Source organism: Pseudothermotoga elfii DSM 9442 = NBRC 107921 (assembly GCF_000504085.1).
GTDB classification, from domain to species: Bacteria; Thermotogota; Thermotogae; order Thermotogales; family DSM-5069; genus Pseudothermotoga_B; species Pseudothermotoga_B elfii.
This window is the reverse complement of the sequence record NC_022792.1, coordinates 403,701-519,043: the sequence shown is the minus strand read 5'-3', so window position 1 is coordinate 519,043 and position 115,343 is coordinate 403,701. Positions and strand designations below refer to the sequence as shown.

The following is a 115,343-nucleotide window of genomic DNA, read 5'->3' as shown; positions in this document are numbered from 1 at the left end:
TGGCAGAAGACCTGCTGAGTGTGTATAAGCTACAATCTGGGGTCTGTGTTTTTCCTCATACTGAAAATAAATTGAAGGTGTTGGTATATCAGGTTGACCTATGTTTAAATAATAGATTTTTTTACCTTTTTTTACAGCTTCCTCGGCAAATGGCACTAATTTTCTTATGGGACTCGCCGGCGCCTTTTTTGATCTTTCCGAAATTCTCATCAATCTCGCCTCCAGGCTTCAAATATATAAAATTTCAGATATTCTGTCTCTGGCACTCCAAGTAAAATAGGATGATCCTCAGGTTGACCACCTCTGTAAGCAATCCTTAAATTAACCTTGCAATCACTCGCCACCGATTGCATAACTCTTTCAAAATCAAAAGCAGACAGTATTTGCGTACACGAGGAACTCACCAGCAGACCAGGTTTTTTCAAGAGCTTGATTGCACGAAGATTAACCTCTTTATGGCCACGTTCTGCTGACTCTTTTGCAGAGGATGTTTTTGCAAAAGACGGAGGATCAAGTACAATGAGATCGTATTGCTCTGTGAGCGATGTTTCTCTTTTCAACCAATCGAACGCATTGGCACATATCAGATCGTATCGTCCTTCAAAACCATTCAATTTCATCAATTGATCAGCTATTTGCAACGATCTCTGAGAATAATCAATCAATTTTACATGCTTGGCACCATATTTCAACAGATGCAAGGCAAAGTTCCCTGTGTAAGAAAAAACATCTACGCACTTTTTGCCTTCAGCGTATGGAAAAAGAGCCCTGGCATTTAATCTCTGATCCAGGAAAGCCCCTGTTTTTTGGCCTTTGAGATCAGATGCCAGAGTAAGGCCATTTGATCTGTAATAAATTATTTCCGGACCATTTCCATAAATCCAGCCACTTCGTTTTTCCAGGCCTTCTTTTAATCGTGCAGGTGAATCCGATTTTTCGTAGATACCTGACACCTCTACCTGCTGTAATAGGATTTTCACTGAGAGTTCTTTCAATTTCTCCATGCCAAGTGTGTTTATTTGAATAACAAGGTAAGGTCCGAATTTATCAACAATTAAACCTGCAAGCCAATCAGATTCGCTGTAAATAAGCCTGCAAGCTTGTTCATACTTTAGAAGGAAACGGCGTCTGTGAATAGCCTGCTCTATTCTGCTCTGCAAAATCTGTTCAATTGTTTTTGGCTCGAATGTTAGAATGCGAACAGTTATTTTTGATTTCGTATTTATATAACCACGGGCAAAGAATTGACCGCTTTTCAAAAATACGTCCACAATCTGACCGTCTTCGAAATCACCCTTGATAGTCATTATCTCGTTTTTGTATATCCATGGATGGTGATTTCTTTTAAATTTATTCAATATTACCTGAGCGCTAATCTTTTTTCACCCTTTCATACAAATGCCTCAGCAATTTTTCATCAAAAATACCTCTTGTCCATTGATTGTGAGCAGCCTGTTTGGCTCTATTTACCCACGATTCAAGCTCTTCGTCTGTTATTTGAACTGACACCTTCAGACCAACTGATGCGATAAATTCACCAATATCTGTGAAAATCTTTTTAATTGTTGCAATCTTTTCAGGAATTTCTTTTTCAGCTTGGTTAACTATTGAATCAAGAAACAGCGCTGTAGCGTCACCATGCCTTATACCCTTGAAAGTACTCAAAGGATATCCCAAAACATGGGCAAGAGTCGTGCTGGTCTGGCTTATGACCATTCCGGCCAAGCAGGATGCACACGCCATATTTTCCCTGGCGCCTAAATCTTCAGGATTTTCCAGAGCCTTTGGTAAATTTTCCTTTATCAATTCCATTGCCCGCACTGCGTACAGATCAGAAACAGGTGTGGCTCGTTTCGAGACAAACCCCTCTACAGCATGGCACAGTGCATCCAGACCAGTTGATCTGGTCAGAGAAGCATTCATACTTATTGTATAAATCGGATCGATCAAGGCGAGCGCAGGAAAAATAGAAAGATGAGCAAACCCTTTTTTATAACCACTATCATCCGTCAATACTGAGTACTGCGTCACCTCACTTCCCGTACCGGAAGTAGTAGGAATTGCACATATTGGAAGTGATTGTTCGTATTTTGATGCGTTGTAAAGATCTTCCACGTTCATATCTTTGTTTTTTAAAAGCACCGCTATGGCCTTTGCAGAATCAAGCGGGCTACCACCACCAAGACCTATTATGAAATCGAAATTACGATCTCGAAGCGAATACACTGCTTCACGTATAAGAGAGTATGTTGGATTTTCTTCAATTTTATCGTAGATTTCATAATAAACACCAGCAGATTGAAGAGATTTTTCTAAATCTTGCAAAGATCCATTCTTTTTAGATGAATGCTTTCCGGTAATTATCAGAGCTTTCGATCCAAAATTCTTGAACAAATCAATGTTTTTTTCCAGTACATTCTTTGAAAAAATTACCTTTGTGGGCATAAAATATTGCCACATTCAGATCACCTCCTAAGAACTAAACCCTTTCTCTTTTACTCGTTGTTTTTGAGAAATAAGATGAGCAATTCTCGTAGGTTCAGGCAACCTGTAACCGACACAACACGATAAAACAAGCTCGATAGCAGACTGAACATCACATTTGTGACCGGGAGAAACAAAAACCGGTTTACAGTTGTTTTTAGTTCTGATAACAGCACCTATTATCTCGCTTTCGTCGTAAATGAACTCGTACTCTCCTTTATGTTTCCCCGGCTGTTTGTATGTTCCATAAAGATGGGACTTTGCCACTCCAATAGTTGGCAGGTTAATAAACAACCCCATGTGAGCCGCTATACCTATTCGACGGGGATGAGCAATGCCTTGCCCGTCAAACATAACTACATCTGGTCTTATTTTCAATTTTTCCCACGCTCTCAGAAAAACTGGTCCTTCACGAAAAGCAAGCAGGCCTGGTATATATGGAAATGAAATATTTGACACTTCAGTTACATAATCAACAATTTTCAGAGTTGGGAAATTCAAAACAACTATCACTGCACATCCTTGATCTTCTTTTGGAAAAGACAGATCAACTCCTGCTACCAAATCAACTTTTTTTATCGAAGATCTTTCCAGAAGTTCGACAAGTTTTTTCTGTTCTTCAATAGCCTCTTTTGGCGACAGATTCCATTTATGAAGTTCTTTCACCTGACCACCACCACAAGCGCATCGAATGGAAAACTCGGATAAATCCTGCTATCTGACATTTTTTTAATAATGCCTAAATATTCATCCATGCCGCTTGTTAGCGAAATTATCTTAACATCAAAAGTAATTTCCGGATAAACAGCCTCAACAACCTTCGTAATTTCCGTTTTCATAGCTTTGTTAAGAACAAAAACAGTATTTTTTGAATAATTGACGCCTATATCTTCCCAGACAATTTGATGTGGTAAAAACCCCACTTTGGAATTCCACAGTTCTTCCAAGCGAACCAGAAATCCCCTTGTTTTATTTGTTGAGCAATTGATTATAAGGATTTTTGGTATTTTTACATCCTCAGATAAATTCTGAGTAATAATTGAATTTCTATAACTTTCCAATTTCTGCGAATCGATAATTACATTTCCATCACTATCCAGTTTATACGGAAATGACAAAAAACTCATGTTCATTTTTTTCTTCAGCCTGGAAAACAAATATGCCATTTCTCCCATACCAACATCTGTGGTTACATTCCTGTATACATGAGAAAATATCGAGACCATTTTTGCCAAATCGAGAGTTCTTGCCCTGTCAATCAATTTAAGCAGGACTTCTTTTTGTCTCTCTATTCTTGATATATCTCCCATCGAACCACGTCTGTATCTTATGTAAGCAAGCAATTGCTCACCATTCATGAGATATGTTCCTGGTTGAAAATCGATATTCAAATTCTGAACAGAATCAACGTATTTCATAGGTTCCTGGATCTGTATCTCGATCGGTCCCAGACTATCTCCTAAAAACTTGAAAACATCATAATCAATAACCGCATACCCGTGTATTTCAAGATTCAGGAGATCTGAGACCGTATCTTTCAATCCAGATATGCCGGTTTTTTCGTATTTTGCATTTATCTTACCATCTCCAATAAGCAGATCTCGTGGTATATTGGTTAAAAGAACATTTCCTTTCTCATGGTCTATGATAACAACCATTATTACATCAGTTCTAACAGTCCTTTCAATCACAGCATCTGTCCCAACCACAAGCAAACAGTAAGGATTTACCTCTATTTTTTTGAAAAACAAATCTGTTAAAATTCTCTGGGAGAAGAAAATTGCAAACAAGAGAAAGCTCAAGCTCATAACCACAGCCACGATCAAAAGTATGAAGGTTGGTTTTCTCAGAATCTGCACCTCCAGAGATAATTTTATCACCTGGCGTTGTACAATGTCTAATTGTGGAGTGAAAATATGTTCTGGGTTAAGATACTTGTTTTTATAATAATCAGTATACTTCTTGTAAAAATAGCAAAAAAACCTGTATCTTCTGAAAAAAACATTCGTGAGTCACTTATAAACTCTGGCTGGAAGTGCTGTGCAGGTGTTAAATCCGGTAAAACGTGGATAGGTCTTTACAGAAAATCTTTTCAAAAAAAGATAGTTTTGATATGTGAAAATTCGCTGAATTTTGCAGATGTTAAAAAAGCTGTTGTAATGGCTCTCTTATCAAATACCAGGTTAATAAAGCTTTACTGCTCCGAAATTACTCCGCATGCTCAAAAAGCCTTGAATAAATTGTCCAAGACAAAAAAATTACACCGAATAAAATTTGTTCAGGAGGAAAGATTCCTTTGATTTTAATATGGATAACACTGATTTTGCTTTTGTGCCTTTTGCTATTATATGCTTTTAAAAGAAGAAAAAAATCGACCATTTTGAAAGAAAAGTGGAAAACTGGCTTCAGCGATGGGTGGGAATTCGAAAAGTTCATCGCTGAGGTATTTAAAAATGCAGGATATCGATCAACCTTAACAAAGGGTTCTCATGATTTTGGAGCAGATTTAATAATCAAAAAAAGGAAAGTTTCGTATGCTATTCAGATTAAATATTATTCTAATCCTATTACATTGAAAGCTCTTGAAGAGGCACTTGTAGCCGCTGCCATCTACGGAGTAGATAGAATAGGCGTAGTAACAAATGGAGAAATACCACAATCATTGAAGAAATTCGCACAAGAAATAGAGAAAAAAACTTTTGTCAAAAAAGTTATATTGATTGGAAAAAACGATATTGAAAGCATGTTGAATGGCAAGAAAACATTTCTGTGAGGTGGTAGTAAATGAGAGATTTCAGGGAAATTTCTTTATGGAAGAATGTTACTGAAGATGAGTGGAACGACTGGAAATGGCAATTGAGAAACAGGATAATGAATCTTGATGTTCTTCAAGAAGTTGTCAATCTAACCGACCAGGAAAGAGAAGGAGTGAGACATTCGCTGAAATTTTTGAGAATGGCAATAACTCCCTACTATGCTACACTGATGGACCCGGAGAACCCAAGATGCCCTATACGAATGCAGGCAATTCCAACTGCAAAAGAACTTAACATTTCACAGGAAGAGATGATTGATCCCCTTCACGAGGATGTCGATTCTCCTGTTAAGGGGTTAACACATCGATATCCAGATCGCGTTTTACTACTGATAACTGATCAATGCTCGATGTACTGCAGGCATTGCACCAGGAGAAGATTCGCAGGCGAAACAGATTCTCCATTATCAGACGAACTTCTAAACAGCGCTATTGATTACATAAAGCAAAACAAACGTATAAGAGATGTACTTCTCTCAGGCGGAGATCCTCTGACTTTATCGACAGAGAAATTAGAAAACATAATAAGCCGTATCAGAGAAATAGAACACGTCGAAATCATACGAATTGGTACCCGCGTACCTGTGGTTTTACCAATGAGAATAACAGAAGAATTGACCAGTATGCTGAAAAAGTACCATCCAATCTGGTTGAACACACATTTCAATCATCCAAAAGAAATTACACCTCAATCACGCAGGGCTCTTTCCATGCTCGCAGATGCGGGTATTCCCCTTGGTAATCAGAGCGTTTTACTCAGAGGTATCAACGATTGCCCACAAATCATGAAAAAACTGGTCCATGAACTGGTCAAAAATCGTGTAAGACCTTACTATATATATCAGTGCGATCTATCGCGGGGCCTTTCACATTTTAGAACAACTGTGGCTAAAGGCATAGAAATAATCGAATACCTCAGAGGGCACACCTCTGGATTTGCAGTGCCAACTTACGTTATAGATGCACCTGGTGGTGGAGGAAAAATACCCGTGGAGCCTCAATATCTTATCTCAATGGGTGAAGGTAAAGTTGTTCTGAGAAATTACGAAGGAGGAATATTTGTCTACCACGAGCCACGCAATTACAAAAGTGAATGTAATGACAATTACTTAGAAGAGGAAAGAAAAAGCACAGATGGGATCGCTTCATTGCTGAGTGGCGAGAGAAGATATTTAATACCAGAGTCAGCCGACAGAATTCGGAGGATAAAAAATTGGCACAGAGAATAGTCTACGTGATTGGCAACACCAAGAATGCGGGCAAGACGACAGTTGTTAAGCATTTGCTAAAGCAAATGAAAAATGCTTGCATCGCAAGTATAGGGCTTGATGGGGAAAATCTTGACACACTTAGTAATGTGCCAAAACCTTCAATTCAAATACCAGCGGGAACATATGTTGTTAGTTGTGAAAAATTTCTTCAAGGTTCTCACTTTGAATTATTAGAATTGCTTGAAGATAACCCATTAGCCGGGGCGGTTTTCCTCGCCAGAGCCCTTGTAGAATCAAAAGTCGTAATAGCTGGAGCAAATACCAGTGTAATTTCTTCAATTCAGAAAAGGAAAGAATTTGACAGCATCATCGTTGATGGCGCACTGGACAGGATCGTTCATGCCGGGTTCGCAGATAACGCAGAAATTGCCATAGTTATAGGGACAAGTAATCACAGTAACACAGTCGAGTTGCAAAAATTTATCGAACGCATACTTTCATCTTTAATGATACCACTAGCTCCATTTCAGATAAAAAAGCTATTTGAAAACAAACACACTGTTTGCGGATTAACATCAGATGGCAAAGTAAAAGATCTTGGTTCATCACTTCTGAACGATTTAAAAACCATCGAAAAATACGAATGGATTTTTGTGCCCGGTGTGATCACAGAAGAAATTGTTGAAAGATTGAGAGATATCAGAATCTGTTTACTGAATCCATTCAGCTTTTTCGGTATTGCCTCAAAATTTGATAATATATATACTATGAGAAAGCTTTTTGTGAGAGGAATTTATTTGAATTTTTTCAACAGGCCGGATCTCGAAATCCGAATCTGTAAAACATTGGAATCGTTTGGTTATAAGGCAGTTGATATACTCTATGTCACTCACAGGAGGGATAACGATGGTTAGGTTAAAAACAAATGTTGGGGAATTCACCAGTAAGATCTCGATCGTCTCAAAAACAATTCCTTCCAAAACTATCAAACCCATTATGGCCTGTATTCTGTTTGATATATCTCATGATGGAACTTTTCTGCATGCTACAGATCTGGAGACTGGCGTTAAAGCACGTATGGAATCTGAAGCAGATGGGGAAGGAAAGTTTGCGGTAGATGCAAAGACTGTTTATGAGATAGTCAGAACTTTGCCAAACGAAGAAGAGGTCCTCTTAGAATTCTCATCTAATCTGATGACTTTAGAGTGCGGACGGAGCAAGTTCCGCCTGCCGACAATGGACCCAGGAGATTTTCCAGAAATTTCACTCACCACCGAAGGCAATACTCTAATGCTGGATGCAAAAACAATAAACGACATGATTGAGAGAGTTACTTTCTGTGCTGCTAAGGATGAATTTATGAGAAATCTAAATGGGGTCTTCTGGGAAATTGGCAATGGCTTTCTCAGGCTGGTGGCTTCTGATGGCTTCAGGCTTGCACTAAGTGAAGAAAGATTAAATGCGCAATCAGAATCGAGTTTTCTGATATCCCTGAAGAGTATGAAAGAACTGCAGAGTATTGTTGAAAGCTGCCTCGATTCAGAAATCACTATAAGATACGATGGAAAACGCTTGTCGCTGAACACCAAGGATATAGAAACCGTTATGAGAGTGGTAGAAATAGATTTTCCAGACTACAGAAAAGTTCTACCAAAGGCATTTAAGAGCAAAGTTGTTCTGCCAAGAGATGAAATATCTGAGGCTCTGAAAAGAACAATGGTCATTGCAAAACGAGGAAGCGAATCAGTTCGACTTGAAATATCTGAAGACACATTGATCTTAAGCAGTCGAAGCCCCGATTATGGTGAGGTAAATGAGGAAATTCCCATAAAAAAAGAAGGAGAAGATATAACAATTGCCTTCAACCCTCTTTTCTTGCTTGAAGCTATGAGACATGTCCACACAGAAGAAGTCGAACTTAACTTTGTCGACAGCACAAGCCCATTGCAGATCAATCCGCTAAATGTTGAAGGATATTTGTATATCATAATGCCGATAAGAATTGTTTGAACATGGAGATATTGTGTGAAAGAGTGAATAAATCTTTTTCAGCGAGAAAAGCGCTTGACAGTGTTTCATTTCATGTTTGTGCAAATAGTGTGGCTATTCTGGGGTTGAATGCCGCAGGAAAATCTACCTTGTTAAGAATATTTGCAACAATTCTAAAACCGGATGGAGGAACAATAAGCATAAACGGGCTGGATATCTTAAGAGATTATCGAAAATTACGCCAGATTATGGCATTTGTTCCAGAAACCTCATTTTTGATAGAAGAGCTGAGTGCGGTAGAAAATATAAGGCATTTTTCAACTCTCAGGAAAGTCAGAGTTGACCCATCGGAGATAATTCAGAAATTTTCTATATCCCCTGCAAAAAAACCAGCAAGAACTCTCTCCAAGGGTATGAAACAAAGACTTATGATAGCAATCGCACTCATAGGAAAACCAGAATTATTGATACTGGATGAACCGACAACAGGTCTTGATAGAGAAGCAAAAATGGCTCTTATTGAGATACTCAGCGGGATGAGAAATCAGGGGACTTCAATCATCTTGAGCACTCACAGCGAAAAAGAAGTAAGGGAAATAGCCGATTCTGTTGTTGTGCTGGAAAAAGGCAAAGTGCTGCTTTATGGCAGCACGGATCAGGTACTAAAAGATCTTACATAATCACGTGTAAACACTTGAAAGAAAATCTCTCACATTTGTCGTGTGGGGGCAAGTGAAAAAGTCAACTGGATTTCCCTCTTCGATTATTACTCCATTCTCCATATAAACAATTCTCGTTGCGACATTCCTCGCAAACCCTATTTCATGCGTCACCACGACCATCGTGTGACCATCCGCTGCTAATTTTTTCATAACCTGATGTACTTCATTGACAAGAGTTGGATCTAAAGCTGATGTTGGTTCATCAAAAAGAATCAAATCCGGTTTCATTGCAAGTGCTCTTGCTATAGCAACTCTTTGCTTCTGCCCTCCTGACAGTTGTGATGGATAACTCCGCGCCTTGTCAGACAAACCAACCATTTCAAGGCAGTTCATGGCTACGTCATAAGCTTCACTTTTAGAAAGTTTTTTAACTCTCAATAAACCCAGCATAACATTCTGCACGACTGTTAAATGTCTGAATAGATTAAAATGCTGAAAAACAAAACCTATTTGAGATCTTATCTGCCTGAGAACTCTCATATCATCTGAAAGTTTTTCGCCCTTGAAGAGGATATATCCTTCATCTGGTTTTACTAAATAATTCATAATTCTCAAAAGCGTAGATTTACCAGCACCAGAAGGCCCCATTATTACAACTATTTCACTCTTATCCACTTGCAAGGAAACACCGTTTAGCACCTTTGTATTTCCAAAAGATTTGTGAACATCAACAACCTTCAATAAACTCACGGTATAGCAAGCCTCCTTTCAAGCCAGTGCCCAATCAAAGACAAAATGCTTGTAACCGCCACATAAAAAACAGCTATAGTCAAGTAACTTTCAAAAGAAGCGAGTGTTTGTGTACCAACCTGCCTGCCCGTCATGGTTAATTCGGCAAGCGCTATCACAGAGGCTAACGAACTGTCTTTCACAAGACTTATAGATTGCCCGATAAGTGCTGGCAAGGAAATTCTTATTGCCTGGGGAAAATGTACATAGAAGAAAACTTCTGATTTTGTTAAACCAAGTGAAAAAGCTGCTTCAAGTTCGCCTTTATCAACTGCATCAAGACCAGATCTTACAATTTCCGCAATATATGCTCCTTCAAAAGCAGATAAACCCATCACAGCCGCCCAGAATCTATCGAATGGAATTATACTTCCAAGACCATAGTAAGTCAGCAAAATCACAACAAGTAAGGGGGTGTTCCTGAAGAAAAAAACGTATAGTATCGCAAATTCTCTGAAAATACCACTTGACCTTCTCATAAGAGCGAAAACTATCCCCACAGCAAATGAAATAAGCAGTGAAAACCCACTTAAACTCATAGTCATTACCAAACCATTTATGAACACACGACGATATTTCAGAACAACTGTCCAGTCGAAAGGATAGACCCGGGAAATTGCAAGATAAATTGCAATCATAACTCCTGCCGTCATGGCAATGGCATAAACTTTTTTCACTGCTACCACCTCCAAAAGTGAGGGCAGGGCCCTCACTCGTTGCCAAGCCACTTCTGATGCAATTCTTCTATCAGACCACTGGTTTTCGCCCACTGAACAAAAGTATCAAACCATCTTAGAGCCTCCATGTCTCCTTTTCTGATAGCTATTCCAAGATCTTCTCTGCTCAAGAGTTCGTTTGTCATACCAAGGGTTTCATATTTTTGAGTGAGAAATTTGACATAGATAGAATCATTAACCATTATATCCGCGCGTTTCGAAACTACCTGAAAGGCTGCTTCATCCATAGTAGAGAAAGTTAAAATCTCAGCCTTTGGAAATTTTCTTCTTGCAGTAAATTCTCCCGTTGTTCCCAGCTGGACAGCTATCTTTACAGGCTTATCAGCCAAATCTTGATAGGTTGGTGGTGTCTTAAAAACACTTTTGTTGTAGAGAATTGCCTGACCAACTGTTAAATACGGCGCTGAAAAATTCACCTTTAAAGCTCTCTCTGGCGTGATAGTCATACCAGAGAAGATAATGTCGAACTTTCCGGAAATTAAAGCCGGTATGATTCCATCCCAGTTGACAATTACGTACTCTACCTTTACTCCAAGTATTTCTGCTATTTTGTTTATAAGTTCAACTTCAAGTCCAACTCGCTCACCTTTTTCATCAGTACCATAGAGCGGCATATATCCTTCATCCTGACCAACTCTGAGTACGCCTCTTTTCTGAATATCATCGATCAAAGAAGCCAAACCTGTAAACAAGAGAGCGGTTACAATTAAAATGACAAAAAACCTTCTCACCAAAATCACCTCCTGTGATATAAAAAAAACCGGGCTACTTTTCAGCAGCCCGGTTTTTTCTCTATCTTCCCTTTAAGCAGCACCACAACAGATGCTACCCGGGAAGAAAACCGGGCTGCCTCTGTTGTAATGCTTTATCATTTGAGATGCTTTCTTTTCAAATAAATTTATAAACATTTGAGCAACTCCTATCACTATTTTTCCAAAATAATACTACATTAAAGCACACATGTCAACCTGTTTTTAATCTCCAGCTACATCCAAAAACTCGACCAGTACAGAAGGAGTATAGAATGAATCAGAAACGAGCTTAATGTCATTTCCTACCCCTTCTATACGCCTGAGCAGGTCGATGAAGTTCCCGGAGATAGTAATTTGTTCAACTGGCTTGACTATCTTTCCGCCTTCAACTTGATATCCAAGTGCACTCACCGAAAAATCCCCTGAAACAGTTCTCACACCAGAATGCAATCCATCAAGCGCTGTTATAACAAGACCACTATCAAGTTCCTTCAGCAAATCATCAAAACTTTTACTGCCTGGTTCTACAATAACGTTTAATGGGACGCATTTGCTCTCAAAGACATTACCTGTTGGTAAGACTCCATCTTTTTTCGCTGATTTGAGAGAATGAAAATATGTAGTTAAAGTACCATCCTTAACAAATTCTTTTTTCATTGTTGGAACACCTTCATTATCAAATGATCTCCGAACAGGTGTTTTGTTCGAAAGAGGATCTTCTATCAGTGTCAATTTTTCACTCGCAATCTGTACACCAAGCTTTCCCTTAAGGGGGGATAGACCTTTCTGTACATTTTCAGCAGAGAAAATCGGCAAAAACGCCGTGAACAGTTCCGCAAAGACATCACGTCGCAGAATCGCCCGATATTTTCCAGAAGAAACACTACTTGCACCAAGCTGTGAAAGAGCTTCATTGGCTGCTTGAGAAACTACCTCTTCAAAATCTATATCTGATGGTTTTGAAGCAAAACAAACCTTTGTCCCTCTCTTTGGCTTCTGACCATCCGAAGCAATCAGATAAATGAAAGCAGCTCCAAGGCCAGTACTTTCCTTCAATTGTAGGCCACTGGTATTAAAGAGTGTTATGTTACGTCTTTCATGCTCATACGCACTCATTATGACCATTGTTATTCTTTTATCAACAGAAAGCGCCTTCTGTTCCATCATTTTTGCAAAATCTATTTTTTCTTTAACTGATATCCGCTCGAATTCATCCACAAAATTTTGGGCAGGTGAATATTCTCCTGAGCCATCGTAAATCACATCTTCTTCAAGAGTATCGGTAACTTCCAGATTCTCATATGCGCTTTCGACGAGAAATTCCGCAGTTTTTTCATCAAGGATTTCACTGGTTGAAAATGATGATTTGCCATTTTTAATACCCTTAAATACTATTTTGAAAGATTCGGCATCTGTGTAGTTTTCTATATTTTGCTTACTGATGACTACACCAAACTCTTTTCTGTTAGTTAAAAGTAATTGACTGTCATCAAATCCCTTCTTCTTTGCCAGAAGAAACACCTTATCTCTAAAATCATCTATTTTCATTTGTTTCGCCCCCCAACAATGAGTTCGCTTACCCGTATAGTGGGTTGACCAACGTCCGCTGGAATACTTCCTGAAATCGATCCACACATTCCCTGGCCTCTAGCTAAATCGTTGGCAACCATATCTATTTTTGCTATAACATCTGTTCCTTTACCGATAAGCGTTGCACCCCGTACTGGCTTTGTGATCCTCCCTTTTTCTATCAAATAACCTTCTGCTACAGCAAAATTAAACTCCCCTGTTGAAGGATGCACTGATCCGCCACCCATTTTTTTCGCATAAAGCCCGTATTCAGTTGCAGCAATTATTTCTTCTGGAAGATGTTTGCCCGGTAATATAAAAGTATTACTCATTCTGGAAGTCGGTGCAAATTTATAACTTTGTCTTCTGCCACAACCATTTGGCTTCATTCCCATTTTCTTTGCATGGAACCGATCAACCAGATACGATTTCAGAACACCATTTTCTATCAGCACATTACGTTGTGTTGGCGTGCCTTCATCATCGATATTCGCAGAACCCCAAGCATTAGGGATTGTTCCATCGTCAACAGCCGAAACACATTCGGCAGCAACTTTTTGATTTAATTTTCTAGCAAAGACCGAGGCACCTTTTGCAACAGAGGTTGCCTCAAGCGCATGCCCACAAGCTTCGTGAAAGATTACTCCGCCAAATTCATTTGCAATCACAACAGGCATTTTCCCCGCCGGCGCATGATCTGCTTTTACCATTCTGTCAGCTACCCTCGCTGCCTCAGCACCTATATCATGAGGATTGAATAAATTGAAAAATTCTATACCCATAGCTGCCCCTGGTCCATAAAATCCAGATTCCTGCTCCCCGTCTTTTGAAGCCACAGCATTGACCATTAACCTCGTCCTGACTCTGCGATCCTCAGCGATCAAACCATCAGAGTTAGCTATGAACACTTTTTGATCGTAATCCCAATATCTGATAAGAACTTGCGTTATAAGGCTTGAATAACCCTTGGCACCTTCATACGCCAATTTCATTATTCTCGCTTTGTCAGTTTTTGAAACTTCCTGTGGATAATAAAATATTAAATGATTGTTTTTCACATCATTTCTTGTCATATCAATCTTTTTTTCGCTTCCATTGCCTGCCGACAAAGCCTGTATAAGCCTATCCACCATTGAAATGAGTTGTTCTCTGGCAAAAACATTTGTGTAGGCATACACCTGCTGATCATTTTTGAAAAGCCTCAACCCTATTCCGAATTCTCTGTCACTACTGGCTGTGTCGATTCTTCCATCCGTCATCGTCATAACCGTGCTGGTCCTGTCTTCAGAGAATATTTCCACAAATTCGGCACCTTTTTTAATTCCATAAACTATTACGTCCTGAACAACTTTCTCATCAAGCAATTTTTGCACCTCCTCAAATATTTATTCTATCATTCAAAGATTTATAATGCTAAAATTATGGCCAGAGGTGAAAAAATGGAGTTAGTTGTACTTTGCAGTGCTGGATTGGAAAAAGCTCCGTGTATTGAATTAAAAAAACTCGGTTTCAAAATCAAAACAACAACATCTGGTCATGTTCATTTTGATGGCCATCTGATCGATATCCCTAAACTGAATCTTTATTTAAAAAGTGCTGACAGGGTGATGATCAATGTAACAGATTTTCCATCAGAAACCTTCGATGAATTATTCGAAGGAACTTTTAGCGCTAATTGGAATGAACTGGTACATAAAAGAGGAACAATAGTGGTTGAAAAAGTAAAGATTACAAACTCAAAACTATCCGCAAAAGGGGCCGTAGCTTCAATTGTGAAGAAAGCCATTTACAGCAAAATAAAATCCGACAATCAGCCCGATGGTATTATATATCCAATGTACATATACATAAAAAACAATTTTGTCAGTCTAATGCTTGACACAACAGGTAAAAACAGCCTGAGCAAAAGAGGTTACAGAATGAAAACCTCATCTGCCCCATTGCGTGAAACAATAGCAGCCGCCCTGATACTGATAAGCGGGTGGGATCAGGAGGTTCCGCTGATCGATCCATTCTGTGGTAGTGGTACCATAGCAATTGAAGCTGCGAGAATTGCTTTACAAATGCAAAATAACAAACGAAGTTTTTCATTTGAAAACTGGCCATTGTTTAAAGATTTAAAACCATCGATTGTCAACCAGCATGAATGCAAGCGAACAGTGGCGATAGGGTACGACAAAAACCCGGATATTTTGCAAGTGGCAAATGAAAACGCCATAAGAGCTGGTGTAAAAAAATATGTGAGATTTCACTGCAGCGATTTTGAAAAATTACCCATATTCCATGAAAAACTACACATTGTCACTAATCCACCATTTGGTTTAAGAATGAGAGAAGGAAATGCAAGTTTCTACAGAAAACTCTCAAAATTGAGAAAAATCTTTCCAGATGCCCGGTTATGTCTGATAACCCCAAGAGAAGATTTACAAAAAATGATCTCAATAAAATTGCAAAGAAAATTCAGATTTCAAAACAGCGGTTTGTGGACCTGGTGTTACATCTTTTGAAATCAAAGAAGGGGCAAAAGCCCCTTCTTTAAGCCATTTTTTCTGCTTCAGCAGCTCTCGGTGTTTCTTCTATTTGGATATTTGCAAAAGTTTCAAGGCCAGTTCCAGCTGGCACCAGTTGTCCAACTATAACATTTTCTTTCAGGCCTTCAAGCAAATCTATACTTCCCTCAACAGCAGCTTCAGTTAAAACCTGCGGTGTTTGTTGGAATGAAGCCGCACTGAGCCAGCCTTTTTGCTCAAGGGATGCTTTTGTTATCCTCAAAAGCCTTCGCCTGTACCTCATAGGTTCCTTAGGAGCAATTTGATATGTAATCTGTTTGCCTTCATCATATATGCATATTTCCTTTACGCCAGATTCCACGGCCTTTTCAAGAATTTCTTCAGTTACTTCTGTTCCCTCAGATGCTATTTCTTCAACTTCATCACTAACTTTTGCAACTACCTTTTTCGCAAGTATTTTACCCAGAACAAAATTTCTATTGCTTTGGGCATTTGCATTTTCTCTCAAAATTTTCTCGTTTATTTTCTCAGCTTCAGATATAGTCATAAGTTGGCCTGGCAGAAAATCTGTATCTCCCGGATCAACTATTTCAACTCTGCCAAGCATTTGTTTTATGATAATCTCAAAGTGCTTATTGTGTATCTCGACACCCTGCTCTACGTAGACTTTCTGCGTTTCTTTCAATAAATACATTGCCGTTGCCTCAACTCCAAGTGTATCCATTAATTTTCTAAGTCTGATTGCCCCTGTCGTGAGTGGTGTTCCAGGTAAGACCTTCTGACCAATCCTAACCTTCACTTTGGTTTTCTCCGGAACTTCGTATTCGTGTATACCTCCCGAATAATCTTCAATGTAGATTTTCTGCCTTCCTTCCACTTCTTTAATATCTTTCACAAAGCCTGTTTCAGTACTGAAAATTCCCTCAGGTTCTTTAAGTTTTTTCCTTGCTTCGAAAAGCTCTTCAGCTCTCGGCAACCCCTGAGTTATATCTGCTGTAGTAGCTATTCCACCCGTGTGAAAGGTTCTCATGGTCAGTTGAGTTCCAGGCTCACCTATAGACTGCGCTGCAATTATACCAACCGCTTCACCAACATTGACAACTTTGTGATTGGACAAATCCATGCCATAACACATTGCGCAAACACCTTTTTCTGCTTCGCATGTAAGCACTGACCGGACATAGATATTGGGTCTAACTTTGATCTGACTTACTCCATTTTCTTCCAGAATCTTTGCTGTTAATTCGTCTATTTCTTCTCGAAGGACCACCAGTTCCTTTTCGCCCTTTTTATCTTTAATAACTTGTTCGGAAATAGTACCAACTACCGGGTACATCTTTATTTTGAGCTGCTTTTTGCCAGCATTCTTAGCATTTCTGACAACATCCCAGTTAAGTTCTGTTCCCTCTTCATAATAAACTCCGTCAACTGTTCTGATTTCCTCACATACTTCTGCATAACAGTGCGGAAGCTGGAGGCCTTGTAAGTCCAGTACCTGCTCAACACTGACAGGCACAGAAACCACGTACTCAGCCAGAAACTCGGCATCTTCATCAGAAAGCATGGCATTCCTAACATATTCTCTTCCTGTCACCGGATTTTTGATAACCTCTCCTGTCAATGGATCAACAACATCCCTTGAAAGAACCCTTCCAAAGAGAAAATCTTTCAGTTTCTGCACAGTGAGATCATCACTGATAAGTTCTACAGCTTTTAAACCTTCATGCGTACCACAATCAGTTGTTGTTATAACTATACTCTGTGCCACGTCGACTAATCTGCGGGTTAGATATCCTGCAGATGATGTCCTTAAAGCTGTATCGGCTGCTCCTTTTCTTGCACCATGTGTTGATATAAAGAATTCCATACTTGTTAAGCCTTCACGGAAATTAGATATGATAGGTATTTCTATCGTTTTTCCGGAAGGATCAGCCATTAAGCCCCGCATACCTGCAAGCTGTTTTACCTGATCTATATTACCTCTTGCACCGGAATTGACCATCATGAAAATCGGATTGAACGGATTTTCACCGAGAGCCTGCTGAGTAACAAACTGTACATCCTCTGTTGCTTTATTCCAGATCTTTATTATTTCTCTATATCTTTCATCAAAAGTAAGAAAGCCTCTTCTATATTCCTCTTCAACCTGTTCGACTCTTTGCTCAGCTCCTCTGATTATCTCATCTTTTTTCGGTGAAACAATCAAATCTTTCAAAGATATGGTCAATCCAGAAACTGTAGCGTAATGAAAACCAAGATCTTTCATGTCATCAAGAAGATCCGCGGTTGCATCTATACCGTGGCGCTTGAAAGTATCGTATATAAGATTCTTTATCTCTTTTTTTCCAAAAACACGCGTATAATCTCTCAGATCGGGAAGAATTATCTCATTGAAAATAATCCTTCCTACAGTCGTTTTAACAATTTTTTCCTGATCAGAAACTTTCACCTTTGCGAGAACAGGCGTATGAAGATCAACATAACCCAGAGAATATGCAAGAATAGCTTCTTCTGTTGAGCCAAATCGATATCGAATCTCCTCGGTTTTAACATCATCAAAATCTTTTCCAATAGCAGTCAGATAGTAAACACCAACGATTATATCTTTTCCGGGCATAGAAATCGGTTTTCCATGCGCAGGAGATATTATATTGTATCTTGACAGCATCAGATATTTGGCCTCTGCCTGTGCAGCTGCTGAAAGTGGAACATGAACTGCCATCTGGTCCCCATCAAAATCCGCGTTGAAAGGTGGACAAACCAGTGGGTGCAACTGTATTGCGTTACCTTCTATCAACTTTGGTTCAAATGCCTGTATAGACATGCGATGCAATGTTGGGGCGCGGTTGAGCAGCACTGGATGACCTTTTATCACCTCTTCAAGAATATCCCAAGCCTCAGGCATTTCCTTTTCTATAATTGCCTTTTTCATCTTACGTGCCGTTTTACTTGATTCTCCGCCTTCTTTCAGCAGCTGTGCAAGTACAAACGGCCTGAACAACTCCATAGCCATCTTCTTTGGTAAACCGCACTGGTGTATTTTCAAATCAGGCCCAACGACAATAACAGCTCTTCCTGAATAATCCACACGTTTTCCAAGTAAATTTCTTCTAAATCGACCCTTCTTACCCTTAACAAGATCTGTCAAAGACTTGAGGGCTCTTCCGTTTCTATCTGCAACAGCCTTTCCTATCCTTCCATTGTAAATAAGACTATCAACAGATTCCTGAAGCATTCTCTTCTCGTTTCTTACTATGATATCTGGTGCATTCAAGTCTAAAAGCCTTCTTAATCTGTTGTTCCTGTTTATTACCCTCCTGTATAAATCATTTAAATCTGTTGTGGCAAATCTACCTCCATCTATTTGAATCATTGGCCTGAGTTCAGGAGGTATGACTGGCACTGCTTCAAGAACCATCCATTCAGGTTTTGTTCCCGATTTAATGAGGTTTTTTACGATCTTCAACCTCTTCAATAATTTGAGAGCCTTTCCGCTGCTTCTTGGCAATTGTGAAAGTTCCGATTCGATCTGAGCTTTCAATTTCTCAAGGTCTATTTTTTCAAGAAGCTTTTTGACAGCGGCTGCTCCATAATGTGCTTCGATTTTCCCCGGATACAGCTCTTTATAAGCTTCATATTCGCTTTCTGTTATGATAGAACCCACAGAAAGGCCTGTTTCCTTTGAAAGTTCATCGTCTATTTCGGTTACCGCAACAATTGGTCTATCATTCTCGACTTCAGCTTCTACGGTGAATTGCTGTGGGTAATAGTCTTCAAAAATCTTATATTCATGAGCTGACAGAACCTCATCTTCAAATAAAAATCTATCAGCTAAGTAATCTCCTGCTTTTACTTTGTCCCCATCATTCACATATGGAAGTGACCCTTCAAAAATCGGGTACCGCTTTTCTTGAATGAGCTGCTCGACATAAAGCATACCCGCTGATAGCACTTCGTAAGTGTCATCTTCCAGCGGTCTAACATTGAGCTCTTTTCCAAAAACAACTTTTCCTGAGGCAGGACTTGTAATTGCAGGTATTGTTCCTCCGCTCAATAATTCATCCGCTGCCTTGACTTTGCTACCATTTTTTACCAGAACTCTTACACAGTATGGTATGGTAACAGTCACCGGTTGTTCTTTACTTGTAGTAAGTGGTTTAATAGTCAAAGTTGAAGCGATTTCGTCTATCTCCACTGTTCCATCAAAAGGTGCATAAAATGGGGCGATTTGCTTTTCAGGTACTAATATTGTCCCTTCTTTGACCTCTTGGCCATTTTTGGAGAGTAGAATCATACCAGGCTGGAGCTGAATGGGAATTTTCTTACTATCCTTGACGGTTATCCAGATAATCTCCCGCCCTGTGTTGGTTTGTTCTGACTTTATAGACACTTCACCATCAATATCAGAAACAACTGGTGATTTTGGATTTTTAACAGTTACAGCAATTTCAGCGTCGAAATCTAAAACCTTTTTGTAAACCTCATATTCTGTCTCATAGAGAACATCACCAGCGGCAAATTGTGTCTTTTTTGAATCTGTGATTATATAACTGCGTTCAATAATTCTTCTGCTTCCATGATAAACTATGTTTTCAAGATCGCGAGCCGGTATATTCAACAGAGTTGAAAGTATGCTTGGGCTGCTCTTGAGATACCAAACGTGAACAACCGGCGCAGCAAGCTCAATATGGCCCATTTTCTTCCTGCGAGCTTCTTTTGACTCAACTCTGACACCACATCTTTCACACACAGTGCCTTCATACTTTTTTCCTTTGTACTTACCGCAGGCGCATTCATAATCTTTCGTTGGTCCGAAAATCTTTTCACAAAATAAACCATCTCTCTCTGGTTTAAAAGACCTGTAGTTTATAGTTTCCGGTTTTTTCACTTCTCCACTTGACCATGCACGAATAATTTCTGGAGAAGCTACACTTACTCTCACTGAAGCAATTTTTCTCTTAAAAGTTGATATCGCCATACGTTCCCCTCCTCGGCAGGTTTCTCAAACCCGGTCAATATCAATTTCGTTGCCATTCTCGTCGTACACCCTGATATCAAGAGCAAGTCCTCTTAACTCTTTGATCAAAACACGAAAACTTTCTGGTATACCGGGTTCTGGTATATTCTTGCCTTTGAGGATAGCCTTGTAAACCTCGTTCCTGCCTTTTATATCATCAGATTTAATGGTGAGCATTTCATTGAGCGTATGCGCAGCTCCATGTGCCTCCAGAGCCCAAACTTCCATTTCACCAAATCTTTGGCCACCAAACTGTGCCTTACCTCCAAGAGGCTGTTGATGTATTAGAGAATATGGTCCTGTTGAACGGGCATGTATCTTGTCCTTCGCAATATGAACCAGCTTCATCATATATATATAACCAACGACAATTGGCTCTGCAAATGACTCACCAGTTCTTCCATCCCTCAGCACAACTTTGCCTGAAGGTTCATTATCACTATCTCCTTCTTCAAGACCAACTGCCCGTCTTTCCTCATATAACCACGGCAATATCTCATTTTCCTTGGCACCATCAAAGACAGGTGTTGCAAACCAGTTTCGCGTAAGTTTAGCAAGCCAACCAAGATGTGTTTCAAGTATCTGACCAACATTCATTCTTGATGGCACTCCAAGTGGGCTCAAAACCAGCTGAACAGGCGTACCATCGGGTAAAAATGGCATATCTTCTTTTGGAAGAATTTTTGATACCACACCTTTGTTTCCATGTCTTCCAGCAAGTTTGTCTCCAACTTCGAGAGTCTTTCGACAAGCGACATAAACCTTAACCAGTTTGTTGACCCCTGCACCAAGATCTGTTTCTTCGTCTTTATCGAACACTTTAACATCTATAACTCTGCCATCGGTTCCATGAGGAAGCCTGAGTGAAGTATCTTTAACATCTTTTCCTCGTTCGCCAAAAACAGATCTTATGATCTTCTCCTCGGGTGTAGTTTCACCTTCACCTTTTGGTGTTACCTTACCAACCAGAATATCCTGGGGTCCAACATAAGCACCTACCCTGACTATTCCATTTTCATCGAGGTTTCTCAGCGCTTCTTTACTCACGTTGGGAATATCAACTGTTATTTCTTCTGGTCCAAGTCTTGTATCTCTGGCCTGAGTCTCGTAAACTTCTATGTGAATTGAAGTGAAGGTGTCCTCTTCCAAAAGTTCTTCGCTTACCAATATCGCATCTTCGAAATTGTACCCTTCCCATGGCATGAAAGCAACCAGTACATTTTTCCCGAGTGCGAGTTCTCCCATATCAGTTGCCGGACCATCTGCAATCACGTCCCCTGCCTTTACTATGTCTCCAATATCTACTATTGGACGTTGATTTACCGTTGTATCTTGATTTGTTCTCATGAATTTCATTAATCTGTATTCATCCAGAACAGGTTTACCATTTTTCAAAACAGGTTTACCATTTTCATCCATTCTTTCAATAACTATTTTTCTTGAATCAACTTTCTTAACTCTACCGCTGTATTTGGCTTGAACAACATAACCAGAGTAAAGTGCCGCATCATACTCGACACCAGTAGCAACAAACGGAGCTTCGGGTTTCACAAGAGGAACTGCTTGTCTCTGCATATTTGATCCCATTAAAGCTCTATTTGCATCATCATGCTCGAGGAATGGAATAAGTGATGTTGAAACGCTCACTATTTGCTTTGTTGAAACATCCATGAATTGGACTTTATTTTTCTCAACAAACTGCAATCTTTCCATGAATCGCACAGGAACTCTTTCATCAAGTATTCTGCCATCTTTGTCAATCTTGATTGTGCACGGAGCTATATTGTAATGTTCTTCTTCATCGGCTGTCAGATAAACGATTTCACTGGTAACAACCCCATTGACAACTTTTCTATATGGAGTGGTTAAAAAACCAAATTTGTCAATATTCGCATACACCGCTAATGAAGTTATAAGACCTATGTTTGCACCTTCGGGTGTTTCTATTGGGCACATCCTTCCATAATGAGAATGATGCACGTCCCTAACTTCGAATCGAGCTCGCTCTCTTTTCAATCCGCCTGGGCCCACTGCAGTTAATCTCCTTTTATGTGTTAATTCGGCAAGTGGATTAACCTGTTCCATAAACTGGGATAGCGGACTGGTTGCAAAAAATTGATTGATACCAGCTATTATCGTTTTTACATTTATCAGGCTCTGAATAGATATCTTGTCGAGTGAAGCATAAAGCGTCAAGCGTTCTTGAATTAATCTCTGAGCACGAGCAAAGGCTCTTTCAAACTCCAATTTTATTAATTCACCGACAGTTCTGACCCTTTTGTTTCCAAGATGGTCTTTTGTGTCCATTATTTCCGGATTTTTACTTACATCAAGCAAATATCTACTTGCAAGTACTATATCCATAGGTGTTAAAACAGGATCTTCAGGATTATATTCCACTGATTCGACTTCTTCTTCTGGAAGTCCTTTAACTTGAGCGAGATATCTTCTGTAAGCCTGAGTCAATCTCTTGTTTATCTTGTATCTTCCAACATCAGACAGTTCAAATCTCTCGGTGCTGAAATATAAACTCGTCAAATATGCTTTTGCTGTGTTAACCCTGGGAATCTCTCCCGGCTTCAACTTTCTAAAAATCTCTACGTACGCTTTGGAAGAATCAACTTCCCCATAGGTATCTACCATCTTTTCCAGGGTCTTTTGGGCAGCAGGATGCGCTCTCACTACGGTTGCTATTTTGGATTCTAAAATAGCCTGTGATGCTGCCTTAGTTAAAACCCCACCTCTTTCTACAATTTTCTTTCCATCTAAAACAACATCATGGAGAATTATTGATCCAACAGCTTTTTCCATAGTGTATTCATCGTCAGCATCAATCGGATCAGGAAAGAGGTCCAAAATTTCAAGGTCGTCAGTGAACCCCAATGCTTTAAACAGCAAAAAGAGATTTATACGTCTTTTTCTGTCAATTCTCGCATAAAACATATTGTCTGCGCTGTAGTAGAGTAATTCCAGCCACGCACCTCTTACAGGTAGAAAATGAGCAACATAAATTGGAGATACAACCTGAGTTTTCGGAATTTCATCAACAAAGTAAACACCGGGCGCTCTCACAAGTTGACTGACAATAACTCTTTCCGCACCGTTAATTATAAATGTTCCATTTTCAGTCATGTGCGGTATCGAACCAAGGAAAGCCTCTTCTTCTCTCATCTCACCAGTATTTACATCAGTAATACGTACTGTGGTGTAAACCGGGACAGTGTAAGTAAGCCCTTTTTGTTTGCATTCTTCAACGGGCGCGTTTGGTTGTCCCACTTTTGTTGAAACAAATTCCAAGACGAATCCTTTTTCACCTTTTTTCAAATCACCTTTGTGAGGTTGAGAAGTAATTGGAGAGAATTTCTTGAGGACTTCTATTAATCCATTCTCAAGAAAATCTTTGTAAGAATCAATTTGAATTGATATGAGATTTGGAACTTTCACAGCATCATGGATGCGGCCAAAGGTGAGACGTTCCCTCTTCCCGTAACAAACGGTTCGCATCAAATCACCTCGTTTTGCGGTAAAATATTTCTCAGGAGCCGAAAACATGAGGTACCATTAAAGAGTAGAGACACCAAAGTATGTTAACACAAAACAACCTATACCAGCGATGCTGGTATAGGTTTGATACATTTTCTTTGCCTATAAGAAAAGCTTTTCACACTATTTCAAAGTAACCTCGGCGCCAGCCTCTTCGAGCTTCTTTTTTATGTCTTCTGCTTCATTTTTAGGAATACCACTTTTTACAATCGCATCTGGACTTCCGGCCTTCTCGACCAGATCTTTTGCCTCTTTCAAACCAAGACCGGTTATTTCTCTGACAACTTTGATAACACCTATCTTGTTGCTGCCAAAGCCTTTTAACAAAACATCAAATTCTGTCTTTTCTTCGGCCTGAGCCTGTTGCGCGCCTGCAGCAGGTGCTGCTGCAGCAGCCACTGCTATGGGGGCAGCCGCACTTACGCCAAATTTTTCCTCTAATGCCTTAACAAGCTCTGCGAGCTCCGCAACTGTTAGTTTTTCAATAGCTTCCACAATCTGCTCTACATTCATTTTACCACACCTCCATCATTTCGATTTCTTATCATGTATTGCATTCAAAGCATACAAAAGCTTTCTTATAGTGCCACTCAGAACATAAACAAGATTTGTCAGAGGAGCTTGCACTCTTCCAACGACCATTGCATACAATTCTTCCTTTGTAGGCAACGATGCCAATTTGCTTACGTCATCAGCGGTAAAATAGTTTCCTTCCAGAAATCCACCTTTAAATATTCCTTCGAGTTTTTTCTCTTTCGAAAAAGAGTGAGTGATCTTTATTGCTTCAATAGGATCATCAGACAGAACATAAAGCACCGCCGTTGGTCCTGCAAGTATACTTTGAAAGTCTTTTTCTGCATAACCAACTTTTGAAAGGGCACGGCCTATCAAAGTGTTTTTCGCAACCGTAAAGCGAGCTTCACGTTCATATTTAGAGTACAACCTTCTTCTTAGATCTCTCATCATAGCGACATTGAATCCTGAGTAATTAATGAACATTACAAGCGACGAGTTGGAAAAGTCATTTTCCAGTTTTTCAAGAACTGCCTCTTTTTGTTGTCTCGTTATCAATTTTGCACCTCCTTTCAATAAAAAAGGTCTCAAAAAGAGACCCCGCAGCAAAAGAAACTATATTATTAAACGTTTCTTTCGCCTCGGTAGGCGGGGACTCCCCTTTTTCAGCATAGACCTACTGTCTTTGGCGAAAAGCAATTATTCAAATATTTTCTAAATCAGATTGATCAATTTTTATTCCCACACCCATCGTCGAACTCAGGACAACTCTTTTTATGAACTGCCCTTTTACACCCGCTGGTCTCAAGGCAATGATCTGTCTGTATGCACTCAGCAGATTTTCTCTGAGTTTTTCTCCGTCAAAAGAACACTTTCCCACCGGTATATGTATACAACCTGTCTTGTCATTGCGAACTTCAATTCTTCCCATTTTAAACGCTTTAACTGCTGTCTCAACATCCTCTGTAACTGTACCAGATTTCGGTGATGGCATTAAACCACGGGGACCTAAGATTTTACCCAACTTTCCTATCGATCTCATCATATCAGGCGTAGCTATCGCAACATCAAAATCGGTGAAATTCTCGTTAGTTATTTTTTCTACCAGTTCATCTCCTCCAACATAATCTGCGCCTGCATTTTTCGCAGCTTCAGCCTTGTCTCCTTTTGCAAAGACCAGCACTCTAACTCTCTTACCTGTCCCATGTGGAAGAGTAACAGTGCTACGAACTTGTTGTTCTGGTCTCTTGGTATCTATATTCGTGGACAGGTGCAGTTCAACAGTTTCATCAAATTTTGCCGTAGCAGTTTGTTTAACCAGCTCTATGGCATCATCAACACTATAAAAACGGGTTCGATCAACTTTTTGCCTTATTTCCTGATACCTTCTGGAGTGTCTCGGCACACGCCTCCTCCTCTCACAAATCAATCTACAATTTCAATACCCATACTTTTAGCTGTTCCTTCAACTATCTTGACAGCAGCTTCAAGATCATTAGCAGTTATATCCGGCATCTTTATTTTCGCAATTTCCTCTAATTGCTTTCGGGTAACCTTGCCAACATTTTTCCTTTTGGGTTCACCTGATCCTTTTTCAAGCCCTGCCGCCCTTTTCAGCAAAAACGAAGCCGGCGGTGTTTTAACAACAAAGCTGAATGATCTGTCTTCATAAACCGTTATAATCACAGGAAGAATCATCCCTGCTTTATCAGCAGTTTCTGCATTGAATCTCTTACAGAATTCCATTATGTTTACTCCTCGTTGGCCAAGCGCTGGTCCAACAGGAGGAGCTGGTGTCGCTTTACCAGCAGGAAGCTGTAATTTAACCTCTGCGACTACTTTTTTAGCCATCGAAGTTTTCCCTCCTTATGGTGGTTTGGGAATATTCCCTCCCACTTCACTGGATCCTTTCAACTTCCGATATCTTTACCGTGACCGGTGTTTCACGGCCGAAAATAGTTACTGCCACTCTTAGCTCTTGTTTCTCAGCATCTATCTCTTTTACTACACCTGCAAAATCTTCAAACGGTCCTGATGTTATTTTGACAACATCACCAATGTGAAAGTCCAGTTCCACTTTGATCGGTTTCATTTTCTCCTCATAAGTTTCCAAACCTGCAAGCCTCAGAATCACCCGAGCTTCACGAGGTTTCATTTCTAAGGGTTGTCCTCCAGAAGAAACAAAATCTATTATGCTTGGAACATTTCGCGCAAATTGCCAGGTCTCATCATTCATCATCATTTCTACAAAAACATATCCAGGAAACAGTCTTCTCTTATGAGTCTTTGCGATTCTGATTTCCTTCCTTGTTCCGAGATCCACTATTTCCACACGCCCACCAGACGTCGCGTAGATTTTTCTTCCATCGGCGAGAAGCTCGCCATTCTTTGCTTGCTTTCCCTTAAAAACCTTCTGTGAGTCGTAGACATCTAAGGGTATATGGTAGATGTCTATTTCACCATCTTCCCTCTGAATCTCAACACGCTTAACCCTCTCGTTTTCAACTATTTTTCCATCCAGTTCGCAGATATGTTCAAAATCCTTCGTCAATGGCATTCCCTGTTTTATGCGAGCACCAATTTTAATACCCGTTTCGAGTTTTGACCCTTCTGGCAAAAAGTATGTTTTCGAGTATTTTCTGTCTATCGTTTCAACAGTTACTTTTCTGTAATTTTTAACATTCACCACCACACCACTGTGTCGAGCATGGATGGGGGGTTCCTCAGCCAGTAAATCTCCTCTCTCAACGTCGGCACCACTTTTAACAACCAGCTTGGCATTAAGAGAAACCGCGAAACGCTTTATAGATTTTGATGTAGCATCCAGAATCGTTTCTTCAGGAACCAGTATTCTGCCGAAATATCTTTCAAATCCTGTGGATCTTATTTTCGCTTCCAAGTTTTCCTTCGCCGTTTGCTCAAATCCGGCCATCGTTCTAAGGATGAACCACTTTTTTTTCACAAAAATCACCCTATGCCAATTGCTTTCAAAAACGTTCTAATTGCTCCAGAGAAGACCATGTCCAGCACAAAAAAATAAACCCCCATTACTACCAGTATTAAAACAACAACAGAAGTGGAGGTCAGAAGCTCATTTCTACTTGGCCAGTGGGTTTTTTTTGCTTCAGCAGCAACCTCCCGAAAGAATTTTTTTATTTTTTCCACAGATATCCCTCCATGGTACAAAAAAATTTGGCAGGGCCGGCAGGACTCGAACCTGCAACCCCCGATTTTGGAGACCGGTGCTCTACCAATTGAGCTACGGCCCTACATCGATCACAACTTAGTTTCGCTATGAACAGTATGTTTGTTGCACTTTGGGCAATATCTTCTGAAACTCAGCTTTTCCTTGGCAGTTTTGTTTTTGTCCGTATAATAGTTCTTTTTCCCGCACTCAGAACACTTAAGTGATATTTTCACTCTCATTTTCCACACCTCTTAAGATAAAAGTGGTGGTGAGGGGAGGATTTGAACCTCCGAAGGCGTTCCGCCAGCGGATTTACAGTCCGCCCCCTTTGGCCGCTCGGGCACCTCACCACCCATCTGTGGAGCCAGCGAAGGGACTCGAACCCCCAACCTGCTGATTACAAATCAGCCGCTCTGCCGGTTGAGCTACGCTGGCACCGTGCCTTTGATATTATATGCTTACAATATTCATATGTCAAGCAGTCGCAATTCTGAAGATACAATATTTTTGTCTAACAGAGATTAAGTGTTTGTATCGTATTGGAAAAATTATCTGATAATATCTCCAAGTTCCTCTATGGCAAAATCCAATTTTTGCCTTCTCAATGTTTCGGGTGTCGGGACACCATTTGAATCCCAGCCTCGAAGTTTGTAATATTCGCTCAGCAGTAGATCGTATTTATCCCTTTCAAGTTTCATACCATTTATATCGTTTTCAAACCAACGCTGTGGTGGATAATCCATGTGCCTGTTCCATTTGCCTCTATATTCCCTGATCCAGTAACATCTTATGAGTGAATATACCCGGTCGGCTGCTTCATAAAGTCTATCCAGTGTATATTGTTCTCCGGTTATTGCGCTGAGGATTTTTGCATACCACTCCAGATCAACACCAAGTTCGACCCATGGTAAACGACAAGCTGTGAGCATTTCAAAAAGTCCACCTCTTATTCGTTGCTGCTCAACAACTTTTCTTGCTTTCTCCGGCGTATAAGTCATAACATATTCGCTTGTTGTGGCTTCTTCAAGAGGTGTTGATCCTATTTCCCAGGCTATGACCCACGCTTCTTTATGATGAGCTCCAATGGCGCTCGTTCCATAAGCAAGAGCCATTGCGGGATATATATAGCAATTATAAGCAGAGACCTCTAAGCCCTTTACATGCATTGCTAAATGCTGGAGATTTAGCTTTTCCGAAGCTTCTTTAACGCCATCTGCCAGAATATTTGCCAGTTCCCCATCTCTGTAAGCTATCTTTCTGACCAATTCTATAGTGTTATCATAATCTCCAAATTTTGGCGCGCCTTTCACATACCCCTTTTCCGAAGCTTCCATGATAAATCCCATCACTGCTCCCAGCGAAATAGTGTCAATGCCATATTCATCCGCCAACCTGTTTAAAACAGCAACCTTGTTCAAAAAAGGCATGCCCATATTTGGGCCAAGCATTCCAACATTCTCATAATCCAGTTCACTTTCTTTTCCTTCCATATCAAGTACGACGTTACCACAAATCATATTGCAATTTGGACATCCTCTTTTAGTAACTTTCATCGCTTCCATTGAATAACCATCAACAGTTCTGGCATATTCGAATTTCACCTGCCCAAAATTTCTAACTGGAAGGGCTTTATTTTTGTTTGCCCACTCAAGAGTGGCCAGTGTTCCCTGACGCATCCAAAAATCGTAAGCGGGAAGAGTGGGAATCATTTTGTATACATCTGTTGTGTACTTCTTGAAAGCCTCTACATCTCTTACCTGGACATCTCCCGTCCCTCTTATAACAACCGCCTTCAATTTTTTGCTTCCCATGACTGCCCCTATACCCGGTCTTCCCCCGGCTCTTCCATCCTGAGAAATAATGACAGCATATTTCACCAAGTTTTCTCCAGCTGGTCCTATGCTCAACACTCCTACGTTGTTTCCATGAACATCTTTCAATTTTCGCTCTGTTTCAAATGTACTCAATCCCCATAACCCTTCTGCGCTTAATATACTCACATTTTCATTATCAATATAAATGTATACTGGTTTCTCACTTGCACCTTCAACAACTAAAGCCATATAACCAGCCTTCCTCAAATGTACCGAAGCCATGGTACCTATATTTCCATCACCGTAGCCTCCTGTCAGGGGACTTTTAGCAGCCACGACGAGTTTTCCCCCACTGGGAGTTCTCAAGCCATTGTAAGGTCCTGCAGCGATAATGAGTTTGTTGCTTTCAGATAATGGATCAACGTGCTTTACTTCATCCCACAAAATCTTTGCAGCTATACCTCTCCCGCCGATGAAATTTTCAAGGTCCATTTTGTTCAACCTTTCAGCAACTACTTTTTTGGTTGACAGATTTACTCTTAAAATCATGTTATACCTCCTTTGACAATTTGCTTACAGCAATGAGTATAGCAAAACGGCAACCCAAATTCGTTAAGATGCACATGACAAAAACTCTGTGCTAAAACAAGAATAATCAGGGATTGTCATCTATATGATATCGTTTTATTATATTTTTTCAGGGTATAATGAATTTATGAATCGGAGGTGCTCGAAGTGTATCTTCAAGATATCATAAAAAAACTTAACGATTACTGGTCAGGTTTTGGGTGCCTGATTGATCAGCCATATGATATGGAAGTTGGAGCTGGAACATTTCACCCGTCAACATTTTTTGGATGCCTTAAACATAGTGAATGGAGTGTAGCCTTTGTTCAGCCAAGCCGTCGACCTACCGACGGAAGATATGGTGAAAATCCCAACAGATTGCAAAGATATTTTCAATATCAGGTGATAGTCAAACCTTCTCCGGACAACTGCCAGGAAATCTATCTCAAATCCTTGGAGAGTTTAAACATAAATCTTAAAGAACATGACGTTCGATTTGTTGAGGATAACTGGGAATCTCCAACCCTTGGGGCATGGGGAGTTGGCTGGGAAGTCTGGCTAGATGGTATGGAAATTACCCAATTCACCTACTTCCAACAAATAGGCGGTATCAGTTTAAAATCCATTCCACTTGAAATAACCTACGGAATAGAAAGAATAGCAATGTATCTGCAGAATAAAAATAGTATCTTCGATGTTATGTGGAATGACAAAATTTCATATGGACAATTATATCTGGAAAACGAAAAGCAATTTTCAAAGTATAATTTTGATCAGTCATCACCACAGAAGCTTTTTCAATTGTATGATATTTACCAATCCGAGTTTGAAAATCAAATAGAAAATGGCAATTACTTAGTTGCATACGATTACATGATCAAATGTTCGCACACTTTCAATTTATTGGACGCAAGGAACGCGATAAGTGTTTCTCAGAGACAGGAATACATAAGATCTATAAGATCTATGGCAAAACGATGCGCAGAAACTTTTCAGGGAGGTTCGTCAAAGTGACAAATACAGCTCTATTAGAAATAGGTATTGAGGAATTACCGGCAAGTGAAATGAGTCAGATACAGCAGCAATTACAGTTACTAACAGAAAAACTCTTTACAGAGAAAAGGCTTGCGTTTCGAACCGTTTTGTCCGTGGTGACTAATCGACGGATGGCAGTATTAGTGAAAGAAATTGCTGAGAGGCAGGAAGATTCTATCCTTGAAAAAAGAGGACCATCGAAAAGCACAGCTTTCTTGGATGGAAAACCCACAAAAGCTTTAATTGGTTTTTTGTCTGCGAATGAAGCGAGTGAAGAAGATATCTACTTAAAAGATGAATATGTGTACATTAGGAAAAAAGTACCTGGCAGAAAAGCATCAGAGGTTCTGCCTGAAATCTTTACTGAAGTTATCCAGAGTTTGAAATTCACCAAATCTATGAGATGGGGGAACGGAAAATATCTATTTGTGCGGCCCGTAAAATGGGTAGTTCTTATGCTAAATAATCAAATACTCCCTTTTCAGATTTTTGGAAAGAATTCTTCCAATAAAACTCAAGGACACCCGAATCTGCAAAAAGTCATCACTGTAGAAAATTGTGCTGATTATATCGATCTTCTTAAGAATCATTATGTACTTGTTAATCAAGAAGAGAGAATTGAGAAAATCAAAGCAGAACTGGCAAAGATTGAGAAAGAACATTTTCTCACGTGCGATAGAGACAAAGAGTTAATCAAGAAAATATCGAATCTTCTGGAGTGGCCAACAGCAATCGTTGGAAAATTCAAAGAGGAATATTTAAATCTACCTGAGGAGCTCATCACTGTCACGGTGAAGCATCATCTCAGTGCATTCACTACATTTGAAAATCAAAAAATAACGCCATATTTTGTGGCTTTTATTGACAATCCTTTTGGAAATATCGAAAAGATAACTATCGGATACAGCAACGTAGTAAACGCAAGACTTGAAGATGCAAGATATTACTTTGAAATAGACAAAAGATACAATCTTGAGGATTTCAATGAAAGATTAAAGGGAATGGTGTTTCAAAAAGAACTTGGTACTTTGTTTGACAAAGTTCTGAGAATAAAGAAACTTTCTCTATACATGGCTGAGAAATTAGGACTTTCCCAAATGGCTGAGAAAATCGGCAGAGCAGCAATCTTGAGTAAGGCTGATATAGCCAGCCATGTTGTGTATGAATTTCCAGAACTTCAGGGAACTATCGGAAAACTCTATGCATTGATGAATGAAGAAGATGCGGAAGTGGCGGAAGCTATAGAAGAACAATATTTTGATGAACCAAAAACAATTACTGGATCTATCATAGCTATTGCCGATAGAATAGACACCATAATTGGTAACCTTGCAGTTGGAAATATTCCATCTGGATCCCGGGATCCTTTTGGTTTGAGAAATAAATCAGATGTTATTTTCAAAACGATCGTGAACAGGAAATGGGACTTGGATCTCGAAGAATTGATAAGAGAGACACTTAAGCTTTTAAGCATAACATGCAAATGGGAAATTATAAGTGATTTCATGTCTAACAGATATTATGCGTTTTTGAGTGGCGAAGGATTCAACTATGATTTATCCAGAGCAGTGAATCATCTCTGGTCAAAACCACTGAGAGGATTTCTCTCGGCGAGGGCTCTGGCAGAAATGGTAAAAAACAACAGCTTCAACGAATTATGCGTAGGCTTTGAAAGAGTGCACAACATTACGAAAAATTTCAATGATACAAAATTCGACGGGGCTCTTTTTGAAGAAAATGCTGAAATAGAGTTGTTAAATCGGTTTATCGAAGTCAAATCGACGGTAGTTAGTAGCCTAAAAGAACTCGATTATGAAAGGGGTGTAAGTTCACTTATAACACTTAAACCTTTCATTGATAAGTATTTTGACGATGTTTTTGTTATGGTAAATCGTGAAGATATAAGAAAAAACAGGCTTGCTTTCCTGAAAAACATAGATGAACTTTTCATGATGATCGGCGATCTGACGCAGCTGATTAAAAGAGAATAAGGGCGCTGTTCGCCCTTATTCTACATCAATTTGAAAAAGATCCATAATTTGAAGATTCTCTTGTAATTATTATATCGTGCGGGTGACTTTCTTTGACTCCTGCGGTTGTTATTTTCACAAACCGGGCTTTTTCCTGCAATTCTCTCAAATCTTTTGCTCCTACATATCCCATACCTGCCCTGAGACCACCAACAAGCTGATGAACCACATCTTTAATTGTGCCCTTGTAAGGTACCATACCTTCAACGCCTTCAGGAACAAATTTGAAATTTTCACTTTGGAAATATCTGTCCGCACTTCCTCTTCTCATAGCCGACTCACTGCCCATACCCCTGTAAGCTTTATATTTTCTTCCCTGATAGAGAATAGCCTCACCCGGAGCCTCTTCAGTGCCAGCAAAGATGCTTCCAATCATAACTGAATCTGCTCCTGCAGCCAGGGCTTTGACTATATCTCCCGAGTACCTGATGCCGCCGTCAGCTATCAAAGTAATTTCATGATTTTTGCATACTTTTGAACAGCTCATTATGGCTGTTAGCTGAGGAACTCCTATCCCGGCTACAACACGGGTTGTACATATAGAACCAGGCCCTATACCAACTTTTATGCAGTTTGCCCCTGCTTCTATAAGTGCGAGAGCTCCTTCTGAAGTTGCAACGTTTCCAGCAACTATCAATAATTCTGGAAAATCAGATCTAATCATTTTGACCACATCTATAACCTTCTTAGAGTGTCCATGCGCGGTATCGACAACAACAAAATCCACCTGAGCGTCCTTCAATGCTTGTACTCTCTCTAAAGTATCATTGCCTGTTCCCACAGCTGCACCGACTATTAATCTTCCCTTGCTGTCACGCGCAGCAAACGGGTGTTCGACGACACTCATTATGTCTTTAATAGTAATTAAACCAGCGAGATGATTGTCAGAATCAACCAAGGGCAATTTTTCTACTTTATGCGTATGCAATATACCCTTAGCCTCATCCAGGCTTATAGAAGGATCGGCCACAATGAGCTGTGTTCGTGGCGTCATAAGCTCTCTAACTTTCCTTGAATAATTCTTCTCAAATCTAATATCTCTGTTCGTAATCAATCCCATCAATTTTCCTTCTTCATCAACTACCGGCAGTCCTCCTATTTTATAAGTAGACATAAGCATCAATGCATCGTGAATTGTATCCTCCGGATGGATAGTCACCGGATCATAGATAACCCCATTTTCAGTTCTCTTTACCACCAAGACCTGGTGCGCCTGTTCTTCAATTGACATATTTTTATGTATAACACCTACACCACCTTCTCGTGCAAGAGCCTTAGCAAGTTCTGCCTCTGTTACAGTATCCATCGCTGCACTCACTAAAGGAATGCTTAAATAAATGTCTCCTACCAATTTTGTTTTCACATCTGTCTGAGAGGGAAGTACCTCGCTATAACCCGGGATCAAAAGAACATCGTCAAAAGTTATGCCTTCTTCAAAAATCAAGATTCCACCTCCTAAAAAGCTTCATTTTGATGTAAGATGTTTGCTGAGATTATATCATCAAGGAGGTTAAAGCATGCAGGCACTTTTTATAAAGATAAGTGGTCGTGTCCATGGAGTTGGTTTCAGATATTTTACATATAAATTAGCAAATAAAATGAAAATTAAAGGATATGTTAGAAACGCGGAAGATGGATCAGTAGAGATTCACGCTGAAGCACCCGAAGAAATCCTCGTAGAGTTTCTCAAGGCAGTGTCCATCGGACCACCGATGGCTACCGTAATTAGTGTAAAATACGAAAGAGTGGCCGGACAAAATTTCACATCATTTGACATTGTGCCGTGAGAGGAGGATTGTTCAATAATGTTAATATCTTTTGAGGGAATCGATGGAAGTGGAAAAGGAACGCAATTGAGACTTTTTTTGTCTTACCTTAAAAATAAGAATTTACCTTATATACATGTCAGAGAACCAGGAGGGACCGAGTTAGGTGAGATTTTGCGGGAAATAGTGCTCAAAGGTCAATTTCAAATTTATCCAAAAGCTGAACTATTGCTTTTTTTGGCCAGCAGGGCTCAATTAGTTTCACAGATAATATTGCCAGCTTTGAAGGAAAACAAAGTAGTTGTAGCGGATCGTTTTATTGACTCGAGCGTTGTTTATCAAGGTGTCGGAAGAGAACTGGGGCCAGAGCTCGTTGAGAAACTCAATGACTTTGCAACAGATGGTTTAAAACCCGACCTGACTTTTTATATAGATGTACCAGTGGAAACAGCTCTCAAGAGAAAAAGAATTTTTGATAGAATTGAATCTGAAGGAATTGAGTTTTTGAAAAAAGTCAGAAAGGCATATCTGGAACTGGCAAGAAAGGAAAAAAGGATTTTCTTGATGAACGGCGAAAAAGCTATTGAAGAAATACACTCAGAAATCATACTAATTTTTGAGCAACTCTACTGGGGGATCATCAGGTGATTAGGTTAATACTAACAGAAGTGAACAGAGTTTTCAAAAATAAGTTATCCTTTCTAATAATGTTTCTTGTTCCAATAGTTGTCGTTTTTCTCACGTTGATCATGTTTAATAGTTTCAGCGTTTTGAACACTAAAATAGGTATCCTCAATCTTGATGATGATCCACTGTCTCGTTTCACCGTTGGCACAGTTATGTCACTCTTTAGAGGGGGAACCATATCTTACGTTGGACCTAATTATCAAAGTAAGCTGCTTTCAGGTGAATACAGTGCCATAGTGATAATTCCGAAGGATTTCTCTAAGAATCTTTATGCTGCCAAACAAACAACTCTGAGCTTCATACCAAGTCCTGTAGATCTTCAGGTATCAACGATTGTCTATCGACTGTTTAATTCCATGTTTGAAGATCTTCAGGGAAGCCCTTTTTTTGATCCTCAGGTTATGAAATATTTGTTCACATCTCCCGGATACCCGGCACCAAAATTAATCCTGCCAGAAAAGGAAAAGCTCATGAGTTTTGAATCACTGTTAACACCTATTGCAATTTTTCTATCAGCAGCTTTTGTCATAATAGCTATTTCGTGTAGCTCAACTACCCTGGATCGCCAGATTAAACTAACAGATATGTATATGACATATAATCTGTCAGGTTTTCTCTATATTGCAGCAAAGGTTATCGCATATAGTCTGATAGGAATGGTCGAATCAGCTATAGCCTGCTTGATATTTGTTTCAATAGGTGTATACCTTCCTGTTGGATTACTTATCTTCTTAACTTTTATGAATTCCTTTTTTCACGCCAGCTTCGGTGTAATGCTATCGTGTATTACTGATAATCTTCAGATCGCAAGCTTACTTGGAGTGGGGACAATCATTGTTTCTTTCTTTTTAAGTGGCATGGTTGTACCGATAAGTTCTATGCCAGAGATTGTGCAAACTATTTCGAAGTATTCTCCTTTATTTTCAGTAAATTATGTCTTGAGAAAATCGCAAATATACGATGTAGTTTCAGCATCCGAATTAATCAAAGTTGCCCTTATAGCTGTAATTACTTTTGCCTTAGTATTATTAACCGGAGCATTTAATTTCAAAAGAAGGTGAGAAACAATGCTTAAATTCCTTATAATTTCGGATACCCACGGCTCGGTCAAAAGCTGGGAAGTCATCGAGAGATTATCGGGTTCGGTGAATAAATATTATCACCTTGGTGACGTTCTCTATCACGGACCAAGAAACCCTATCCCAGAAGGCTACAGTCCATCAAAACTTGCTCAAATTCTAAAAGATAAAAATATTATTTATGTTCGAGGCAACTGTGATGCAGATGTAGATCTTTCAGTTCTACACAATGAAGATATGCCGAAATTCATGATATTAACATTCGGTCATTATAAGGCTGTGCTTTTACATGGTGAAAATCTTCACTCTGATGAAGATATGATAGAACTTCTAAATGCGCACAATGCGGACATACTCTTTTACGGTCACACGCACATTCCAAGACTCGAAAAAATCCAGTCAAAGATTCTCTTTAATCCTGGTAGCCCATCTCTTCCAAAAAGCAATTGCCCGCCAACTTACGGTGTTGTGGAATTTTCGAATAAATTATATCTGGGTATTTATACTCTCTCTGGTGATTTATACATGGAGATGAGTTTATGAGAGATCTATCGAAAATTTTTGAGGATCTTAATCCTCGCATTCAACGCATCAACGATGAGGGCTTAATGATACCACCGGATATAAACTACCAAAATCAGTTCACATTACTTGAAGATGACTCAATTGATTCTGGAAGATTCTTGGACGATATTATATTCGTAGACAGCCGCAGGCGCACTTTTGAATCTATAACCGTCTCCGGCTATGTGACTCTTCTATGTCAGATAATAACTGGTTCTGTGCGCTTCAAGAAAGGGGAATGTTTTCCTCTCTTTTCACCTGACGATGGGCCAAAGTCGAAGTTAGTGCTTGGTATTCCAAAAGATTTTGCCAATATAGCAAATCTGAAAGATGGAGAAGAATTGAATATCGGTAAACTCAACTGCATAACCTGTGTTGGAGAAGACGCAAAGTCGGCTATAGAAATTTACATGCAGCATGCGGAACAATTAGAAGTGGAAAATCAAATATCAGAATGCCTTACCATAAAGGATGGGAGCATCGATTTTGCTACGCCCGCATTTAAAAAAAATCGTGGGCCTATTGGTTTGGTTAAAAATGTCCAGAAGGCTTTTGTGAATTTTGAAACTTTCAATGCATATGCATTTATGAAGAGTGGGGAAAGATCGAAAAGTATAATAGCAGAGCTCGGGCATGATAGGAATTTATTGAGAATTATGTCATATTTGAAATTGATCAACAAACCAGGCCTGAGAGGGCTTGTAAGAATAGAAACAATTATTGATAAAAGCGAATTCAACCAGACCAAAGAGAGTATTTTCAGCACATTTAATTCTCTTGCCAGAACCTTACCACTTCTAACTGATCAATCCTCCATTATACCGAGAACACCCGAAGATGTCCTACCGGTAATCTTTCTCGAAAAATATTTAGATAGATATTTTTATGATCCTGTGTATGTTCATTGCGCAGTATTAGAATCATTTGGAGAAAAGGTGGGATAAACATGAAAGGGTTCAGCACAAAAGCTATCCACATCGGGGAGATTCATCTTCTCGATTCAGTAACCACACCGATTTTTCAAACATCGAATTTTCTCATGAGTGCTGAAAAATATGAGTCTAACGATAGAAATAGTTACATCTATTCAAGAATGTCCAATCCGACTGTAAGAATGCTGGAGAAAAAATTGGCGGCACTTTGCAACGGAGAGGACGGTGTACTTCTATCTTCTGGAATGGCAGCAATAAGTTGCTCTCTCTTATCTGTTTTATCTGAAAACGACAGGGTGATTTTCTCGGCGGAACTTTACGGTGGCACATATGCCATGATCAGAGAAATTTTATCAAAATTCTGTATAAAATGCGAATTTACACCTGTAGATGAGTTGAACCACAGAGATTTTAGTGATGCGAAGGTTGTTTTTGTTGAGTCATTAACAAATCCATTGCTAAAACTTGCTGATATAGATTCATTGGCAAAAAAAGCACATGAGCAAGGTGCATTACTTTATGTAGATAATACCTTTATGTCTCCTTACAACTTTAGACCGCTCAAATTTGGAGCCGACGTTGAAATCCATAGTCTAACAAAATATGTTGGAGGTCATTCGGATATCATACTCGGTTTTGTCACTGCCAGACATCAAAAATTGATTGAAAAAATCTGGAGACAAATGTATACCTTCGGTGCCAATCCAAATCCATTTGAAGCTTTTCTAACGGCTCGGTCGGTGAAGACACTCTCATTAAGAATGACGCAGCATAACAAAAATGCTGAAATTATCGTAGATTTTCTCTTAAAACACCCGAAAATAAAAGAAGTAAGATATCCCTCATTGCAACAAAATATCCCTGAATGTTACAAAGATTGTCCTGGTTTTGGAGGAGTCATTTATATTGATTTAGAAACAACCGACAACGCTTTGAGATTCGCCAGCAATTTGAAGCTCTTTCGCCAGGCCACGTCACTTGCAGGTGTAGAATCTCTTGTAACTATTCCATGTCTAACATCACACTCAGCATTGAACGATGAGGAACTGCAAAAAGCTCACATATCTAAGGGAGGAGTCAGATTATCCGTAGGGATTGAAGATGTTCAAGATCTTCTCGAAGATCTTTCCCAGGCACTGAATAAAATATAAAAGGCGCCTTAAGGCGCCAATTTTATTCCTCTCCCACTCGCATTCTGACGAACCTTGTTACTCTGATATTTTCTCTTATCTTTCCTATCAACTCATCAACAACTTCTTTTACTGTTTTTTCATCGTCAAAAATGTATTTCTGATCGTATAAGCAAACTTCTTCATAGAATTTTTCGAGTTTACCCTGAACAATTTTCTCCACAACAGCCGCTGGTTTATTGGAGTTTTCCAACTGAGCTCTGTAAATTTCTTTTTCTTTCTCTAAAACCTCTTCCGGGACATCCTCCCTGGTAACATATTTTGGATTCATAGCCGCAACATGCTTGGCAAGATTGTATGCAAGTTCCTTAAATTCCGGCATTCTGGCCACAAAATCTGTTTCGCAACCCAATTCTAAGAGCACACCAATTTTATCATTAAAGTGAATGTATGAAGTAACTATACCTTCTTTTGTTAATCTTCCTGCTTTTTTCTGTGCCACCGCAGCACCTCGTTTTCTGAGCACTTCCACAGCCTTTTCAAAATCACCATCTGCTTCAGTCAGAGCCGTTTTACACTCCATAACGCCTGCACCTGTCATCTCTCGCAATTTTTTAACCATATCAGCGGTTATCTGCATAAAATGACCTCCTTCTCATACTATTACTAAATTGAGCAAGGCTTATTATAACATAAATTGTTTTCCTTTAGACCTGAGTTTTTCGAGAGCTTCTGCAACATTTGGAGGAACCCATTTAGTCACATCTCCTCCCATGGATGCAACTTCCCTAACCAATCCAGATGATAAAAACGAAAAACGTTCATCAGTCATAAGAAAAACCGTTTCAAATTCTTTGCACATACTTTTATTTGCTATAGCCATCTCAAGCTCATACTGGAAATCTGTAACGGCTCTAAGACCACGTATAACTACCTTTATATTTCTACTCCTGAGGTAATCAACAAGTAACCCCTGATAACTATCCACATGTACATTTGGTTCTTTTTTAACAAGATCTGATATCATCTCTACTCTTTCTTCAACAGTAAAAACGGGGGATTTTCTTGGATTGCTCATTACTACGATCCACAATTCTTCAAAAATTTTCAGCGCTCGATTAACTATGTCAAGATGACCATAGGTAATTGGATCAAAAGATCCCGGGTAAACTGCCTTCACCTTAAGTCACCACACTTAATCTGAAAGATTTTTCTATCATACAACCGCATTGCTGTCAAATTACCTCCATAAACACAACCAGTATCTATTCCTATTTTATTCTTACCGAAAAAAACTTTTTCAAAAGGCGTATGCCCAAAAACAACAGTATAGTCTTTTAAAGGTTCATCACAGAAGATAAATTCGTCCCTTATCCATACCAGATCAAAATAACTCTGTTTTTCCAATGGAATTGAAGGTCTCACCCCTGCATGAACAAAGACAAAATCTGTTTCCACGTGGTAGAAAACCGTTGAATGAAGAAACTCAATATGCTCGCGAGGAATCTTTTCTATTCCCCCGTAACTTCTAATTGTAGCCATAGCTCCATTTATAGACCACAACTCGAAATCGCGACCTTCATCCAGATAATTAAGCATCATCCATTCGTGATTTCCTCTTAAAAAAACACAGTCATATACATCTCTCAGAGATATCAATTTATTCAAAACAAGTTTGCTATCTGGCCCACGATCTACATAATCTCCCAGAAAAATCAATCTGTCACTTTTCTCCAGAGGGAGCAAATTGAGAAGCATTTCAAGCGCTGAGGCACAACCGTGGATGTCACCGATCGCGTAGATCAGAAAGACCGCCCCTTCTGTAAATAAACAAAATGAACCCTGCTATCATCAATATTGCACTAAAAAGCTGAGCAACACGAACTTCCCCCCAGAAAAGGCTATCAAGCCTGAGGCTTTCAATGCAAATTCTTCCAAGGGAATAAAAACATAAATACAGTGCGAAGACCTCGCCGTGATTTTTTCTATGCCTTTCAATATACAAAATCAACAATAAAAAGATCGAAAAATCCCATATAGATTCATATAAAAAAGTGGGATGAAAATATTCATAATTTATATATTTTATCGGGCGAAATCCTGATGGCACATACATTTTCCATGGTAACGTGGTAGGGCCACCAAAGGCCTCGTAGTTAAAAAGATTACCCCACCTGCCTATAGATTGACCTAAGGGAAGGTACAGAGCTCCAAGATCGAGTGCTTGAAATATACTGAAGGTAAGGTTTTTCTTAATCTTTGAGTACAAAATGAAAACAGTTATACCAAAAACAATCGCGCCCTGTATGGCTAATCCCCCATGCCAAACCATGAAAATTTCAATGAAATTATTTCTGTAATAATTCCAGTTGAAGATTACGTAAAATAGACGAGCACCTACTATGCCAAAAATAATCGCATAGAAAATCAACTCGTCCAGCTGTTCAGCTTTGACTCCTTCTTTCAGAGCTCTTTTTCTTGCAAGAATATAGGCAAGTATAACACCTGTCAGTATGAAAACTGAGTAGTAACGTATCTCAAATCTCCCCAGCTTCAATATTGCACTGGACAGAATGAGATTTCCCGAAAAAACATTGGAAAGGAAAAAAAACAACAAAACAAAACAAAGGCCAAAAATTATTATTCGACCTACCATAATCATTTCTCCAGAATACGTTCCCTTATATCATTAATCTGCTTTTTTATCTTGTTCGCCGTTTTGTAATCCTCCTGCTTTAGAGCTTCTTCCAATCTATGCTGGAGCACATAAATTCTCCTCTTAGCTGCTTCGTTGAGGTCGGTTTGAGAAACATTATCTTTATCAAACAAAATTCTCAAAACAGCGACTGGAGCTATTGAAAATATGACATCACTGGTACCCGAGCCATCTGGTGAAATTTCCCTCAGATCTGTATCCTGGACAATCTCTATGTGAGCTGCGATATATTTTATTCCCTCTTTTGAGAACACAGGAGCCTCCCTGAGTGATCTTCTCAGGCAATCTGTGCAGTAATTAATCTCTTTAACCATCCCATCAGACACAAATCTAATAAATTTCTCACCTGGGCCTCCACAAGAATTACATTTCACAAAACCACCTCGTAAGAATTGAAAACAGACATCGCTTTGCTTAAACCTTCATTCAACATGACATCAACTGCTTCCACTGCTTTATCAAGAACCTTATCAATCAATCTTAACTCTTCTTCAGTGAAATCTTCAAGCACATAATCAGCTAAATCAATATTTTCTGGTTTTGGTCCTATTCCTATTCTCAAACGAACAAACTCGTTGGTCCCAATATAATCAATGATTGATTGTAATCCCCTGTGACCACCAGATCCTCCCTGGGCTTTTATTCTGAGCCTTCCACACGGTAAATCAACATCGTCATATACAACAATTATATCAGTAGTCGTGACATGAAAATCTCTTTGACATTTTATAACAGCTATCCCACTTAAATTCATGAAAGTATTCGGTTTCACTAAAAAAATGTCTTTGCACTGGCTAAAAGTATACCTATCTCTGTGTTGCCATGTGCTGCACTTTTTGAACTCTTTGAATCGATCTACAAACATAAAACCCACGTTATGCCTGTTAAAGGCATAACGTGGACCGGGATTACCAAGTCCTACAATTACTTTCAATCCTCTTCTTCCTCTTTCTTGCCTTTCTTTATAACCTCTGGTTCAGCTGTTTCCTGTACTTCAACAGCTTCATGTGCCTCTTCAACAAGCAAACCACGGGGTACAACTATTGTTACCAAAGCCTCTTCTGGATGCAACAACGCCTTCATGCCTGAAGGCAATCGCAAATCTTTCACATGTACAGATTGTCCAAGTTCCAAATGTGTAACATCTATTTCTATGTGGTCTATCAAAGCAGATGGTAATGTTTCTACAGGAAGCTCGTTATGAACTATCTCCAGAATTCCTCCTTTTTCGACGCCTATGGCTTTCCCAAAAACACGAATCGGAACGTTTATCTTCATAGTATGACCTTTGGCAGGTTTGTAAAAATCGATATGAACAATTTCATCCGTTACTTTATCCACCTGTACTTTTTTTATGAAGACCTCCATTTCCTCGGAACGATCGTCATATTTTATTTCTAATCCTACTGGAAGAGCCTCGGAGGCCTTAGCCAGCAACTTTTCTACCTCTGACTTATTTAGATTAATACTCAGAGGCTCGGTTTCCGGCCCATACACAACAGCTGGGATCAAACCTTTTGCTCTCATTTTTCTAACAGATCTTTTTCCTCGCTCGTTTCTCAACATTGCTTTAAGCCGCATCGCTTTTTCCCTCCTCATCTAAACAATATACTCACAGAAAGATTCTTTCTTATCCTGATTATCGCCTCTCCTAAAAGAGCTGATACACTGACAACATGGAATTTACTCGACAGTCCTTTGTGATAAACTGTATCAGTTATATAAACCTTATCAATATCACTTTTCTCTATTCTATCAACGGCATTTCCAGAAAGAATACCATGCGTTGCACAAGCAAGTATGCGTTCTGCACCTGATTTTTTCAAGATCTCCGCACCCTGAACCAGGGTACCAGCTGTATCGATTATATCGTCAAACACAACTGTTACTTTTCCCTTAACTTCTCCTATCACGTGAACAACCTCTGCCACGTTATCTGTTGGGCGCCTCTTGTCAAGTATAGCGAGTGGAACACCAAGTTTTTCGGCAAATTTGCTGGCTCTTTTTACTGCCCCTACGTCCGGAGCTACGACTACCAGTTTTTCTTTTTCATCTCCATGCATTCTCATTATTTCGTCTATAAATACAGGAAAACTGTAGAGATTATCCAGCGGTATATCGAAAAAACCCTGTATCTGCTCGGCATGAAGATCAACAGTAAGCACCCTGTTTGCTCCCGCAACGGTAATTAAATTCGCAACCAACTTTGCTGTAATAGGGTCTCTTCCTTTTGCCTTCCTATCCTGACGAGCATATCCATAATATGGCAGTACAACAGCAACACTATTCGCAGAAGCCCTTCTGAAAGCATCAATCATTATAAGGAGCTCCATTACATTTTCATTCACCGGGGGCGAAAAAGATTGTAAGACAAATACATCATGTCCTCTCACCGTTTCATTTATTTTAACATTTATCTCTCCGTCGGAAAATCTTGAAACCTGACAGTCACCAAGTCGAAGTCCCAAATAATCAGCTACTCGTTTTGCTAACTCCGGATTAGAATTTCCAGCGAATAACTTCAAATCATTTCTCTGAAACGGCATCAATCTTCCTCCTTTTTCCTTTTATCGATAACCCAGTTAAGCTTAATTTCCTGTCTGGCTCTTGCTATAGCCAAACTCCAGGCGGGCACATTTCTGTTTATCGTTGATCCAGCAGCAACAAACGCTCCTTTTTCCACTTTTACCGGTGCCACCAGCGCTGTATTGCTTCCAATAAAAACTTCATCTTCGATAACTGTTTGATTTTTTCTCTTGCCGTCGAAATTACATGTTATTGTCCCGGCACCTATATTAACACTTTTTCCAACAACAGCGTCTCCCAAATATGTCAAATGTTGTGCTTTCGTATTTTGGTCTATCTCCGAATTCTTAATTTCCACAAAATTGCCAATCTTCACACCATTACACAAAACCGTTCCTTCTCTTAATCTGCTAAAGGGACCAACAGAAACATCGCTCATAATTCGAGCCCCCTTGCACTCAGATCTGACAATAGTAACCCTGTCTCCAATATAAGAGTCAATTATCCTCGTCATGGGGCCTATAATACAATCTTCTCCTATTTTAGTATCTCCATGTATGAAACTCATTGGATATATTATGCTATCTCTACCAATCTTAACATCAGCATCAATATAGGTTGTCTCCGGGTCCACAATGGTAACACCTTTAATCATTAATTCTTCAAGTATCCATTGTCTGCGAAATTTTTCTGCCTGTGCAAGTTGAATTCGATTGTTTATCCCGATAAACTCACAACTGCGTTCTGATTTATAAATATTGACCCTCTCCAAGAATGCAAACACATCTGTAAGATAGTACTCACCTTTCTTGTTTTTACAGTTAATCATTGGTAAAACTTCTAAAAGTTTTCTCCCATTGAAGATATATACTCCTGTATTTACTTCCACAATGGCTTTTTCCCTATTTGATGCCTCAGATTCTTCAACTATCTTTACAAACTTTCCAGATTTGTCTCTAACAATCCTGCCATATCCCGTCGGATCATTCATCTCAACAGAAACAACTGTTGCATCACAGTTTGACAAATTATGTGAATTGATTATTTTCTGGATAGTACCCTCAGTGATCAAAGGCATATCTCCATAAAGAATAAGCAAGTTATCGGCTGGATCTATAAAATTTCTTGCACTCATCACGGCATGCCCCGTACCGAGCTGCTGACTTTGATGAACCACTTCCACATTTTCAGGTAAAAGCTTTTTAACTGAATCAGCATCGTGGCCAACAACCACACATACCTTATCGAGCAGATTCAGTACTGTATCGAGAATCCAACGAATCATAGGCTTGCCACAAACGGTATGAGTGACCTTTGCGTATTTCGAATTCATCCTTACACCCATTCCCGCTGCAAGAACAATACATCTCATACTTTCACCCCTTACCACAAATGTGGAGGATTTATGAACACCCTCCAACCCTTCCATCCTATTTCATTCAGTTTGCCGTCCAGTTTACTTAGTGTATCATCAAGTTCACGAGTTTTGATAAGAAAGTGAAACCTGTACTTACCTTTTAATTTGAAAACTGCATGTTCTACAGGCCCAAGGACTTCTTCATCCCTAAGCGAATCCACACAGGAACTTATGAGATCCCATCCTATTGAAGGATTATCGCTTTCCAGGACTACCTGTACTAAAAACGAATATGGCGGGTAATTCCCAGATTTTCTTCTCTCAAGTTCTTCTTGATAAAAACAATACTCAGATGAAAACAAGTATTTTATCAAATCACTGTCAGGTTCTGCTGTCTGAATAACCATCAATGCATTCGGTGCCATCTGTAACCCCTGGCGAAGTTGCTGATATACCCGAATTTTGGAGTTATAATCCGGTTGAAAAAGCAAGCTATCTATATCGACAAATCCGAGCAAACCAAGCTTTGGGTAGGTAAATCCATGCAAAATGATTCTTGTCCCCACAAGGATGTCAAGTTCTCCTTTTTGAAATTCAAATAAGCGATTGAGTAATTCTCGAAAATTTGTTGTGTCCCTATCAATCCTTGCAACTCTGGCTGATGGAAAATTGTATTTGATCAATCTTTCAATTCTCTCAGTTCCAAAACCTTTTGGGTACAATGCGTGAGCCCCACATTTCGGGCAAATATCTGATACTTGCTCCACATAACCACACTGGTGACATTTGTAAAGATTTTCCGATTTATGAAACGACATGGCTACGTCACAGTTTGGACAGAGAACAGTATATCCACAAACAAGGCATCTGACAAATGGAGAATAACCTTTCCTTCTGGTCAGAAGTAGTATATTTTTGCCGTCATTCAAAACTTTTCTCATGTTTTCAACAAGCTGATCTGACAAAAAGCTGTTCTGTTTCTTCATATCAACAAGGATTACATTTCTGGAAGATGTCTGTAATTTTAGAATGCAGGAGTTTTCTAAATCGCTAAAATCATCAAGTCTACCAGAAGCTGAAGAGAGTATCAGAGGTACATCGTATAAAAATGCCCTCTTCTGTGCAACCTCAACACAATCAAACACAGGCTCCTCAAACTGATAGTAGCTCTCGTCCTCATCATTTTCGACAACAATAGCCCCAAGTTTTTTGATAGGAAGAAAAACAGTGTTTCTGGTCCCGATATATACCCCCGTCTCTCCTTTGTAGGCTGATATCCAAACCAAAGCTTTTTGCGATTTTGAAAGATTACCATGATAAACATACGTTCTGACATCAAGAGATTTCTGAACCATACCGGCGATATAAGGTATCTGTGAAGAAAGAGGAACTAAATATAAAACCGAACAGCCGGATTCAATAGCATTTTTTATCAGCGGAAGAATCAAATTGAATCTTTCCTCAACAGTTCCACCGGAAATTACCTTTTTCTCAGGCTCATTATCATCTATTATCAATTGATTTTCTCTATTTTTTTCTATCAAAGCACTTTGAATAGATGGCATATCTGATGCTCTGAGTAAACCCTTATCCATCATCTTCCGAATCTTTTTGACAGTTACACCTGTAGATTCAACTACCTGATTGACAGTTGCACCTTCATTCGCAAACAAGTAATTTAAAACATCGTACTCATCTGGATTTTTTGCCGTTAAAATGGCCTCTTCAAGATTTTTGTTCAAAAAAAGATAAAGATTCCCCACCCTTGGCCTTGGTTGTTTTGCTGCAAAAATTCTACGAAGTTTTATATAACCTTTCTTCAAATACATCTTCAGGGTTTTCTCACCATATTTTGAAATAAATTCAGATAAACTCATTGATTCTAATGGGATTAATTCAGAAGTTGATTCAACCATTGTTTTTGCATAATCATCTACAAAAGCCGGTATCATCATATCAAAAAGCTGACCAATCGGGGAATAAAAGCGACGAGCTACCCATTTTATCAATTCCACATCCCTCGGATTGACAAAACTCAGCCCATCTATTCTTTCTTTTATTTCTTTTATTTCTCTCAAATCAATGTTATCCGATAACTCTGATTGACATAAGACATAACCAACACAATCTCTACTATTAAAACTTACCAGCACTCTCTCGCCAGATTCCAACTCACCACTATATTGATACAGAAAACTTTTTCTCAGCGGGATCTTAGATATTGCTATCTCGTAAATCATGATCGCGTTTCCACAATGTTTTTCCATCGTATGTTATAGACTCAAGCGCTTCTGGATACTCGAGCTGACAATTTTTAATGATTTCCACTATCAAGTCTTCGGGAATAGATGTATCTATCCATAACTCACTGACATCGACATTGACACGTTCTTTTTCTACCATGTTGTTCAAAACTTTTTCAATAGCCTTGATATACCTTTCAAATGAAATACCCATTAAACCGATTCCTCCAAATGAATTATATAAACTCCGTCTTCTCCATCAATTTCTGATAAATTCACATTAACTCTCTCTCTGTTTTTCGAAGTTGGAAGATTTTTTCCAACAAAATCTGGCCTTATTGGTAACTCTCTGTGCCCTCTATCAATTAGTACCGCAAGCTGAACCATCCTGGGCCTTCCAATATCTGATAGTGCGCCCAGAGCTGCTCGCACGGTTCTGCCGGTAAACAATACATCATCCACGAGCACAACGATTTTACCATCGATTGGAAATCTAACTTTTGTTTTGCAATAATCTGTTTTTTTTCCGTCATCCCTGTAAGGTCCCACATCAAGCTCTCCAACAGGTACCGTCACTTTTTCAATTGATTCTATGAGTGCTGCAAGTCTTTTTGCAAGAAAAACTCCCCTCGTCATGATACCCATGAGTATCAGGTCTTGAGCGCCGCGATTTTTCTCCAGTACTTCGTGAGCTATTCGTTTTAAAGATCTTTCAATATCATCTTCGGAAAGAACTTTAACTTTTCTCACCATCTCACGCCAACACGGAAATCTATATGCCAATCATAACCCAATTCGCCGAAAAGATCCGAGCTATTTAGCTTGGTAAAAGGATAAAAAACCGAAGCTCCTATATTAAAATTGCCTATCTGCACATCGCCACCAAAATCAACTGACAAAGCGCTTTTCGAATTTTCTGGTAAATAGAAAAGAGGTATACACACATATAAATTAACTGGGGCAAGACTCAGTTCAGCAGCGGGAGAAAAATTCCAAAGCTCGTTTGAAACATACATTACATCAAATGAAAATTTCATCTGGTCGAACTCAAGGGAGACCCCTCCACCAATGTCTGCCGTATTCATAAGATCGGATTTACTTGACCAAACTCTGAATTTTTTCACCACAATACTGTAATATGCATAACTATCTTCAGAAAATTTTCCCCGCGCTCCTACATCAATGAACACGGAGTAATCCTCCTGAGAATCTTCTTCAATTCTCTCAAATCCGATGTTCAATCCAAGATCGACAGTCGATGCTCTCCCCGCAATGCCATAAAGAAAAGAAAGCCTTCCCATTTCGAAATCAGTGAAATCACTTGATAACTGTAAAACACCCGCTAAGGAATCTTCTGAAGGTTGCAGCAACGATACTGAAAAACTTCGAACATTGTTGCTTCCCATCCTCAACGTGTTGGAAATCAAAAGCTGGCGAAATTCATTTTCCACTATGCCAGCGGGATTCATTCTAAATGCCCAGGGACCTGTTGCAGATGCATATCTCCCATCCCCTGAAAAATCAATTATATCTCCCATTATTGTTGTCAGAAATAGCAGCATCAACATACAAATCAGCTTTTTTACCCTTTCCATAGACATCCAGCACCTCCCTTTTCAAAGTTTTAAAGGTCCCGTCTTCAATTGAATTACGAATCTTGTTCATGAATTTCATCATAAAATGCAGATTATGGTATGTGAGAAGTATACCACCGAGTACCTCTTTTCTGTCAAAAAGATGGTGCAAGTAAGATTTACTATAGTTCTGGCAGACAAAGCAATCACAGTTTTCCTCAATTGGCTGGAGGTCTCTTTTAAATCTGGCAGATTTAATATTCAACCTTCCTTTCCACGTAAGCGCTGCACCATGTCTCGCAAGCCTCGTGGGAAAAACACTATCAAACATATCAACCCCCATCTCAACAAGTTGAATTATCAGAGCAGGTGAACCGCCCCCCATGAAATATCGAGGATTCTCGGAAGGCAAGGCTGATACAGTAATTTGTGTTAAATAAAGTGTTTTTTCAAATGGTTCTCCAAGGCTTAAGCCACCAATCGCAAAACCATCGAAAGGAAGCTGAGAAAGCTGTTCTGCGCTAAGTTTTCTGAGATCTTCATATACGCCTCCCTGGGCAATCGCAAACAACAATTGATGTTCATTTACCCCATGTTTTAAGCATCTCATAGCCCAATTGTAAGTTCTCTTAGCAGATACCATGGATTCCGTATAACTGTCTTCAGGACCTGGGCAATGATCTAAAACCATTACTATGTCCGAGTTCAAGGTGCTCTGGATTTCCATAGATAGTTCTGGAGTTAGCAGCATTTTAGAACCATCTACAGGAGAAGTTATTAAGACGCCGTCGTCACCAATATCACGAAGCTTTCTCAAGCTAAAAACCTGAAATCCCCCACTGTCGGTGAGTATACCTCCTTTCCACCCCATAAATTGATGAAGTCCTCCGTGCAAACGTATAACATCAAGTCCCGGTCTAACAGCTAAATGATAAGAATTCCCCAGTATTATGCCTGCTCCTATTTCCTTCAGTCTCATTGTGTCAGTTAGTTTAACGTTGGCATTAGTTCCAACCGGCATAAATACTGGTGTTTCATAATCACCATGATTCGTGTGCAATTTTCCTACACGTGCTTCGCCAAATTTTGATACTATTTCAAAACAGGATCTTTGCTCTTTCTGAAGCAATCTGTCGCACACTCTTTAACGCTCCTTCCATTTCTCCGGCAAATGTTTTCAATTCGTGAAGCATATTATTTTTAAAGTCTTCGTCTTTTATGGATTTAAGATTTATCAGCACATTAGCCCTTGCTGAGTAAAAGGATCCCATAGCAAGTTCAGCAGCACTTATAGCATCAGATATCGCATTCACATTTCCCCACTTTGCAACAATAAGAGCACATTTCGCAATTTCTTTCAAATGTCTGCAAGTCTCGTATGGTACATGTGCAGCAGCTTTTAGCGCTTCTTGGATTGCTTGAGTTCTGCGTTCTTTTTCTTCGTTTGTTGATTTTGGTAATCTGTATGCATTCATAACTTCGTCAAAAGCCTTAATATCCAGATCAACACTTTCCAGCAGCGCAACTCTCGTTTCTTCCATAAGTTCTATTACTCGTTCCATTTCAGTATGCCATTCTGAATAATCCTCTCTCAAAAGAGTCAGATTGGCAACCATTTCTACAAGTGAAGCTGCCAGAGAACCAACGAACGCACTAACTGCACCTCCACCAGGTGTCGGATTTCTATCCGATACTTTTTCAGTGAACTCCCTTAAGGATATTTTTTCAATACTCATTTCTATACCTCCTCAGAGATTATCTTTGTTCCTGAGCTTGTACCTATTCTGGTTGCCCCTGCTTTAATTAAATCAATTGCCTGATTGTAAGAACGAATCCCGCCAGATGCTTTCACAGAAAGCTTTGGTGCAGACCATTTCATGAGATTTACATCTTCTGCTGTTGCACCAGCAGGACCAAAACCTGTCGAGGTTTTAACAAAACTTGCGCCAGCAAGTTCACTGATGACACAAGCGGCTATCTTTTCTTCATTAGTAAGATAGCATGTTTCAATTATAACTTTTACAGGCTTACCCTTACAAGCTTCAACAACCCCACGAATATCTTCATATACATATGACCATTCGTGTGATTTGAGCATACCAACGTGAATTACCATGTCTATTTCATCCACACCTATTCTGATTAATTCAGATGCTTCCTGTGCTTTGGAAAGCTGAGTATTTGTCCCAAGAGGAAATCCGACAACACTTATGACTTTCACACCACTACCCTTAAGCAATTGTAAAGAAGTTTCGGCAAAGGATGGATTAACACAAACACCACAAAATTTATATTCCTTGGCTTGTTCACATAGAGCAACGATATCTTCGACAGTCGCGGTAGGTTTTAACAAAGTATGTTCTATGCTCTTTCTGACCATCTCACGTGAAACTTCTTTGAGAAAAGGTTCAAATTTATATTCTTCTTTATAACGAACAATTCTTTCTTCAATAAGATACTCTAAACTGCTCACTGCTATCACCTCACAGACCAAGATCATGACTAATCGATTTCATAGCATCTAACGACAGAGTTAAAAATTCCTCAAGTGATAATCCAAGATCCTCACATCTTTTCATTTGATCTCTATTAGCACCTTTTGCAAAAAGCTTTTCTTTAAATCTCCTCAACAGAAAATCAGTGTCAACAGAAGAAAGGGATTTCTCAGGAGTTATCAACGCTGCAGCTACGATAAAGCCGGTTGTCGGATCAGCAACGTATATGGCTTTTTCCATATTAGTGACACGATTTTTCTTATCACAGTGAGCAAGTATTGCGTCTTTCACAGATTGTGGAATATCATAATTTTTAAGAAGTTCAATGGTTTTTAAGCCGTGATTTTCCGGATTATCTTTCGTATAGTCATAATCCAGATCGTGAAGTAACCCTGATATAGCCCATAAGTTCACATCTTCTGAAAACTTTTCAGCCAAAAACTTCATAACAACTTCCACTGCCAAACAATGTTTGATCAAATTTTTGCTTTTCACGTGCAATTTGACAAGTTCTAACGCTTCTTCTCTACTAATCATTTTGAACCCTCCTGAAGATAATTATTTTTGCAAAATCTCTCACCATAATACAACCTCAAAAACTCAATGTCTTTAAAGGTAACGTAAACATCCCCGAATTGCTCTATGGATTTTTGAATAATTGTTAGACCTTCATCAGGATCATCAATTAAAATTGACTTTCCCATCGGTTTTCGCATGCTTACAACACTTTGTAGGCAAACGGGGGCTTTCGATTTATTGACAGGTGTTACAGATACACCTTCTGCTGAATTTATAATCATAGAAAGAATTTCTCTTGCCATTACGAGATCACCGCGCCTTAAAGCATTGCTAAGCAAAAGTAAATAAGCCTGTGGGTCATGTTTTGAAAGAGTAGAAATGAGATCTTCATCAAATCTCCCCGTTTCCATAAATTGAATCGCATTGTTTAAAATAAGTGATCTTGGGCAAAATGGGAAAAGCTCGTCTATGGAGAGATTTGCTCTTGAAACTATGTATCTTACACACGTATATTGCTTTTTTTTGATTACATCTATTACTTTATCTGCTTTGCTTTCATCTTCGGTAAGTGCCGAAATCAGCAATACCAGAAGTTTATAATTTCCTTTCGATGCACAGTTAGCAAAAAGTGCCCCGTCTATTTGAGCTGAATCATATGCACTTGTTAAAAGTAGTATGTATGGATCCTTAGAGGTTTCATAAGCTATTTTGAAAAGTTTGGCAACCTCTCGAAATCGCCCCATGGAGAGAAGCACTTCCCCAGCAGATAGAAGAGCTACAGGCGAAGATGAATAATTTCTGAGGAGGGAAACCATTTTTTCAACAGGTGGAGTTTGGTTTTTGTAAAGATCTGCAATTAGATCAATGCTATCAAGATACTGATCGCTCTTTTTACTCAAGCCAACACAGCCGTCATAATCTCCCTTGAGAAGGTGAACAATCTTTTCCAGAATCAAACGCTGGTTTTTGTCTCCTACAGATATTATCCTTTTCTGGACAGATTTTTCGATCAATAACTCGTCTTCACCATAAGTAAATCGATTCAAATCATACAACGACCATATCTCATTAACCGGCACATTCAGATCTTCCTCGATTGACACCTTCACTTTTGGAGGCACGAAAGATCTCTTAGGGTGATCGGTTTGTTTTACACCGCGCTTTTGAAGATCTTTTTCAAGTTCCATTTTGAGTCGTAACAGATTCAAAATTCTTTCATCTTTTTCTTCTTCCACCTTTTCTATCCCCCAGCAATCTGTTTTCTCGAAAACTATAGTACCTTTCTCTGCCAACTATCAAATGATCAATAATCTCTATTCCGAGTATATCACCTGCAGAAATTAACATCTCTGTTGCTTTTTTGTCTTCGGCACTGGGTGATGGATCTCCGGAAGGATGGTTGTGAACAACTATAATTGAAGTTGCATTGGATCTGATAGCGATTCTAAATATTTCTCTTGGATGAAATATCGTTTGATTGTTCGTACCTTGAGTAATGTCTTTGTGAAATACCGAGAACAACTTACTGTCCAGAAGAATAACTCTCAGCACTTCTTTTTCAAAAAACCTCATCTCATGGCAATATTCGTATACTGATTCCGGCTTGTCTAACAAAATACGGTTATCTGATAATTCACGATAAAGTCTTTTTCCAAGTTCAAGAGCAGCTTTTATCGACGCAGCCTTTGCTATACCAACCCCATCTACTGAAGCTATTTCCTCTATTTCTGCATTTGCAAGCATCTTAAGAGACGAATTAAAGCTGTGTAGCAATTCATTAGCAAGCTCTAATACACCTTTTCCACGGGTTCCTGTACGCAATAAAATGGCAATGAGTTCTTCTTTTGAAAGGCCTTCAGATCCAATTTTCAGCATCCTCTCTCTCGGTTTCAAAACTCCACCACCCTTTTGAGTAAAAATATTCCCACAAATCTCCTATAGGTAAACCCATTACAGTATATAAATCACCATCTATACCTTCCACAAGAACTCCACCCAAGTCCTGAATACCATATCCTCCTGCTTTATCAAATGAATATATTGAAATATAACTATCAAGGAATTCATCGGGTATTTTTCTGAATTTGACTGTGGTATAGCGATATTTGGTCCAGACCTCTCCACGGCTGACAACCGCCACAGCTGTATGTACAATATGTGAACGATTCGACAACATGCGCAAATAACATCGTGCTTCAGAATTATTTTCTGGTTTTCCCAGAATATTTCCATCCACTTCGACTATCGTATCTGCTCCAATAACAATTGCATCACTGACCTTTTCATAAACATTCAAAGCCTTCAAAATTGATAGTTTTTCAACTGTTTCCTGGGCAGTCTCGAAATTCTTTTCTTCAATTTCCGGAGCGATTATTTCGAATCTGCGGAACAGTTTCTTGAGCAGCATTTTCCTTCGTGGTGAAGTCGAAGCCAGTACTAACCTGAATTCTTTCAACATACGGCAACACCCTCTTAACAATATATGCGTTTGCAAGGGCACCTGGTATGCCAAGAAAAAGCATATAAGGTAGTATTATAAAGAAAGATTTGCTTTGCAAAAAAACAGAGCCAACAAATATTTGAGCAATATTATTTGCAATACTTCCGCACAAACTTACACCAAATAGACCAAAGAACCCAACCCTGGATAAGACAGTTTCAATCAGAGCTGCAGACGAAGACCCAGCAACACTCATAAAAAAAGCCACATCCATAAAGTGGCCGGTCAAAATAGACCCGATCAAACTTTTCCCGATCGCAACTTTTATTCCTTCAACTCCCCCAAAAGCAAAAATAGAAAGCAACACAACAAAATTTGAGAATCCCCATTTTCCATTTGGAATGGGAAAAGGTACTACACTTTCCAGAACATACGTTACCACACCCAGGCTGATCATTAACGCTGTTAAGGCTATTCTCTTCGCTCTCACCAAGTTATCACATCCGCCTTTGGCATTTTACCACTGAACTTTATTAGAACCCTGTTCGGAACACATATGATAACCCCACCAGGTCCAACTTTTCCAGTTTTTTCACAAATTTTCAATGAGCATGAACTATTCTTGACAAAGACCGTCTTCCCGTCAAAATATATGTTCATCAAATGATTATCACCTTCTCTGAGCTCGTATTCCCCTGCCTGTTTGATTACCATCGCGATCTCTCCATTTTTCCATACCTCTACTTGCGAGGAATTTTTATCCTTAACAAAAAAACTGATAACAATTATCAGCAAAATTACCAATATTACAAGAAAATCTGCTTTTCTGAAAAACTTATTTCGCCTGCTCATATACTCTCATTGAAGGTGATCTGCACACAGATCCATCCTCTGTTATTATCAAAACACTTCCTCCAAATTTTGGATATTCCAGGACTACGTACTCCCAGTCTTTCGCCATGACAAAAGCAGCCGTTGAAAGTGCATCAGCTGTTACCGCGTCTTTTGCAACAACGGTTGCTGATTGAGCACCCTGTGCAGGATAACCTGTTTCAGGTGAAAGAATATGATGATACCTCACGTTGTCCAAAATAAAGTATCTCTCGTAATCGCCAGAAGTGGCAACAGCACCTTCTGTCAAATAAAGGTACGTTACCACCGAGTCTGCTTTCCGCGGATCTTTCACACCAACAACCCATGGTCGAGATCCAAATTTTGGCCCAAGTATTCTAATATCGCCCCCGGCTTCAACAAAACCCGTACACTCCGGATCAATTTCTTTCGCTATCTGATATGCCCTATCAAGGGCATAACCCTTAGCTATCCCTCCAAGATCAAGCTTGACACCATTCAGCAACCTTATTCTCCTTGTGTTCCGGTCTAATTCTACGTTTCTTACCCCTGATTTTTTCAATGTTTCAGCTATATCAAATTTTGATGGTACAGTCTCTGGTGAATGTTCAGCTATTTTGTTGAATCCCCAGAGCTCTATTAGATTTCCAAGAGCAGGGTCAAACGCCCCACTGGTTATTTCCGAAAATTTGACAGCAGCATCAAGAAGAACAAATGTTTCCTCGTCAAGGTCAACCCAATCTTTGGAAGTGTTTATTTTACTCAAGAAACTATTTTCATCATTCAGGTTGTATTTTTTATAAATTCTGTCCATCTCATCAAACATGATTTCCGCAAGGGATTTTGAGCCTTTTTTCGACGAAACAACGATTCTGCAGTAGGTTCCAAGCGTAAAGCCATCGTACTCATAATAGTTGTGCTGTGATCTGACAAAGACTGCGGCAGTTAAGGAAAAGATTATCGCCAGACCAACGAAAAGAAGAATAAACAACAAACGATTTGTTCTTAAAAAACTTTCGCGATCTTTTTTCCGCATTTTTTGCACCTGCCTTCTCGATCTAAACCTTCGTTTTGAATCTCATACCTATCACGCCTGACTACGAGGGTCCCACACGAAGGGCAAACCGTGCTTTCGTAATTTGAATCCCAAAGATTTCCTATATAAACATAATCCAGATACTGTCGCGCCAGGTTATAGGCCTCAATAAGTTTTGAATTTGATGTGGCAGGATTGCTCATTCTATAGTTTGGAAAATAACGAGATAAATGAAGAGGCAAAGATTTATCTAAACTTGCCAGCCATTTGAATTCTTCCTCAAGATGTTCCATGTCGTCACTGATTCCTGGTACAATCAGTGTAGTTATCTCAACATGTATACCTGCCTCAACAGCTACTTTTATGGTCCTCTTAACAGTGTTCAAATCTCCCCCGAGACGACGGTAAGTTTCTTCCTCGAAAGCTTTGAGATCAACATTTATGGCATGAATTGATTGTATCAACAGGCTGAGAGGGTCTTCTTCTACAAGCCCATTCGTGACTAAAACGTTATACAAACCTTCCTTGGAAGCTATTCTGGACGTATCGAGAACAAATTCAAACCAAACGAATGGCTCATTGTAAGTATAGGCTATACCACGAGAACCTCTCTCCAGAGCTATGGAGACAAGCTGTTCAGGAAGAACCCGGCGAGTTGGAGCCGGTTGCTGGGATATTTCCCAATTTTGACAAAAAGCACATTTCATGTTGCAGCCAAAGGTTCCAACAGATAAGATCTTCTCCCCTGGATTGAAATGAAATAACGGTTTCTTCTCTATTGGATCCACGCAAATAGACGTAATCTGACCATAATTCAATAACTCCATAATCCCTTCCTTATTTTTTCTGGTCAGGCAAAAACCGATCTGCCCATTCTCCAAAACACAATGATGGGGACAAAGTTCGCATTTAATTTTTTCATCTGAAAGACTGGTAAAATACAACGCCATTTTTTGCACAAAATCACTCCTTAATAAAACCTTTCAACTGTAAAACGGTATACGGTAATTTTCTCATTATCCAGAATGCCCGCTTTTCTCCTGGCTATTTTTAATTGTTCCTGAACAGTATCGATACCCTCTAAATCAGGTAACAGAAGACCCCTTCGATATCCTTTCGCAACTATAATGCCATATTTCTTAGGGTCAAGCTGGTTTATACCCGACACCTCTTCAGGTTCGCTCAATATATCAACACTTACTTTAATATCATCAAGCTCATTTGTGCTAACTGGAAGAAAGCGAGGGTCTTCCACTGCTGCAGCAATTGCATTATCCCTTATTTCTTCAGCAAGATTTTCTTTCGTCGGAACATATGTTCCTATACACCCTCTGAGAGATCCATCCAATTTATGGAGGCTAACAAAAGCACCCGCTCTTCTTTTCAGTAATTCCACAGGTGCACCATCTTTAAGTGGGTTCAGCAATCTTTTCTCTTTCAACCATGCCTCAATGCTTTTTATGGCCCACTTAACATAAGGATGTTCTCCTTTCATGATTTATTCCCTCACTTTCTCAAGAATCCTCTCCACAGTAAATTCAGTCTGGCTTTTAATATATTGAAGTGGAATGATCTTCAACCCCCCGTCAATTTCTGCAAGTACTCCTCCTTTTGGATTATCAAGATAATCAACCAATTTTTTGGCGCAAACTCTTGCAAACTCTATATCTTTTTTCTCTGGAAATGCTGAACTGAGCATACCAAGGATTTTTATCGTAGTGGTTTCTCTTGCAGGGTGATTTCTGAAAATTACAGAGGCCTTATCACTTTCACGCAACAAAACAAAATCGCTGGCAAGCCTCAGCTTAGAAATTACATCTTCAATTCCATTCGGAAAAAGAACTGTAACAGATCCATGATCATATCTATTGAGAGAATGAAAAAAATTCAACAATTGCAAAGTCACGGTAGTTAACCCAAGTCTATAACTGAAGCAAAAAGAACCAGAATCTGCGCATGGTAATAGAACAACTTTTACTCCGGCCGAAAATAACTCGCTAACCATGGGAAACGATCTTTCAGACCCCAGAACAACCAGCAAATCTATATGATTCATCGTCAAAACTCTGATAACCTTCGACTTCCAGTCATGAAAAATCGATATCTTACGTGTGCTTCCTACAATAGAACCACCCATTTTTTTAAATTGCTCAATTTCGTTAGCCCTGATTAACTTAAAATCGTTTTCCAGCAAGCCTTGCCATCCATGGAAAAACCCAGTAATACTTGATAAATAATTCGTCAGAGTGTATATAAACTGATTGGCACCCGGGCAAATACCATCTATCAGAAACCCCACCCTCAATTAAAATCCTCCCAAGATTTATTATACCCCTAACGTGCCATGAAAGATTTTTACGCGAACTCACTAAATCCTCTCAAAGTGAAATGCTGAAAATGATTTCTGAGTAATTTGATAATTTCTCCTAAACTGTAATATACTGGCATTTTGTTGAAAGATGGATCAAGATTTTCTCCGATTCTACATCGCTGAAGAACGTAATTTGATGACCTGTCCAGCCATTTGCAAATCTCCAAAAAATCTTCTACGGAGAGCAGGTCCGGATGATAAGTAGTGCGAAATTCGTATTCTGGGGCAAGTGATCTTATTACCTCAACTGATCTTTTTATGGAATCTAAATCTACAGATGCACGACATACCTTCTCATATTTGCTCAATGGAGCCTTTATATCCATTGCAACGAAATCAACCATTTTCAACCTGATCAATTTTTCAATAATATATGGTTGGGTGCCATTTGTATCAAGTTTGACCTTAATTCCTAATTCTTTTGCAAGATGGATCATTAAATAAAGATCTTTTCTTAAAGTTGGTTCTCCTCCTGTTATACATACTGCATTTATAAGTTTTCTGTTGCTTTTGATCCATGCGAGAACTTCTTTCCATTTTGTCTGTGCCAGAGACTTATCAACTGTAACAAGCATCGAATTATGGCAGTATGGGCATCTCAAATTGCACCCAGAGATAAAAACAGTAGAACATGGTTCTTTTGGAAAATCCAGCAAACTTACTTTGACCCATCCTTGAACATACATCGGTCCATCAACCTCAATTAACAACATAATTTACTCTATGAATGAATTCTTCTCGTTTTCCAGGATTCCAGTTTTGAACTGGTCTGTAGAATCCCACCACTCTGCTCCACACTTCTGTCGGCTGACCACAAACTGGACAGGAATATTCCTCTCCACCGATATAACCATGATCACGGCAAATGCTGAAAGTAGGGGTTACGGTGATATAGGGAAGTCTATAATTTTCAAAAATTCTCTTTATGAGTGCTCCAAGGCTGTATGCATCCTCAACTTTTTCCCCCAGAAATATGTGAAAAACTGTTCCGCCTGTGTATTTTAACTGTAAATCCTCTTGAATCTGTAGAGCTCTAAACAAATCATCTGTGTAATTCACCGGTAATTGTGTAGAATTTGTGTAATAAGGCTCATTTTCTCCACTTGTGTAAATATTTTTGAAGCACTCTTTATCAAGTTTTGCCAGTCTGTAAGATGCACCTTCAGCTGGCGTTGCTTCAAGGTTGAAAAGGGTACCGGTTTCTTGTTGAAAAATCAACAGCTTTTCCCGCATGAAATCAAGAACACGCATTGCAAAAGTTTTTCCTTCTGGTGTATCTATTCCTCTTTTGAAAAAGTTCATCAAAGCTTCATGCATACCAACAAGTCCTATCGTACTGAAATGATTGTGCCAATACTGTCCAAAAAATTTTTTAACTTTTTTCAAACAGACCTTTGAATACGGATACAATCCCCATTCTGTGAATTTCTCTATTGCATTTCTTTTTACAATAAGGCTTTCTTTTGCTATCTCCATAATAGAATTCAATCTTTTGAAAAACTCTTCCTCGGTTCCAGATAAATACCCTATCCTCGGCATATTGATAGTTACCACACCTATGGATCCCGTCATTGGATTTGCCCCAAAAAGCCCACCACCTCTTATGTAAAGCTCTCGGTTGTCTAATCTGAGCCTGCAACACATGCTTCGAACATCCTCGGGCGATAAACCCGAGCTCACAAAATTGGCAAAATAAGGTATACCGTACTTGGCAGTCATCTGTAAAATCATATACCCGACTTCACTTTCCCATGGGAAATTCCCGGTCACATTATATGTAGGTATTGGAAAACTAAAGACTCTTCCTCTCGCATCGCCTTCTAACATCACTTCACAAAACGCCTTGTTAAACATATCCATTTCCTGCTGAAATTCACCATATGTTTTTTCCTGAAACTGACCACCTACAATAACAGGTTCATTCGCCATATACTTTGGAACAACTACATCCATTGTTATATTCACAAAAGGAGTTTGAAATCCCACTCTGGTTGGAACATTTAGATTAAAAACAAATTCCTGAAGACATTGAACTACTTCTTGATAAGAAAGTTTATCGTAAGCAATAAAAGGTGCCAGAAGCGTATCAACATTTGAAAAAGCTTGAGCACCGGCAGCTTCGCCTTGTAACGTGTAGAAAAAATTGACAATTTGCATCAAAGCTACCCTGAAATGTCTTGGCGGTTTACTCTCTATCTTTTGATCAACCCCACCAAATCCGTTGATTAAAAGATCTCTCAAATCCCAACCACAACAGTATGGAGCAAGCAAATTCAAATCGTGTATGTGAAAATCTCCCTCCATATGGGCTTTAGAGATTTTCTCTGTATATACACATTTAAGCCAGTAATCGGATGTAATCTCTGAAACAATGTGATTATTTAACCCCTGCAACGAATAATTCATGTTACTGTTCTCTCTGATACGCCAGTCTTTCAACAGCAAATACTGTTCAACCATGTTTTTCATGCAAACACCTCCATACTATATATAGTATCTAAATAACATAATATACAATATATAGGATAATGTCAAGAATCTTTTCAACAAATGACCTTAAAAAAAACGCAAGGAAAAATATGACCGACCTTACTGAGTTCTTTACAGCGTTGACAAATTGCACCATTAAAATTTTTACGTGGTAGTACACGTGAAAAATAGTGTAATGACCTGAGGAGAATGCTATGGGTGGTTCAGGTTATAGAAAAAACAGATATTTTGCAGATATTCTCAGCACAAAAAAGGTGCTCACCAACAAATTGATATTTAAAAGTTTCCTGACTGGCGCTGTGTCTGGTCTGGTAGTTGTTCTTTATAGACTTTCGATTACATGCGCTGAAAATATAAGAAGTTCGATAAAGTATGGCAGCTGGTTTATTTTCTGGATATTCATGACAGTTGGCTTTTCGCTCATCATTTGGTGGATTACCAAAAAAGTACCGCATGTAAACGGCAGTGGTATACCACAGGTCAGAGCCATTTTGCTGAGAAAAATTAATTATGAACCGTTAAAAGTTCTTCTCGGAAAATTTTTTGGAGGTTTCTTGGCAATAATAAACGGCTTTTCACTTGGCAGAGAAGGACCGTCTGTTCAGATAGGAGCTTCAGTAGGGCTCATATTTTCAAATAAATTTGCTAAAAATGATCTTGAAAAAAAGCATATGATTGTTGCTGGTTCAAGTGCCGGACTTGCCGCTGCCTTTAATGCTCCATTTGCCGCTGTCATTTTCTCGATAGAGGAACTGCAAAGAAATATATCTCCGCTAACTCTTTTAACTTCGATGATAGCAGCTATAACAGCTGGATATATTTCAAAAGTTGTGTTTGGAGTGGCTCCAATATTTGATCTGAAACTCTCCAGTGTATTACCTTTAAAGTACTATCCACTCATACTTGGTTTAGGAGTAGTAATTGGTATTTTTGGTGCATTCTTCACCAAGAGCATCCTGTGGTTTTCAGAACAGATGGGAAAATTGAAGGTATTCAGTTTAATGATCCCTACAATAGCTGCCTGGTTTTTCCTGTTGAAAATCCCGCAGGTTCTGGGTGGAGGACACGAATTAATAATGGACGTTGCACATGGACTTTTTTCAGCAAAAATGTTGATTGTCTTACTTGTTTTGAAATTTTATTTTACAATGATCAGTTATGGCTCAAAGGCACCTGGTGGTATTTTTTTGCCAATGCTCGCAATTGGTGCTCTTATTGGTAGTGCATATTATCATTTGATAAACGTGTTCTGGAATTTTAATGATTCCTATTTAACTAATTTTGTAGTCCTGGGTATGGCCAGTTATTTTGCCAGTGTGGTCAGGGCACCAATAACTGGCATAGCACTTGTTACAGAACTTGTTGGATCTTTCAACCATTTACTGTCGCTTTCCGTTGTTTCCATATCTGCCTATATCATATCGAGCCTGTTTAAAGTGTCTTCCGTTTATGATATGCTTTTCGAAAGGCTTCCTTTATCAAAAACAGCGCAAGCAAAACGTACATCTGTCATCAGAGTAACTGTCACACCCGATTCTGAGCTTGCTGGCCTGAAAATTAAGGATTGCGTTTTGCCTGAAAGCTGTCTTATCGCATTCATAAAACGCGATAACAATGAAATAATACCAAACGGTGAAACAGTAATTCATCCGGGAGACGTTTTGACTATTATTCTCAACCAAAACGATGAGATTCCACATTTTCTGCCTCCCGGAAGAGGGGTTATTGAAAGTAACGAGGTTCTTTCATTCATCAAAAATGAATAGAATTCATATTCCAACAGCTTCGAATTGCCTTTCAAAAACTATTTCCGTAAAATGCTTACACGGTGCCGATTTAGATCTTTTTAAAAGATTGGTGAGCACTTTCTGGGGGCCCACCTCAATAAACGATTTCGCACCGAGCTGAATCATTCTATTAATGCTGTCATACCACAAAACAGGTCCACAAATTTGACTCAGAATATTTTCTCTTATTTTCTCTGGATCAGTCGTTTCACGACCGGTACTGTTCATAACGATTGGCCAACGAGGCTTCCTGAATTTTATTCCGCGCAGTTCATGGGCCATTTTTTCCCTTGCTGATTCTAATAGAGGAGTATGAAACGGTCCACTGACTTTTAACTCTGCAACTCTCTTTGCAATTTTTTTCAATCTCTCTATGGCAATTCTCACGGATTCAACCATACCACTGATAACTACCTGATCTTCGGAATTATGATTTGCAACCCATACATTGTCTATATCCGATATCGCAGCTTCTATCTCATCAATTTTTGCACCTATCACTGCTGCCATAGTTCCTTCGCCGGGTTTGACTGACTGAGATATATATTCTCCTCTTTTTCTGACAAGATACAGGCCGGTTTCAAAGTCATACACATCTGCCGCAGCAAGTGCTGTATATTCACCGAGACTGTGTCCCGCCAGCAACGATGGAACATATCCTGCCCTTATAAGTTCGTCAAAAGCAATGTAGCTTGCTATGTAAATAGCCGGCTGAGCATTTTCTGTTAACTTTAAAAAATCTTCGTCACCGTTCATTACCTGGAAAATATCTATCCCAAGTACCTCTCTCGCGGTCTCGAAGAAATAATATGCCCTTGAAAACGAAGTGAGATCATTCCCCATTCCAGAATATTGTGATCCCTGACCCGGAAAAAGAAAAGCTTTCATTTTTTCACCTCCTCATAGAGTTTTTTCACAGTCTCTACGAACTCTCTCATAATTTTCTCAATAACATCCTTAACAGATAATATTTCATCGATTAATCCAGCGCACTGACCAGCCATAAAAGATCCTCTCTCCAGATTTCCATTCAAAACAGCTTCACGAAGGCTTCCAACCAGAACCTGTTCCGCCTCCAGAGAATTATTGACTTCAAGCTCGCAAACTTTTTTTGCAAACGGTGTTTTCAGAACTCTTGCTGGATGACCGAGTTTTGCTCCCGTGACGACTGTGTCCCTTATTGAAGCTGTCAGTATCTTTTTTTTGTAACTTTCGTGGATCTCTGCTTCTATCGTCGCCAGAAATCTCGTTCCCATTTGAATACCCTCAGCACCAAGCGCAAAAGCTGCTGCCATACCTCTGCCATCTGCTATCCCTCCGGCCGCAATAACTGGAACTGTCACACTTTTAGAAACCCTGTTAGTGAGAACCACCGTACTTACTTCGCCAATATGCCCACCTGATTCCATACCTTCTGCTACAACTGCATCAGCACCTGCTCTCTCCACCAATTTTGCAAATGAATCTGATGCAACTACTGGTATGACAGCTGCACCACTTTTTTTAAGATTCGGAATGTATTTTGCCGGGTTGCCAGCACCAAAAGTCACAACAGGAACTTTTTCAGAGATGACGACTTCCACAAGTTGATCTGCATAAGGTGAGGCAAGCATTATATTTACCCCGAAAGGTTTATCAGTAAGGTTTTTTACAGTTCGTATAGCTATCTCAAGTTCATCCGGTCTCATTGCTCCTGAACCTATTATCCCAAGTCCGCCCGCCTGAGAGACAGCTGCGGCAAGAGCTGGAGTTCCAGCCCATGCCATTCCACCCATTAAAATCGGATACTTTATTTTCAAAAGTTCGGTTACCCTATTTTTCATTCTTTCTCACTCCAACCAGGAGAGTTGCTGTTGCAACTATTTTTCCCTGAACTTTCGCAATTGCTTCCACCTTCGCCATACCAAGTTTTCTTTCCTTGAGCCACACCTCATATTCCAGAACATCCCCGGGTCTAACTTCAGATTTGAACCTCGCATTATCTATACCAGCAAAAACTGGAATAACTGACTCGCCCCGATTTAGAAGCATCAACCCGGCCGTTTGAGCAAGGCCTTCTATTATCAAAACACCCGGATAAATGGGATATGCAGGGAAATGACCCAGAAAAAATATTTCAGATGCAGTCACATTTTTGATAGCTTTAGCGTGATCTTCACTTTTTTCAACGATTCTGTCAACAAGTAGCATAGGAAACCGGTGTGGCAGAATTTGCTTAATTTCATCGATATTCAAGATTCATACCTCCCTATTACAAGGGATGTATTGTGACCACCAAAGCCAAATGAGTTTTTCACAAAATTGTCAAAATGAATTTCAACCGGTTTCTTACCAACAACATTAATTTTTATTTCAGGGTCTTTTTCATCAAGATTGGGCATCGCATGAAGAAAATGGTTGTGCATTTGCAGGATCCCAACAACAGTTTCTGCTGCCGCTGCCGCTCCGAGAAGATGCCCCATAAGAGTTTTGGTGCTATTGACAAAGACTTCTCGTCCAAAGAGTTTTTCGATAGCTTTCGCCTCAGCTGCGTCTCCCGCTGGTGTACTTGTGGCATGGCAACTAACATACTGTATTTTGTCAGGAGAGATTCCAGCATCTTTCAAAGCCATTCGCATAGCTTTTTCTGCGCCCGTCCCCTCCGGATCCGGGGCACTCATATGATATGCATCGTCGTTCATTCCATACCCTTTTACTTCAGCAAGTACATCTGCTTTCCTATCTTTCGCAATTTCTTCAGCCTCAAGCACCAGAACTGCCGCTCCTTCTCCCATGACAAATCCATCACGACTGGCATCGAAAGGTCTCGAAGCTTCTTTTGGTTTATCGTTTCTGGTTGACAAAGCCTTCATATTTGCAAAACCCGTTATTGGCAACGGTGCTATTGTCGCTTCCGCACCACCTACTACAGCAACGTCAGCATAACCGTGTCTGATCAACATTGACCCAAGCGCTATAGCATGTCCTGACGCTGCACATGCACTTACAGGGGCAAAATTTACTCCCTTGAGCCCATATTCAATTGCTACAATTCCAGAAGCCATGTTTATCAAAAGCATTGGTATCAAAAACGGGCTCACTTTACCCGGACCGCCCGAAAGAAATTTGTTATTCTCATTGTCCAGCGTTATGAAACCTCCCATACCTGAAGCTATTAAAACTGCTGTACGTTCAGAATGCAATGACAGATCCAGTTTGGCCTGTTCAAGTGCTTCTTTAACAGCAACAAGAGCGAAATGTACAAATCTATCCGTCCTGCGAACAAGTTTTCTATCCAGAAATTCTTCAGGGTTGAAGTCTTTAATTTCAGATGCTATCTTCACCGGAAGGTCAGCTGGATCAAAACTCTTTATCGTATCAGCTGCTATGTAAGACTTTTTAAGTGATTCGAGTACTTTTTCTTTTCCTATTCCTATTGGAGATACGATCCCCATACCTGTTATAAGAACCCTACGCACTTTTCAATCTACCTCCTGTTGGTCCATTATAAAAATGTAAAAAGGGGCAGTCAAACAGCCCCTTTACTATGTAAATAAATTAACTGTGTTTTGTTAACACAAAAACTCTTACACCAAACAACTTTTTTCATAAAGAAGTTATTCTTTTAAAAACCAATATAAAATTATGACGTGAAACAAATAAAAATGACCTGAATCAATCTTTTTAACAGAATTCATTCGATGTCCAGATTGTCGCATTACATGGGAAAATCGAATGATTTCAAGTCGCCCCTGCTTTACAAAATTGCAATATATTCGTCACAAATGGTACACTTCGAGTTGTCCAGTCTCAGGTTCGAGAAAAACAGCTGTAGCTTGATTAGATAGATACCCACTTGCATCTCCCGGGTTCAGGACCACAGTTTTTGAACTTTTTCTCACATCCACTTTGTGTGTGTGGCCGTAAAAAACAAAATCGAAGAAATTCGCTTCTAAAAAAGCATCGATACTAATCGGTTCGTGCATCATCAAAATTCTGTATTTGCTGATAATCAGTTCAGCTGGGCCTTTCTTCATTCTGCCGGAGGATTTCTGATTCAGCAATATTTTTTCTCCGTCATTATTTCCAAACACACCATAAAAATCACAGTCTTGCTTGAGAAACTCGGCAAGTGCAAAGGGAGAAATTACATCTCCACAATGAAAGATGTGAGTTACATTTCTTCTCTTCGCTTCATCAAGAAATTGGCGTATTTTTGGTATATTATCATGCGTGTCTGAAATGATCAACCACATAGATAATCCTCCTTTCAATCAACACTCACTCCAAAACAATTAACTGGAAAGATCGTCGAAGTTATGAAAACAGGCATCGATGGATTGATCAAATCATAAACCAGTAACTCGTTATTCTCGACAATATAAAGTTTTTTATCGAAGATTTCCAGATCACGTATCAACAATCCTGAAGCAATCGTATTCTGACTGCCATCATCTATGTTTATTATGTATACTCCATTATCTGTTCCTGCATAGATGTAGTTATTATAAACACGCATATTCAAGGGGTCTCTACTGAATGCTATCTGTTTGTTCAGAGTAACATCCTGCCCATCCACGTGGTAAATATTGATCTGCCCCTGGGAAAACACATAAACACTTCCTCCCCTGGTGAATGCAAATGAACCGTTAACTCTATCAAGATAGTTTGAAAAATCCGAGAGCGCGTATATACTCACCATTCCGGTATTATCTGCTGCGCACAAAAAGTCATCAACAGAAATTCTTGCAACTCCAGGAAAAGGAAATTGCTGATAATCCAGCGTTTTACTGCTTAATTTTAGTAGATAATTCCCTGCAACAGTATAAAAATAATCGCCATTAAAAGAAGCAGAAAGTGGGTAGGCTTGAAAAATGTTCTGGCATTCTTTAGAAAAGGTAGTTCCATTGTATCTTGTAAATGTACAAGGATAGTGACCAACTGTGATCAGGTATCTGTTTTCAGCCCCTATATCAAGCAGAGTTTCTGAAACCTGTATTTCCTGAAAATTATCGAGTCTGTCTTCATTCCAGTGGAATACATAGATTTTTTCATTTGAAAACACAAATACTCTCCTGATATCACGAACAATTGTGAATGGCTGGGAAAAACCGCTGTGTTTTCCATCGATAGATCTTGCGTTTATGACATAACTGTACTCTTCGCCTTCTTCAACATATGTGTCAACAAAATTTGTTTCCGAAAGATCATCGGTATTCATTTTAACCCACAGATTTCCTTCTTTTCTGTATATGTCGTAGTAATCTGCCCCATAAACCGCTTCCCATTGTATACTTATTCCTTCATCAAGATTTACGGCGGTCGCATTTGAAACTGCTTCCAGATCATTGCTCAAAATCTCTATTGTAACTGATCCAAAGTTATCTATCTCTATCTGAAAAACATTCGTTCTCCCTGGCTGAAGTTCTAATCCATAAGCTCCACTTGAAGGGCAAACCATGATCAAGTTGTCAAGAGAATAGAGCTCTATTCTCAGATTCCATACTGCACTGAGTAGCCCGCTAAAATTAAAGAATGCTGCATTGTTGATCACTGTAGATTGTTCTTCTATTTTCTCCTCGTTACATGAAAGTTCTATATTAATTCGATCAATCTGATCAGAATTAACAGAAATCACAAGCTCCAAATCCGCCTTATTCAACTCTAAGCTAATCGAAGTGCTTGTCGTCTGACCAGCAACAACAGTTACCTGTTTATGTGCAGAATACAAAGCATATCCATGGCTGTCGAGCAAATTTACCTCAATATTCCAGAAACCCGTTTCAAGTCCTTCAAAACCGATCTCTGACTGACCGGGAAAATTGAAAAACTGTTGAATCGTCCTGGAGTCGTTTTGAAGAATTATCAGTCCTTGAACAGCTGTTGAATCAGGAATTACTTTCTCACTGAGGATTTTTACAACCAGAGATCCTTTTGAACTGTCAAGTTTTAAACAACCACACAGCAGCAAAAAGGCCGAAAAAAGTAGCGCCCATTTTTTCATACAAATACACCCCCACTCAAGATTGAGATATTTGTGAAAAAATGGCAAATGGTTGTTCTTTCCTTTTGGCAGTATAAAGAGCCATGTCTGCATTTCTCAAAACAGTTTCAAAGTTATCGCCATCTGCCGGATAAACCGCTATTCCAAGATTGGCAGAAATTGTAAAAATCTTATTCTGAAGCACGATTGGTTTTTGAATAAATTCAAGCAGGCGCCTGGAGAACTCTATGGCTCCTTCTACTGAGACATCATAAAGAACAAAAACAAACTCATCTCCACCAAATCTGGCAACCATATCTCCTCGCCTGATTTCTTTTTTCAATCGGTTGCCCAGAATTTTCAGTAGATCATCCCCAACAGGATGGCCAAATGTGTCGTTTACATCTTTGAATTTATAAAGATCCATATATATAACACATACTGGTTTGTTTTCCCGGCTCGCAATGGCGAAAGTTTTTTCAACGTATTCTTCAAGCATTCTTCTGTTTGGCAAATCTGTAAGTGGATCATGGTATGAAAGATATTCCATCAACTGTTTTTGAATTTTCAATTCTTCCTCCAGTCTCATTCGTTCGAACAATACACCAACATGGCCCGCAAAAAGTTCTGCTATGTTTACAGCTTCCTCATTAAAAGCGTTCTCGTTTTCAAAGTTATCGAGATTCAAAAATGCAACAACTTCATCTTTTGCAATGATGGGAATAGATAGCAAAGATTTTATCTTAGCAACTTTATCAACTGAGTAGAGGAATTCCTTTCTCACCTCATCTAAGTTCTGGGTATTGATCTGGTGCAGATCTTTTATTATTCTGATTCTTCCATCAATTTGCTGCGCCAGTTCATGGGGTTTGAAAAACATCTTACCAGCTATTTTTGGATCGTATCCAGCAACATGCGTTAGAACAAAAACATCGTTTTTCTTCATCAGCAAACTTCCAGCCTGGGCACCAGGAACAAGCTCAACAGCCTTTTCCAGAAGAAACTGATAACTATCTTCCACCTGACCGCTCAAGACGATTTTCGTGAAATTAAGTATAGCTTCCTGACAAAGTGTCCTCCTGTGGAGTTTCTCATGATACCTTTTCTCTAAGTTTAATTTTCTCCATCGGGCCACAAAAGCAAAAATGAAAGTTGAGCATAACGCTATTAAAGCGGATGTCAAAATCTCAAGAGAAGAAATCAATGGGCCACTGTATTCGTACGATGCACCATTGATCTGTATATCATCAAAACCGAGAGAGTTTATAAACTGCTGCGCATTCAGGATCACTCGCGCAAGTTTTCCCGAAACGTAAGCGGAAAGATCCTTTTTGCAAATTTTGAAACTTAGCCTGAAATTTCCATTTACAATATCCACAGTAAAAATTTCTAAAGAATTGAGGTATTCCTGTTCAACTTCCTGGATATATACCCTGATCACATTTGGATATTTATCAATTATCTCCTGTAGTTTTTGCTTCAAGAAAACCTCATCTTCCTGGATTACTGCTCTGTACACATTATCATCGCGAAAGAAGTTTTCATGCACCGTCATTCCAACAAATTCAACAGCTCCCTTCAGAGTTTTTTCCGCCTGTATAATCCTTTGACGCGCTTTTGTGCTATTTGAAAGATAAAAAATGTACAGACTGAGCAGGAAAATACAGAGGGCTATTAGAAAAATCAAAAGTTTATTCAATTTACTCAACAAAGTCTCCCCCACATTTTGCTTTTCCTTTTAATAATAACACAAATTTAAAACAATAGCGTGATTTTTTGTGATATACTGAAAGTGCGTATTACTAACAATTCTGGAGGTGAAACTGTGAAGATTCTTTTCAAGGGAGCACACGTTTTTCCAATAAGCAAAAAGCCTTTCACTGGCGATGTACTGGTAGAAAATGGCAAAATCAGGCAAATTGGCGAGAAGATCAAACCCGGCAAAGGTACAGAGATTTTTGATGTATCGGGAAAATATCTTTTCCCGGGTTTTATCGATGCCCATTGCCATATTGGGTTGTATCCAGAGGGCCTTGGGGCAACGGAGAGCGAAGGTAACGAAATGACTGATCCAGTGACAGCACATTTGCAAGCTCTTGATGCTTTTTATCCAGACGATGTGGCTATAAGTAAAGCTCTATCTGGAGGTGTTACAACTGTTTTCGTAGTTATGGGAAGTGCCAACCCGGTCGGTGGGCAGGGATTCATAGCAAAATTCAACGGAAAAACGGCTGCTGAGATGTGTATCAAAAATCCCGCGGGTGTTAAAATGGCTTTCGGAGAAAATCCCAAACGTGTATATTCAGAGAAAAAAATTATGCCAAACACTCGAATGGGTACCGCGTCGGTTATCAGATCATTTCTTATGAAATCCCAGGATTATATGAAAAAGAAAGAGTCAATTTTGAAAGAAGGCAAAGAATTTACCGAGAGAGATCCAAAATACGAAGTGGGTGAAAAATTACTCAAAAGAGAACTTCCTGCAAGAATGCACGCTCATAGAGCAGATGATATATTGACTGCTATTAGAATAGCGGAAGAATTCAACCTGAGCTTCGTAATTGAACATTGTACTGAAGGATACAAAATAGCGGATATACTGGCATCAAAAAAGGTACCCGTTGTCGCTGGTCCTTTGCTTACTTTTGCAACCAAACTTGAACTCAGAGATATGACAATGGGAGCTTTAAAAATTTTATCAGAAAAAGGTGTTTTAACTGCTCTGATGTGCGATCATCCTGTCATACCACTTGAACATGCGACTGTCCAGGCTGCAGCGGCAATGAGATATGGTGTTAAAGAAGAAGAGTTACTGAAAATGTTAACAATAAATCCTGCCACAATTCTTGGTTTATCAGAAAAGGTAGGCTCTCTCGAACCAGGAAAGGACGCTGACATAGTTATATGGTCAGGGCATCCTTTCGATATGAAATCCGTTGTGGAAAAAGTTTTTATAGAGGGTAATATGGTTTACAGTAAATGAAAGGCGGTTCATCCGCCTTTCAATGCACCTATCGCCAGAGATATTATATTGAAGACAGATTCATCCTGAGGCAAGCACATAATCAGAGTTTTTCTCCTCATTCCAACTGTGGGAGATGTGAGGAGGCATCTTTTTTCCCTGGCAAGCATTTCGCAAACTAATGTTTCAAGTGTGTACACTCTCTGATCGCATATACGCTTCAATGCTATGCTTGAAGTCGCTCCTTCTCTTGTATCAACACCACCAAAAACAAGTAAAAGATCGTTTTCTTTTTCAGCATAATTGAAAATCATCTCGGTTATTTCATCGACATCATTCGAAACGAAAACACATCTCAAATTGAACTCTGACAATCTGAAAAAATTTCTCACTTGCTTGACAAATTCCTCCGAAATATTAACAAATATACAAGTTATTTTCATCTAAAACTCCCTCTCACTTCCAAGGATTGAACTCGCCTTCAAGATACTTTCCTATCCAGTATGCAGCTTTTTTTCCCGCTCCCATGGCCTCTATAACCGTAGCGGCGCCAGTAACAATGTCACCACCTGCAAAGACTTTTTTCAGAGTTGTCGCGCCTGTTTGTTCGTCCGCAACAATATAACCCCATTTATTTATTGATAATCCTTTAAACTGATTCAGCAGAAACCTGTTTGCGTCCGTACCGATAGCTTCAACAACTGTGTCCGCTTCAATGACAAAATCACTATCCTCTATGGGTATAGGTTTTCTTCTGCCAGTTTTATCTGGTTCCCCAAGCTCCATCGTTATGCATCTCACACCAATCAAAGTACCTTTTTCATCACCGAGATACTCAATTGGTTGCGTAAGCCATCGGAAATGTACACCTTCTTCAACAGCATGGAAATACTCTTCTTTTCGAGCAGGCATTTCCTGCTCTGTTCTTCTATAAATAACTGTTACCTCTTGTGCGCCAAGCCTCAGGGCACTCCTTGCCGCATCCATAGCGACATTTCCTCCTCCGACCACAACTACTTTCTTTCCCTTTCTTATCGGCGTGTCAAATTCTGGAAAGAGATAAGCTTTCATCAAATTTACTCTTGTAAGAAATTCATTTGCAGAATAAACACCATTCAAATTGGTTCCCGGGATATTCATGAATTTCGGTGTACCGGCACCAACTCCAATAAAGATGGCATCGTAATTTTGCAGCAACTCTTCAACAGTTACTGCTCTGCCCACAGGTGTATTTACCAAAATTCTAACGGAGAGGGATTTAATGTAAGCAATCTCTCTGTCAACTATGGATTTTGGCAACCTGAATTCCGGTATACCATAAACAAGGACACCACCTGGTTTATGAAGTGCTTCGAATACATCAACCACATAACCCTGCTTTGCAAGATCGGCAGCCGCTGTTAATCCGGCAGGTCCAGAGCCAATCACAGCCACTTTTTTATTTTTATTTTCGGGCAATTCGATTTGATTGTCTTTAACATTAACAGCTTCCCAGTCTGCGACAAATCTTTCCAGCCTACCTATGGCAACAGGCTCAGAACCAGGTATTTTCCCAACAACACACTTTGCTTCACATTGAGTTTCCTGTGGGCATACCCTTCCACAAACAGCCGGAAGGTTATTGTAATATTTGAGAATTTTTACCGCTTCATAAAATCTATTTTCTTTAATCTTTTTTATAAAACCGGGAATATCTATCCCAACAGGACAACCGCTTACACATGGGTGATGAACGCACTGCAAACATCTTTTAGCTTCTTCCATTGCTTCACGCTCTGAATAACCAAGAGCAACTTCAAAAAAATTGTGGATTCGTTCCTGAGGTTCCTGCTCTTTCATACGCACTTTCTTTGCTGGAGGCTTTAAAGCCATGAAAGATCACCCACTTGTTCTTTGAATTTTCCAAAACTTATTTCCTCTTCGTCTCTGTACTGACTCAAACGCTTAAGTAGCTCATCCCAATCAACCTTTTCCCCGTCAAATTCTGGACCATCAACACACGCAAATTTCATTTTTCCATCAACAGTTACTCTGCATGCCCCACACATACCGGTGCCATCTATCATAATAGGATTGAGTGAAACCCAGATCTTTTCTATTCCAAGCTCTTTTGCCTTGATGCTACAGAATTTCATCATAATTGTAGGTCCAACAGCCCATGCAATATTTATTTTCGTATTTTTCATAACCAGATCCATGCCATCAGTTACAACACCTTTAATTCCCATAGAACCATCATCAGTCGTAATTATCAATTCATCGCAGAGATTTTCAAATTCTTCGAGCATGATTACGTAATCTTTATTCCGCCCACCAAGAATTACATGTAATCTGTTGTTGAATCTTTTCAACTCCTTTGCAATTGGCAGTAATGTGGCTATGCCAACACCTCCGCCAATCAACATCACATCTCCAAAATAATCTATTTCACTTGGATTCCCAAGTGGTCCAGCTATATCAGATAGATGCTGCCCTTCTTCCATCATACACAGCTCGTACGTTGTTTTTCCTACCGCGCGCACTACCATTCTAAAGCTATTTTCATAAGTATCTGCTATTGTCAATGGTATTCGCTCACCTTTTTCCCCTATCCTTACCACAACAAATTGACCTGGTTTTGCTCTTTTTGCAATCTCTTCATTTTTTATGATGAAATCATAAACCTGCGGGGCAAGTTTTGTCTTCTTCAGAATTTCGTTGCTCAAAGGGTCACCTCCTCTAAACGTTGTATTTATTTTCTGTCATTGACATTTAACAACTTTGGCGTTAGTATTATTTCTGGACAGCGACCCCCCTATCCCCCCTTGGATGGAACCAAGCTGCCTGAGGAGCCTGTTCTTACAGGCTCCTCTTATTTTGGTATATATAAACTCAGATCTGCTTCTAAATTGCTTATCTTTGCATCTTTCCAGGTAACTATCTTTGTTGGATGGTATCTTGTGCCAACGCCGTAAACAAGGAAAGAAACCAGACCAGGTTTTCCAATAACAATTGTACAATCTCTTGGAATTTCCAGCGAATATTCCGTTTGAACAGCGGGAGATTTGAAATAATAAAATTTGTAAGGAGCCAGACCCGGTTTTAATTCCCTTGAAAAATAAATTGTTTCGTTTTTTCTGAATGTCACCCATACATTTTCCTGACCCATAACGAACAACCTTATGTAACCTGTAGTTGGATCGTCGTAAATCTCTTCAACGATTCGCTCTAAGTCAACGGTGGTGTTCGACAAAAAACCGGAGATTGAAATAAGTTTATCCATCGTAGAGTTGGGTCCAATAAAATTTTCCAACCTGTTTATTCTTTCATTCAAGGTAGTTATCTTTTTCTCAAGTGAAGTTAAGCTCTTTTCGTATTCTTTTTTCTGATTCAAATAATAGAAAAAAGAGAAAACGGATAGAAACAGACCGCCTATCAGTGCCACTATGAAAAGAAAGATCAGAAAAGTAACTATGCTTTCCCTTGTTTTCCTTACCACAATTACCCTCCTTCCAATTTTTTACCAGCTTTGCCAACAGCATAAGATTTCATTACTAAACCCAGCTGTATACAGAAAAAGAGTGTGGAAGAGCCTCCATAGCTGATAAAAGGCAGCGGAATACCTGTTACTGGAGTTATTCCCATCGCCATTCCCATGTTTTCGAAAACATGTAAAACGAAAGTTGCCATTATACCAGTATTGATGAGTTGCCAGAATTCATCTTTCGCAAACATGATAGTGCGAAGTATTCTAAAAGCCAGGGCCATATACAAAAAAAGGCAGGTCAGGACACCAGCAAAGCCAAATTCCTCACCCAAAACAGATAAAATGAAGTCAGTATGATTTTTCGGTACATATTTCCATATCGTTGCAGGGCCTTTGAGATAGCCTCTTCCCAAGAGTCCCCCAGAACCAATCGCGTGCAAAGATTGAATAACATTGTAGGCACTACTTTGTGCATACGTTGATGGCGAAAGGAAGGAAAGAATTCTATCTCTCTGGTAATCTTTTAAACCAAAGAAATACAAAAACGGAATCATTGCAATTATCATAATCAAAATGATCGATATTAGCTTCATAGACGCTTTCGAGCAAACGAGAATGATAAACCAAACGGCAGCTATCAAAACCGCTGTACCAAGGTCTGGTTCAGCAGCTATCAACAACAACACAGCAGACATAGAAATCAAAGAAACCAGAACACGCTTTACAGTCGGCTTTGAAAGAAGTGTTGCACTCACAAGCACGACGGCTATTTTTCCAAGTTCAGATGGTTGAAAATAACCAGCCTTCAGGTCAAACCATCTACGTGCACCGCCGGAAGTTGTCCCAAAAACAAGAACAAGGGCAAGTGAAGCAATGGCTGCAAAATAAACCATCCAAACTGACCTTCGAATATCCCTTTCGCGTAAAAAAACGCTAGCGAAAAGAACAATAATTCCCAAAATGTCCCATATAATCTGTCTTTTCAAATAATTCATACCAGAATCTCGTGTGGCACTGTAAATAACTGCAAGGCCTATTATCATGAGCAGAGCAACGAAAACTGGGATATAAAATTCAATCCTCTTGTTTTCCCATGGCATCTTTTACCATCTCTTCCAATCTGCAGAAACTGCACACCTTACCCGTAGTTGGGTATCCGCAAATTGCACATTCTGATAATCTGGCTTTTTCTTCATTATCTGAACCAAAAAGATCTTTTTTCTGAAATTCTTTGTAAAATCTGAGTTTGACACCCGGTTGAGTTATTTCAAGTTCATTCAACACCTTTTTGTATTTGAGAGAACTTGCATTTTTTGAAAAAGGGCATCTTTCAGTTGAGAAAGTTAAGCGATTGATTAAAGCATACACATAAATTTCTTTTTCTGTCAACCACACCAATGGTTTGGCTTTTTTAATTAATCTTCCGTTAGATTCCAGAACAGGTGCCTGTCTTTTTATATACTCTACCTGCCAGTTGAGAACATTGCCGAGTAGAAACGAAACCTCATCATCCAGATTGTGTCCTGTGATAACAGCGTCGAAATTTTTCTCATAAGCGACCTTATTCATTATATATCTTCTTATAAGACCGCAAATCGAGCATGTTGGCCGTTTAACAATACGAGAAATTTCAGCTACAGTAAGTCCTCCAAAATACTGCTTTCCATTGACAATTAACAGTTCTTCACCTGTTTTTTCAGAAATTTTCTTAACAATTTCTGTATTGTTTTCAGTACCAAGATCTATAAACAACCCCGATGTGGTATAACCCAATTTTTTTAAAACATACCAGGCAACTGAGCTATCCTTTCCACCAGAAACAGCAACAAGAAGCTTTTCCGATTTATTGAACATGGAATATTCGTTTATGGTTCTTTCAACACGTTTTTCAAAATATTCGTTAAAATGTTCCTCACAAAACGCAGTATTGTGCTGCCTCAAACGTATCACAGCAGTTTTCGAACATTTTCTGCACTTCATTTTTTTCCTCCTTGCGTAACTCTTCCACAAATTAATTTTACCATCTCATGTGGTTTAATTTATTTGGTGATGAGTTTATGAATATTAATGTAGTTGGTACAAGTAAAGTGGCTTTCGTTTTATGTAAAATTTTATTGGAGGAGGATTTTTCGATTGGCTGTGTTGTTTCACGTTCGAAGCAAAGAGCTGAAGATTTTGTTGCAAAAATAGGACAGGGGTTTCCAAAAACCTATGAAGAAGATTTCACCTTAAAAGGAGTTACCTTTTTTGCCGTCCCAGATCAATCGATCTCTGAAGTGTATCACAAATTGAAAAATAGATTAGAAGAAGCCAGTGCTTTTCATTTCAGCGGCTTTCTTGATTCAGAAATTTTCAAAGATTTTGATCAAAAAGGCTGGGCTCGTGGTTCGATCCATCCAAATCTGTCATTTGCCGATGAAGAAAATGCCCTCAAATATATAAAAACATGCTGCTTTGGCATAGAGGGAAATAGAGAAGGCCTTCTGGTTGCAAAACAAATCGTAGAAAAAATATCAAATTGCTGGGTTGAGATTCCTTATGGGTCCAAGGGGGCTTATCATCTTGCAGCTGTGATTGCGTCAAATTTCAATGTGGCACTGGCTTACCTTTCCGAGAAACTCTACAAGCTTTACAATATAAAAGGATTTCAAGAAGTGATACCAAAACTCATGATGAGCTCTGTGCATAATATTCTTAAAAAAGGTGTTCAAAAGTCTCTGACGGGACCTGTTGCAAGGGAGGATTGGCTTATCGTTGAGAAAGAACGGGAGATCTTCGTGAAAACGTTTCCTGAATACAAAAAGCTTTATGATGATATGATAGATATTCTGATCAAAATCAAGGGTGAGGTGGGATAATGAACGTAAACAAATTCAAATCTATGAAGGGGAAAAAACCAATAGTAATGCTAACCGCTTATGACTCCGTATTTGCCAGTATTGTCCATCAGGCTGGTGTAGATGCCATACTTGTGGGAGATTCCCTGGCAAACAATGTGCTCGGTTATTCAGATACATTGCCGGCAACTATGGAAGATATGATCCGCCACACGCAGGCTGTGAGAAGAGGGGCGCCCGAGGCTTTTATAATAGCAGATATGCCGTTTTTATCGTATCAATGTTCTTCAGACGAAGCGGTGAGAAACGCCGGTAGATTTCTAAAAGAAGCTGGCGCGAATGCTGTAAAGCTTGAAGGGGGATCTTTTTTTTCAACGACAATAGAAAGAATAGTGAAATCAGGAATACCTGTCATGGGTCACCTTGGATTAACACCACAATCGGTGAATGTGTTTGGAGGATATAAAGTTCAGGGCAAGGGCGATAAATCCGCGAAATACCTCCTTGAAGAAGCAAAAGCGCTTGAAGAAGCAGGCGTCTTTTCAATCGTGCTTGAAATGGTTGTTGAAGAAACTGCCAAAATGATAACAGAAAATCTTTCTATACCTACAATAGGTATTGGTTCAGGTAGATTTTGCGATGGTCAGATCCTGGTTATAAATGATCTGCTCGGAATGAATCCATCTTTTCTACCAAAATTTGCAAAGCGTTACAGTAATCTCTTCCAAATTTCCTTAGAAGCTGTCAAAAATTATGTCTCAGACGTTCAAAATCATCGTTTTCCCTTCGAAGAAAACGTTTTTAAGGCTGGTGAATGAGTTGAAAATACTTCATACTTCCGACTGGCACCTTGGCTTAGAATCGTGGACGGGCTCCAAGACTGTTGATAGACTCGCCGAAACCGAGAATGCGTTGAGGTTTCTTGTTACTGCCGCGAAGAAAGAATCAGTTGATCTGATAATTATAACTGGCGATGTGGTACACAACAAAATTTCACCAAAAATAGAAGCTCTCAATGTTCTCACAAATATCCTGGCAGAATTTTCAAGTCTTGCTCCAACTTTTCTTGTCCTTGGTAATCACGACTGGAGGGGAATCAAAGCTTTGAAAAACCTGCCCGTCAAAAATCTGCATATTATAGATTCACGGACGGAAATATCATCTGGCGAGTTCAAACTCTTTTTCCTGCCATATCTGGATTTTCAAAAGACACTTGATGAATCGAATGACTTTGCTGGCGATTATCTTAGCAGTGTCTTCACAGATATCAGAAACAATATCGACCGGGAAAAAATAAACCTTTTAGCAGCTCACATCATGATAGAAGGTCTGATAGAATCTGAAAGAGAAAATTCAATGGAAGTACAGATTAAAGCATCCATGATACCAACCGGGCTGGATTATGTAGCCCTTGGCCACATACATGCGTTGAGTATTGTGGAGCAATCACCTTTAATGTGTTATGCAGGTTCCCCGATAGCTATGGATTTTGGTGAGGAAAAAGATAGAAAAGGAGCTATCATTGTCGATTTCTCGGGAGAAAGGACAAAAATTAGAATCGTTGATACACCAAGAAAACAACTTAAAACCTTTAGAAAAACAGACTATTCAGAACAATCTCTTGAATCCCTCAGTAATGAACTGAAATCTTTTGAAGGTTATGTGAGAGTCATTTTCAATGCACCGCCGTCGAACGAGGTAAGAAAGTATCTGATGGAAAATTTCGAGTGCGTTAAAAAAGTAGAGTTTAGAAACGAGCACGAAAAAGGTGGATATCAAAATTTAAACCAACAAAAATTTGACATAATCCAACTGTACCAAGCATATATAAAAGGAAAATACGGAAATCTGGAACAACCAATGGTCAAATTGGTTGAAAAGTTGTTCAGGGAGGTTGAGCAAACTGAGGCCACTGACAATTGAAATAGAGAATTTTCTCGGTATTAAAAAATGCAATTTATCTTTCAAAGATGGCGTCTTTCTTATAATTGGGCAAAACGGCGCTGGAAAATCTTCTTTACTTGAAGCAATTGTTTTTGCACTATATGGAACAGGAGTCAGATACGGGAAAAAAAGTCCGTCAGAGTATATTCGTTCGAGATCCTCAAGCTGTCAGATCAAGTTCTCGTTTCTGAGAAATGGAAAAAAGTACGAAGTCATAAGGCGCATCAAAGCTTCCGGCGGTTCCGAGGCATCTCTGTCTGAAAACAACGCAGTTGTTACCACGCACAGGACTCTGGTAGATAAAGAATTGAGAAAAATCATGGACATCTCTTACGACAGTTTTATAACGACATTTTTCCTGCCTCAGGGCAGGGCAGCTCACCTTTTAACTGCAAGGAGATCTGAGATAAATGATATTGTCTTTGACGTGATTTCCCCAAAGAAAACAATCAAAGCAATGCAAGAAAAGATAAGTGAAATAGTCAGAAAACTGGAATCTGAGCATGAAAAATATCAGGCTCGATTAGCAGATTTTAGGGGCAGATTAGAAAAACTTTCGAGCCAGAATCCACACAAGCAAATATCGGAACTGACAAATGCTATTCAAAATCTGTCGGGAAAAATTGACATAAAGCAAAAAGAATTGAAACAAATCGAGAAAGAAAAAGATCTGTGGAATGAAATTAATCAAATCGAGAAAACACTTGAAAATTTAGAGAAAAAAAAGCACCGGGTGCTTGAAGAAGCAGAGGAAGAAAAAAAGATTTCCCTTGCAAAATCCTTGGGAGCAGAATACCAGATCTTTCTAACATCAAAAAAGCAAATGGAATCTCTCAAAGATGATGCCAAAGTACTTGAAAAACAAATCAATAGCCTTGAGTATGAGTTCAAAAAGGTCAACACTCAACTTGAGCAACTTTTCACAAAACAGCAAGATATAGACAAAAGAATTTCCCAATCTACATCCGAACTGGAAAAACTACAGAAAATAGATATAGAGAGCAACGAATTGCTGAAAAAATTGAATGAATTAAAAGCAGTTAAATTAAGAATCAGCAAAGACATAGATGATCTGCAGAATTCTTTGAACAAAACACAGGACTTGATTGAAGAAAAGCAGCGTTTACTGTTTCAAAAGCAAAAACAATTTTTCGAACAAGAGTCTGAATTCAATCAGATTAAACAAAAGGCTATTATCCATATGGCTCAGGAAATAGCTCAAACTTTGCAAGATGGAGATATTTGTCCTGTGTGTGGAAATTCTTATAAAAAAAGCGAATTTTCAACCACAGTAGAGGAAAAGATCGAAAAATACGAATATCTTAAGAAAGCAATAGAAATGCTATCCAAGGAAATAGATCAAATCCAGTTTGAGTTAAAAAATCTCCTTGAAGAAAAAGAAAACCTTACGAGAAAACTCTTAGAAACTCAAGATGATCTTTCTCTTCACGAAGAAGAAATTTCAACTGTTTCAAAAAAGCTTTTGCAAATTGGCTACAGTGACGATCTTAAAAGCAAGATCCATAATCTTTCCAAACAGATACAGAACGCCATGAACAACAAGATCACAGTTCAGTCGGAAATTTCCCAGCTGAAAGAACGATCAGATCAAATAAACAAGCGAATTAGTGAATTGAAGGAAAGATTGAAGAAAAATTCAGAACAGCAGGAAAAAACAGCGAAAGAACTGCGATCGAATAAGGAAAAGTTTTTCGAGAAACTCGGTGAGATCAACTTTACCTTAGAACAATTTGAGTCATATTTTAAAAAACAACTCCCGACTCACAGCGCTGTCCAGGTGCTTCAAAAAATAGAATCGGAAATAGTTTACAACAAAGAAAAACTTACCCAGTTAAGAAACCTAACGAAGATATCCGCACAACAGTGCGAAAGCCTTTTTGCCGAATTAAATAACACTGTAGAATTGCTGAAAAAACAGCGTGATAATTTTATTCGGCAGAAAGCAGTGATGGAACATTTGATAAAAGAACTGGAAGAAATTCGACGGGAAAAAGAAAATCTGGAACGGATCTTCAACCAGATTCATAAAGAATATCAAATCGCTCAATCAGTTAAAAGCACCTTTTCGGCGAGAGAATTTCAGTCTTATATAGCAAAAATTGTACTTGAAAATATCCTCATCAAGGTTAATGATATTCTCGATATCCTGACAGATGGCAGGTTCAGATTATCTATAGATGAAAATGGGTTTGCCGTGATTGATGACGGTATAAAAAGAAATGCAGACGGCCTCTCCGGCGGGGAAAAAACCTTAGTATCACTATCTCTGGCGATGTCAATCGCCGAAATCGCCGCAGGTCAAATGGAAGCCTTTTTTATAGATGAAGGCTTTTCAGCCCTTGACGAAGATAATAAAGCGAAAGTAGCACAAACACTAAAACAAATGGAAAAATTAAACAGGGTAATTGGATTTGTCACGCACGACCCACAGTTTGCTGAATTTTTTGATAAAAAACTTGTTGTCGAAAAAGGTGGTGTGGTGAAATGGATTTAGACAATTACAAATCACTCATAGAACGTATTGTAACAGAAAAAGGTGTTGATGCTATTCCAAAACTTGTCGAGCTTCTCACTGATGAAAACGACGAAGTTAGAGAAATAGCTTTTGAAACAATACAGAGATTTGGTGATAATGCAAAGCCCATCCTTTTGAAAATATTCAAAGACAGAGTTCACAGAGCGCAGCAAAATGATATTGTTTTGCTTTATTTGATCGATGTACTGGCTGACATGGAAGAAAAGTGCATAAAACAGGACCTGTATCAGCTGTTGAGCAGGTACGATAATGAAAGTGCACAGCTTGTAATTTATGAAGCCCTTGCAAAACTTGGAGATGGAGATACGGTGATAGATATACTATGTTACTTTGTACTTGAGGATGAATACAAAGACCAGTTGGCAGAACAGGCAATCATGGCTTTAGCACATATTCCATCAGAAAAATCACTCAATTGCCTTGTTGATGCTTACAAAAACAAATCATTTTCAACAGAGATCAGGCAGGATATCATAAAGGCAATCTCCATGATAACGATGAAAAATCCTGCATTATGGGACAAATTTACGAAATTAAACGAACCAGAGCTCGTAGAAAAAGTGAGGCAATTTGTTTATTGATTTGCCAGAACTTGTTCAATTACGCGCGAAATTTTCAATAAAAAAGCGTCCCTGCCACTTGCAGCAACAAGCTGAACTCCTACCGGTAGCCCTTCGATTTTGCCGTATGGTATGGTTATCGCCGGAAGACCTGTTATGTCAAATGAAGCTGTGAATCTTGTTAATTTTCTCGACAACTCAACAGCCCCTTCACCATGAAGCAGAGGAGCAATCACAGGAACTGTTGGCAGCAAAAGCAGGTCATAAGCCTTAAAAAATTCATTGAAACGATGCTTTGCTATACTCTGAGTATGCCTTGCAAGTGCATATTCTACACCGCTGGCTGATTTACCCTGAATCAACCTTTCTCTCACATCTTCTGAAAACCACTCTGGTTTTTCCTCGAGTCGATTCCTGTGAAATGCAGCTGCTTCAACCTGTGTCATTAAACCATTTGCAGCTGCTACATCCTTTAACCAGTCAGTATTTTCCATTTCAATTTTCATGTCAAGCTTCTCGAGTTCTTTTGAAAACTCATCAACAAGTTTCAAGATTCTTTCATCAGCTTTGCCAACAAAATCCCCAACTCCTTTAGCTACTTTTATCTTTGTAGTTTTTTTACCATCTATTTTTGAATTTCTCATTCTGATCGAAAATGGATCTTTTGAATCATAGCCTTCTATCACTTTCAAAACTATTCGAGCATCTTCAACACATTTTGTTATTGGTCCAGCATGATCCAGATGCCATGCAAGAGGCATTATCCCCCTTAGACTAACTCTTCCATAAGTTGGCTTGAAGCCAACTACCCCGCAAAGCGCAGAGGGAATCCTGATAGAACCTCCTGTATCTGTCCCAATGGCTGCAAGACACATTCCTGAAGCGACAGCAACAGCTGAGCCGCCAGATGAACCTCCAGAGATTCTTGAAGAATCGTGCGGATTCAAACACGGTCCAAAATGTGGATTATTATTAGTAACGCCAAGTGCGATCTCATGCATATTAGTTTTTCCAATAAAAATAGCCCCCGCTTTCCTGAGTTTTTTCACTATAAATGCATCTTCATGCGGTATGAAATCTTTCCAGAATAAACTTCCCCCAGTTGTTCGTATTCCTTTGGTAAAAATAAGATCTTTCAGGGCGATAGGAATGCCAAACAACGGAGGTAACTTTTCCGGATCTGCTGTTTGGAGCATTTCATCTTGTTTTTTTGCTTGCTTCACCGCCGAGTCCAGAGTAAGAGTAATGAAAGCCCCCAATTTTGCGTTCGCTTCTATATTTTTTATGCACTCCTCGAGTACTTCTGAAGGTTTGATTTTTTTCTTTCTGATAAGTTTCTGAATTTCATATATAAACATAGATCCCGCCTACCTTGCTTTTATCTCTGGGCCATTTTGAACAAATTTACCTCTGAATTCATGCTCCTTCATCATTAGATGACTATCAAGATCATGAAAATCAAACACACCCGTCCCAAGCGCAAAATGTACACTTTGATTTATGCCAACGCTTGATTCAGACATGCATCCTATCATCAATCTCAGATTGGCACTTCTCGCAAGCTCAACAATTGAAAGAGCATCACTTATGCCAGATTTCATAAGCTTAATATTCACATAATCCACCGCTTCCTCTTTTATCAATCTGATTACATCAAATCTCGTTCTTGCAGACTCATCTGCCGCAACTGGAAATGGGTTATTAAATCTCACAAATCTTAATCCATCAATATCTGTTGCTGTCACAGGTTGTTCGTACACCGCAACATCGATACCCGCACTGTAAAGTTGCTGAGCGAATTCTACAGCTTGCTTCGGTGAATACCCCATATTCGCATCCACAATATACTTTGCCCCTCTTGTAACTTCATGTATTTCAAGCATCGCATCAATATCTTCCTTAAGATTTTCTCCAACTTTAATCTTTATAACCTTGAAACCATCATCAAATATACTTTTTGCTTCTCTAACTCGATTTTCAACTGTATCGATACCCACCGTCCTGTCTGTTTCTATTTTCTTTAATGCCCCTCCGAGAAGCTGGTAAACTTCTACGCCTGCGCTTTCAGCAAAGGCGTCGAGTACAGCATATTCAACAGCGGCTTTTAAACTCGGAGTTGCGAAAAATTTGGATGTAAGTTCAAAAATTTTGCGATATTCTTTCACGTCTAAACCAACAAACATATCCTTGACAATATTCTCAAGAGACATGAGCATCTCAACTTTTTCCCCGTTCACCCTGAATGAAGGTGATGCCTCACCAATTCCTTTGATCCCACTGTCTGTGACAATTTCAACTTCAACATTTTTTGTCTCCGAAGAGACACTCCCGGTTATATGAAATGGTTTTTCATATTGAAAATACTTCAAATTAAATTTCACATCAATTATTTTGCTCATTTTTTACCCCTCCTGAATTTCCTCAAATTTTACTATCTGTATCTTACTTTTAAGCCTGACTTTCCTATCTTCTGCCTCCGCTTCTCCAACCTGATTGTCTGTGGGATCATCTCTGTAGAAATTCGTTTTTGGAACGAAATCTCTGGCAAAACCTGAATTAGCAACCATTCTAAAACCATCCAGATTCCCAAAATAAAACTGACGGAATTGCTCATTATCCCGTCTCGCACCACCAAAAGAAAGATCTGCGGGAAGCCAGCCATAAGGCTGCACGTAAAACAACGCCCAATCATGTGGAGAAGCAAAATAAGGATTTGCATACCATCCAGATTGCCACCTTGCGGCTATACCGGCTATGCGGCACATCGTTATGAACAAAATCGCCTGAAAACCGCAATCACCTTTGAGATTTTCGGCGACGTACTGAGCTATGTTCTCATAAGTTGCATAAGGCCTAACATAAGAGTATCTTACATGTTTTGTAATCCAATCATATATTTTTCTCGCTCGCAAATATGGATCTTTCTCCTCACCCGTAACTGTATCTGTCAATTTTCTAATGTAAGGTGTAAAAACGATATGTGGCGGTTCTTCGCAAAGGTACTGATCTAAATTTGAATCAATGTTGTAGCCTGAATTGTGAACCCATTCTCTCACGGTATATTCAAATTCTACAAAATATTCTTTTTCTTTCCCTTCAAAGTACACGATCCTCTGTTCAGATGAATTTGGAGAAATGAAGCAATCTTTTTGACTCGCTCTCAAAAATTTAACATCACTGATCTGAAACTCTTCTTTTGGAAAAGGAAGCCATACTCTGAAAAAACCGGCGCCATCCTCGATTTTTGCTTCAATTCTCGCGTGCACTCTGTATTTTTTTGGTTTTGCTCCGCTGGTCAATTCTACTAATCTATCATTCAACGATGATCTCGCTTTTTCGGAATCAGGATCTTTTTTGATTCTCTCTCTGTACTCATTCAGGGCAAAACCTATATTTGGTATAAATCTTTCCTCAAATTTCTTCTCACCTTCTACAACAATATAATCTATATATCCCTCTTCAAGTAAACTGTGGAATTCTTCAGTAGAAAAATCCTGTATTATCTCTTTTGCTTTGACTATTGCCTGTTTTTCGCTGAATGGATATGTTTCAAGCAGTCTATTTATTCTCTCCTTTTCATACAAAAGCCTCTCTTTTTGAATTGGCGATATTCTTTCATCTTTTAACCATCTTTCAATCAGTTTCAGAGCTTTTCTGAAATTTCCCAGACCTTCTTCTCTCTGAATATCCTGTGGTAATGAGCACATCATAAAATGCATATTATCACCTCTATTTAAGATTGCATGCAACTTTAACTAATTCGTATTGTCGCGAACCAAGGCCCAGATTTTCTGCATATTCCAGCTGAGTTTTCCAAGTAACTTTTGGATGAACCTTTAAAAAGGGATCTCCTCCGGTAGATTGAACGACGAGATCTATGCAGGCCTGATCGAGAGCAACAGGATCTGTGCTCGCTGCTATACCAATATCCGGTGCAATCGGGGGCCTGTTCGTATGCCAGCAATCACAATCCGGAGAAATATCCATGATAAAAGAGATGAAAACTGATTTTTTATCTTTCAAAACAGCATAAGTATATTCAGCCATTTTTTTGCTCAGAATTTCAGAAGAACTATCCCATTTTGGAACCATGGCTCCGTAATTGCACATCGCTATACACTGCCCGCAACCGATGCATACATCATAATTTATAGCAGCAAATTTCGAAACAGTTATTGCATTAACAGGACAATTTCTTTCACACATTCTGCATGCCACACATTTTTCGGAAGCAACTACTGGTTTTGATTCAGAATGTTGCTCAAGTTTTCCCGCCCTCGAGGCACTTCCCATACCAACATTTTTCAACACACCACCAAATCCTGTCTGTTCATGTCCTTTAAAATGAGTTACAGCAATTAAGACATCGGCAAGTGCAATAGCTGAACCAATTTTGGCTTCTTTAACGTAAGTCTTATCTATCCTAATCCTCATTTCATCTGAGCCCCTCAAGCCATCGGCAATCACAATCGGCGCCCCAACAACTTCATAGGAAAAACCATTAAGGTAGGCGTTCAGCAAATGATCAACTGCATTGGAACGATGCCCTCTGTAAAGCGTATTCGAGTCAGTCAAAAAAGGCTTCCCACCAAATTTCTTCACCTGATCCACTATAACTTTGATATACTGAGGACGAATGAAAGCAAGGTTTCCATATTCACCAAAATGGAGTTTAACAGCGACAAATTTATCCCTGATTATAATTTTTTCAAGCCCTATTTTCTCAAGCAATAACTCCACTTTTTTCAGTAAATTGACATTCCCATTCGTGGACATGTCTGTAAAGTAAACAATAGCCAAAACAAACACCCCCTGTTTCAATCATTATAGCAACAATTTGTTACCTTAGCAAACAAAAACAGGGGATCAATATATCCTGAATTTGCCAATTATATTTTCAAATTGTTCTGATTCAGATTCCCATATCTGTTCAAAATCCTTAGAAAGCGCCCCATCTTCAATGGCTTTTCTGTAAAAATCGTCCCCAATTAAAAGATCAAAATGATATCTTTCATTGTCTCCGTGAAAATAACTATCCCATCTAAAATCATCAGGATGAATCCGCCGGAGCGTGGATATGACGTCTACAGCAAGATGGAGAGGCTTGATCTCTCTTCTGTCTGTCACGAAAAATTCAAGCCCATAGCATGGCTTATTCTGTAACTTGAAAGCCGCTGGCAAAAATACCCTTTCTCTGAAAACGACTCCAGCAGGCGAGAGTTTTTTGATTTCCCTGTAAAAACGCTCGGAATCTATCCAGGGGGCACCAATATACTTGAACGGATGAACAGTTCCTCTACCGACAGATACATTGACTCCTTCCAAAAGGCAAAATCCTTCGTACAAAATAGTGTGCTCTAACGATGGCAAGTTTGGAGATGGCGTGTTCCAGAGCAAGCCAGCTTCATCATAAAAAAGCGATGGTTCATAATCCTCCATTTCTATAACACACAGATCTGCCCCTATCCTGAACGCGGCATTGACATATTTTGCAAGCTCTCCTGGAGTCATTCCATATCTCAGAGCAAGTCCGTATCCACCAACAAAACTTTCAAACTCCTTCTTAACAACAGGCCCTTCTATTTTGCAAGAAAGCGGATCCGGTCTGTCGAGTACAACGAATCTCACGCCGTATTTGGCACATTCTTCCATGCAATAAATCATTGTGTAGATATAGGTATAAAACCTCAAACCGACGTCCTGAATATCATACACCAGAACATCTATGCCTTTTAGCATATCCTCAGTAGGCCGAAGTTTTTCTCCATACAGAGAATAAACAGGTATTCCATATTTCGGATCGATAAAATCCGATAATTTTTCCCCGTCCGGGGCTGTGCCAAAAACTCCATGTTCTGGGCCAAACAATTTGACAACCTTTAATCCATTTTCAAGAAAAAGATCTATATTCCTTCTCAGATCGCTATTCACACCTGTAGCATTGGTAACAAGACCTATTTGCAAACCTCTGAATTCAGGGAGATATTTTTTGACAAAAACATCTATTCCAAGTTCCATTTTTCCACCTCACTTTATTGCCCCTTGAGTCATTCCTGCAATGAAATATCTTGAGAATATTAAAAACAAAATCACAGTTGGTGCTATAGATAGAGTCAGGCCGCTAAATAAAAGGTGCCACTGAGTTGAATATTCCCCAAAAAATATTGATACTGCGAGTGTAATGGTAGCCTTCGATTTATCATTTATAAGGATCAGCGGAAAGAAAAAATCGTTCCATACGTTCACGAAAGTAACAATAGCCACAATCGAAAGAGCAGGTTTAATAAGTGGAAGTATTATCTTGTAATATATATTGCCAACCGAGGCTCCATCTATCCTTGCAGCCTCACAAAGCTCATTGGGAACAGAATCCATAAAGTTTTTCAGTATGAAGGCAGAAAATGGTATATTCACTGATGAATAAACAATTATCAACCCAAGCAGGGAGTTAGTAAGATTAATACTTCTAAGCAAAAGAAATATTGGTATCACCGCGAGCCTTGCAGGGAGAGCAAGACCTAACATTGAATACACAAAAAGGAACCTTCTCCCCTTGAAATCATATTTCGATATCATATAAGCAAACATAGATGCAAGAAACACTACAGCAACAACAGAAGAAACCGCAATAATCGTGCTATTGATGTAGCCTTTTCCTATACCAGCCTGTCTCCATGCCTGCAAATAATTTTCGTACATGAATTTCGAAGGGAGAGAAAACGGCCTTAAGAAGATATCTCTCATCGATTTGAATGAATTCATAACCATAACAAAAAAAGGTCCAGCAATGATAAAGGCGTAAATCGAAAGAACTATATAAACAATCAACCGGTTGAGTTTTGAAAACTTTATCATCTCTTCTCCCTTCTTTCAACCAGATACACATAAAGTATAGACATGGGCATGACAATCATAAAAATAAACACCGTTACAGCTGCCCCAAGTCCCATATCTGTGTATGCACTTCCAAGTCCGCCAAAAGCAGTTCTGTAGAAAACTGTGCCGAGGACATCCGTCGACCTGAATGGCCCTGCCTGTACCCCTTCAAGGGCATAGATCATATCAAAAACATTGAAACTGCCTATAAAAAGAAGTATTAATAGTGTCCTAAATGTTGGTACAGTGAGCGGAAAAATTATTTTCCAGGTGACCCTCCAGTTGCTTGCACCATCTATATACGCTGCTTCTATCAATTCTGGGGAAATATTTAAAATTGACGCAAGAATAACCAGTACATAAAATCCCAGATTTCTCCACACATTAACAAGTATAATTGTAGTTAGAGCAAGGTTTGGATCACCAAGCCAGGGTCTTGCAAATGCACCAAGACCTATCGCCTTAAGAAATTGATTCACAAGCCCTATTTGGGGGTGCAAAAACAAATTCCACATAAAACCAACCATTACAAGAGGAATCATATTTGGTATATAAACAACTGTCCTGTAAAACTTCGCCCCTTTTATTTTGCTTGCTATTAACAACGCTATAAGAAATCCCAAACCAAGCTCAAGAGCAGAAACAAGTATAAAAAAGTAAATATTGTGAGAAAGAGCGTTGAAAACCTCTTTCGAAAATCCTCCGGTAAAAAGTTCTTTGAAATTTTTAAGACCTACAAAGGTTTTCTCGCCTACACCTCGCCAGCTATAAAAACTGAGCCTTAAACTGTCAAACAGCGGATAAGTAACAAACATGGTATACAACAACATGGCGGGTATAACGAATATCAATATATATCTGAGTTTTACCTTCATTTTCAGCACCTCTCAGAAAGCCCCAGCTTTTGCTGGGGCATAAACTACTTTTTCATCAAAGGTGGATACCATTGAGATATTGCGTCCTGAGCTCTTTTTGAAAGTTCCTCCGGTGTGATCTTACCGGCGTAAAGTTCCTGCATTCCCGGACTCAAAACATCATCGTACAGAGATGGTTTTTGCGTCACAAAAACAGATCCTACCCAGTAAACGTATGGAGATGCGTGGTTGACATAGACATCCATTATTTCTTCAAATAAAGGCTCCTTTGGCAGTGTAGCACCAGATACACCGGGTATGTTCTTCGTAATGTTAGCAAAAATTGTACCAAATTGTGGCGTGGCACAGAATTTGAGAACTTCTATGGCATCCTTTTTGTTTTTGACATTTGAAGTAAGCGTGATGGCACCATCCATATAAACATAGGCATATGGCTTTTGATCTTTTGTGGCTGGTGGGACCATGAAATATCCAACTTGAATGTCAGGATTTAAATTTTTCCAGTTTTGATAACCCCAGATGCCATAAAATACCATTGCCGCCTGTCCAAAAGCAAACGCAGCATCCTGATCTGTTGTGGAATTTGCAAGAAATCCATCCTGATAATACACTTTCAGATCGTTCAGTTTTTTGTTCAAATCGGTGAATTTAGGATCAAGAAAATTTGTTTCTCCATCCGTGAGCTTTTTAATCCATTCTGGTCCCAACACACTCACACCGCACATGGCGTGTTGCATGGTCAAAGCCCAGGCTTCTTTTCCGGGAATGAAAAATGGAGTTATACCGTTCTTTTTCAGAACCTTGGCGTTTTCAACCAGTTCGTCCCATGTTTCAGGTTCTTTCAACCCGTATTTTTCATAATATTCTTTGTTATAGAAAATTCCTACAACCTGAACCGCAAATGGGACACCATAGATTTTCCCTTCGTGTGTAACAGATTTCAAAATCGTAGACGAGAAATTGGAAAAATCTACGTAATCATTGAGTGGCAAATAAAGTTTGTTCTCAATCATAGTCTGAGTTCTACCACCTGGAAGTCTCCTGGAATAAACAATATCCGGACCAGTTCCAGTCTGAAGTGCCAGAGCAATTTTGGCATCGTACTCAGTTGGGGCATACGCTGTGAAGTTGATCTTGATATCATATCCGGCTTTTCTGAGTTCTGCTTCGACTTGTTTCCAGACCTCTGCATCCTGACTTCTCCAGCTCCAGATAGTTACTTCTCCTGCCGTAGCCAAAACAGCTACTATCAACAGGAAAATCATAAACAACTTACTTTTCATGCGAACCCCTCCCTTTAAAGGTGTCTAAATGATTATACAATATATCTCAATTTTTTGACATATTTTCTTAATGCACTTCAGAAAAGAACTTTTAAAATGAGCATACAAATATCCATTGCCAGATATACCACTTGAAACTTTTATCGGTTTTCACATTCACTGAAAAATTTTTAAAAACTCAATAATAACATCAAGAATGAAAGGAGGGAGGTATTGCATGAACAGAGTGTTGAGTTTATTAATTTTGTTAACGTGCTTTTTCACAGTTTTCGCTGTCAAAATTGCCGGGATAGTGACTGACGGTGAAAATCATCCCATTGTTGCACAGGTCAGATTTTTGAATCCTGAAAATGGCATACTTCTGACAGATTACACAAACTGGTTTGGAAGGTTTCAGCAAGAATTGCCTGCTGGAAAATACACTATCGAGGTTTGCAAAGGTCCCGAATACGAAATCAAGAGAATTTCAATTGAACTTTCACATGATACAGAAGAAATCCATATCAATCTCAAAAGACTTTACAATCTTGAAAGCATGGGCTGGTTCTCAGGAGATGCACACCTTCACACCATTTACAGCGATGGAAAACAGGATGTCGAAACAGTTGCGAAAGCATGTGTGGCTTGCGGTTTGTCCTGGGCCATTTTGACAGACCACAACACTATCAAAGGTGGAATAGAATGGACAGCTGCCTCAAAATATGGATTGTTACCCATACTCGGCGAAGAAGTAACAACCCCTCTTGGTCACTTCAACGCACTTGGAATAAGCGAGATCGTTAACTGGAAAGTCAATGAAAAACAGGACATAGGAAGAATATTTGCAGATATATCCAAACAATCAGCTATTGCTCAGATAAATCATCCATTCGACATGAAAGATTATTTCGTCGATTGGGATATAAAAGGATATGACGTTATAGAAATCTGGAATGGTGGCTCAGCACCAAATCTCAATGGGATGGGGAACTACGAAGCAAAAATGTACTGGTTCAAAATCCTCAATACTGGCACGCAGATTCACGCGACAGCTAACAGTGACTGCCACGATGTATACAGCAATTACTCTATGCTTGCTTTTTTACCGGTGGATAAGGTTCTCTCGGCAATTGAAAAAGAATTTTCCGAGCCCACAATGAAAAATTACGTCATGGAAAATGAAAGTGCTATGAGAAACTGGGTTAAATACGGACTTTATCCAGGTACACCACGCACTTACGTCAAAGCGACAAAACTTACGCCTTTTGCCGTTTTAAAGGCACTTGCGAGGGGAAATAGTTTCATGACAAATGGTCCGTTGCTACTCATAGAGATAGATGGTAAAGGGCCAGGAGAGATGGTAAGCGCTTTGAATAAAGAATCGCTAAACCTTGACATCAAAGTTTTTTCCAATACTCCCCTGGAAAAAATAACAGTTATCCAGGGCGGAGAGATTGTCCAAGAAATCGATGTAAATGGTCAGAGAGAATGTATTTTATCCAAGGAGATTAATCCCGATAACGGTTCATGGATTGTCGTCGAAGCTTACGGACCTTACCCAGTTTATGCAATCAGTAACCCTATTTATCTTTCAAATTCGTATCAAACCACACGATGAATTGTAAAGTTTTGGCCAAACTCAAAGAGCGATTACGCCTTTCCACGCGGTGAATGGTGATTCTCGCTGATGTTGATGCATCTGAACAATTCGCCACTGTATAAGATGAAAATAAAGTTTATTTTGGGGGCGGCAAGCCCCTTTATTTTTGCAGCAATTGTTTTTCAGTGCTATAATTTCAGCAATAGATATTAGAAATCTCAAAGCAAGAGCATGACACAAGGGGGGATATTTATGCTGAAAAAATTTCTCATTTTGTTGTTTTCAACCATTGCTCTGAAAATTTATGCAGATATGGGAGCAATCCATGCAACAGATGCAGTAATCAATGAAAATTCCCAAAAAGCCATTATTTTTCACAATGGCGATGAAGAAATCCTCATATTAAGCACAGATCTCGTGGCAGATAAAGAAACAATTATCGTGCGTTTTATTCCCTTTCCATCTCAACCACAGGTAGACCTGGCTTTTCCAAAGGTATTTGAAACTGCTTCGGAATTGATTAAAAAGTACAAATTGCAACTCCTTGAGATGAGCAAGGGTGGTTTATCATCTCAAGGAGTTGAGATGCGTTTTCATGAAAGACTCGGAGCCCATGACATAACGATTATTAAAATTAATGACCGGTTTCAATTTCGAGAGTGGGTAAATGATTTTTTCCAAAAGAATGGCATGTCTTACAAAAAAGAGTATCCTGAGATTGAGAAAATAATCGAAGATTACGTAGAAAGAAATATAACTTATTTTGTCTTTGATTTAGTTAAAGTTTCAGAAAATATTCATTTAATAGAACCTATCATGTACAGGTTTAAAAATAGAAAAATTTACTATCCTCTCAAGACTACAAATACATTCAAAAATCAGGGCGAAGTAGATCTGATACTTATCACCCCATGGACTGTTTGTTTTCCATCTCAAACACCATTCGAAGAATATGAAGGTTTTCCAGAATATCCAGCATCAACAAGGGCAACTACGTCGGCAAATATAGCTATCTACGATATAAACAAAATTTATCCAAACGCAGAAAATTTCTTTAAAGACAAGAGAACAATCATTCAGCTCATAAGAATAAGTTATCCCGATAATTACAAATTTAATAATGATTTATTTATTGATCTTTCGAAAACTCTGCCATATGCAGTTGAGCTTGCACCTGATTATGACCCATTTAACAATATTTTTAAAGACGAAGAAGACATCGAAAAAGATATTTTCTCCCGATGGAAAAAGGAAGAATAGCATGTCTTCGTATGGGGTATAATTTTCGTGCCGGGGGTGAAATAGTGTTTGTCAGAGACGTGATGACGACAGATGTTGTGACAATTTCTCCAGATGCGAGTTTTTCCGAAGCTATGGAATTGATAAGAAAACGTGGCGTGAGAAGACTTCCTGTTGTGAAAAATGATAAAGTTGTTGGAATAATTACTGAAAAAGATTTACTGTCAGCCTCTCCATCGCAGGCAACAACACTTGATGTGTGGGAATTAACGAGTTTGCTCGGTAAACTCAAAATCAAGCAGATAATGAAAAAAGATGTTATCCATGTTCACCCAAACACACCTATAGAAGAAGCTGCACGAATCATGACAGATAAAAAGATTGGTTCACTCATTGTGCTTGAGAACGAAAGAATGGTCGGAATAGTCACAGAAACTGACATATTCAAAGTTTTCATAAATATGCTTGGAGCCCGGGAAAATGGTATAAGATATGTTTTCCGAGTTCAAAATGTACCAGGCATTTTGTCAAAAATACTTTATTTAATGTACCAGTGTGGTGGAAACCTAATAGCAGTTACAACTTATGAAAAATCCAGAGATGAGTATAACGTGGTTGTCAAAGTCAGGGATCTGTACAAGCAGGAATTTGAGCGAAAATTTCTTGAAGGCATGCCGTTTGCTTCAATAATAGATGTAAGAGAATGAGAGGGGAAGTCCCCTCTCATTCTACTGGATAATTCTTAATGTCGTGCTGACAGTTACATTTTGCTTGTTGACTTTCAGGTCCATCACTTCTACATAATATCCACCTTTAAGCAAGACAAGCTGGTAGGTACCGTAATCAAGCTCTATTTTCAGTGGCGTGACACCCTTCAAATAACCATTGATGTAAACCATGGCATTGCTTGGTGTGGTGTTTATATTAACAGTCCCTACCTTGACAACAGGTTCAAGAGTAAGATTGACGGTCCTTACTTCGTTTGCATTCACACGTACATTTATAGATGCATCTTCATAATCAGGATAACTTGCAACAATTCTATGGGTTCCAGCTTCAACATCAATCGTCAAGCCATTCGAGCTTGCTACTCCCACATATTTTCCATCTACATAAATTGAAGCATTTACTGGGGTTGTAAAAATATTCAATGTTCCAGTCCTAACAACGGGACTCAGTGTTATATTCACCGTCCTGACTTCATCAGGTTGAACATTAATTGTCAGTGTTGCATCTTCATAATTTGAAAGCCTCGCCGTGATGGTATGAGTACCCGGCTCAACATCGACATTCAAGCCACTTGGCCTGGTTATTCCAACATATTTTCCATCTACATATATCGATGCACCGGAAGGTGTTGTGAAAACATTCAGTTGGGCGGAAATTGGTGAAAGTGTCAGGTTTATATTTTTCGTTTCTCCTGTTGAAACAGAAAAACTTTGCTGGAAAGGTTTGTAACCATCTTTCGTGGCAAGCACCGTATGCTGACCTGGCTGAATCTCTATCTCCAATGGGCTCAAACCAACGTAATTTCCATCTAAGAAAATTTGGGCGCGCGGCGGTGTGGTTGTTATATTGAGCATCGTTTTTCTAACAAAGTTACCTGTTACAACAACAGTCCTGTTTGCTGTAACAAAGAATGTTTCAGTAACAGCATCGTTCTCATAGTAGAAAGTAGCAAAATGCTGGCCTTCATCGAGCTCAACTCGTGCAGGAGTTCTTCCAATGTATTTTCCGTCTACGTACACATAGGCACCGGACGGGTTAGATTCAAGCTGCGCTATACCCGTTCTTGCAGCTTTTCCAACATAAAAGTAGGTGATATCGCTCGCCCATTCACCTGTAAGATATGGCATGATCTGTTTTTGCACATAGTTTTCCGCATCTTCAGACAAAAGCGGGAAAGATTGAGTTGTACCAAGATTTTTGAGCTGTTGAATGATCGGCAGAAAGGTTGTAGAAGCTATTATCTGAATGTACTCTTTGCCTTCCGGCGGAGTTATCTTGAACGAATACAGGTTTGATATGGGAAGTTTATAGGTCACATTCGGTGCAATATAGTTGTTTGAATCATATTTGTTTGGGAACAAAAGCGTTATCTTCCCATCAGTTCTGATATCGTAGATCAAAATATAACAGCTCTTGTTTGCTTTGAAAAAAATGTTCAAAGACTCATTCACTTGATAGACAGAACCTTCAGGCTTGTTGAGCCAGACCTTTACTTCAAGCTCGCTTGGCTTAGGAACAATGATTATATTCTTAAGCTGCATATCTGCAAAACTCATTGCTGCAACTATAAGGGCTAAAACCACCAGTAACGTCTTCCTCATTCATATCCCCCCTTCATGGATATATAACCCGCGCATCTACAACCTTATCATCATCAATTCTAAAGAACGCAAATCCTTTGTTTGCAAGATCAGTTACAGAAATATTCTTCGGAACTGTAAAGTTTTTCCAATCTTGATCAACCCGAACCTTGCTCACTTTGTAAAGATGGTTTGTGCTATCGATTTCTTCAAACTCTACAAGAACATAGTTTGTTATCGCTGCCTTCGTCTGACCATCTTCACCAATTATGAGATCATACACAGTTCCAAGAAGATCCTGCGCCCTTAACAATAAAATCAAAGAACCACTGAGATTATTGTTGCTCACGTAATTGTTTATGGCTGTCTCGACACCATTAAGACTTGTGGTACCGTAGTTGGCAATGAATTGATTGTCTGTATATACATTCTTATCTGCTGCAGCACCAGAAAAAACAGCATTTCTGTCATTGAATCCCTGTGGTTGATTATCAAGTTCATACCAGAGCATTAGTATGTTCTTTGTGTCGCACCATGAAGCGAGATCTTTCAGATCGCTGTCATTGTCATTTGCAGTCACTTCAACCACGTGGTGTGCAAGGCTTGATATCGTAGAATATGTCGGTCCACAGGAGATCAAGACTAAGAGAAATAGTGCTCCCAAAAGCAGAATCCACCATTTCACGCCTTTCATTCAACCACCCCCTCGAGTTTTTTAAAAAACATCAGCGGTATGTAAAGCTGTAGATCATCTTTGCGCCTTTTCGATAGACAAAGATTGCTACAAAATCTCCCTGCTTAATCTTTGATACGATGTTATTCCAGTCATTAACAGATTTGATGGTGTTGTTTTTTCCATTCACTGCAATCTGGTATATCACATCTCCTTTTTGAATTTGTGCTGAATTTTTCACCTGTCTTACTATCACACCATCGAGTGAAGCTGGAAGTGAATAACTTTCCCTGTCTGAGTCTGTGATTTCATCTACAACTATACCCAGAAATTCCTGAGCGGCTTGCGCTGTTTCAACTCCTTCTTCGGCTGAGGAGCCAAGGGTAACTGTCAGGTTGATTTCTTTTCCAGATCTGTTTACTAACAGTTTCACAGTATCACCCGGTATGTGGCTGTGGATCAAAGAAACGAGTTCTGCATCTGTTGAAACAGAAACGTTGTCGAATTTCACAATCACGTCGTTTTCTTTCAAACCAGACCTTTCGGCGGGAGAATTTTCAAGCACTTGGACAACCAGCACACCTTGATTGACCTTCAAGCCCATCGCCTTTGCAAGGTTTTCTGTAACGGTCATGACTCTCACACCAAGGTATGCTTTTTGAGTTTTGCCGGTTTCGACAAGCTGGCTTATAAATCTCTTAACTGTGTTGATAGGTATGGCAAAGCCAAGGTTAACTGCTTCTGTCGGGTTGATAATCGCGGTGTTTATTCCTATCACTTGGCCATGGATGTTCAAAAGTGGTCCGCCGCTGTTGCCCGGATTAATGGCCGCATCTGTCTGTATTAAATTTGTGTAATAGCCCGAGCCATCTGGTTTTGGAATGCGCCGCCCTGTTGCACTCACAACACCTATAGTAACAGTGTGCTGAAAACCAAGCGGATTTCCTATTGCTATTGTCCACTCACCTATTTTCAAACTGTCCGAGTCTCCAAATTCCAAAACCGGCAGGTCTCTATCGGGTTTGATTTTCAGAACAGCGATGTCAAGCTCTTCATCACCACCTACGTACTCTGCTTTGTAAGTTGTGCCGTCGAGCAGTGTAATCGTTATATCCTTTGAGCCATCCACAACATGCTCATTTGTGAGTATCAAGCCTTCTTTGTCAAAGATGAAACCAGATCCAAGACTTGTACTTTCCTGAGTGCCACCAAATGGATTGTAACCAAACCAACGTTTGAAAAACTCTTCCATGAATGGATCGAAGTAAGGCGATGTGGTGTACTTGACTGCTTCTACCTTCACTACAGCAGGTGCACACTGCTCAACGACAGCCACTACAGGGCTCTGGTAATCTGGATTCACATAGCCAAAGCTGACCATGCTGGCAACTAACATCAACACAACCAAGAAGAGCTTTTTCATGTGCAACACCTCCTATCAAGACTGTTCTTCAATCCATTCGACTATTTTATTGTTACATTCGTTCATTAGAAAACTATTAAAAAATTCCTCTATGGCTTTTTCCATATCTTCTGGTTTGTTCAGTTTCATAAATTTTTCTCTGAATTCCCTTGCACCCCTCATGCCATGTGTGTAGCCTGCTACAAACTGTCGCATTTTATAAATGGACCTTTCTCCTTCATCCTCGATTTGCATCTTCAGATGTTTTGTGAATGTCTCTTTGATTTCTGTGATTTTTGGAGTTCTTTTCTGAGTGATCTGTGCAAAGATCCATGGCTTTCTCAAAGCTCCGCGGGCTATAAGGGCTGAATTTGCACCAGACATTTCAAGTGCTTTATGAAAATCTTCGGCTTCGAAAATATCTCCACTCACAGCAGTGGAAATGCCATACTGTGAGAGTTTTAAATCCCAAAAAGCCTTGCCACTGTACTTTTGGACAACGGTTCTTCCATGAACCTCTATCCCATCGGCGCCTGCTTTTATGCAGCTGTGTACGATCTGATCCAGAATATTTTTCTCAAAGCCGATTCTTATCTTCACAGTCACGGGTTTTTGAACAGATGATTTGACAGATCCTATGATCTTTTCAAGTCTTTCAAGATCATTGAGCAAAGCTCCACCAGAATTTTTCTTTATCACCTTCTTCACAGGACACGCGGCGTTTATGTCAATCCATGCCGCATAAGGTTCAACGATCTTTGCAGCTTGTGCCAATGTTTTTGGATCGTTTCCAAAGAGTTGAACTGCAACATTTGGCTCGTCTTTTGGAAGCATTCTCTGGACTGTTTTGAAATTTCTAACAACGCTCTCTGCACTTATCATCTCCGTAAATGAAAATTGTGCACCCCAAAAGGTGCAGATCTTTCTAAAGGCTCTGTTTGTGATACCTGCCATGGGAGCAAGCCCGGCAAAACCTGGATATTCAAAGTGAGTAATACTCTATCACCTGCTTTTCTATTTGAGGATGAACCATGCCCTTGATCGATTTTTTCTCTTTTATTCTTTCCCTTATCTCGCTCGCGCTTAATTGTACAAGTGGTGCTTTCAAAAAAATAATCGTTTCGTACAATTTTCCAAGCACTTTTTTTGCTTTTCTTTCATAAGGCCTGCCACAAAATCTCGGATAAACTACAAAAAAACAATTTTGAAGAAGTTCTTGATATCTGTACCACTTTTCTATGTAAGATAGAGAATCTTCTCCAGTAATGAAATATGGTTTTGTTTTATGAAGCTGGGCAAAATATCTTACTGTGTAAAGTGAATAAGATACATCCTGGCGAGCTTTCTCAAAATCGGACACAACTATGCGCGGGTCTTCAAATGTTATTTTACACCATTCAAATCTTTTATCAAATGGGGCAAGGTTATTCGGCCTGTGCGGTGGTATGTAAGTTGGCACAACATAAAGCAAATCCAGTTTCAACAACTCGATTGCATATTGAGAAACTATGAGATGACCTATATGAGGGGGATTGAACGATCCGCCGAAGATGCCTATCCTATTCTTTATATTCAAAACTGTACCCATCGATCCAGACTGTATCACCATCTTTTGCCCCCATCTCCTTCAATCTTTCGCTCAAGCCGTTCCTTTCGAGTACCTCGAGAAAACGTGCCATGGCATCTTTTTGATTAAGTGGGTAACGATTGAGCCACGCTTCAATATGCTTTCCACCAATTTCAAAACCGTTTTCGATTTTTGTTATCTCAAAATCAAATTTCATTTCAAGTCTTTTACGCACTGGCTTTGGTTTTTCGAACGCAGGAGGAGCCTGAATCTGAAAATGAAGTTTGCTCTTTCCTATCAGTTCATAGATTTTTTTCTTCAGATTCTCGATATTTATCCTGAGAAGGGCAGAAACCGGGTAAACCTCCTGGCCGGAATGATTTTCGAGAGCTATTATTCTCCTATTCAGCTCATCTTTTTCCAGAAGGTCTATTTTATTTGCCACAAGAATCTGTGGTTTCTTCGCAACATAATCGCTGTATTTTTCAAGCTCTTTGATAATCACATCATAATCGGCTATGAAATCTCTACCATCGGTTGAAGAAATGTCAACAACATGTACCAAAACACTGCATCTTTCTATGTGCCTTAGAAATAAATTGCCAAGTCCGGTTCCTTCACTTGCCCCTTCTATCAAACCAGGTATATCGGCAAGTACATACTCATTTTCTTCATCGATTTTTACAACACCGAGGTTTGGCACAAGAGTGGTGAAAGGATAGTCCGCTATTTTCGGCCTGGCATTACTCATCGCTGTTATCAGCGAACTTTTACCAACGTTTGGAAAACCTATTAACCCAGCATCAGCAAGCAGTTTCAATTCGAGCACAAGCCACATAGACTCTCCTTCATCTCCGTGCTCCGCAATTCGTGGAACCCTGAAGGTGCTTGAAGCAAAATGTGTATTTCCCCTTCCGCCTTTTCCCCCTCTTGCCACACAAACCATCATTCCATGTCTGTCCAGATCAGCGATAATTCTCCCAGTTTCTGCATCTTTAACCACAGTTCCTACAGGAACATCTATGATGAGATCTCTCCCGCTTCTTCCAGACTGTTTTTTGCCCCTTCCATGCTGACCATTCTCAGCAACGAATTTTTTCTGATGTTTGAAATTTAAAAGCGTCGAGAGATTTGCATTAGCCCTCAATATAACAAATCCACCGTCCCCACCATCTCCACCGTCTGGCCCGCCTTTTGGAACGTATTTTTCTCTTCTGAAACTAACCGCTCCATTACCACCATCGCCGGCTTTCACAAATATGGTAACCCTATCAACAAAATCTTCTTTCTGCACCGAAAAACCTCCTCACTGTGTCATTAAATTTTACTACAGTAACATAAAATGGTGAAAATTATTCTATCTTAAACCAGAAAATAAGGCTAACAAAAGAAAAAAGAAGAAAATCGGAGAAATAATTCGATTCATTACCCTCAAAGAAATTATTTTCCCCAAATAGATTAAAAAAGCAAATAAATATCTATATCGATATTTTGATCAACGTTTGATTTCTGGTATCGTTTATGTGACATAAGTGGTTAAACGTTTGCTCATCTTATTAAAAGAGGTGTTTTAGTTTGTTTAAGTTAAAAGACGTGGCAAATTTGACCAATGTTTCCATCTCCACCGTGTCAAAAGTGCTGAATGGTAAAGGGAGAGTTAGCGAGAAGAAACGCCGGGAGATATTGAAGGTGGCAAGGCAACTTGGATACACTCCAAATTACCACGCACGCACGATGGCTCGCAGATCAAGAATTCTCACAATAGGGCTAATTGTACCAGATATAACTAACCCTTTTTTTGCAAAACTTACCAAAGGTGTGGAGAAAACATGCGGTGAGGATGCTTTGATTATACTTATGGATTCGTTCAGGAACCTCGAACGGGAGGAAAAATTGATCAAGAATGCACGATTTTTTGGCATTGATGGAATAATTATTGGAAATTCTCGTGTTAATGATGAACTGGTTTTGGAAGTTTCTAAATACATACCTGTTGTTGTTTTTGACAAGGATTACGAATGCGAAAACGTTGTCTCAATCGTTCTGGATAACTATCATGGTGCATACAGTGCAACAAAACATTTGATCGAAAATGGTTGTACACATGTTGTTCATCTCGGTGGCACACATGAGTTGTTTGTATCTCTGCAAAGGGCAAATGGTTATGAGGCAGCCATGCGAGAAAGTGGCTTTCAACCAAGAATATTTGCAACAGGTTACGATGAAAATAAGGGCTATGAAAATATGAAAAAAATCCTCAAACAAGGAGAAACAGTGGATGGCATTTTTTGTATGAACGACTTAGTCGCAGTGGGCGCCATGAAAGCCGTTAAAGAGTTTGGCCTGAACATTCCAAAAGATATTGCAATTGTTGGATTCGATGATGATGAAAATTTATGCGAGATAATATCACCATCTCTTAGCTCTGTTCATCAGCCAGTAGAGGAAATGGGGCAGATATCTGCAAAACTTCTTTTTGAACTTATAAAGAAAGATCTTAAAATAAAACGCTATGTCTTCTCTCCACACCTGGTTATCAGACAATCAAGTCTGAAAGGCAGAGAAAGCCAATGAAGAAAATTCTTGTAACAGCGGCACACAGCGATGATTTAGTTATAGGTATGGGGGGAACATTAAAAAATTTGAGTACATTGGGGCACAAAATCTGGGTTGTATCTGCATGTGGAGATAGGATATCAGGTTTTGAAGATGCAATGCACCACCTTGGTGTAGAAGCTTTGAGCTTTCCTTACAGATATGGAGAAATTGACGAAGAAGAGTTTTCCAGAAAAATTGAGGAGCTCTTCAAAAAACTCAAACCAGATATTGTCTTCACACACTGGCAGAATGAGATACTTTATGATCACGAGCTGGTCGGTCGAATTACTTTAAAGATAGCAAGAAAAGAGGAAAAAGAGGTGTATCTTTTTGAAATCCCCGCATCGAGTTTGAATTTTGATTTTGATATAGCTATCGATATAACAGATTTCTTTGATCACAAAAAACAGGCCATAGAAATGATGAAAGATGCTTTTGATGAAAAAGTGTTTTTAAAAGAGATAATGCCATCTGTAGTCTATACTCCCGGGTTCAGAGGAATTCAGGTAGGATGTGACTTTGCTGAAGTTTTTAAACATTGTGGTTCGAGATTTCCACTTGCTCCATTTAGAAAAAAGCTCTTGGATATCGCCAGAATTTAACGGGAGGTGTTTTCAGTGGCTGAAAAAATAAGATTTGGCGTCATTGGAGCCGGAAAGATATCAGAGGTACTTCATGTTCCAAATATATATAACTGTGAATATGCTGAACTAATCGCTATTTCTGATCCAAATGCCGCAAGACTTGATTTTTTTAAAAGAAAGTTGAACGACCATCGTGTTCATTTTTACACCGATTACATGGAATTACTTGACAAAGAAAATATAGATGCCGTGGTTGTAGCAGTTCCTAACTCTCTGCATGCTGAAGTTGCTCTTCAGGCTCTGGAAAAAGGCAAGCACGTACTCGTAGAAAAACCAATGGCAGCCAATTCCGAGGAAGCTTTGAAAATGGTTAAGCTCGCTGGAGAAAATAAAAAAGTGCTTATGACCAATCATTCGCAAAGATTTTTTCCGCACCATCAGAAAGCAAAAGAGATAGTACAGTCTGGAATACTCGGTGAGATACGCTTAGTTAAAACCATGTTTTCCCATTCAGGGCCCGAAAATTGGTCGCCCACTGCTGGATGGTTTTTTAGAAAAGATTCGGCTATTTTTGGTGCACTTGGGGATCTCGGGGTTCACAAAATAGACCTAATAAGATACATAACAGATTTAGATATCATAAGATGCGTTTCTGTTACAGATACTCTGGAGAAAAAGGCAAATGTCGAGGATATAGCATGCGCCATCTTGAAACTTTCAAACGGAGCACTGGCAACCCTCGACGCAAACTGGATCACTAAAGGTCTTGAGGAAAACTACATAGTTATTTACGGTGAAAAAGGAACGATGAAAGTGGGGCAGACAGATCCTTCAAAAATTGAAATATATCTGGAAAAACCTGTGAAGTTTCACGGAGAAATAAATATGAAACCACTTTTTACCAATGAAGATCCGTACTGGAAATTACCGGTGGTCGATCATTTCACAAAAGTATGCCTTGGCATGGAAAAAGCCATAGTGAAACCGGAAGATGGATACATAGCCATAAAAATAATTGAAAAAATAGCAGAATCATTCCAGAAGAAAGGAGAAGTAATCATAGATGTCTGAAGCGGTTTTATCCGCAAGAAATATATGCATGGATTTTTCATCAGTCAGAGTTTTGCACAATATAGATGTAGATTTTCAAAAATCGAAGATATACGGTGTGGTAGGGGAAAATGGGGCCGGAAAATCCACGCTGATGCGAATATTATCCGGATTTCTTAAGCCAGTTGAAGGAGATATCTTTCTCGAGGGAAAGAAAGTATCTTTAGATCCACTCAAGGCAAAAGAATTAGGAATTATATTGATACCTCAGGAGCTCAATCTTGTTGAAAGTTTGAGGGTTTATGAAAACGTATTTTTGGGAAATGAGATAGAACGCGGCTTTCTAATAGACAAAAGAAAAATGATCGAAAAGACAGAGCAGTATATAAAAAAACTGGGACTTAATATTGATCCTGCTTCCTATGTTTCAAGACTTTCACCAGCTCAAAAACAGATGGTTGAAATAATGAAAGCCATCTCGAAGAAAGTTAAAGTTTTGATTATGGACGAACCAACTTCATCGCTAACTGACGAAGAGATTTCAAAATTATTCGAGGTTGCACTTGATATGAAAAAATCTGGAATTACAGTTGTCTTTATTTCACACAAATTGAAGGAAGTAAAAAGTATATCAGATGAGCTGATTATTTTAAGAGATGGTAGAAAAGTACATCAATGCGAAACAAAAGAGCTTACTGAAAAACAGATAGCAGAGCTTATGGTTGGCAGAGATCTGGGAAAGATGTACCCAGAAAAACCTGCACCATCTGAACAAATTGCGCTTGAGGTGAAAAACATTACAACAAAAGATGAATGTGTCAAAAATGTGAGTTTTAAAGTTTTCAGAGGCGAAATACTCGGTTTCTACGGCCTTGTTGGATCCGGAAGAACAGAACTGATGGAAGCAATTATAGGCCTGAGAAAACATAATGGCAAGATATCAGTTTTCGGTAAAGAAGTAAAAATAGAGAATCCTGAAGAAGCAAAAAAACTTGGTATAGCCTATTTGCCGGAAGACAGGAAGCAATCAGGAATTATATCGATAATGGAAATATTTAAAAACACAACTTTGATGTCTTTGAAGAAATTTTCAAAAATTCTGCTGAACAATCACAAAGAAGTCGAAGCTTTCAAAAAATACCAGGCGAATTTCGATATAAAGGCTCGAAGTCCATGGCAACCAGTGGGTACATTGAGCGGCGGAAACCAGCAAAAAGTTGTCATATCCAGATTGGTTGAAACCGGGGCAAATATTCTCATTTTTGACGAGCCAACACGCGGTGTGGATGTAAATGCAAAACATCAGATTTACGAAATAATGAGCAATATGATTCGAGAGCTTAAGATTACATTTATTGTTGTTTCCTCTGAATTACCTGAAATAATAGGACTTTGCAATCGAGTCATTGTTATGCGAAACGGGACCGTTGCGGCCACAATTTCCGGAGATGAAATAAATGAAAAAAACCTGATTTACTATGCAACAGGCCTTAAAGGAGGGTGATTTTCATAAAGACCTTGCCAAAATTCAGCTTTTCAAAATATGGAATTATTTTCGTACTCATCGCATTGATGATATTTTCTGGAATATTGAGTCCTGCCTTTTTGAGCAGGAGAAATATACTGAACATATTCTGGCAAACATCTTACGTTGGGATTATAGCAGTCGGAATAACTTTTGTGATGATAGCCGGTGGTATTGATCTGTCGGTTGGTTCTATGGTAGCACTCATGGGGGCTTTTGCAATCACCATGGTCAACAAATTTGGAGATAGCAATTTGTCTGTCGTTTTCTCAATATTTTTGACTTACGTACTTGGTGCAGTCATGGGTTTTGGAGTAGGTTTGCTCACTACAAAAGGCAAAATTCCTGCTTTTGTCACAACTCTTGGCGGCATGGCAATATACAGATCCTTAGTGTTGAATTTTGCAAATGGCGGAGTTTATATGAGCATGTCGCAGAAGTACTCAAGCATCGGTATGAAACACATACTTGGATTGCCCCTCCCAATGATTGTTTTTATAGCTTATACAATATTTGCATACATTCTGCTTGATAAAACCAGATTTGGAAGATATGTCTATGCAGTAGGGGCAAATGAAACAGCAGCCATTTATTCAGCCATAAAAGTAGATTGGGTGAGAACCATGACATATGTGATTAGTGGTATATCAGTGGTGACTTCGGCTGTTTTGCTGTCTTCCATGATGGGTTCTGTCAGTTCATCGTCAACCGGCAATAACTTTGAGCTTGATGCAATAGCCGCTGCTGTTATAGGAGGAACAAGCCTTAGCGGAGGAAAGGGAAATGTTATCGGTACATTTTTTGGCGCACTTATTCTTGGCGTTATAAACAACATGCTTGTTATGTTAAACGTAGCTGTTTACCTTCAGGGTATGGTTAAAGGATTGATAATCATAGGTGCAGTACTTCTTCAAAATCTCAAAGAACAATAAAAGCCCGATAGGGCAATTTAGAGGGAGGTGTTTTCATGAAAAAAGTTCTGATTTTCGTGCTTTTGATTGTCACAATTCTCAGTTTTGCGAAATTCAGAGTAGGGGTTGCAATTCCAGCAGCGGACCACGGTTGGACAGGCGGCATGGTCTGGTGGGCTCAATATGCAATCAAACAGTATGCAAACGACCCAGACGTTGAATTCTACCTTGTAACCGCGAAAGAACCAAGTGAGCAAATTGCTCAGGTACAGGCCCTTTTAGCAAAAGGAATAGACGCTCTTGTGATTAACCCATACGAATCAGCTCCGTTAACTCCCATATGCGTTCAGGCGTTCAGAGATGGTATCTTCACAATAATTGTTGATAGGGGAATTAACTCTGAAGAGTATAACGTCTATATTGCTGGAGATAACTATATGTATGGATATTTAGCCGGCAAATACATTGCTGAAAAACTTGGAGGAAAAGGTAATGTAGTGGTTATCGAAGGTATCCCATCAACGATAAACACGGAGAGAGTCGAAGCTTTCAAGAAAGCACTTGAACCATATCCAAATGTTAAAATTATAGCTCAACAACCAGGATACTGGAGCAGAGAAAAAGCGTTTGAAATCATGCAAACTTTGCTCACAAAATTTCCGAATATAGACGCAGTCTGGACTGGAGATGACGATATGCTTCACGGTGTCTTACTCGCCTTAAAGCAAGCAGGAAGAGACAAAAATATCGTCCTTGTTGGCGGAGCATGTGAGAAGAACATTGTTAAGATGATCATGGATGGTCATCCGTTAATCGGAGTAGATTTTACTTATCCACCCAATATGATATCTACGGCAATTAATCTTGCCGTTATGGCCCTCAAAGGGGAACATCTGAACGGATTCTACCAGAGAGGCATTCCAAGAAAAATCATCCTCTCAACCGAAACTGTCACAAAAGAAAATGCCAAAGATTACTACTTCCCAGAATCTGTTTTCTAAACAAATTTTCAGAAAGGGTCGGGCAAATGCCTGACCCTATGTTTCAAGGAGGTCAAATTATGAAAATAGGTTTTTTAACAGTTGCTCTTGGAAATACCAGCATTGAAGAGATTGTCAAATGGGCTTCAAAAGAAGGCTTTGAGGCACTTGAGGTAGCCACCTGGCCTTTGGTAAATGAAAGGGATTTTTCTTCAACAACTATTGATGTCGACCAGCTCGATAAATCAAAAATAGATCGCATAAAAGCTCTTTTTGAAAAAAACAGCATGATCATATCATCCTTAGCGTACTATGATAACAATTTAGATGCAAATCTGGAAAAACGAAAAAAAATAAATGAACATCTGAGAAAAGTTATCGATGCTGCCAGTTTGCTCGGAGTAGAGTTAGTCGGTACATTTATTGGAAGAGATATAACCAAATCTGTTGAGCAGAACTTCGAAGAATTTGAGAAAGTTTTCAAACCACTGATAGCTTACGCTGAGAGCAAAAATGTGAAACTTATGATAGAAAACTGTCCTATGGTAGGTTGGCAAGAACACGAAAAAGTAGGTAATATATTTTATTCACCACAGCTATGGAGAGAGATTTTCAGAATAACACCAGCTTCCTTTGGATTGAATTACGATCCGTCCCATCTATTCTGGCTTGGTATCGATTATATCAAAGTAATTGAGGAATTCAGTGAAAGAATCTTTCATGTGCACGCAAAAGATGTTGAAATAAATAGGCAGACTTTATATGAACAGGGCATCTTTGGTTACTATGGAACAAACCTTCACGGAAAAAGCTGGTGGATTTACAGATTACCAGGTTTAGGAGAAATAAATTGGGAAGCTCTCTCAAAAACATTGAGAAAAGCAGGATACGATTTTGTCGTAAGCATTGAACATGAAGACCCTGTTTGGGCTGGCGAAACTGAGAGATCAAAAATAGGACTAAGGATGGGTCATGAATTCCTCAGAAAATTATTTTAGACCATAAAAGAAAGATTTGTAGATACTAACAATTTAAATCAAAAGAAATCTTATTGTTACAATGTTAGCCTGGGCTAAGTTCCGTTAACAGCTCTTTAAGCCATAAAGAAAATGAAAATTGACCTATTTTGCCTTAAGGAGCTGCTTTTTGCTGGAAGTTAGTTTTTTGCAAATCGTATATTATATATTGGGCAAGCTTGCACGGCAGATCTGTCTGAAATTATCCCCTCGTAAATTGGGATAGGTCTAATTCCACAGAAACTTCGCGTTTTTCTACAATTCTGACAATTACCAATGTATACATGTGTATATATTGACAATATGCACATAGATGCTAAAATTATATATGAAAAAAATAACAGGAGGAGATAGCATGGTTATAGCAATTCCAGCACTGGATAACAATGGTCTGAAATCAAGAATCTCCGAACATTTTGGAAGAGCGCCTTATTTTGCAATTGTTGAGCTTACTGACGAAAAAATTGATGTGAAGCACATTGCAAACACAGGGGAACATTTCCATGGTGGTTCAAGAGCTATAGATGTCGTGATAAATCATAACGCATCTGTTGTTATCGCTCACAGTATGGGGCAGAAGGCACTTGATAATTTGCACCAGGCAGGAATCACGGTTCTGAAAACTATTGCAAAAACTGTTGAAGAAGCTGTTTTTGAATATAAGCAAGGTAAACTTCCAGAGATGACAGAAGGTCATGTTCATTGAAAGGAGAAAATTGATGAGAGGTAGAAGAGGTAGAGGGTGCGGTGGACAGTTTCTATTTTCAGGAGAGATGCTGATTCCTTCAATATTAATAATCCTTAAAAAGAAATCAATTCACGGCTATTCATTGATTGAAGATTTAGAGTCTATAGGCATAGATACGAGCTTATTACACCCCAGCATCGTATACAGGACTTTAAGAATGATGGAAATGCACGGGCTGGTAGACTCTGACTGGAATACTGAAGGAACCGGACCGGCTCGAAGAATTTATACCATTACTGATACAGGCAAAGGTTTTTTAAGAGAATGGTGTCTGAAAGCTAAGCGAGATATAGAAATGATGGAAAAATTAATAAAAGAAGCAGAAGGAGGTGAGTGAAATGTATGGATATATAAGAGGATGTGGCTTCAGAGGATTTTCTCCAGCTTGGCCTTATGTGGGAAGAGGTCGAGGAGGACTTCCCAGGTGCTGGTATCCAGGTTTCTCACCGTCTTTATCATTGACAAGAGATCAAGAACTGAATTTTTTAAAAACTCAGGCAGAGCTTCTGAAAGATCAGTTGAGTCAGATTGAATCAAGAATCAACGAATTGCAAACAAAATGAATAATTTTCAAATATGGAATCCTCAAGCGGGCTTCAGCCCGCTTTTTTCTTTCCGGATTCCGGATTTTTTGAGTATAATTGTTTTAAACCGAATGGGGAGATCGGTATGTTTTTTGTTGACAGAATGCTGGGAAAGCTGGCTAAAAAGTTAAGACTGCTTGGCTTTGACACCATGTATATAAACAACATAAAAGAAGAAGCCATTCTTCAGCTATGTCAGCAAACGGGAAGAATTTTGATCACGAGGGATAAAACTTTACACAGAAAAGCAATCAAAAAAGGTTTGAAAAGTTTCCTGATTAACTCTGAAATGTGGCGAGATCAGTTAGTGGAATTATCAAAAGTTTTTGATTTGAGAAAAAAAGATAAAATAATGATGAGATGCAGTTTATGCAATGTTGATCTTGTCATATCAAGCAACGAGCAGATAAGAAAAAAGGTTCCGCTTTATGTCCAGGAGACACAAGATGTTTTTTATACCTGTCCAATTTGCGGGAGAGTTTACTGGGAAGGAACACACGTGCAGCATATTTTTGAAGAATTCAGGAGGTTGGGATTCTGAAAGTATTTGGCCTGGTTGCTGATTTTTTTCAGAAAGGACATAAGACAGGTGCTATGTCTCAAATAGCCCAGATAATCTGTTCTCAGGCTAATGCCGAGCATTGCGATTTGTTTATTTACGAAAGCCAAAAAGATCATTTCAGATTGGTCGGGACAACCCATCAGCATGAAAAAATCGGAGTATTGAAAATAAATTCAAACACCTTGATGAATGATTCGCATGCAATAAAACTCGAATACAACGGTAAGCTTACAGGGGCTATAGCGCTGAGAAATCCAAAAAATTTACCAGCAATTGACAATCTTCTTGAGGAGCTTGCTTTTTCCCTGTGGTGGCTTGATAGATTCACAGAGCTTGAAAATACCGCAGAAAGATACCACAACATGAGTCAGCTGACAGATGCTTTTTATAGCTATGATGATCAGGATGAGTTGAAAAAAGAAATGGTCAAGGTAGTGGCAAAAATTCTGAGAGCTGATATGGTACTCTTCCTCGAGAAGATCTCTGAAAATTATGTTTTTACAGCTGGATTTGGCATCGATAGAAATCAACTTTTGATAGAAAGTATTCCACAATCTCATCCGTTCATATCAAAGATAGAAAAATCAGACAGTGGAATATTAAACATAAAAACACAGATAGATTTTGCAAGCATTCCTGTGAAATCATTGATAGCTGTGCCTCTCAGGTTGCAAGACAGAATTCTGGGAGTTCTGATCGCTATTAACAAAATATCAGAAGAAGGCTACAGAACCAGATACAGTTTTGACGAATTTGACCTCTCAACGTTGCATGAAGTAGCGAGGCGTATTTCACTCGCTTATACAAGGCTCGAGTATCAAAATAATCTCAAGAAAGAAATTGAGAAGCTCAAAAGCTATACAAAGCGTTACGAGGATTTGATCAAACAACAGCAACTTTATCTGAAAAAAATGGATCTGGTTCACAATATAAGCAATGCTATGAGGGCAAGTTACGATCCCAATAATGTATACAAAATCCTTCTTCTGGGATTGACTTCGGGAAGGGGTCTTGGTTTCAACAGAGCTTTATTACTTTTACGTGATAGAAAGACAGAAACCCTGTTCGGAAAAATCTGGTTAGGCCCATCCAGTGAGGAAGATATAACAAAAATATGGAGAGAAGCTGAAAGAAGAGCGATGAGTTACGGCGATTTTTCTCAATACCTGCGAGAAGAGGCGCTTATGCTTGATATTTCTAATGGACTTACGAAAAAAATAGAGGGAAAAATGTTTCATTACAAAGATCACCCGGTGTTTGAAAGAGTGGTTCTGAGAAGAAAACTGATCCATATAACCCCGCCACTTGCAAAAAGTATGGGAGAAGCCGTTAAAGATCTAACCAATCTCCTGGAGACAGAGGAATTCGCTGTTGTCCCATTGATAGGAAAGTGGGATACCATAGGTGTACTCATACTGGACAACAAATTCACAGGAAATCCAATTTCCGAAATCGACACAGAAGTTCTGAAAATTATAGCAGATAGTGCAGGATTAACGATAGAAAATGCGACAAATTACGAAGAGCTGAGGAAAAAAACAGAAAGCCTTGAACAACAAAAAAATATGATAGATTATCTAAGAAAGTTTAGCGAGAGCATTCTTCAAAACCTTACAACTGCCGTCATAGTAATTGATAGGCAAGGAAAGGTTTTAGAATGCAACAAAAGAGTAGAGCAATTGCTTGGATTGCCAAAGGAAAGAGTTATTGGAAGCGCATACACAGATTTTGGTGAGGCATTTCAGGATGTATTTGGTGTTGCAATGAAAGTTTTTGAGCGTGGTGAAACAATTACTCTTTCCAGATATAGAATAGAAACTGCAAATGGGGAGAGGTTTTTCGATACAAAATATTCTCCCTTATGGGATATAGCAGGTTCATCAATGAACGGTGTTATTGTAACGCTTGAAGATGTTACCGACCAGTACTTGCTCGAACAGGAAAGAAAAGACAAAGAAAAATTAGCACTGTTGGGAGAAATGTCAGCAAGAGTTGCGCATGAATTACGAAATCCAATAACCGTTATAGGAGGTTTCCTTAACAGATTGAAGAAAAACATTTCAGATCCACAGGCAAGAGAACGATACCTCAACATACTGAGTAACGAAGTGGACAATTTGCAGAATATAGTTTCAGAAATACTTGAATTCAGCAGAAGCGCAAGAAATATAGATGAAAGCAAATTTCAAATAAATGAATTGATAGAGGAAGTAGCATTTTTTATGCAAGAAAAAGCTGCCAGAAATAAAATCAACCTTGAATTTATGCTCTCGCCTTTGCAAGAAGTAGTGGCTGATAGAAACAGAATAAAGAGAGTTTTGATAAATCTTGTTCAAAATGCCATAGAAGCGACACCGCAAGGTGGTAGGATTATCTTAAAAAGTCAACAGGACCAGGATAGAGTACTGGTTTCCGTTTTTAACACAGGAGAGCCTATATCTGAAGAAAATCTGAGAAAAATCTTTGTGCCTTTCTACACAACGAAAACTTACGGAACAGGCCTCGGCCTCCCCATATGCAAGAAAATAATAGAAGATGAGCACGGGGGGCGCATATGGGCGGAATCGAAGCCAGAGGGAACTGAGTTTAAATTTGAAATCCCAATAAAAAGGGAGGGCGAATGATGAAAGAAGCTAAAATCCTTGTCGTTGATGATGAGCAAAATTTGAGATTGCTCATAAGTGAAGAACTTGAGGAACTTGGTTACAAAGTGGAAACTGTTTCAAATGCAGAAGAAGCGCTGAAAAGGATCGAATCAGATGATTTTGATCTCGCCACAATTGATATCGAAATGCCAGGAATGAATGGCATAGAACTCGCTGGCATTCTGAGACAAAAATATCCTGCACTAAGAATAATTCTTTTGACTGCTTATTCGCATTATAAATATGACCTTGCTTCGTGGG

At 39.2% G+C, this 115,343-nt stretch carries 114 protein-coding genes, 3 tRNA genes and 1 other annotated feature (2 of these 118 cut by a window edge); of the genes, 38 read left to right on the top strand and 79 right to left on the bottom strand.

Annotated features, from left to right (window positions below; genetic code table 11):
* The 5 genes in view from TEL01S_RS02445 to TEL01S_RS02425 are tightly spaced (at most 13 nt apart) and all read right to left on the bottom strand, a layout consistent with a single transcriptional unit that may run on beyond the window.
* A protein-coding gene (locus tag TEL01S_RS02445) for a pyridoxal phosphate-dependent aminotransferase (protein ID WP_012002543.1) crosses the window boundary here: on the bottom strand, positions 1-210 show its beginning. 990 nt of this gene lie to the left of the window's left edge; 210 of the gene's 1,200 nt are visible here — the first part of the coding sequence; the start codon lies at positions 208-210; its stop codon lies beyond the left edge, outside the window.
* Positions 210-1,358 (bottom strand): class I SAM-dependent rRNA methyltransferase, encoded by a 1,149-nt coding sequence (locus TEL01S_RS02440; protein ID WP_012002542.1) that lies wholly within the window; start codon positions 1,356-1,358, stop codon positions 210-212. The genes TEL01S_RS02445 and TEL01S_RS02440 overlap by 1 nt, the downstream gene beginning before the upstream one ends.
* Positions 1,359-1,371: 13 nt before the next feature.
* The gene (locus TEL01S_RS02435) at positions 1,372-2,460 is read right to left on the bottom strand and encodes an iron-containing alcohol dehydrogenase family protein (protein WP_012002541.1); all 1,089 of its coding nucleotides are present in this window, start codon (positions 2,458-2,460) and stop codon (positions 1,372-1,374) included.
* 12 nt (positions 2,461-2,472) lie between these two features.
* Complete coding sequence (gene nfi / locus TEL01S_RS02430) at positions 2,473-3,150, bottom strand: endonuclease V (RefSeq protein ID WP_012002540.1); 678 nt, start codon at positions 3,148-3,150, stop codon at positions 2,473-2,475.
* The gene (locus TEL01S_RS02425) at positions 3,147-4,286 is read right to left on the bottom strand and encodes an LCP family protein (RefSeq protein WP_161632316.1); all 1,140 of its coding nucleotides are present in this window, start codon (positions 4,284-4,286) and stop codon (positions 3,147-3,149) included. Before TEL01S_RS02425 ends, nfi begins: the two co-directional genes overlap by 4 nt.
* A 114-nt stretch (positions 4,287-4,400) precedes the next feature.
* Between TEL01S_RS02425 and TEL01S_RS02420 the strand changes: the two genes are divergently transcribed.
* From TEL01S_RS02420 to TEL01S_RS02395, 6 genes are read left to right on the top strand one after another with little or no spacing between them, the layout of a single operon-like run.
* On the top strand, positions 4,401-4,784 hold the full coding sequence (locus TEL01S_RS02420; protein ID WP_012002538.1) for a hypothetical protein: 384 nt from the start codon (positions 4,401-4,403) through the stop codon (positions 4,782-4,784).
* Positions 4,781-5,257, top strand: coding sequence for a restriction endonuclease (locus tag TEL01S_RS02415; protein ID WP_012002537.1), 477 nt, complete (start codon positions 4,781-4,783; stop codon positions 5,255-5,257). The genes TEL01S_RS02420 and TEL01S_RS02415 overlap by 4 nt, the downstream gene beginning before the upstream one ends.
* An 11-nt stretch (positions 5,258-5,268) precedes the next feature.
* Positions 5,269-6,528 (top strand): lysine 2,3-aminomutase, encoded by a 1,260-nt coding sequence (kamA, locus tag TEL01S_RS02410; RefSeq protein ID WP_012002536.1) that lies wholly within the window; start codon positions 5,269-5,271, stop codon positions 6,526-6,528.
* Positions 6,513-7,424, top strand: coding sequence for a hypothetical protein (locus TEL01S_RS02405; RefSeq protein WP_012002535.1), 912 nt, complete (start codon positions 6,513-6,515; stop codon positions 7,422-7,424). Before kamA ends, TEL01S_RS02405 begins: the two co-directional genes overlap by 16 nt.
* Entirely contained in the window at positions 7,417-8,520 is a 1,104-nt protein-coding gene (dnaN, locus tag TEL01S_RS02400; RefSeq protein WP_012002534.1) for a DNA polymerase III subunit beta, read from the top strand. Before TEL01S_RS02405 ends, dnaN begins: the two co-directional genes overlap by 8 nt.
* A gap of 23 nt (positions 8,521-8,543) precedes the next feature.
* Positions 8,544-9,179: an ABC transporter ATP-binding protein gene (locus tag TEL01S_RS02395; protein WP_012002533.1), complete on the top strand. Its 636-nt coding sequence runs from the start codon at positions 8,544-8,546 to the stop codon at positions 9,177-9,179.
* On the opposite strand, the gene TEL01S_RS02390 is transcribed toward TEL01S_RS02395, so the two are convergent.
* The 5 genes from TEL01S_RS02390 to TEL01S_RS02370 all read right to left on the bottom strand — a co-directional run bounded on the left by TEL01S_RS02390 (position 9,180) and on the right by TEL01S_RS02370 (position 14,372).
* Complete coding sequence (locus tag TEL01S_RS02390) at positions 9,180-9,911, bottom strand: amino acid ABC transporter ATP-binding protein (RefSeq protein WP_028843412.1); 732 nt, start codon at positions 9,909-9,911, stop codon at positions 9,180-9,182. It abuts the gene before it with no gap.
* Entirely contained in the window at positions 9,908-10,627 is a 720-nt protein-coding gene (locus TEL01S_RS02385) for an amino acid ABC transporter permease (protein WP_012002531.1), read from the bottom strand. The genes TEL01S_RS02390 and TEL01S_RS02385 overlap by 4 nt, the downstream gene beginning before the upstream one ends.
* Before the next feature lie 32 nt (positions 10,628-10,659).
* Entirely contained in the window at positions 10,660-11,418 is a 759-nt protein-coding gene (locus tag TEL01S_RS02380) for a transporter substrate-binding domain-containing protein (protein ID WP_012002530.1), read from the bottom strand.
* A 243-nt stretch (positions 11,419-11,661) separates the two neighbouring features.
* A complete protein-coding gene (locus TEL01S_RS02375) occupies positions 11,662-12,987 on the bottom strand; it encodes a TldD/PmbA family protein (protein WP_012002529.1) in 1,326 nt (441 codons plus the stop codon).
* Positions 12,984-14,372 (bottom strand): TldD/PmbA family protein, encoded by a 1,389-nt coding sequence (locus TEL01S_RS02370; RefSeq protein WP_012002528.1) that lies wholly within the window; start codon positions 14,370-14,372, stop codon positions 12,984-12,986. Before TEL01S_RS02370 ends, TEL01S_RS02375 begins: the two co-directional genes overlap by 4 nt.
* A gap of 75 nt (positions 14,373-14,447) precedes the next feature.
* Between TEL01S_RS02370 and TEL01S_RS02365 the strand changes: the two genes are divergently transcribed.
* A complete protein-coding gene (locus tag TEL01S_RS02365) occupies positions 14,448-15,515 on the top strand; it encodes a THUMP domain-containing class I SAM-dependent RNA methyltransferase (RefSeq protein WP_028843413.1) in 1,068 nt (355 codons plus the stop codon).
* 28 nt (positions 15,516-15,543) lie between these two features.
* Here TEL01S_RS02365 and TEL01S_RS02360 read toward each other — a convergent pair whose 3' ends face one another.
* From TEL01S_RS02360 to TEL01S_RS02305, 13 genes are all read right to left on the bottom strand, one after another.
* Positions 15,544-20,496 carry a DNA-directed RNA polymerase subunit beta' gene (locus TEL01S_RS02360; protein WP_012002526.1) on the bottom strand — a complete coding sequence of 1,651 codons (4,953 nt, stop codon included), beginning with the start codon at positions 20,494-20,496 and terminating at the stop codon, positions 15,544-15,546.
* 24 nt (positions 20,497-20,520) lie between these two features.
* Positions 20,521-24,039, bottom strand: a complete 3,519-nt coding sequence (gene rpoB / locus TEL01S_RS02355; protein WP_012002525.1) for a DNA-directed RNA polymerase subunit beta — start codon at positions 24,037-24,039, stop codon at positions 20,521-20,523.
* Between the two features lie 162 nt (positions 24,040-24,201).
* Positions 24,202-24,591, bottom strand: coding sequence for a 50S ribosomal protein L7/L12 (rplL, locus tag TEL01S_RS02350; protein WP_012002524.1), 390 nt, complete (start codon positions 24,589-24,591; stop codon positions 24,202-24,204).
* A 15-nt stretch (positions 24,592-24,606) separates the two neighbouring features.
* Positions 24,607-25,149, bottom strand: coding sequence for a 50S ribosomal protein L10 (rplJ, locus tag TEL01S_RS02345; RefSeq protein ID WP_028843414.1), 543 nt, complete (start codon positions 25,147-25,149; stop codon positions 24,607-24,609).
* 10 nt (positions 25,150-25,159) lie between these two features.
* Positions 25,160-25,298 (bottom strand) — a sequence feature (ribosomal protein L10 leader region).
* Entirely contained in the window at positions 25,295-25,996 is a 702-nt protein-coding gene (rplA, locus tag TEL01S_RS02340) for a 50S ribosomal protein L1 (protein WP_012002522.1), read from the bottom strand. It overlaps the preceding feature by 4 nt.
* Positions 25,997-26,016: 20 nt before the next feature.
* Positions 26,017-26,442, bottom strand: coding sequence for a 50S ribosomal protein L11 (gene rplK / locus TEL01S_RS02335; RefSeq protein WP_012002521.1), 426 nt, complete (start codon positions 26,440-26,442; stop codon positions 26,017-26,019).
* Positions 26,443-26,488: 46 nt separating this feature from the next.
* On the bottom strand, positions 26,489-27,553 hold the full coding sequence (gene nusG, locus TEL01S_RS02330; RefSeq protein WP_012002520.1) for a transcription termination/antitermination protein NusG: 1,065 nt from the start codon (positions 27,551-27,553) through the stop codon (positions 26,489-26,491).
* A gap of 5 nt (positions 27,554-27,558) precedes the next feature.
* The gene (gene secE, locus TEL01S_RS02325; RefSeq protein WP_012002519.1) at positions 27,559-27,756 is read right to left on the bottom strand and encodes a preprotein translocase subunit SecE; all 198 of its coding nucleotides are present in this window, start codon (positions 27,754-27,756) and stop codon (positions 27,559-27,561) included.
* Positions 27,757-27,784: 28 nt separating this feature from the next.
* Positions 27,785-27,860, bottom strand: a tRNA-Trp gene (locus TEL01S_RS02320).
* A gap of 7 nt (positions 27,861-27,867) precedes the next feature.
* Positions 27,868-28,017, bottom strand: coding sequence for a 50S ribosomal protein L33 (gene rpmG / locus TEL01S_RS10875; RefSeq protein WP_012002518.1), 150 nt, complete (start codon positions 28,015-28,017; stop codon positions 27,868-27,870).
* Positions 28,018-28,041: 24 nt separating this feature from the next.
* A tRNA-Tyr gene (locus TEL01S_RS02315) sits at positions 28,042-28,128 on the bottom strand.
* Positions 28,129-28,137: 9 nt separating this feature from the next.
* Positions 28,138-28,213, bottom strand: a tRNA-Thr gene (locus TEL01S_RS02310).
* Positions 28,214-28,326: 113 nt separating this feature from the next.
* Positions 28,327-30,141, bottom strand: coding sequence for an aldehyde ferredoxin oxidoreductase family protein (locus tag TEL01S_RS02305; RefSeq protein WP_012002517.1), 1,815 nt, complete (start codon positions 30,139-30,141; stop codon positions 28,327-28,329).
* A 186-nt stretch (positions 30,142-30,327) separates the two neighbouring features.
* Here TEL01S_RS02305 and TEL01S_RS02300 point away from each other — a divergent pair, with 186 nt between their 5' ends.
* A complete protein-coding gene (locus TEL01S_RS02300) occupies positions 30,328-31,173 on the top strand; it encodes a glycine--tRNA ligase subunit alpha (protein ID WP_012002516.1) in 846 nt (281 codons plus the stop codon).
* On the top strand, positions 31,170-33,185 hold the full coding sequence (glyS, locus tag TEL01S_RS02295; protein ID WP_012002515.1) for a glycine--tRNA ligase subunit beta: 2,016 nt from the start codon (positions 31,170-31,172) through the stop codon (positions 33,183-33,185). Before TEL01S_RS02300 ends, glyS begins: the two co-directional genes overlap by 4 nt.
* 25 nt (positions 33,186-33,210) lie before the next feature.
* Here the strand turns inward: glyS and guaB are convergent, their stop codons facing one another.
* Entirely contained in the window at positions 33,211-34,668 is a 1,458-nt protein-coding gene (guaB, locus tag TEL01S_RS02290) for an IMP dehydrogenase (protein WP_012002514.1), read from the bottom strand.
* 73 nt (positions 34,669-34,741) lie between these two features.
* Between guaB and TEL01S_RS02285 the strand changes: the two genes are divergently transcribed.
* The 6 genes from TEL01S_RS02285 to TEL01S_RS02260 are packed head-to-tail and all read left to right on the top strand — an operon-like array spanning position 34,742 to position 39,403.
* Positions 34,742-35,011: an acylphosphatase gene (locus tag TEL01S_RS02285; RefSeq protein ID WP_012002513.1), complete on the top strand. Its 270-nt coding sequence runs from the start codon at positions 34,742-34,744 to the stop codon at positions 35,009-35,011.
* Between the two features lie 18 nt (positions 35,012-35,029).
* Positions 35,030-35,638: a dTMP kinase gene (gene tmk / locus TEL01S_RS02280; RefSeq protein WP_012002512.1), complete on the top strand. Its 609-nt coding sequence runs from the start codon at positions 35,030-35,032 to the stop codon at positions 35,636-35,638.
* Positions 35,635-36,738: an ABC transporter permease gene (locus tag TEL01S_RS02275; RefSeq protein WP_028843415.1), complete on the top strand. Its 1,104-nt coding sequence runs from the start codon at positions 35,635-35,637 to the stop codon at positions 36,736-36,738. Before tmk ends, TEL01S_RS02275 begins: the two co-directional genes overlap by 4 nt.
* A 6-nt stretch (positions 36,739-36,744) precedes the next feature.
* Positions 36,745-37,299, top strand: a complete 555-nt coding sequence (gene yfcE / locus TEL01S_RS02270; RefSeq protein WP_012002510.1) for a phosphodiesterase — start codon at positions 36,745-36,747, stop codon at positions 37,297-37,299.
* A complete protein-coding gene (locus TEL01S_RS02265) occupies positions 37,296-38,264 on the top strand; it encodes a hypothetical protein (RefSeq protein ID WP_012002509.1) in 969 nt (322 codons plus the stop codon). Before yfcE ends, TEL01S_RS02265 begins: the two co-directional genes overlap by 4 nt.
* 2 nt (positions 38,265-38,266) lie before the next feature.
* Entirely contained in the window at positions 38,267-39,403 is a 1,137-nt protein-coding gene (locus TEL01S_RS02260) for a trans-sulfuration enzyme family protein (RefSeq protein ID WP_038051225.1), read from the top strand.
* Positions 39,404-39,425: 22 nt separating this feature from the next.
* Here TEL01S_RS02260 and tsf read toward each other — a convergent pair whose 3' ends face one another.
* From tsf to TEL01S_RS02120, 28 genes are read right to left on the bottom strand one after another with little or no spacing between them, the layout of a single operon-like run.
* Complete coding sequence (tsf, locus tag TEL01S_RS02255; protein WP_012002507.1) at positions 39,426-40,022, bottom strand: translation elongation factor Ts; 597 nt, start codon at positions 40,020-40,022, stop codon at positions 39,426-39,428.
* Positions 40,023-40,067: 45 nt separating this feature from the next.
* Positions 40,068-40,562 (bottom strand): pantetheine-phosphate adenylyltransferase, encoded by a 495-nt coding sequence (gene coaD, locus TEL01S_RS02250; RefSeq protein ID WP_012002506.1) that lies wholly within the window; start codon positions 40,560-40,562, stop codon positions 40,068-40,070.
* Positions 40,559-41,140, bottom strand: a complete 582-nt coding sequence (locus TEL01S_RS02245) for a metallophosphoesterase family protein (RefSeq protein ID WP_012002505.1) — start codon at positions 41,138-41,140, stop codon at positions 40,559-40,561. The genes coaD and TEL01S_RS02245 overlap by 4 nt, the downstream gene beginning before the upstream one ends.
* 28 nt (positions 41,141-41,168) lie before the next feature.
* Complete coding sequence (gene lgt, locus TEL01S_RS02240) at positions 41,169-42,038, bottom strand: prolipoprotein diacylglyceryl transferase (RefSeq protein ID WP_012002504.1); 870 nt, start codon at positions 42,036-42,038, stop codon at positions 41,169-41,171.
* Positions 42,039-42,040: 2 nt separating this feature from the next.
* On the bottom strand, positions 42,041-42,472 hold the full coding sequence (locus tag TEL01S_RS02235; protein WP_012002503.1) for a hypothetical protein: 432 nt from the start codon (positions 42,470-42,472) through the stop codon (positions 42,041-42,043).
* Complete coding sequence (pth, locus tag TEL01S_RS02230; protein ID WP_012002502.1) at positions 42,469-43,032, bottom strand: aminoacyl-tRNA hydrolase; 564 nt, start codon at positions 43,030-43,032, stop codon at positions 42,469-42,471. The genes TEL01S_RS02235 and pth overlap by 4 nt, the downstream gene beginning before the upstream one ends.
* On the bottom strand, positions 43,029-43,679 hold the full coding sequence (locus tag TEL01S_RS02225) for a 50S ribosomal protein L25 (RefSeq protein WP_012002501.1): 651 nt from the start codon (positions 43,677-43,679) through the stop codon (positions 43,029-43,031). Before TEL01S_RS02225 ends, pth begins: the two co-directional genes overlap by 4 nt.
* Before the next feature lie 14 nt (positions 43,680-43,693).
* Complete coding sequence (locus tag TEL01S_RS02220; RefSeq protein WP_012002500.1) at positions 43,694-44,644, bottom strand: ribose-phosphate pyrophosphokinase; 951 nt, start codon at positions 44,642-44,644, stop codon at positions 43,694-43,696.
* Entirely contained in the window at positions 44,644-45,996 is a 1,353-nt protein-coding gene (glmU, locus tag TEL01S_RS02215) for a bifunctional UDP-N-acetylglucosamine diphosphorylase/glucosamine-1-phosphate N-acetyltransferase GlmU (RefSeq protein ID WP_012002499.1), read from the bottom strand. Before glmU ends, TEL01S_RS02220 begins: the two co-directional genes overlap by 1 nt.
* A gap of 11 nt (positions 45,997-46,007) precedes the next feature.
* Positions 46,008-48,221, bottom strand: coding sequence for a replication restart helicase PriA (gene priA, locus TEL01S_RS02210; RefSeq protein WP_012002498.1), 2,214 nt, complete (start codon positions 48,219-48,221; stop codon positions 46,008-46,010).
* Entirely contained in the window at positions 48,196-48,438 is a 243-nt protein-coding gene (locus TEL01S_RS02205) for a hypothetical protein (protein ID WP_012002497.1), read from the bottom strand. The genes priA and TEL01S_RS02205 overlap by 26 nt, the downstream gene beginning before the upstream one ends.
* The gene (gene pyrR, locus TEL01S_RS02200) at positions 48,438-48,977 is read right to left on the bottom strand and encodes a bifunctional pyr operon transcriptional regulator/uracil phosphoribosyltransferase PyrR (protein ID WP_012002496.1); all 540 of its coding nucleotides are present in this window, start codon (positions 48,975-48,977) and stop codon (positions 48,438-48,440) included. The genes TEL01S_RS02205 and pyrR overlap by 1 nt, the downstream gene beginning before the upstream one ends.
* Positions 48,971-49,819 (bottom strand): hypothetical protein, encoded by an 849-nt coding sequence (locus tag TEL01S_RS02195; protein WP_228369030.1) that lies wholly within the window; start codon positions 49,817-49,819, stop codon positions 48,971-48,973. Before TEL01S_RS02195 ends, pyrR begins: the two co-directional genes overlap by 7 nt.
* Entirely contained in the window at positions 49,746-50,939 is a 1,194-nt protein-coding gene (gene tgt / locus TEL01S_RS02190; RefSeq protein WP_228369029.1) for a tRNA guanosine(34) transglycosylase Tgt, read from the bottom strand. Before tgt ends, TEL01S_RS02195 begins: the two co-directional genes overlap by 74 nt.
* Complete coding sequence (locus tag TEL01S_RS02185) at positions 50,896-51,534, bottom strand: cyclodeaminase/cyclohydrolase family protein (RefSeq protein WP_012002493.1); 639 nt, start codon at positions 51,532-51,534, stop codon at positions 50,896-50,898. Before TEL01S_RS02185 ends, tgt begins: the two co-directional genes overlap by 44 nt.
* A 2-nt stretch (positions 51,535-51,536) precedes the next feature.
* Positions 51,537-52,298, bottom strand: coding sequence for a deoxyribose-phosphate aldolase (gene deoC, locus TEL01S_RS02180; protein WP_049753339.1), 762 nt, complete (start codon positions 52,296-52,298; stop codon positions 51,537-51,539).
* Positions 52,282-52,830, bottom strand: coding sequence for an HDIG domain-containing metalloprotein (locus tag TEL01S_RS02175; protein ID WP_012002491.1), 549 nt, complete (start codon positions 52,828-52,830; stop codon positions 52,282-52,284). Before TEL01S_RS02175 ends, deoC begins: the two co-directional genes overlap by 17 nt.
* Positions 52,827-54,047, bottom strand: a complete 1,221-nt coding sequence (locus tag TEL01S_RS02170) for a hypothetical protein (RefSeq protein ID WP_012002490.1) — start codon at positions 54,045-54,047, stop codon at positions 52,827-52,829. The genes TEL01S_RS02175 and TEL01S_RS02170 overlap by 4 nt, the downstream gene beginning before the upstream one ends.
* Positions 54,028-54,687, bottom strand: a complete 660-nt coding sequence (gene radC, locus TEL01S_RS02165; RefSeq protein WP_144313108.1) for a RadC family protein — start codon at positions 54,685-54,687, stop codon at positions 54,028-54,030. The genes TEL01S_RS02170 and radC overlap by 20 nt, the downstream gene beginning before the upstream one ends.
* On the bottom strand, positions 54,668-55,270 hold the full coding sequence (locus TEL01S_RS02160) for a Maf family nucleotide pyrophosphatase (protein ID WP_012002488.1): 603 nt from the start codon (positions 55,268-55,270) through the stop codon (positions 54,668-54,670). Before TEL01S_RS02160 ends, radC begins: the two co-directional genes overlap by 20 nt.
* Positions 55,167-55,742, bottom strand: coding sequence for a Gx transporter family protein (locus TEL01S_RS02155; RefSeq protein ID WP_012002487.1), 576 nt, complete (start codon positions 55,740-55,742; stop codon positions 55,167-55,169). Before TEL01S_RS02155 ends, TEL01S_RS02160 begins: the two co-directional genes overlap by 104 nt.
* The gene (locus tag TEL01S_RS02150; protein WP_012002486.1) at positions 55,739-56,104 is read right to left on the bottom strand and encodes a NusG domain II-containing protein; all 366 of its coding nucleotides are present in this window, start codon (positions 56,102-56,104) and stop codon (positions 55,739-55,741) included. Before TEL01S_RS02150 ends, TEL01S_RS02155 begins: the two co-directional genes overlap by 4 nt.
* Positions 56,088-57,140, bottom strand: a complete 1,053-nt coding sequence (locus TEL01S_RS02145; protein WP_012002485.1) for an FAD:protein FMN transferase — start codon at positions 57,138-57,140, stop codon at positions 56,088-56,090. The genes TEL01S_RS02150 and TEL01S_RS02145 overlap by 17 nt, the downstream gene beginning before the upstream one ends.
* Entirely contained in the window at positions 57,110-58,099 is a 990-nt protein-coding gene (gene amrS / locus TEL01S_RS02140; protein ID WP_012002484.1) for an AmmeMemoRadiSam system radical SAM enzyme, read from the bottom strand. The genes TEL01S_RS02145 and amrS overlap by 31 nt, the downstream gene beginning before the upstream one ends.
* Before the next feature lie 11 nt (positions 58,100-58,110).
* Entirely contained in the window at positions 58,111-58,635 is a 525-nt protein-coding gene (gene amrA / locus TEL01S_RS02135) for an AmmeMemoRadiSam system protein A (protein ID WP_012002483.1), read from the bottom strand.
* A gap of 3 nt (positions 58,636-58,638) precedes the next feature.
* A complete protein-coding gene (locus TEL01S_RS02130; protein ID WP_228369040.1) occupies positions 58,639-59,439 on the bottom strand; it encodes a 6-phosphofructokinase in 801 nt (266 codons plus the stop codon).
* A gap of 56 nt (positions 59,440-59,495) precedes the next feature.
* Positions 59,496-60,224, bottom strand: coding sequence for an anaerobic ribonucleoside-triphosphate reductase activating protein (locus TEL01S_RS02125; protein WP_081430055.1), 729 nt, complete (start codon positions 60,222-60,224; stop codon positions 59,496-59,498).
* Positions 60,211-61,980, bottom strand: a complete 1,770-nt coding sequence (locus tag TEL01S_RS02120) for a ribonucleoside triphosphate reductase (RefSeq protein ID WP_012002480.1) — start codon at positions 61,978-61,980, stop codon at positions 60,211-60,213. Before TEL01S_RS02120 ends, TEL01S_RS02125 begins: the two co-directional genes overlap by 14 nt.
* A gap of 215 nt (positions 61,981-62,195) precedes the next feature.
* Here TEL01S_RS02120 and TEL01S_RS02115 point away from each other — a divergent pair, with 215 nt between their 5' ends.
* On the top strand, positions 62,196-63,767 hold the full coding sequence (locus tag TEL01S_RS02115) for a ClC family H(+)/Cl(-) exchange transporter (protein ID WP_012002479.1): 1,572 nt from the start codon (positions 62,196-62,198) through the stop codon (positions 63,765-63,767).
* A 3-nt stretch (positions 63,768-63,770) separates the two neighbouring features.
* Here the strand turns inward: TEL01S_RS02115 and fabD are convergent, their stop codons facing one another.
* The 7 genes from fabD to TEL01S_RS10655 all read right to left on the bottom strand — a co-directional run bounded on the left by fabD (position 63,771) and on the right by TEL01S_RS10655 (position 71,458).
* Complete coding sequence (fabD, locus tag TEL01S_RS02110; RefSeq protein WP_012002478.1) at positions 63,771-64,676, bottom strand: ACP S-malonyltransferase; 906 nt, start codon at positions 64,674-64,676, stop codon at positions 63,771-63,773.
* A complete protein-coding gene (locus TEL01S_RS02105; protein ID WP_012002477.1) occupies positions 64,673-65,611 on the bottom strand; it encodes a nitronate monooxygenase in 939 nt (312 codons plus the stop codon). The genes fabD and TEL01S_RS02105 overlap by 4 nt, the downstream gene beginning before the upstream one ends.
* Positions 65,601-66,023: a 3-hydroxyacyl-ACP dehydratase FabZ gene (fabZ, locus tag TEL01S_RS02100; RefSeq protein ID WP_012002476.1), complete on the bottom strand. Its 423-nt coding sequence runs from the start codon at positions 66,021-66,023 to the stop codon at positions 65,601-65,603. The genes TEL01S_RS02105 and fabZ overlap by 11 nt, the downstream gene beginning before the upstream one ends.
* Entirely contained in the window at positions 66,020-67,246 is a 1,227-nt protein-coding gene (gene fabF, locus TEL01S_RS02095; protein ID WP_012002475.1) for a beta-ketoacyl-ACP synthase II, read from the bottom strand. Before fabF ends, fabZ begins: the two co-directional genes overlap by 4 nt.
* Before the next feature lie 300 nt (positions 67,247-67,546).
* The gene (locus tag TEL01S_RS02090) at positions 67,547-68,023 is read right to left on the bottom strand and encodes a metallophosphoesterase (RefSeq protein ID WP_012002474.1); all 477 of its coding nucleotides are present in this window, start codon (positions 68,021-68,023) and stop codon (positions 67,547-67,549) included.
* Between the two features lie 14 nt (positions 68,024-68,037).
* Complete coding sequence (locus tag TEL01S_RS02085; protein ID WP_012002473.1) at positions 68,038-69,771, bottom strand: LVIVD repeat-containing protein; 1,734 nt, start codon at positions 69,769-69,771, stop codon at positions 68,038-68,040.
* A gap of 16 nt (positions 69,772-69,787) precedes the next feature.
* A complete protein-coding gene (locus TEL01S_RS10655) occupies positions 69,788-71,458 on the bottom strand; it encodes a sensor domain-containing diguanylate cyclase (RefSeq protein WP_051366153.1) in 1,671 nt (556 codons plus the stop codon).
* A 117-nt stretch (positions 71,459-71,575) separates the two neighbouring features.
* On the opposite strand from TEL01S_RS10655, the gene TEL01S_RS02075 reads away from it, so the two are divergent.
* Positions 71,576-72,733 (top strand): amidohydrolase, encoded by a 1,158-nt coding sequence (locus tag TEL01S_RS02075; protein ID WP_012002471.1) that lies wholly within the window; start codon positions 71,576-71,578, stop codon positions 72,731-72,733.
* Between the two features lie 8 nt (positions 72,734-72,741).
* On the opposite strand, the gene TEL01S_RS02070 is transcribed toward TEL01S_RS02075, so the two are convergent.
* From TEL01S_RS02070 to TEL01S_RS02045, 6 genes are all read right to left on the bottom strand, one after another.
* A complete protein-coding gene (locus tag TEL01S_RS02070; protein WP_012002470.1) occupies positions 72,742-73,155 on the bottom strand; it encodes a hypothetical protein in 414 nt (137 codons plus the stop codon).
* Positions 73,156-73,168: 13 nt separating this feature from the next.
* Positions 73,169-74,584: an NADPH-dependent glutamate synthase gene (gene gltA, locus TEL01S_RS02065; protein WP_012002469.1), complete on the bottom strand. Its 1,416-nt coding sequence runs from the start codon at positions 74,582-74,584 to the stop codon at positions 73,169-73,171.
* A complete protein-coding gene (locus tag TEL01S_RS02060; RefSeq protein WP_028843421.1) occupies positions 74,575-75,417 on the bottom strand; it encodes a sulfide/dihydroorotate dehydrogenase-like FAD/NAD-binding protein in 843 nt (280 codons plus the stop codon). The genes gltA and TEL01S_RS02060 overlap by 10 nt, the downstream gene beginning before the upstream one ends.
* Positions 75,418-75,563: 146 nt before the next feature.
* Positions 75,564-76,190: a hypothetical protein gene (locus tag TEL01S_RS02055; RefSeq protein ID WP_012002467.1), complete on the bottom strand. Its 627-nt coding sequence runs from the start codon at positions 76,188-76,190 to the stop codon at positions 75,564-75,566.
* A 2-nt stretch (positions 76,191-76,192) separates the two neighbouring features.
* Positions 76,193-77,278 carry a rod shape-determining protein RodA gene (gene rodA / locus TEL01S_RS02050; protein ID WP_012002466.1) on the bottom strand — a complete coding sequence of 362 codons (1,086 nt, stop codon included), beginning with the start codon at positions 77,276-77,278 and terminating at the stop codon, positions 76,193-76,195.
* Positions 77,253-78,158: a TIGR00269 family protein gene (locus tag TEL01S_RS02045; protein ID WP_012002465.1), complete on the bottom strand. Its 906-nt coding sequence runs from the start codon at positions 78,156-78,158 to the stop codon at positions 77,253-77,255. The genes rodA and TEL01S_RS02045 overlap by 26 nt, the downstream gene beginning before the upstream one ends.
* Before the next feature lie 77 nt (positions 78,159-78,235).
* On the opposite strand from TEL01S_RS02045, the gene TEL01S_RS02040 reads away from it, so the two are divergent.
* From TEL01S_RS02040 to TEL01S_RS02020, 5 genes are read left to right on the top strand one after another with little or no spacing between them, the layout of a single operon-like run.
* Positions 78,236-79,036, top strand: coding sequence for a Rossmann-like and DUF2520 domain-containing protein (locus TEL01S_RS02040; protein ID WP_012002464.1), 801 nt, complete (start codon positions 78,236-78,238; stop codon positions 79,034-79,036).
* Positions 79,036-79,833 (top strand): 3-methyl-2-oxobutanoate hydroxymethyltransferase, encoded by a 798-nt coding sequence (panB, locus tag TEL01S_RS02035; protein ID WP_012002463.1) that lies wholly within the window; start codon positions 79,036-79,038, stop codon positions 79,831-79,833. The genes TEL01S_RS02040 and panB overlap by 1 nt, the downstream gene beginning before the upstream one ends.
* A 1-nt stretch (position 79,834) precedes the next feature.
* Positions 79,835-80,938 carry a metallophosphoesterase family protein gene (locus TEL01S_RS02030; protein ID WP_012002462.1) on the top strand — a complete coding sequence of 368 codons (1,104 nt, stop codon included), beginning with the start codon at positions 79,835-79,837 and terminating at the stop codon, positions 80,936-80,938.
* On the top strand, positions 80,910-83,474 hold the full coding sequence (locus TEL01S_RS02025) for an AAA family ATPase (RefSeq protein ID WP_028843423.1): 2,565 nt from the start codon (positions 80,910-80,912) through the stop codon (positions 83,472-83,474). Before TEL01S_RS02030 ends, TEL01S_RS02025 begins: the two co-directional genes overlap by 29 nt.
* Positions 83,465-84,097, top strand: coding sequence for a HEAT repeat domain-containing protein (locus TEL01S_RS02020; RefSeq protein ID WP_012002460.1), 633 nt, complete (start codon positions 83,465-83,467; stop codon positions 84,095-84,097). Before TEL01S_RS02025 ends, TEL01S_RS02020 begins: the two co-directional genes overlap by 10 nt.
* Here TEL01S_RS02020 and TEL01S_RS02015 read toward each other — a convergent pair.
* From TEL01S_RS02015 to TEL01S_RS01980, 8 genes are all read right to left on the bottom strand, one after another.
* A complete protein-coding gene (locus TEL01S_RS02015) occupies positions 84,091-85,434 on the bottom strand; it encodes an amidase (RefSeq protein ID WP_028843424.1) in 1,344 nt (447 codons plus the stop codon). The genes TEL01S_RS02020 and TEL01S_RS02015 overlap by 7 nt on opposite strands.
* A 9-nt stretch (positions 85,435-85,443) precedes the next feature.
* Positions 85,444-86,475: an L-Ala-D/L-Glu epimerase gene (locus tag TEL01S_RS02010; protein WP_012002458.1), complete on the bottom strand. Its 1,032-nt coding sequence runs from the start codon at positions 86,473-86,475 to the stop codon at positions 85,444-85,446.
* A gap of 3 nt (positions 86,476-86,478) precedes the next feature.
* Positions 86,479-87,795, bottom strand: a complete 1,317-nt coding sequence (locus TEL01S_RS02005) for a transglutaminase-like domain-containing protein (protein WP_028843425.1) — start codon at positions 87,793-87,795, stop codon at positions 86,479-86,481.
* Between the two features lie 10 nt (positions 87,796-87,805).
* Entirely contained in the window at positions 87,806-88,852 is a 1,047-nt protein-coding gene (locus TEL01S_RS02000) for a DUF362 domain-containing protein (protein ID WP_038051332.1), read from the bottom strand.
* A gap of 90 nt (positions 88,853-88,942) precedes the next feature.
* The gene (locus tag TEL01S_RS01995; protein WP_028843426.1) at positions 88,943-90,094 is read right to left on the bottom strand and encodes an exo-beta-N-acetylmuramidase NamZ family protein; all 1,152 of its coding nucleotides are present in this window, start codon (positions 90,092-90,094) and stop codon (positions 88,943-88,945) included.
* A gap of 9 nt (positions 90,095-90,103) precedes the next feature.
* Positions 90,104-90,931, bottom strand: a complete 828-nt coding sequence (locus tag TEL01S_RS01990) for a carbohydrate ABC transporter permease (protein WP_012002454.1) — start codon at positions 90,929-90,931, stop codon at positions 90,104-90,106.
* Positions 90,928-91,827 (bottom strand): carbohydrate ABC transporter permease, encoded by a 900-nt coding sequence (locus tag TEL01S_RS01985; protein WP_012002453.1) that lies wholly within the window; start codon positions 91,825-91,827, stop codon positions 90,928-90,930. Before TEL01S_RS01985 ends, TEL01S_RS01990 begins: the two co-directional genes overlap by 4 nt.
* Positions 91,828-91,871: 44 nt before the next feature.
* Positions 91,872-93,110, bottom strand: coding sequence for an ABC transporter substrate-binding protein (locus TEL01S_RS01980; RefSeq protein ID WP_012002452.1), 1,239 nt, complete (start codon positions 93,108-93,110; stop codon positions 91,872-91,874).
* Between the two features lie 217 nt (positions 93,111-93,327).
* Between TEL01S_RS01980 and TEL01S_RS01975 the strand changes: the two genes are divergently transcribed.
* The 3 genes from TEL01S_RS01975 to TEL01S_RS01965 all read left to right on the top strand — a co-directional run bounded on the left by TEL01S_RS01975 (position 93,328) and on the right by TEL01S_RS01965 (position 96,635).
* Entirely contained in the window at positions 93,328-94,707 is a 1,380-nt protein-coding gene (locus TEL01S_RS01975; RefSeq protein WP_012002451.1) for a CehA/McbA family metallohydrolase, read from the top strand.
* Positions 94,708-94,941: 234 nt separating this feature from the next.
* Complete coding sequence (locus tag TEL01S_RS01970; protein WP_012002450.1) at positions 94,942-95,949, top strand: DUF2330 domain-containing protein; 1,008 nt, start codon at positions 94,942-94,944, stop codon at positions 95,947-95,949.
* 44 nt (positions 95,950-95,993) lie between these two features.
* A complete protein-coding gene (locus TEL01S_RS01965) occupies positions 95,994-96,635 on the top strand; it encodes a CBS domain-containing protein (RefSeq protein WP_012002449.1) in 642 nt (213 codons plus the stop codon).
* Positions 96,636-96,656: 21 nt separating this feature from the next.
* Here TEL01S_RS01965 and TEL01S_RS01960 read toward each other — a convergent pair whose 3' ends face one another.
* Genes TEL01S_RS01960 through obgE form a run of 6 tightly spaced genes read right to left on the bottom strand, consistent with a single transcriptional unit; the run spans position 96,657 to position 103,173 of the window.
* The gene (locus TEL01S_RS01960) at positions 96,657-98,258 is read right to left on the bottom strand and encodes a PEGA domain-containing protein (protein WP_012002448.1); all 1,602 of its coding nucleotides are present in this window, start codon (positions 98,256-98,258) and stop codon (positions 96,657-96,659) included.
* A 13-nt stretch (positions 98,259-98,271) separates the two neighbouring features.
* Entirely contained in the window at positions 98,272-98,931 is a 660-nt protein-coding gene (locus TEL01S_RS01955; RefSeq protein WP_028843427.1) for a hypothetical protein, read from the bottom strand.
* A 31-nt stretch (positions 98,932-98,962) separates the two neighbouring features.
* Positions 98,963-100,333, bottom strand: coding sequence for a Do family serine endopeptidase (locus tag TEL01S_RS01950; protein ID WP_012002446.1), 1,371 nt, complete (start codon positions 100,331-100,333; stop codon positions 98,963-98,965).
* Between the two features lie 15 nt (positions 100,334-100,348).
* A complete protein-coding gene (locus tag TEL01S_RS01945; protein ID WP_012002445.1) occupies positions 100,349-101,266 on the bottom strand; it encodes a tRNA dihydrouridine synthase in 918 nt (305 codons plus the stop codon).
* A gap of 28 nt (positions 101,267-101,294) precedes the next feature.
* Complete coding sequence (gene nadD, locus TEL01S_RS01940) at positions 101,295-101,888, bottom strand: nicotinate (nicotinamide) nucleotide adenylyltransferase (protein ID WP_028843428.1); 594 nt, start codon at positions 101,886-101,888, stop codon at positions 101,295-101,297.
* Positions 101,872-103,173: a GTPase ObgE gene (obgE, locus tag TEL01S_RS01935; RefSeq protein WP_028843429.1), complete on the bottom strand. Its 1,302-nt coding sequence runs from the start codon at positions 103,171-103,173 to the stop codon at positions 101,872-101,874. The genes nadD and obgE overlap by 17 nt, the downstream gene beginning before the upstream one ends.
* 281 nt (positions 103,174-103,454) lie before the next feature.
* Between obgE and TEL01S_RS01930 the strand changes: the two genes are divergently transcribed.
* The 13 genes from TEL01S_RS01930 to TEL01S_RS01870 all read left to right on the top strand — a co-directional run.
* Positions 103,455-104,453 carry a LacI family DNA-binding transcriptional regulator gene (locus tag TEL01S_RS01930; RefSeq protein ID WP_028843430.1) on the top strand — a complete coding sequence of 333 codons (999 nt, stop codon included), beginning with the start codon at positions 103,455-103,457 and terminating at the stop codon, positions 104,451-104,453.
* Complete coding sequence (locus tag TEL01S_RS01925; protein ID WP_028843431.1) at positions 104,450-105,079, top strand: PIG-L deacetylase family protein; 630 nt, start codon at positions 104,450-104,452, stop codon at positions 105,077-105,079. The genes TEL01S_RS01930 and TEL01S_RS01925 overlap by 4 nt, the downstream gene beginning before the upstream one ends.
* Positions 105,080-105,094: 15 nt before the next feature.
* Entirely contained in the window at positions 105,095-106,132 is a 1,038-nt protein-coding gene (locus tag TEL01S_RS01920) for a Gfo/Idh/MocA family protein (protein WP_038051232.1), read from the top strand.
* Positions 106,125-107,615 carry a sugar ABC transporter ATP-binding protein gene (locus tag TEL01S_RS01915; protein WP_028843433.1) on the top strand — a complete coding sequence of 497 codons (1,491 nt, stop codon included), beginning with the start codon at positions 106,125-106,127 and terminating at the stop codon, positions 107,613-107,615. The genes TEL01S_RS01920 and TEL01S_RS01915 overlap by 8 nt, the downstream gene beginning before the upstream one ends.
* Before the next feature lie 14 nt (positions 107,616-107,629).
* On the top strand, positions 107,630-108,568 hold the full coding sequence (locus TEL01S_RS01910; RefSeq protein WP_198407824.1) for an ABC transporter permease: 939 nt from the start codon (positions 107,630-107,632) through the stop codon (positions 108,566-108,568).
* A gap of 35 nt (positions 108,569-108,603) precedes the next feature.
* Positions 108,604-109,548, top strand: a complete 945-nt coding sequence (locus TEL01S_RS01905; RefSeq protein ID WP_028843434.1) for a substrate-binding domain-containing protein — start codon at positions 108,604-108,606, stop codon at positions 109,546-109,548.
* A gap of 59 nt (positions 109,549-109,607) precedes the next feature.
* Positions 109,608-110,525, top strand: a complete 918-nt coding sequence (locus TEL01S_RS01900; RefSeq protein WP_028843435.1) for a sugar phosphate isomerase/epimerase family protein — start codon at positions 109,608-109,610, stop codon at positions 110,523-110,525.
* A gap of 373 nt (positions 110,526-110,898) precedes the next feature.
* Positions 110,899-111,249 (top strand): NifB/NifX family molybdenum-iron cluster-binding protein, encoded by a 351-nt coding sequence (locus tag TEL01S_RS01895; protein WP_028843436.1) that lies wholly within the window; start codon positions 110,899-110,901, stop codon positions 111,247-111,249.
* Positions 111,250-111,262: 13 nt separating this feature from the next.
* Positions 111,263-111,628: a helix-turn-helix transcriptional regulator gene (locus TEL01S_RS01890; RefSeq protein WP_161632317.1), complete on the top strand. Its 366-nt coding sequence runs from the start codon at positions 111,263-111,265 to the stop codon at positions 111,626-111,628.
* Between the two features lies 1 nt (position 111,629).
* Positions 111,630-111,854: a DUF5320 family protein gene (locus tag TEL01S_RS01885; protein WP_028843437.1), complete on the top strand. Its 225-nt coding sequence runs from the start codon at positions 111,630-111,632 to the stop codon at positions 111,852-111,854.
* Positions 111,855-111,960: 106 nt separating this feature from the next.
* Positions 111,961-112,416, top strand: coding sequence for a Mut7-C RNAse domain-containing protein (locus TEL01S_RS01880; protein WP_012002433.1), 456 nt, complete (start codon positions 111,961-111,963; stop codon positions 112,414-112,416).
* A 53-nt stretch (positions 112,417-112,469) separates the two neighbouring features.
* Positions 112,470-115,061, top strand: coding sequence for a sensor histidine kinase (locus TEL01S_RS01875; protein ID WP_051366145.1), 2,592 nt, complete (start codon positions 112,470-112,472; stop codon positions 115,059-115,061).
* Positions 115,058-115,343, top strand: the 5' portion of a protein-coding gene (locus TEL01S_RS01870; protein ID WP_012002431.1) for a response regulator. The gene runs 77 nt beyond the window's last position; only the first 286 of its 363 coding nucleotides appear in the window; it begins with the start codon at positions 115,058-115,060; its stop codon lies off the right edge, out of view. Before TEL01S_RS01875 ends, TEL01S_RS01870 begins: the two co-directional genes overlap by 4 nt.

Coding starts and splice junctions, on each gene's coding strand:
- TEL01S_RS02365 (WP_028843413.1), top strand. CDS start 14,448: ATGGAGTTAGTTGTACTTTGCAGTGCTGGATTGGAAAAAGCTCCGTGT.
- TEL01S_RS01980 (WP_012002452.1), bottom strand. CDS start 93,110: ATGAAAAGTAAGTTGTTTATGATTTTCCTGTTGATAGTAGCTGTTTTG.
- TEL01S_RS02225 (WP_012002501.1), bottom strand. CDS start 43,679: ATGCGGCTTAAAGCAATGTTGAGAAACGAGCGAGGAAAAAGATCTGTT.
- TEL01S_RS02285 (WP_012002513.1), top strand. CDS start 34,742: ATGCAGGCACTTTTTATAAAGATAAGTGGTCGTGTCCATGGAGTTGGT.
- TEL01S_RS02015 (WP_028843424.1), bottom strand. CDS start 85,434: ATGTTTATATATGAAATTCAGAAACTTATCAGAAAGAAAAAAATCAAA.
- TEL01S_RS02205 (WP_012002497.1), bottom strand. CDS start 48,438: ATGGGTATTTCATTTGAAAGGTATATCAAGGCTATTGAAAAAGTTTTG.
- panB (WP_012002463.1), top strand. CDS start 79,036: ATGAACGTAAACAAATTCAAATCTATGAAGGGGAAAAAACCAATAGTA.
- kamA (WP_012002536.1), top strand. CDS start 5,269: ATGAGAGATTTCAGGGAAATTTCTTTATGGAAGAATGTTACTGAAGAT.
- rplL (WP_012002524.1), bottom strand. CDS start 24,591: ATGAATGTAGAGCAGATTGTGGAAGCTATTGAAAAACTAACAGTTGCG.
- TEL01S_RS02420 (WP_012002538.1), top strand. CDS start 4,401: ATGTTCTGGGTTAAGATACTTGTTTTTATAATAATCAGTATACTTCTT.
- TEL01S_RS01895 (WP_028843436.1), top strand. CDS start 110,899: ATGGTTATAGCAATTCCAGCACTGGATAACAATGGTCTGAAATCAAGA.
- TEL01S_RS02175 (WP_012002491.1), bottom strand. CDS start 52,830: ATGATTAGTAGAGAAGAAGCGTTAGAACTTGTCAAATTGCACGTGAAA.
- TEL01S_RS02150 (WP_012002486.1), bottom strand. CDS start 56,104: ATGAGCAGGCGAAATAAGTTTTTCAGAAAAGCAGATTTTCTTGTAATA.
- TEL01S_RS01875 (WP_051366145.1), top strand. CDS start 112,470: ATGTCTCAAATAGCCCAGATAATCTGTTCTCAGGCTAATGCCGAGCAT.
- TEL01S_RS02375 (WP_012002529.1), bottom strand. CDS start 12,987: ATGAAAATAGATGATTTTAGAGATAAGGTGTTTCTTCTGGCAAAGAAG.
- TEL01S_RS02090 (WP_012002474.1), bottom strand. CDS start 68,023: ATGTGGTTGATCATTTCAGACACGCATGATAATATACCAAAAATACGC.
- TEL01S_RS02120 (WP_012002480.1), bottom strand. CDS start 61,980: ATGAAAAACATGGTTGAACAGTATTTGCTGTTGAAAGACTGGCGTATC.
- deoC (WP_049753339.1), bottom strand. CDS start 52,298: ATGATCTTGGTCTGTGAGGTGATAGCAGTGAGCAGTTTAGAGTATCTT.
- priA (WP_012002498.1), bottom strand. CDS start 48,221: ATGATTTACGAGATAGCAATATCTAAGATCCCGCTGAGAAAAAGTTTT.
- tmk (WP_012002512.1), top strand. CDS start 35,030: ATGTTAATATCTTTTGAGGGAATCGATGGAAGTGGAAAAGGAACGCAA.
- glmU (WP_012002499.1), bottom strand. CDS start 45,996: ATGAGATGTATTGTTCTTGCAGCGGGAATGGGTGTAAGGATGAATTCG.
- TEL01S_RS01975 (WP_012002451.1), top strand. CDS start 93,328: ATGAACAGAGTGTTGAGTTTATTAATTTTGTTAACGTGCTTTTTCACA.
- TEL01S_RS02265 (WP_012002509.1), top strand. CDS start 37,296: ATGAGAGATCTATCGAAAATTTTTGAGGATCTTAATCCTCGCATTCAA.
- TEL01S_RS01955 (WP_028843427.1), bottom strand. CDS start 98,931: ATGAAAGGCGTGAAATGGTGGATTCTGCTTTTGGGAGCACTATTTCTC.
- TEL01S_RS01900 (WP_028843435.1), top strand. CDS start 109,608: ATGAAAATAGGTTTTTTAACAGTTGCTCTTGGAAATACCAGCATTGAA.
- TEL01S_RS01905 (WP_028843434.1), top strand. CDS start 108,604: ATGAAAAAAGTTCTGATTTTCGTGCTTTTGATTGTCACAATTCTCAGT.
- yfcE (WP_012002510.1), top strand. CDS start 36,745: ATGCTTAAATTCCTTATAATTTCGGATACCCACGGCTCGGTCAAAAGC.
- TEL01S_RS01985 (WP_012002453.1), bottom strand. CDS start 91,827: ATGAAGGTAAAACTCAGATATATATTGATATTCGTTATACCCGCCATG.
- TEL01S_RS02045 (WP_012002465.1), bottom strand. CDS start 78,158: ATGAAGTGCAGAAAATGTTCGAAAACTGCTGTGATACGTTTGAGGCAG.
- TEL01S_RS02360 (WP_012002526.1), bottom strand. CDS start 20,496: ATGGCGATATCAACTTTTAAGAGAAAAATTGCTTCAGTGAGAGTAAGT.
- rplK (WP_012002521.1), bottom strand. CDS start 26,442: ATGGCTAAAAAAGTAGTCGCAGAGGTTAAATTACAGCTTCCTGCTGGT.
- TEL01S_RS02085 (WP_012002473.1), bottom strand. CDS start 69,771: ATGAAAAAATGGGCGCTACTTTTTTCGGCCTTTTTGCTGCTGTGTGGT.
- TEL01S_RS02145 (WP_012002485.1), bottom strand. CDS start 57,140: ATGCGGAAAAAAGATCGCGAAAGTTTTTTAAGAACAAATCGTTTGTTG.
- rpmG (WP_012002518.1), bottom strand. CDS start 28,017: ATGAGAGTGAAAATATCACTTAAGTGTTCTGAGTGCGGGAAAAAGAAC.
- TEL01S_RS02220 (WP_012002500.1), bottom strand. CDS start 44,644: ATGCCGTTTCAGAGAAATGATTTGAAGTTATTCGCTGGAAATTCTAAT.
- TEL01S_RS01990 (WP_012002454.1), bottom strand. CDS start 90,931: ATGATAAAGTTTTCAAAACTCAACCGGTTGATTGTTTATATAGTTCTT.
- TEL01S_RS01885 (WP_028843437.1), top strand. CDS start 111,630: ATGTATGGATATATAAGAGGATGTGGCTTCAGAGGATTTTCTCCAGCT.
- TEL01S_RS02115 (WP_012002479.1), top strand. CDS start 62,196: ATGGGTGGTTCAGGTTATAGAAAAAACAGATATTTTGCAGATATTCTC.
- gltA (WP_012002469.1), bottom strand. CDS start 74,584: ATGGCTTTAAAGCCTCCAGCAAAGAAAGTGCGTATGAAAGAGCAGGAA.
- TEL01S_RS02040 (WP_012002464.1), top strand. CDS start 78,236: ATGAATATTAATGTAGTTGGTACAAGTAAAGTGGCTTTCGTTTTATGT.
- TEL01S_RS01880 (WP_012002433.1), top strand. CDS start 111,961: ATGTTTTTTGTTGACAGAATGCTGGGAAAGCTGGCTAAAAAGTTAAGA.
- TEL01S_RS01945 (WP_012002445.1), bottom strand. CDS start 101,266: ATGGCAGGTATCACAAACAGAGCCTTTAGAAAGATCTGCACCTTTTGG.
- amrA (WP_012002483.1), bottom strand. CDS start 58,635: ATGAAAGGAGAACATCCTTATGTTAAGTGGGCCATAAAAAGCATTGAG.
- TEL01S_RS02005 (WP_028843425.1), bottom strand. CDS start 87,795: ATGCATTTTATGATGTGCTCATTACCACAGGATATTCAGAGAGAAGAA.
- TEL01S_RS02185 (WP_012002493.1), bottom strand. CDS start 51,534: ATGAGTATTGAAAAAATATCCTTAAGGGAGTTCACTGAAAAAGTATCG.
- TEL01S_RS01970 (WP_012002450.1), top strand. CDS start 94,942: ATGCTGAAAAAATTTCTCATTTTGTTGTTTTCAACCATTGCTCTGAAA.
- TEL01S_RS02435 (WP_012002541.1), bottom strand. CDS start 2,460: ATGTGGCAATATTTTATGCCCACAAAGGTAATTTTTTCAAAGAATGTA.
- TEL01S_RS02195 (WP_228369030.1), bottom strand. CDS start 49,819: ATGGAAAGGGTAAAAAAGCTGATTTGTATGTTGATGCTGCTATTTCTG.
- lgt (WP_012002504.1), bottom strand. CDS start 42,038: ATGGTAGGTCGAATAATAATTTTTGGCCTTTGTTTTGTTTTGTTGTTT.
- tsf (WP_012002507.1), bottom strand. CDS start 40,022: ATGCAGATAACCGCTGATATGGTTAAAAAATTGCGAGAGATGACAGGT.
- TEL01S_RS02160 (WP_012002488.1), bottom strand. CDS start 55,270: ATGTTGAAAGAATTCAGGTTAGTACTGGCTTCGACTTCACCACGAAGG.
- TEL01S_RS02260 (WP_038051225.1), top strand. CDS start 38,267: ATGAAAGGGTTCAGCACAAAAGCTATCCACATCGGGGAGATTCATCTT.
- TEL01S_RS02105 (WP_012002477.1), bottom strand. CDS start 65,611: ATGAAAAATAGGGTAACCGAACTTTTGAAAATAAAGTATCCGATTTTA.
- TEL01S_RS02000 (WP_038051332.1), bottom strand. CDS start 88,852: ATGTCCACGAATGGGAATGTCAATTTACTGAAAAAAGTGGAGTTATTG.
- radC (WP_144313108.1), bottom strand. CDS start 54,687: ATGCTGAAAATTGGATCTGAAGGCCTTTCAAAAGAAGAACTCATTGCC.
- TEL01S_RS02020 (WP_012002460.1), top strand. CDS start 83,465: ATGGATTTAGACAATTACAAATCACTCATAGAACGTATTGTAACAGAA.
- TEL01S_RS02305 (WP_012002517.1), bottom strand. CDS start 30,141: ATGATTTTAAGAGTAAATCTGTCAACCAAAAAAGTAGTTGCTGAAAGG.
- TEL01S_RS01960 (WP_012002448.1), bottom strand. CDS start 98,258: ATGAGGAAGACGTTACTGGTGGTTTTAGCCCTTATAGTTGCAGCAATG.
- TEL01S_RS01995 (WP_028843426.1), bottom strand. CDS start 90,094: ATGGAACTTGGAATAGATGTTTTTGTCAAAAAATATCTCCCTGAATTC.
- dnaN (WP_012002534.1), top strand. CDS start 7,417: ATGGTTAGGTTAAAAACAAATGTTGGGGAATTCACCAGTAAGATCTCG.
- TEL01S_RS02245 (WP_012002505.1), bottom strand. CDS start 41,140: ATGCTTCTCAATTTGCTCCCTCTGGAGAAAAGTGACAGATTGATTTTT.
- TEL01S_RS02010 (WP_012002458.1), bottom strand. CDS start 86,475: ATGAGCAAAATAATTGATGTGAAATTTAATTTGAAGTATTTTCAATAT.
- TEL01S_RS02070 (WP_012002470.1), bottom strand. CDS start 73,155: ATGAAAATAACTTGTATATTTGTTAATATTTCGGAGGAATTTGTCAAG.
- pyrR (WP_012002496.1), bottom strand. CDS start 48,977: ATGGTGAGAAAAGTTAAAGTTCTTTCCGAAGATGATATTGAAAGATCT.
- TEL01S_RS01950 (WP_012002446.1), bottom strand. CDS start 100,333: ATGAAAAAGCTCTTCTTGGTTGTGTTGATGTTAGTTGCCAGCATGGTC.
- TEL01S_RS01890 (WP_161632317.1), top strand. CDS start 111,263: ATGAGAGGTAGAAGAGGTAGAGGGTGCGGTGGACAGTTTCTATTTTCA.
- TEL01S_RS02125 (WP_081430055.1), bottom strand. CDS start 60,224: ATGTTGTTAATTGAGGTTGATGGACCGATGTATGTTCAAGGATGGGTC.
- fabD (WP_012002478.1), bottom strand. CDS start 64,676: ATGAAAGCTTTTCTTTTTCCGGGTCAGGGATCACAATATTCTGGAATG.
- rpoB (WP_012002525.1), bottom strand. CDS start 24,039: ATGCGAACCGTTTGTTACGGGAAGAGGGAACGTCTCACCTTTGGCCGC.
- TEL01S_RS01915 (WP_028843433.1), top strand. CDS start 106,125: ATGTCTGAAGCGGTTTTATCCGCAAGAAATATATGCATGGATTTTTCA.
- TEL01S_RS01925 (WP_028843431.1), top strand. CDS start 104,450: ATGAAGAAAATTCTTGTAACAGCGGCACACAGCGATGATTTAGTTATA.
- rodA (WP_012002466.1), bottom strand. CDS start 77,278: ATGCCATGGGAAAACAAGAGGATTGAATTTTATATCCCAGTTTTCGTT.